This window comes from Streptomyces sp. NPDC031418, from assembly GCF_055581605.1.
Genome location: NZ_JBVIJC010000012.1, coordinates 159,377 through 268,697, shown reverse-complemented (window position 1 = coordinate 268,697; position 109,321 = coordinate 159,377). Strand labels below are relative to the sequence as shown.

The following is a 109,321-nucleotide window of genomic DNA, read 5'->3' as shown; positions in this document are numbered from 1 at the left end:
CGGCTGTACGACGGCGATCCGCGCCCGCCCGTCGATCCGGGGACGCGGCGCCCACGCCCAGGCCGCGGAGGTCGCGGCCGCCACGGCGACCAGCGAGGCTGCGGCGACCAGCGAGGCCACGGCGGGCAGCCGCGCGGCGCGCACGGCCAGCAGCACCGCGACCGCCACGTTCACGGCCACCACCAGGAAGCTGAGCAGCCACACCCCGCCGACCGAGGCCAGCCGCAGCGCCGGGCCCACCTGCCACTGGCTGGCGCCCAGCAGCCCCCACGGCCCGCCCAGCCCCTGCCAGGACCGCACCAGCTCCGCCAGCAGCCAGCCCGAGGGCAGCACCAGCAGCGCGGCCGCGCACCGGCCCGGCGAGGGCAGCCCGCCGAGGTACCGGCGCACCAGCCAGCCCCAGGGCGCCCAGAGCGCGCCCAGCAGCGCGCCGATCAGGAAGATGAAGACGTGCAGGCTCGGCAGCAGCCAGTGGTGCAGGGCGACCATGAAGCCGAAGCCGCCGCACCAGCCGTCGTACGCCGCCCGCCGCCCCGTGGGCGCCGAGCGGGCCAGCAGGATCCAGGGGACCAGGGCGACATAGGCGAACCACCACAGCGCCGGAGCAGGGAACGCGAGCACGGGCAGCGCGCCCGCGAGCGCGGCGGCGCAGGAGCGCCGCCAGGGGGAGGTCAGCCAGTGGTCGATCATCCTCATACGGACTCTCCCTACCCAGGCAGGTTCCCAGTGTGCGCGCCCGCGCCGATCTCCGACAGATGGGCCGGTGGGACAGCCCGGGACCTGCGGGAACCCCCGTCGGCGCGGACCGGCCGCGCTCTACGATGCGGGCCATGACGATCATGTACGAATGGCGCGGCGCCTTCGACAACGCCGCCGTCGACGCCCTGCACGCCGAGGCGTTCGGGCATCCTTCGACCCCCGTCGACTGGCACACGCGCCTGCACCGGCACAGCCTCGGCTGGGTCTGCGCCCGGGCGGAGGGCCGACTGGTCGGCTTCGTCAACGTTGCCTGGGACGGCGGCGCCCACGCCTTTCTGCTCGACACGATGGTCGCCGCCGACCTGCGCCGTAGCGGTGTCGGCAGCGGCCTGGTGGCCACCGCGGCACGCTCCGCCCGCGCGGCGGACTGCGCCTGGCTGCACGCCGACTACGAGGCCCACCTGCGCCCCTTCTATCTGGAGGGCTGCGGCTTCCGGCCGACGGAGGCGGGGCTGCTCGACCTTTCGGCGACGGCGGCCGGGTAGCCGAGGCTCAGCCGGGCAGTGGCGCGGCGCCGCGGTCCGGCAGCCTGCGCCACTTCTCCTGCACGACCACCTCACGCAGCCGCCATCCCTCGGCCGTGCGCAGCAGCGCGAACGCGTACCGGCCGCCGCACACCAGGTCGGGGGCGCCGGACCGATCGGCGTCCGTGAACCGCATCGGGTTCACATAGTCGGCCCGGACCCGGGCCGTGTCCCCGGTGTCCTGCTCCAGGACCTCGAACCGGATCCGGCGATTGACGATGAGATGCTGCCGTACGGCGAACAGCCCCAGGCTCTCGGCAAGCCATCCGGCGACCCGCCCCGCGTCGCCCTCGACGCCGCCGGCCGAACGGTAGTCGGCGCGCCCGTCCGCCGTGAACAGCCCCCGATACGCCGCCCAGTCACCGTCGTCCACCGCCGCCGCGTACTCGGTGATCAGCTCGTCCACGGCCATCCGGTCCCGCACGGTCGCGAGTTCCACACGCTGCGTCATCGGCCAAGTGTTGGGCACGCGCGGCGCGGAGCCAAGAGGCGTGCGCGCCCGATATTCGGTGGTACGGAGCGGCACCGAGCGCCGAACCTGTCCCTGTGAACGATCAGAACGACACGAACGACCAAGCCCTCGCCCCCGAACCGACGTTCCGCATCCGGGCCCGGCACACCGAGTCCACGGTCACCGTCTACCAGGCCTACCGCCCGGAGATCGGCGGGCCGGCGGCCCGCACCGGTCGCTTCCCGGCCTCCTGGAAGCGGGACCGCATGACCTGGATCAAGCCGTCCTTCCTGTGGATGATGTACCGCTGCGGCTGGGGCACCAAGGAGGGCCAGGAGACGGTCCTGGCCGTCGAGATCGACCGCGGGGGCTTCGAGTGGGCGCTGCGCCACGCCTGCCTGTCGCATCACGTCGCGGAGTTGCACGGTGAGAAGGCCGACTGGCAGCGGCAGTTGCGGCAGTCCCCGGCGCGGGTCCAGTGGGACCCCGAGCGCGATCTGCACCACAACCCGCTGCCGTACCGCTCCTTGCAGCTCGGCCTCGCCGGCGCCGCGGCGGCCCGGTACGCCGACGAGTGGATCGTCGGCATCGAGGACGTGACCCCGCTGGCCACGGAGATCCACGCGCTGGTGCGGGCCGGTGAAGAGGCGGCGGCGGCACGGCTGTTGCCCGAGGAGCGGCCGTACCCGATCGCCGAGGAGGCGCTCGCGCATCTGCGGGCGTGACCGCGCGGCCCGGCCGGCCGGAGTCGTCGGCTCATCTCAGGCCGCCTCGATGATCCCGTCGCGGACCGCCCTCGCCCACTCGATCACCAACAACTCGTACTCCGTGCGCTCCTGGGCCGATAGGGTGCCGCCCGCACGCAGCCATAACGCCCGGATCTGCTCGTTCACTTCGGCGGCAGACCGCACGGAACCAAGGGGCATGAAATCGGGGGACATGCGGGCCAGCCTAGGGGCAAGAACTGACACTGCGCTACCGCTCGGCTACGCAGACCGTATGGGCTTGGTCACCGCCGACGGAGGGCCACGCGCCGGGTCGAACCAGCCCAGGGCGCATATGCCCGACGCGATCGCCCGCTGGGTCCGGCACAGGCGGAGGCCGGCCGCGCCGGGCGACCGGCCCGTATGCCGCCCCTGGAGCCGCGTATCCGCAGGCGGCGGCCACCGCGCGGACCGTCGCGGCCGTCCCCCTGGGCCTGCCGTCGCGGCGCCGCCCCGGCGCCCGGGAGATGTCCGGAAACGGCGACCGAGCCGGCCGGGGGCGCGCCCGTGGGCTCAGCCGACCGCCATCTGCCACCTGACCTCTCCGTCGTGCCACTGGTCGGTCGGGGTCAGGCCCGCCGCGGTGGCGACGGCGGCGGACGCCGTGTGGTCCGGGTGGATGTGCGCGGTGACCGTGTGCACCGGCTGCCCGCGCAGCCAGGCGACCAGGCCCCGGGCCGCCTCGGTGCCGATACCGCGCCGCTGCCAGGGGGTCCCCACCACCCAGGCGATCTCCGCTGTGGCTACGCGGTCGTCGGCGCTGACGGTCGCCTGGACCGTGCCGGTCAGACAGGCCGCGTCGCGCAGCCGGATCGCCCAGTTGCACCAGGAGATGGCCGGGTCGGGCGAGCCCGCGACGAGGCGCTCGTAGCGGGCCCGCAGCGCCTGAGCGGTGTGCGGGGCGCCGCCGATGAAGGCGTGCAGGCCGGGATCGGACAGCACCGCGGCCATCTCCTCGGCATGCTCGACCCGCAGCGGCAGCAGGGTCAGCCGCTCGGTACGGATGAGGCCGGGCCGGAGAGCGATCACGAGCGCCTAGTCTACGGAGACGCCCGACGGCGCCCCCGGCCTGCAAAGCGGTCCGCGCTGTTGACCGTTCCGGGCGCCGCCGCTTACGTTGCAGCGCAGGAGAAAGCGCTTGCTGGGTCTCTCGGCCGGCTGCGCGCCCGCCGCGTTCGGAGGAGTGCTGAACCCGCCCATGCCCCGCTCTTCACTTCCCTTCGCCGGCCGGCGCATCCGGGCCGCGGTCGTCGGCGCCGGTGCCATCGGGCGCGGCTCCCATCTGCCCGCGCTGGCGCGGCTCGCCGAGGAGGGCGAGACGGAGGTCGTCGCCGCCGTCGACATCGACCGGGACGCCGTCGAAGCCCTCCGCGCCGAGGCCGGCGTTCCGCACGCCTACACCGACCTCGACCGGATGCTCGCCGAGCAGCGGCCCGACCTCGTCACCATCTGCACCCCGCCCACCCTGCACCGCGCGCAGACCGTGGCCGCGCTGCGCGCCGGTGCCTGGGTGTGGTGCGAGAAGCCACCGGTGCCCTCGCTCGCCGACTTCGACGCGATCGAGGCCGAGGAGGGCGCCGACGGGGGGCCGTACGCGGCGATCGTCTTCCAGCACCGCTTCGGATCCGGCTCCGCCCATGTGCGCCGGCTGCTCGCCGAAGGCGCCTTCGGGCGGCCGCTGGTGGCGCACTGCCAGACCACCTGGTACCGGGACACCGCCTACTACGCCGTGCCCTGGCGGGGCCGCTGGCACACCGAGGGCGGCGGGCCGGCCATGGGCCACGGCATCCACCAGATGGACCTGCTGCTCGATCTGCTCGGGCCGTGGCGGGAGGTGCGGGCGATGGCCGGGCGGCTGGTGCACGACGTGGAGACCGAGGACGTCTCCACCGCACTGGTCCGGTTCGACAACGGCGCCCTCGCCACCGTGGTGAACAGCGTGCTGAGCCCCGACGAGGTCAGCCGCATCCGGATCGACTGCGAGCGCGCCACCGTGGAGCTGACCCACCTCTACGGCCACGCCAACGACGACTGGCGCATCACCCCGGCCCCCGGTGTCCCCGCCGAAGAGGCCGAGCGGTGGCGGGACTTCGGGCCGGACGTGCCCAGCTCGCACCTCGCCCAGCTGCGCGAGCTGATCGCCGACATGCGCGCCGGTGAGCGCCCGCGCAGCAGCGGCGCGGACGGCCGGACCAGCCTGGAGTTGATCACCGCGCTGTACAAGGCGGCGTTCACGGACACGACCGTGCGCGCGGGGGAGATCGGGCCCGGCGACCCGTACTACACCGCCCTGCACGGCGGCGCCCCCGGCTGGGCGCCGGTGACCGCCGAGGGGGCCCTGGCGTGAGCGGCGGACTGCGGACGGCGCACGTCCTCGGCGACCGGATCACCGTCACCGAACCCACCACCGGCGTCGAGCTGTTCGCCTACGTCTACCGTCCCGAGGCGGCCTGGGAGGCACCCCGGCCCTACCTCCACCCGGTCCGCACCCTCGCCGGTGACGTGGTCACCGGCTACCGCCCGCACGACCACCGCTGGCACAAGGGCCTGTCCCTGACCGCCTCGCACCTGTCCGGGGCCAACCTGTGGGGCGGCAACACCTATGTGCCCGGGCAGGGCTATCTCGAACTCCCCGAGCGGGTCGGCTCGATGCGGCACGCCGGTTTCGACGAGATCGCGGCGGACGACGGCCGGGCACTGATCGCCGAGCGGCTGACCTGGCACCCGTACGACGGTGAGCTGTGGGCCGAGGAGGAACGGCGGATCGAGGTCCACGACGTCGACCCCGGTGCCGGTTCCTGGGCGCTCACCTGGACCAGCGCGATCACCAACCGCCGTGCCGAGCCGCTGCGGTTCGGCAGCCCCACCACCGCCGGACGCGAACTCGCGGGTTACACCGGCCTGTTCTGGCGCGGCCCGCGGTCCTTCCGGGACGGGCGGATCTTCGCACCCGAGGGCGAGGGGCCCGCGCTGATGGGCACCCGGGCGCCGTGGCTGGCGTACTCCGGCGAGCACGACGGCACCGACGGCCACGCCACCCTGGTCTTCGCCCACGCCCCCGAGAACGACCACTCCGGCGCCGCCGGCACCCACCCGGCGCACTGGTTCGTCCGCAACGACCCGTTCGCCGCCGTCGCCCCCTCCTGGGCCTTCTTCGAGGAACTGGAACTCGCCCCCGGCGACACCCTCCGCCGGCGCTACCGGATCGTCGTCGCGGACGGTGCCTGGCAGCGCGAGGACGTCGTCGCGTACCTGGCGGCGCACCCGTGGTGAGCGCCGCGGGGAGCGGGTTCCCGGGCCTGCCGGGCGGGGTCGCCGTGTCCCGGCTGTGCGTGTACGACTGGCCCGCCGCCGACGGGGTCCGCGGCGGCACCCCCCATGTGCACCTGGCCTGTTCGGAGGCGTACGTCGTCACCGGCGGCCGGGGCGCGGTGCAGACCCTGACCGCGTCCGGCTACGAGGTCACCCCGCTCGCGCCCGGCACGGTGGCCTGGTTCACGCCGGGCACCGTCCACCGGCTGGTCAACGAGGACGACCTGCGCATCACCGTCCTCATGCAGAACAGCGGGCTGCCCGAGGCCGGGGACGCGGTGCTCACGCTGCCGCCCGAGTACCTCGCCGACCCGGAGGCGTACGCCGCCGCGACCACGATCCCGGCGGACGCGCCGGAGGCGGAGCGGGAGCGGGTCGCCCGCGCTCGGCGTGACCTGGCTCTGGAGGGTTACCGAGCCCTGCGGGCCGCTCGGGAGCCGGAAGCGCTGGCCGCCTTCCATCAGGCCGCTGTGGCGCTCGTACGGCCCCGGGTCGCCGAGTGGAGAGAGCGGTGGCGGCGGGGTGCGCTGGCGGCGGCCGAGACCACGGGGCGGCATCTGGACCGGCTGGCGGAGGGCGATCCCGGACACCTCGCCGAGGCCGTCGTACGGGCCGAACTGCCCGCCGAGCGCGGCCGGTTCGGCATGTGCGGGCGGCTGGACGTGTACGGGCCGCCGCGGTAGGCGCGCCGGCGCCGCCGTGCCGTCAGGCCGCCGTCGGGCCGGTGAGTGTCCAGCCCGGGGCCTGGGGGCGGGCCGTGAGGTCCTCGTGCCGGACCTCCTCCCCGCAGGCCCGGCAGGTGACGACCGGGACCAGTTCGGCGCCGCAGCTGTGCTCGACGACCATGGGCAGGCCGACGCCCTTGCGGAGATGGCGGTCGCCCCACTCCTTGAGCGTCATCAGGACCGGCTCCAGCTCCAGGCCCGCCGGTGTCGCCCGGTACTCGAAGCGCTGCGGGCGCTCGCTGTACACGTGCTTGGCGAGGATCCCGGCGTCCACCAGGCGGCGCAGCCGGGTGGCCAGGATGTCGCGCGGGGCGCCGATGTTGCGCACGAGCTGGTCGAAGCGGCCGTTGCCCAGGAACACCTCGCGCAGCACGAGCAGGGAGTACTTCTCGCCGACGAGCGCGAGGGCGTCGGCGATGGAGCAGGGGCGCGGATCCTTCGTGGCGGCCATGCGCCCCAGTCTAGTGGCGGGTTCGGTTTTCCAACCCTCGGAGAGCCGGTGTGCTCAGCGGGCGCGCAGCTGGTGGCGCTTGCGCCAGGCCACCAGCGCCCCCGCGAGCGCCGGTACGGCGATGCCCGCCAGCGCGAGCAGGAAGGCGGGGGAGGTCGGCGCCGAGGCGCGGGCCCCGGCCACCGCGTAGGCGGCCGTGTTGGGGACCGAGCCGAGCGCCGTGGCCAGCAGGAACGGCAGCCAGCCCATCCGGGACACGGCCGCGCAGTAGTTCACCGCCGCGAACGGCAGCCCCGGGAAGAGCCGCGCCGCCAGCATCGACCGGAAACCGTGCCGGCTGAGCTGTCCGTCGGCCGCCTTCAGCCACCGGCCGCGCAGCAGCGGGCGCAACGCGTCCTGCCCGAGCACCCGGCCCAGACCGAACGACATGCCCGCCCCCAGCACCGTCCCCGCCAGCGCCGTCGCCAGCCCGAGCGGCGCGCCGAACAGCGCGCCCGCCGCCAGGTTCAGCAGGGGACGCGGGACGAACGCCACGCTGCACAGCCCGTACGCCCCCGCGAACACCAGCGCCGCCGCGGCCCCGCTCAGCTGCGGCGGCCAGCCCCGCGTCAGCAGCCGCTGCGGCTCGAACACCAACACGGCCACGGCCGCCCCCGCGAGCAGCGCCAGCAGCAGCGACAGCCGGGCGTACGGCGACAGCAGCGCACGCGTGCAGCGGGCGGCGAACCCGGTGCGGGGGAGCGGTATCGCCGCCGGAGCGGGCGCCTCGGCGACGGTGCTGGTGGCATCGAGCATCCGGTGACACTAACCGACACCGGGCCCTGATCGCCGCCGGGCCGGGGCGGGGCGACCGTGGCGCACCGCGGAAAACCGTTCGACGCGGGGTGCGGTGTCGGCGATGATCGACGACATGTTCCGGTATGCCTTCCTCCTCGCAGCATCCGCCGTCGCGGATGCGCCGAAGGCTGCCGCCCCGCTTCTGCCGGCCGCTGCCCACGGCGCCCGAAGCTGACCCTCTCCGGACAGACCGGCGGACCCCGCAGGGGGAGGGTCGGCGCACTCCTTGGGGTCCCGCATCCCGTACGACCGGAGAGGCTCCGAGGTACACCCATGTCCAAAACGGCCTACGTGCGCACCAAGCCGCACCTGAACATCGGAACCATGGGTCATGTCGACCACGGCAAGACCACCCTTACCGCCGCCATCACCAAGGTCCTCGCCGAGCGCGGCACCGGCACCTTCGTGCCGTTCGACCGGATCGACCGCGCCCCGGAGGAGGCCGCCCGCGGCATCACCATCAACATCGCGCACGTCGAGTACGAGACCGACACCCGGCACTACGCCCATGTCGACATGCCGGGCCACGCCGACTACGTCAAGAACATGGTCACCGGCGCCGCGCAGCTCGACGGGGCGATCCTCGTCGTCTCCGCGCTCGACGGGGTCATGCCGCAGACCGCCGAACACGTGCTGCTCGCCCGGCAGGTGGGCGTCGACCACATCGTCGTCGCCCTCAACAAGGCCGACGGCGCGGCCGACGAGGAGCTGACCGACCTGGTCGAGCTGGAGATCCGCGACCTGCTCACCGCGCAGGGCTACCCGGGCGACACCGTTCCCGTGGTACGGGTCTCCGGCCTCCGGGCGCTGGCCGGCGACCCGCGCTGGACGGCGTCCGTCGAGGCGCTGCTCGACGCCGTCGACACCTATGTGCCGATGCCCGAGCGGTACCTGGACGCGCCGTTCCTGCTGCCGGTGGAGAACGTGCTCACCATCACCGGCCGGGGCACGGTCGTCACGGGCGCCGTGGAACGCGGCACGCTCCGCCTGGGGGACCGGGTGTCGGTGCTCGGCGCGGACGTGGAGACCGTCGTCACCGGGCTGGAGACCTTCGGCAAGCCGATGCAGGACGCCCAGGCCGGGGACAACGTCGCCGTGCTGCTGCGGGGTGTGCCGCGGGACGCCGTCCGGCGCGGGCACGTCGTCGCGGCGCCGGGGAGCGTGGTACCGGCCCGGCGGTTCACGGCCCGGGTGTATGTGCTGTCCGGGCGCGAGGGCGGTCGTACGACGCCGATCGTGACCGGGTACCGGCCGCAGTTCTACATCCGCACGGCGGACGTGGTCGGCTCCGTGGACCTCGGCGAGGCGGGGGTCGCCCGGCCCGGGCAGACGGTGGAGATGACCGTCGAGCTGGGGCGGGAGGTGCCGTTGGAGCCGGGGCTGGGGTTCGCCGTCCGGGAGGGCGGCAGGACCGTCGGAGCGGGGACGGTCGTCTCCGTGGAGTCGTAGCCGGCCCGGCGCCGGTTCCGGGTGCCCGGCGCCGGCCCGCGCCGGTGACAATGGTGCGGTGAACGAAGCCATCCCCGTCCTCCGCACCACCGACCACGGCACCGTCAAGCTCATGCCCGACGTCGACCGTGAGCGGGCCTGGCTGCTCACGGTCGACGGGGCACCGCAGTCGTACGTCGACCTGGACGAGCCGACGTATCTGGAGTTCGAGTACGCGCGGCGGCTCGGGCATGTGCTGGACGTCGTGGCCGAGCCGGGACGGGCGCTGGACGTGGTGCACCTCGGCGGGGGTGCGCTGACCCTGCCCCGCTATGTGGCCGCCACCCGGCCCGGCTCCCGGCAGGACGTCGTCGAGCTGGACGGGGGCCTGCTGGACCTGGTCACCGAGCAGTTGCCGTTGCCGGCGGGCTCGGGCATCGCGCTGCACGCGGCCGACGCCCGGGCCTGGCTGGAGGGCGCGCCGGACGACTCGGCCGACGTGCTCGTCGGTGACGTGTTCGGCGGCTCCCGGATCCCGGCCCACCTCACCACCCTCGCCTACGCCCGCACCGCCGAGCGGGTGCTGCGGCCCGGCGGGGTCTATGTGGCCAACCTCGCCGACGGGGCGCCGTTCGGCTTCCTCCGCTCCCAACTGGCCAACTTCGCCGCGGTGTTCGAGGAGCTGACCCTGATCGCCGAGCCGGGCGTGCTGCGCGGCCGGAGGTTCGGCAACGCGGTGCTCGTCGCCGCGCACCGGCAGACCGACATCGCCGCGCTGTCCCGGCGGGCGGCGGCCGACGCGTTCCCGGCCCGGGTCGAACACGGGTCGGCGGTACGGGAGTTCTTCGGCTCGGCGCGGCCGGTCGAGGACGCGGACGCGGTGCCCTCACCGGTGCCTCCGGACGGGGCGTTCGGTATCGGCTGAGCCGGGGGCCCTCCTGAAGCCGGGGGTATGCGGTGTTTTCACGCGTGCCCCCCGACGGCGTGTTCGGCGTCGGCCGGGGCGGCCGGGGCGGCGGTGACCGGGCGGCCGCGGCGGGTCAGCGTACGTACGTCCGGGACCAGCAGGACCAGTGCCGTGACCAGGACGACCAGACCGGCGCAGCCCCACAGGGCGGCCGTCCGGCCGACGGCGCTCTCCACCGGGCCGGCCAGCGCGGTGGCCAGGGGAATGAAGGAGACCGAGCCGAACCAGTCGTACGCCGAGACCCGGGACAGTTTCTCCTCGGGGATCTCCTGGTGCAGCGCGGTCATCCAGGAGACGCCGAACACCTCCAGCGTCGTACCGGTGGCGAACATCACCAGGTACAGCACGCCGGCCGGCACCGGTACCGCCAGCGCGGCCGAGGGCAGCGCCAGCGGGAAGACGCACAGGGTGCCGGCGAGCAGCATCCGGCGCGGCCGCCAGCGGGTCATCAGCAGGGCGCCGGCCACCGTGCCCGCGCCGAACGCGGCCAGCGCCAGCCCCCAGGGCCGCGCCCCGCCGAGGCTCTCCCGGGCGACGAGCGGTCCGTAGACCGCCTCGGCCGCGACGACCACCGCGTTGGCGATCGAGAACTGTACGACGATGCCCCACAGCCACGGTCTGCCGATGAACTCCCGCCACCCCTCCCGGAGGTCGGCCAGCATGCCCTCGCCGGGGGTGCGGGCCGGGATGTGGGAGACGTCGAGGCCGGAGCGCAGGGCGCCGGCGACGGCGAAGGCGGCCGCGTCGAACGCGAGGACCCAGCCGGGGCCGGCGGCCGCGACCAGGGCGCCGCCGAGCGCCGCGCCGACGAGCGCCGCACCCTGGGTGGCCATGCGGAAGACGGCGAACGCCCGGCCCGCCTGCTCGCCCTCGACGGAGGACATCAGCATGCCCTCGGCCGCCGGCCCGAAGAACGCCTGGCCGGTGCCGCCCAGCGCGCTGAGCAGCATCATCTGCCACAGCCGGGGCTCGCCGAGCAGCACGAGCGCCGCGAAGGCCGCCTGGGAGAGGCAGTTGAGGGCGTTGGCCGCGACCATCACCCGGTGCCGGGGCACCCGGTCCGCGAGCGCCCCGCCGATGAGCAGGAACACCACCAGCGGCAGGGTGCGGGCCGCGGCCACCAGCCCCACGTCCCCGCCGTCGCCGCCCGTGTCCAGTACGGCGAACGCGGCGGCGACCATCGAGCCGTTCGCCCCGAGACCGGTGACGACGGCCGCCGCGGTCAGCAGCGAGTAGTTGCGGTCTGCCCAGCGGGGCGGGCGCGGGTGACGGGGGCGGGGGATGGTGGACTTCACCGGGCGACTATTGCTCGCCCGGGCCGTGCTTTCAAACGGATTGCGGCGCTCAGCTGCCGGTCGGGGTGCCGTGCAGCCGGACGGTGCTGAGGATCTTCAGCACCGTCGCGTTGGGGACCTCGTCCTTCACGCCCTTGGCCCCGTAGAAGTTGAACGACACATAGTCGTGCGCCGAGTTCTGGAAGCCGAACGTGAGCGCCTTGCCGTCGCTCGCGCACTTGCCCTTGCTGGGGGTGTTGGTCGACCGGGCCCACGCGTAGCTGCCCTTGATGCCCGAGGCGGTCGTGAAGGGCGTGGCCTTCTTGTCGAAGGAGACGCTCTTCTTGTCCGGCTGGGTGTAGCCGCCGTAGACCCACCAGGCCGGCGTGTTGATCGCGATCTGGTCCGCACTCTTGGCGCCGCTGGCCCCCTTGGTGCCCACGACCGCCAGCGGGGTGTCGTCGGTACGGCCGTCCTTGTTGTCGTCGGACGTGCACCACTGCGGCTTGTCCTTGGCCGTGCCCGACATCACGATGATCGGCTTGAGGCTGGTGGACTTCTTGTCCTCGAAGCCGAGCTCCAGGCCGGGGGACTGCACCTCCCAGTCGGCCGGCACGTCGAAGGCGATGCCCCACTTGGGGTTCACCACCACCTGCCAGCCGGCGACGGTCGGCTTCTCGGTCTCGTTGCCGCGCGGGTTGTCGGTCGTGGACGCGGTCGCGGTGGGCTGCTTCTGGGGCGCCGACTGGCTCGGGTGCGGGGTGCCCTTGCCGTTGTCCGCCTTGTTGTCCTTCGAGCCGCCGAGTACCAGGAAGCCGGTCACACCGGCGGCGACCACGACCGCCGCTGCGGCGATGATCGCGATCAGCTTGGTACGGCCGCCACCGCCGCCCTGCGGAGGCTGCGGACCGCCGGCCATGGTGGGCGCCTGCGTCCACTCGGACTGCTGTCCGTACGGTCCGGCCTGCTGCCCGTACTGCCCTGCCTGCGGGTACTGCTGGTACCCGGGCTGCTGGTACGGGTTCGGCTGCTGGTAACCCGGCTGCTGGTACGGGTTCTGCTGCGGGTTCTGCGCGCCCCCGGGCGGCTGCTGATCTGGCCACATGGCCGACAACCCTAGTGCGGTGGCGGCACGGTTCGGTCACCGGATGTCGTCAGAGTCGTAGCGAAAAGGGAGAGAGCGAGTGAAACCATGCTGGCCAGCTGTCGCTACTCATCGGTAACATCGCACGCATGACCGTTGAGAACGCCTCGCGAGGCAACATGCTGGCCGCCGCCGTCCCCATGGTGCGCACCCTGAACCTGGAATTCATCGAGGTCACCGCGGAACGCGCCGTCCTGCGGCTGCCCGACCAGCCCGAGTTCCACAACCACATCGGCGGCCCGCACGCCGGCGCCATGTTCACCCTGGCCGAGTCCGCCAGCGGGGCCATCGTCCTGGAGGCCTTCGGCGACCAGCTCTCCCGGGCGGTGCCGCTCGCGGTGCGCGCCGAGATCGACTACAAGAAGCTGGCGATGGGCGCGGTGACGGCCACGGCGACCCTGGGGCGCCCGGCGGCCGAGGTCGTCGCCGAACTCGACGCGGGCGGGCGGCCGGAGTTCCCGGTGGCGATCGCCCTCCAGCGCGCGGACGGCGCGGTCACGGGCGAGATGACCGTCGTATGGACGCTGCGCCTGAACGGCTGAGTCGGACCCGGCCCCGAGACCGTGCGGGGTCTCGGGGCGTCTCGGACGCCGGTGAGCGGGGCGTGTCGGCGGGTGGTCTCGGGGGTGGACAGCGCGGCCGGGCCCGGCCCGGGTCAGGACCGCCGGGATGCGCCGGCTCAGGCGGTGGGCGCCGCCGTCGCGCCGGACGAGGGCGGCCGGCGGGGCGAGGGCCGACAGCGGGGCGAGGGCCGACAGCGGGGCGAGCCGGAGCAGGCGTACGGCGACGAGTGTGGCGGCGATGGCGAGGGCGTGGAGCGGCCAGGTGGGGCCACCGTCGTTGAGGGCGCGGACTCGTGCGGGCAGGGCGAGGCCGATCACGGAGAAGACGACGCTTTTCAGGGGGAGCACGACCGTGCCGTAGGCGCCGTGCAGATGGAGCGGATGCGAGCCGCCCCCGCCGCAACCCGGACCCGCCGGTCCCGTCCGGCCGCCGCACGCCTGCGCCGCAGCGCCTCACGCGGCCCGCTGCGGCGGGCCGCCTTCCGTCAGTCCGGCCACGAACTCCCGGAGTCAGTCGGTGAATTCGGGGCCGAGGTCGGGGCGGGCGCCAGCCGGACGGCGTCCCCCTCGCCGGTCGCGCGCGTCGATCAGGTCGTCGCCGAGCAGGGGCGCGGCGGAAGGCCGGGAATTCGCCCGGAGAGTTCTCGTCCATCCGCTTTTCCCGTACGAGTTGATAGGGATACCGGCGGTAACCAGCGGGCGTACAAGTCTCTTTGACATTCCGTCATTCCAACTCCTTGTTTCCCGTGACGCGCGTGTGCGAAAGTGAGCCACCCCGCGGGAGGGCAAAGGCCGGCATCGCGCGGCAAAGGCCGGCCCCGAAGGTACGCACCAATCACGCACTGCTTTCCACAGGGCGCCAATTCGCCCCGCCCTGCGGCTGGAAAGGAAAAGTCCGTGCAGTCCTCCAACCCCCCACGCCCGCCGTACCCGCCTCGCCCCGGATCGACGGGGGAGTCCGACCGTGATCTCGTCGCCCGGCTCCGCGGCCCGGACGACGCCCACCACCATGCCGTCGCCCTGCTGCTGACCCGGCACTGGCGGGCCACCCACGACTACGCGATGGTCTGCCTGGCCTCAGCGGGCTCCGCGGCCCAACTGGTGGCCATCGCCGCCTTCCACCAGGTGCTCGGCCGGCCGGCGGACGGGGCGCTGCGCCCCCGGCTGCTGGTGGCCGTCCGCGACACCGCCCGCACCTGGGCCGCCGACCCCGCGGCCTGTGTCGCGCTGCCGGAATTGCGCCGTACCACCGGAGCCCGCGGACTGCGCGCGGCAAACGCCGGGACACCGGAAAGGCGGCGGCTGGCCGAACGCGCTTTCCATTCGCTTCCCGCCGCCTCTCGATGCCTTCTCTGGCACACCGAGGTCGAAGCCGAACCCATAAACACACCCGCCGCTCTTCTGGGCGTGGACCCGGCCACCGCCGCGGCCGCCCTGGACCGGGCGCGTGAGCAATTCCGGACCGGGTGTGTACGCGCCCACCTGGAACTCGCGCCCTCCAGGGAATGCCGTTTCTACAACCGCCTCCTCGACATCCCCCTGCGCCGCGGCGGCGATCTGCTGCCGGACGTACGACGCCACCTGTCCGGCTGTGCCCACTGCCGCCACGCCGCCGAACAGCTCGGCGCCTTCGAGGAGCAACTGGGCCTGCTGCTCGCCGAGACCGTGCTCGGCTGGGGCGCCCGCCGCTATCTCGACACACGGCCCGGCCGTGGCGCCGCCCGGGACTGGCCCGCACCGCCGCCCCGACCGTCGGGCGCACACCCGGGCGGCCATGGAGCCGGGGGCCGGGGAACGGTGAGCCGGCATCGCACGGCCGTGGCCCTCGGTGCCGGGCTCACGGCGCTCGTCCTGCTCGCCACCGTCCTCGTGGCCCGTGCCTGGTCCGCTGACAACGCTGTCCCCACGCCCGGCCGCAGCTGTGCCGCGCACGCCTGCTCACCGGGACCGCCGCCCTGCTGACGTGGACCCTGCCGACGCGCCCTGCTCGGCCCGCGCTGCTGTGGCCGCCGTAAGCCTGCGGTGCTTCCGGGCCGAGCAGGTAGCCTTCCCTTGGGACGCCCTTTACGCGCGGCGGTCCACGGGTCAGGGACGGCGACAGGGGAGGAACCCGGCGGTGCACGTGCAGGAATGGCTCGACTCGGTGCCCGCGGTGGCCGTCTACGGCGTGGTGGCCCTGGTGATCGGTCTGGAGAGCGTGGGCATCCCGCTGCCGGGCGAGATCATCCTGGTCTCGGCCGCGCTGATGTCCTCCCACAACTCGGGCATCAACCCGGTGATCCTCGGCGCCTGCGCGACCGCGGGCGCGGTGATCGGCGACTCCATCGGCTACGCGATCGGCCGCAAGGGCGGCCGGCCGCTGCTGGCCTGGCTCGGCAGGAAGTTCCCGAAGCACTTCGGCGAGGGCCATGTCGCCACCGCCGAGCGGTCCTTCGAGAAGTGGGGCATGTGGGCCGTCTTCTTCGGCCGCTTCGTCGCCCTGCTGCGCATCTTCGCCGGACCGCTCGCGGGCGTGCTGCACATGCCGTACTGGAAGTTCCTGATCGCCAACGTGCTCGGCGGCATCTGCTGGGCGGGCGGGACGACGGCCGTCATCTACTACGTCGGCGTGGTCGCCGAGGGCTGGCTGAAGAAGTTCTCCTACGTGGGCCTGGGCGTCGCGGTCCTGATCGGCCTGGCGTCCGTGCTGATCGTCAAGCGCAAGGCGAAGAAGGCCGCCCAGGCTCCCGCCCCGGAGGCGGAAGCCGTGCGCGCCGGGGAGTAACGGTGTAACGGGGACGGCAACCCGCGCCCCCGGGCCGCGCACCCGTGCGGCCCGCCCCGGACTACTCGTGCACCGCCCGATGCGCCCGGGCCAGCTCCGCGTACATCGTGCCGTTGAGGGTCACGCCCTGGCGCTCCTCTTCGCTCAGCTCCCGCCGCACCTTCGCCGGCACCCCCGCCACCAGCGACCCCGGCGGCACCACCATCCCCTGCGGCACCAGGGCCTGCGCCGCGACCAGCGACCCGGCTCCGATCACCGCGCCGTTCAGCACGGTGGCCCCCATCCCGATCAGGCAGTCGTCCTCGACCGTCGCCCCGTGGACCACCGCGTTGTGCCCGATGGACACCCGCTCGCCGACACTCACCGGAAAACCGGGGTCGGCGTGGAGGGTGACGTTGTCCTGGACGTTGGCGGCCGCGCCCACGGTGATCCGCTCCACGTCACCGCGCACCACCGCGCCGTACCAGACACTGGCCCCCGCGTGCAGGGTGACGTCTCCGATCACCGAGGCCGTGGGCGCGACGAACGCCTCCGGATCGACCTGGGGCTCCCTGCCCCCGATACCCACGATCAGCGCCTGCCGGGTCATCACCGTCTCCTCGCATCCGTAGCCCGCGAACGTGGGGTGAACGGTACGGCACCGGTTGGGGCAAAGATCACAGCAGCCCGCCCTCTCGCCCGGGACAACCGATGAGTAACGTGACCCCGTGCCGAAGCGCAAGAACACGTTCTCATCCTGGCGCCGGGGCCTCGCCCAGCGCGCGGTCCACCGGGCCTGGGCCTGGGCCCAGCGCGCGGGTTCCGTCACGGCGGAGCACCCGGCGGCCTTCCGCTTCGGCGCGCTCGGCGAGGCCACCCGTCTGGCCTTCCCGCTCGGCACGGTCTTCGGCGAGCCCTGGATCCGCATCGGCTCCTACTGCATCATCGGCGAACGGGTCACCCTCACCGCCGGTCTGATGCCGGACCTCGACCTCGGTCCGGACCCCATCCTGCGCATCGGCGACGGCGTGGTCCTCGGCCGCGGCAGCCATGTCATCGCGGACACCACGGTCACCATCGGCAACGACTGCTACTTCGGCCCGTACGTCTACGTCACCTCCACCAACCACTCCTACGACGACCCGCACGAGCCGATCGGCAAGCAGTGGCCGCGGATGGAGCCGGTCGAGATCGGCCCGGGCTGCTGGATCGGCACCGGCGCGGTGATCCTGCCGGGCGCCCGGATCGGCCGGAACGTGGTCGTGGCGGCCGGTGCGGTGGTGCGCGGCACGGTGCCCGACCATGCCGTGGTGGCCGGGGCCCCGGCCCGGGTCGTACGGCGCTGGACCCCCGAGGACGGCTGGCAGCCGCCGTTGCGGACCCCGGCGCCGGTGCCGATCCCGGACGGGACGACGCCGGAGCAGCTGCGCTCCCTGGCGGAGCTGGACGAGGCCGCCGTCGCCCGCCTCGCCGAGCTGGAGCCCGAGGGCTGACCCGGCCGGGGTCAGCCGGTCGCCAGCAGCAGGGTGCCCAGCAGCGCAAGCCCCGCTCCCGCCGCCTGGACGGCGCGCAGCCGCTCGCTGAGGAAGCCGCGCGCGGCCAGCGCCGTGACCACCGGATACAGCGAGGCCAGGACGGCCGCCACGGTGACCGGGCCGTGCTGGGCGGCGACGGCGTAGGTGCCGTTGGCCGCCACATCGGCGAGGCCGACGAAGGCCAGCGCGGGCAGCGAGGTCCAGGGGAAACCGCCCTGCGGTACGACGGGGACGCCCCGCCGGGCCGAGACGGCGAGCGCGGCACCGCCCACCGCGATGTTCGTCAGCCGCTGCACGAACAGGGCGAGGAACAGCCCGGTGACATTCGTCGACGCCTCCGAGATCAGCGCGAACACCGCGCCGAAGCCGAGCGCCGCGACCAGGGTGAGCAGGATCGTCCGCCGCTGCACGGGCGCACCCCGCAGCTGCGGGCCGCCGGCCAGGACGACCCCGGTGACCGCGACCGCGATGCCCGCGACCTGGAGCAGCCCCGGACGTTCGCCGAGGACCAGCCCCACGCCGACGGGCACGGCCACGCTGAGCGTGGCGAGCGGCGACACCACGCCCATCGGGCCGCGCGCGAGCGCCTGGTAGAAGCAGAGCACCGCCACCGGACCGATCACGCCGGCCGCGGCGGCGAACCACAGCCGGGGCCCGGCCTCGCCGCAGCCGCCCGTGGCGACGACGATCGCGCCCAGCACGGCGGCCGCGACCGTCTGCGAGACCACCACCACGGTGAGCGCCGGGGTGCGCCGTGTCAGCAGCCCGCCGCCGAAGTCGGCCAGCCCCCACAACAGACTGGTGGTCAGGGCGAAGAATGCCGTCACGGTACCTCGCAGTACAGTTTGTTGGACGAAGGAGTACGTCCCACGATAGTTCAATCAACTGAACTCTTTCATCCATCACAGTGGACCATCTCGCATACCGGACCCCGGACCCTGGACGAAATGTGTCGGACCTCGACCTGCTGACCCAGTCCCTTGCGCGCAACGTCAAGCGCTGGCGCACCGAGCGCGGCTTCACCCTGGACGCGCTGGCCGCCCGGGCCGGGGTCAGCCGCGGCATGCTCATCCAGATCGAGCAGGCCCGCACCAACCCGAGCATCGGCACCGTCGTCAAGATCGGCGACGCGCTCGGCGTCAGCATCACCACCCTGCTCGACTACGAACAGGGCCCCCGGGTCCGCGTGGTCCCGGCCGACCAGGCCGTACGGCTGTGGCACAGCGAGGCCGGCGGCTACAACCGGCTGCTGGCCGGCACGGAGGCCCCCGGCCCGCTGGAGATGTGGGACTGGCGGCTGATGCCCGGCGAGCGCAGCCCCTCGGACCCGCACCCGGCCGGCACGGTCGAACTCCTCCATGTCACCGCCGGCGAACTGACCCTCATCGTCGAGGGGGTACGGCACCTCGTCCCGGCGGGTGCCAGCGCCTCCTTCGAGGCGGACGTCCCGCACGAGTACGGCAACGAGGGCGAGGTCCCGATGGAGATGGTGATGGCCGTCTCGGTTCCCCCGGTCCGCTGAACGCCCTGCTCACCCTCGGACCGGTGCACCCGGGCGGCGCCTGATCACGCCGTGAGGTGGTGGGCGAGCGCCAGATGCGGATCCGGCCCGCCCGGCACCGGTGCCGGGTCCGCGTGCACCAGGGCGGCCGTCAGCCGGGGCAGGGCGTGCAGCAGGGCGTGTTCGGCCTCGACGGCGATCGCGTGCGCCTGCCGTACCGTCGCCTCCCCGTCCACCGTCACCGCCAGTTCGGCCCGCAGCCGGTGCCCGATCCAGCGCAGCCGCAGCTCACCCACCCCATGCACGCCGGGCACCGCCCGCACCGCGCGCTCGGCCCGGTCCACCAGCGCCGGGTCGACGGCGTCCAGCATCCGCCGGAACACCTCGCGCGCCGCGTCCCGCAGCACCAGGACGATCGCGGCCGTGATCGCCAGCCCCACGACCGGGTCGGCCGCCCGCCAGCCCAGCGCGGATCCGCCCGCGCCCAGCAGCACGGCCAGCGAGGTGAACCCGTCGGTACGGGCGTGCAGCCCGTCGGCGACCAGCGCGGCCGAGCCGATCTGCCGCCCCACCCGGATCCGGTACCGGGCCACCCACTCGTTGCCGGCGAAGCCGACCAGCGCGGCCACCGCGACCGCCGGCAGCTGCGCGACCGGGCGCGGCTCGAGCAGCCGTCCCACGGCCGCCCAGGCGGTGAACGCGGCCGAGCCGGCGATGGTCAGCACGATCGCCAGCCCCGCCAGGTCCTCGGCGCGGCCATAGCCGTAGGTGAACCGCCGGGTCGCCGCCCGCCGCCCCAGCACGAAGGCGATGCCGAGCGGTACGGCGGTCAGCGCGTCGGCGGCGTTGTGCACCGTGTCGCCGAGCAGCGCCACCGAGCCGGAGAGGGCCACCACCGCCCCCTGTGCCAGCGCGGTCGCCCCCAGCACGAGCAGGGACACCCACAGCGCCCGCATCCCGCGCGCCGAGGACTCCAGCGCGGGGTCGAGCTTGTCGGCGGTCTCGTGGGAGTGCGGGGTGAGGAGATGGCCGAGCCGGTGCTTCAGCCCGGGGCGGCCGGTCTGGTGGGGGTGGGGGTGCTGGTGCGCGTGGGAGTGCCCGTCCTCGCCGTGTGCGTGCCGGTGCTGCTGTGGCTCCTGGCCATGAGCCGCGTGTCCGTGTGCTCCGTGTCCCTGTGCCCCGTGTTCGTCCGACCCGTGCCGGTGCGGCTGCCGGTCGCTCACGTCGGTCCCCTTCCGGTGTGCGGGAGTGGACGCGAGACGTCCACGGAGCCATTATGTGCGTATGAGCGCACGCATGCACCTATCACCTGCGCACCATGCGCATCCGCGCAGCCCGGGCGAGGAGCAGTTCGCGCTCGCCGCCGACCTCCTGGCCCTGCTCGGCGACCGCACCCGCCTCACCCTGCTGCACGCCCTGACCGCCGGCCCGGCCGACGTCGGCACGCTCACCGAGGCCTGCGGCGCCGCCCGCCCGGCCGTCAGCCAGCACCTGGCCAGGCTGCGCCTTGCGGGTCTCGTGGACACCCGCAAGGAGGGCCGCCGGGTGATCTACTCGCTGCGGCACGCGCATGTGCCCCGGCTGGTCCAGGAGGCGCTGCGGACGGCCGACCACCTGCTCACCGAAGGGCGCTGATCGGAGTCGCCCACGCGCGGCCCGGTCTCGGTGCGCACCCCCCGTAAACACGACGGTGTCCCGTCAGCAGAGCTCTGCTGACGGGACACCGGAGTTGGGTGAGGGAGGTGGTCAGTGCGCCGGAGCGTCGGTGACCACGACCTCGTCGATGCTGCGCTCGATCGCCTCGGGGGCGGAGGCGGTCGCCTTGGCCCAGTAGTAGATGCCGAGGGAGAAGACCGCCACGACCAGGATGTCCCACCACAGCGGCAGGGTGCCGTTGCCGCCGAAGGTGCTCAGGTAGGAGATCACGCCGATGCCCAGCAGGTAGGGCAGCAGCCACTGCGCGGCCTTGAAGTCCAGCCGCGGCGCGTTGGGCAGGTTCTTGCTGATCGCGTACGCGGCGTAGGAGCCGAGCAGGACGTAGCCGATGAGGATGGCGCAGCCCAGCCGCCACAGGGTGTCCCAGCCGGACCAGAAGATGATCAGGTTGGCGACCACGAAGGACAGCGGCGAGATGAACTGGCCGCCGGGCAGTCGGTACGGGCGCTCCAGGTTCGGCAGCCGGTCCTTGAAGACGCCGTAGGCCAGCGGGGCGCCCGCGTACATCAGCACGCTCGCCGAGGTGATGAAGCTGACCAGGGTCTGCCAGCTCGGGAAGGGCAGGAAGCAGATCACGCCGGTCACGAAGGAGATGGCGAGACCGAACCACGGCACACCGCGGGAGTCCGTCTTGGCGAACACCTTCGGCGCGTAGCCGTTCTTGGCGAGGCCGTAGGAGATGCGGGAGGTGGCGGTGGTGTAGATCAGGCCGGTGCCACCGGGGGAGATGATCGCGTCGGCGTACAGGATCCAGGCCAGCCAGCCCAGACCGACCAGCGTGGCGAGACCGGCCCAGGGGCCGCTGATGCCGGCGTAGTTCAGGTGCGCCCAGCCCTTGGCGAAGGAGGCGTGCGGCAGGGCGGCGATGAAGACGACCTGGAGCAGGACGTAGATCACGGCACCGATGGCGACCGAGCCGAGCGTCGCGCGGGGCAGGTCACGCTTCGGGTTGCGGCTCTCACCGGCCAGCTGGATCGCCTGCTCGAAGCCGAGCAGCGCGAAGATGATGCCGCTGGAGCTGATCGCGGTCAGGACGCCCTTGGCGCCGAACGGCGCGAAGCCCTCGGAGGTGAAGTTGGCCGGGTGGAAGTTGCCGATGGCGATGACGAAGATCGCGGCGAGCGGGACGGCGATCTTCCACCAGGTGGCGGCGCTGTTGGTGTGGGCGAGGACGCGGACACCGAGGAAGTTGACCGCGACGAACACGGCCATGAGGATCACGGCGACGACGATGCCGCTGGTGGTGAGCGTCTGGTTGGCGTTCTGTAGCCCGTCGGCGAACTTCCAGTGCTTGGCATAGCCGATCATGGCCTCGACCTCGATCGGGGCCACGGTGGCTGCCTGGAGCCAGGAGAACCAGCCGAAGGACATGCCGGCCAGGCCGCCGAAGGCGTAGTGGGGGTAACGGGCGGTGCCGCCCGCGACCGGGAACATGCCGCCGAGTTCGGCGTGCACGAGCGCCAGCAGCACGATGGCCACCGCGCCGATCACCCACGAGATGATCGCGGCGGGGCCTGCTGCCACCACGGCCTTCTCGGCGCCGAAGAGCCAGCCTGAACCGATGATGGACCCCACGGAGGCCCACATCAGGCCGATCAGTCCGACGTCGCGGCGGAGCCCACCGGTGTCGCTTGTGGCTACCGAGGGCTTAGCCTGGTCGACATTCGCCATGTCAAGTGGCCTCTCACATGTGAACGGAGATTTAACGGGGAAGGAGGCCACAGGTTAGGTAGGCGTGAGGCCCTGGCAGAAGACGTGATACCAAATCTTGACCCTGGATCTTACATGTCTTATACACAAGTCTTCGTACAGGTCAGGCACGCTCTGCGAATGTAGATATTCAGCGTGTAATTGTGATGTAGGAGAAGAATCAGCCAGCCAGGAGCGGAATTTCGATCGCCGGGCAGCGGTTCATGACCATGTCAAGTCCGGCGGTGCGGGTCCTCTCGTAGGCCGCCACGTCGACGACCCCCAGCTGGAACCAGACCGCCTTGGCCCCCTTTGTCACGGCTTCGTCGGCCACCGCACCCGCCAGTTCGCTGTTGACGAAGACGTCGACCACGTCCACGGGGAAGGGGATGTCCGCCAGCGACGGGTAGCCGCGCTCGCCGTGCACCGTCTCGGCCTTCGGGTGCACCGGCACGATCCGCTTGCCGAACCGCTGGAGCACCTGCGCCACCCCGTAGGCGGCCCGGCTCCGGTTGCCGGACAGGCCGACCACCGCCCAGGTGTCGCCCAGCTCGGTCAGGATCCTGCGGATCGTCGCCTCGTCGCCGTACATGGCCGCCTCCTCGGGTCGGGGGTCCTTCGCCTGGGCAACAGCGCTCCGGCGGTGCCGATTCCCCCCGGTACCCCGCCACGGTGACCGGAATCGGCGCAAGGTGCCTGCACACGGCCGTCCGCCCGCCTACGCTCGGCCCGTGCTGCGCATCCTCGACGCCCGAACCGGTGAGCACGTCGCCGCCGCGCCCGCCCGCCGTGGTCTGACCCGTATCGAGGCCCACGCCTTCGGCCTCGACGCGTCGGCCCTGCGGGTGCTGCTCACCGCCGATCTGCTCGTCCGTGCCCTGGAACTGGGCGGAACCCCGGTCTGGGCGACCCTCACCGCCCCCCGCGACCAGCCGGAACTCCGTGCGGCCGGTACCGCCCTCGCCATCCGTCCCTTCGAGGACGGGCACGACCTCGCCTCCGGCCTGGGCGAGGCCCAGGCCATCCACGTGGTCCGGCAGGACACGGAGGAGGTCTCCGGGGCCGGCCCGGTCGCGGCCGTGGCCCCCGTGGTCACCGCCTGCCCCCTCCCGGTCCTCCTCGGCGACCCCGCCGCGCTGCGCCTGGCCCTCCTCGCCGTCCCGCGCGGCGAACCCGCCCGGCTGGACACCGCCGCGCTGGACGAGGCCGCGCTCCGGCTCGGCGGGTGGCGGCGGGCCGTGGCCGAGTGGGCGCGCCGGCCCTCCCGGCCGGTGCCCGACGAGGTACGGGGACGGCTGCGGGCCGCCTGGCAGGACGACCTGGACCTGCCCGCCGTACTGGCCGTGCTGCACGACGTGGCGCACACGCCGGACCTGCCCGACGGCGCCCGCTTCGAGACCTACGCCTACGCCGACCGCCTCCTCGCCCTGGACCTGACCGGCGACCTCGGCAGGCCCGCATGAGCCGGGCGACGGCCTCGCCGGCGAGCGGGAGGCGCGGGGTGACTGCCGGGGCACGCGTGCGCTCCGCCGGCCTCGGGAGGCGCGGGTGAGGGAGCGGGCCGGGGCGGGGCCGCTGCGGCGGCTGATCGTGCTGCGGCATGCGAAGTCCGCCTGGCCCGAGGGGGTCGAGGACCACCACAGACCGCTCGCCTCGCGCGGTCTGCGCGACGCCCCGGCGGCCGGCCGGGCCCTCGCCGAGGCCGACTTCCTGCCCGACCTCGCCCTGTGCTCCACCGCCGTACGCGCCCGGCAGACCTGGCAGCTGGCCTCGGCCGAGTGGGGCACCCCGCCACCGGTGCGCTACGACCGCCGGCTGTACGGCGCCGCCGTACCCGACCTCCTGGAGGTGGTGCGGGAGGCGCCGGCCGAGGTGGAGACGCTGCTGCTGGTCGGGCACAACCCGGGCCTGGAGGACCTCGTCCTGGCGCTGGCCGGGGACGGCCTGGACGACACCCTGGACCGGGTGCGGACCAAGTTCCCGACCGCCGCGCTCGCCGTCCTGGCCTGGCGCGGCACCGGCTGGCCGGCCCTCGCCCCGGGCGTGGCCCTGCTGACCTGGTTCACGGTGCCGCGCGGCAGGAAGAGCTGACCGGGCAGGGCGCACCGGTCAAGGACCTAGGCTTACGGGATGCAGGACGAGTACCGCACAGTCGCCCGCGCGGGCGTGCACGAGACCGAGGTCAACCGCTCCCGCTTCCTGTGCGCGCTCGCCCCGGCCGCCACCGAGCAGGAGGCGCAGGACTTCATCGCGTCCGTGCGCAAGGAGCACGCCGACGCCACCCACAACTGCTGGGCGTACGTCATCGGCGCCGACGCCTCCGTGCAGAAGGCCAGCGACGACGGCGAGCCGGGCGGCACCGCCGGTGTCCCCATGCTCCAGATGCTGCTGCGCCGCGAGATGCGGTACGTCGTCGCCGTGGTCACCCGCTACTACGGCGGGGTCAAGCTCGGCGCCGGCGGGCTGATCCGCGCCTATGGGGGAGCCGTCGGCGAGGCCCTGGACACCCTCGGCACCCTCACCCGGCGCCGCTTCCGGCTGGCCACCGTGACCGTCGACCACCAGCGTGCGGGCAAGGTGCAGAACGACCTGCGCGCCACCGGCCGCGAGGTGCGGGACGTCCGCTACGGCGAGGACGTCACCATCGAGATCGGCCTGCCGGACGCCGACGTGGACGCCTTCCGCGCCTGGCTCGCCGATGTGACGGCGGGCACGGCCGGCTTCGCACTGGGCGGAGAGGCCTACGGCGACGCGTGATGTTCGTCTCGGATCGGACATAACAGGGCGAATCTCAATGGGGTGTGACGGTCCGGTACCGGAGTGACGGCCCGTGATGTCGGACCCGGCCGATAGTCTCGGGGGCCATGAGACTGCTGCACACGTCCGACTGGCACCTCGGCCGGGCCTTCCACCGGGTGAACATGCTCGGGGCCCAGGCCGAGTTCATCGGTCACCTCGTCACCACCGTGCGTGAGCGCGAGGTCGACGCGGTGGTCGTCTCCGGCGACGTGTACGACCGCGCGGTGCCGCCGCTCGCCGCGGTCGAGCTGTTCGACGACGCCCTGCACCGTCTCGCGGACCTCGGCGTGCCCACGGTGATGATCTCCGGCAACCACGACTCGGCCCGCCGCCTGGGCGTCGGCGCCGGACTCATCGACCGCGCCGGCATCCATCTGCGCACCGAGCCGTCCGCCGTCGGCACCCCCGTCGTGCTGCCGGACGCCCACGGGGACGTCGCCTTCTACGGCCTGCCCTACCTCGAACCCGCCCTGGTGCGGGAAGAGTTCGCGGTGGCGAAGGCGGGGCACGAGGCCGTGCTCGGCGCCGCCATGGACCGCGTCCGCGCCGACCTCTCCACCCGCGCGCCCGGCACGCGTTCCGTCGTCCTCGCCCATGCCTTCGTCACCGGCGGCCGGGCCAGCGACAGCGAGCGCGACATCACCGTCGGCGGGGTCGCCGCCGTACCGGCCGGCGTCTTCGACGGCGTCGACTACGCGGCCCTCGGCCATCTGCACGGCTGTCAGACCATCACCGAGCGGGTGCGCTACTCCGGCTCCCCGCTCGCCTACTCCTTCTCCGAGGCCGAGCACCGCAAGACCATGTGGCTGGTCGACCTCGGCGCCGACGGGTCCGTCACCGCGGAGCGTGTGGACTGCCCGGTGCCCCGCCCGCTGGCCCGCCTCCGGGGCACCCTGGAGGAGCTGCTCGCCGACCCCGCGCTCGCCCGGCACGAGGACGCCTGGGTCGAGGCCACCCTCACCGACGCGGTCCGCCCCGCCGACCCGATGGCCCGGCTCACCGAGCGCTTCCCGCACACCCTCAGCCTCGTCTTCGCCCCCGAGCGCGCGCCGGACGACCCCCAGGTCTCCTACGCCCGCCGCCTCGCGGGCCGCAGCGACCAGCAGATCGCCGAGGACTTCGTCGCCCATGTCCGCGGCGCCGGACCGGACGAGCGGGAGACGGCCGTGCTCCGCGACGCCTTCGACGCCGCCCGCGCCGACGACGCCGTACGGGAGGTGGCCCGATGAGGCTGCACCGGCTGGACCTCACCGCCTTCGGCCCCTTCGGCGGCACCCAGAGCGTCGACTTCGACGCCCTCTCCGGCGCCGGGCTCTTCCTGCTGCACGGCGCCACCGGCGCCGGCAAGACCTCCGTCCTGGACGCCGTCTGCTACGCCCTGTACGGCGCCGTCCCCGGCGCCCGGCAGACCGGCCAGGGCATGAACCTGCGCAGCGACCACGCCGAGCCCCGCACCCGCACCGAGGTCCGCCTCGACCTGACCGTCGCCGGCCGCCGCCTGGAGATCACCCGGCAGCCGCCCTGGGAGCGGCCCAAGCTGCGCGGCAAGGGCACCACCGTGGACAAGGCGCAGACCTGGCTGCGCGAGTACGACAGCACGGCGGGCGCCTGGCAGGACCGCAGCCGCTCGCACCAGGAGATAGGCGAGGAGATCACCCAGCTGCTCGGCATGAGCCGCGAGCAGTTCTGCCAGGTGGTGCTGTTGCCCCAGGGCGACTTCGCCCGCTTCCTGCGTGCCGACGCGGAGGCCCGCGGCCGGCTGCTCGGCCGCCTCTTCGACACCCAGCGCTTCGCCGACGTGGAGAAGCGCCTCGCCGACCGCCGCCGCGCCACCGAGGCACGCGTGCGCGAGGGCGACGCGGCGCTGCTCGCCGACGCCCACCGCATGCAGCAGGAGGCCGGCGACGCCATGGAGCTGCCCGACCTGGCCCCCGGCGACCCGGGCCTCGCCGACGCCGTGCTCGGCGCCGCCGCCGTCGCCCGCAGCACCGCCCGCGAACGCCTCACCCTCGCCCACTGCCGCCTCACCGCCGCCGAGGCCGCCCACGCTCAGGCCCGCATCGCGCTGGACGACACCCGGGAACTCGCCCGGCTCCAGGCCCGGTTCGCCGAGGCCCGGCAGCGCGCCGCGAGGCTCCAGGAGCGGGCCGGCGCGCACGCCGAGGCCCGGGAGCGGATGGAGCGGGCCCGCAGGGCGGAGGCGGTCGCCCCCGCGCTGGAGCTGCGCGAGGCCGCCGAGCAGGAGCACCGCGGGGCCGCCCGCGCCGAGGCACGCGCGCGCGGCATGCTCGACGGCCCCTGTGCCGCGCACGCCGACGCCGGTGTGGCCGGACTCGCCGCCGCCGCCCGCCGGGCGGCCGAGGAACTGGGCGGACTGGACGCGGCCCGGCGCGCCGAGCGGCGCCTGGACCGCCTCGCCGAGGAGCGTGCCGTACTCGACCGGCAGGAGCGCGCCGACGAGGACGTCCTGCGCGAGGCCGACGCCTGGCTCGACGGCTGGGACACCAGCCGCGCCGCCCTCCAGTCCCGCATCGACTCCGCCCAGGAGGCCGCCACCCGCGCCGAGCGGCTCGCCGTCCGGCGCGAACCCATGGAGCAGCGGCTCGCGGCGGCCCGCACCCGCGACGCCCTCGCCGCCGACCTGGAGGCGGCCCGGGAACGCGCGCGCATCTCCGCGCAAGCGGCCCTGGACGCCCGCGCGCACTGGCTCGACCTCAAGGAACAGCGGCTCAACGGCATCGCCGCCGAGCTGGCCGCCCACCTGAGCGACGGCGAGCCCTGCGCGGTCTGCGGCGCCACCGAACACCCCGCACCGGCCCGCAAGGTCGCCGGACACGTCGACCGGGAGACCGAGGACCGCGCCCTGGCCGCCTGCCGGCGCGCCGAGGAGCGGCACACCGAGGACGAAGGCCGGCTGGCCGCCGTACGGGAGGCCCTGGCCGCCGCCACCGCCGAGGCCAAAGACGCCACGACCGCGCAACTCGAAGCCGAAGCGGCCGAGTTGGAGCAGGAGTACACCCGCGCCCGGCGTGCCGCCTCCGCGCTGCACGCCGCCCACGAGGAGCTGCGGCGCGCCGAGCAGGAGCGCGAGCAACGCCTCGCCGACCGCCAGCAGGCCGCCGTACGGGCCGCCTCCCGGCTCACCCGGCGCGACACCCTGGAGCGCGAACAGGCGCTGCTGGAAGCCGAGTTGGCCGAGGCCCGCGGCACCGCCGAGAGCGTGGCCGCGCGGGCCGCGCAGCTGGAGCGGCAGGCGGCGCTGCTCACCGAGGCCGCCGACGCCGCGCGCGCCGCCGAGGACGCGGCCCAGCGGCTGAAGGCCGCCGACGCCCGCCTCGCCGACGCCGCCTACCGGGCCGGCTTCGACACCCCGCAGGCCGCGGCCGCCGCGCTGCTGGACCCCGCGGCCCACCGGGAGCTGCAACACCGGCTGGACGCCTGGCAGACGGAGGAGGCCGCCGTCCGCACCCTGCTGGCCGAGGCCGACACCGCCGCGGCCGACCGGCAGCCGCCCGCCGACCCGGCCGCGGCCGAACGGACGGCGGCCGACGCGGAGCGCCGGCTGCGCGAGGCGGCCTCCGCGCGCGACGCCGCCGCCCGCGCGTGCGCCGAACTGGACCGCCTCTCCGCGCGGGCCGCCGAGGCCGTACGCCGCCTGGCACCGCTGCGCGAGGAGTACGACCGGGTCGCCCGGCTCGCCGCGCTCACCGCCGGCACCTCCGCCGACAACGAACGCAAGATGCGCCTGGAGTCGTATGTGCTGGCCGCCCGCCTGGAACAGGTGGCCGCCGCCGCGACCGTCCGGCTCCAGCGGATGTCCTCCGGCCGCTACACCCTCGTCCACTCCGACGACCGCACCGGACGCGGCCGCAGCGGACTGGGACTCCATGTCGTCGACGCCTGGACCGGCCGCGAACGCGACACCGCCACCCTGTCCGGCGGCGAGACCTTCTTCGCCTCCCTGGCGCTCGCCCTCGGCCTCGCCGACGTGGTCACCGACGAGGCGGGCGGCGTCCGCCTCGACACCCTCTTCATCGACGAGGGCTTCGGCAGCCTGGACGACCAGACCCTGGACGAGGTCCTCGACGTCCTCGACTCCCTGCGCGAACGCGACCGCAGCGTCGGCATCGTGAGCCACGTCGCCGATCTGCGCCGCCGGGTCCACGCCCAGCTGGAGGTGGTGAAGGGGAGAGGGGGGTCTACGCTGCGGCAGCGGGGGGTCTGAGCGAGGCATGAACGCTCGCTCGCTGGCTAACACATTGCCGCCAGTCTGGATGGATTTGTTATCTGCCGTTCCGTCTCCTTCCTTGATCGTCCTTGGCCCTCTGTCCCCCGCCTCCCCCGGCGACCAGCTGTCATACGAGCCGGGCCTGTGGGCATGTCCGCAACCGCAGGTAGCGAATGATGGAGGATCGACCTCTACTGAGAAGAGTGTCGTGACGCCGGAAATTGGTCGTCGGGATCAAGGTCCCGGGCGGCGGAGCCGGTATGCGGGCGGGATCAGGCCGAAGGGCAGACGCGGCCAACGGATCTTCCCAGCAGAAGGGAAACCTGTTGGTCCTGAGTCGGGTCCTCGTTGACGTTTCGGCAGACGGTTCCGAGTGCGTCAACGGTTTTGGGTAGAACCGCGTCCCATAGCCGTACGGTTCTGTCGTCGCTGGTGGTGGCGAGGGTGCGGCCGTCTGGGCTGAACGCCACGGAATACACCGCACCCGTGTGGCCGGCGAAGGTGGCGCGGGCCTTTCCGGTGCGCACGTCCCACAATCGCACCGTCTTGTCGTCGCTTCCGGTGGCGAGGGTGTGTCCGTCTGGGCTGAATGCCACCGAGTACACCGGACCGTTGTGGCCTGTGAGCGTGGTGCGGGTCTTGCCGGTGGCCGCGGTCCATAGCCTGGCGGTTTGGTCGTCACTGCCGGTGGCGAGGGTCTGACCGTCTGGACTGAACGCCACGGATTGCACCTTGTTCGTGTGGCCTGCAAGCGTGGCGCGGCGCTTGCTCGTTGTCACGTCCCAGAGTCTTACGGTGGTGTCCGCGATGGCTGTGGCCAGGGTGCGGCCGTCCGGACTGAAACTTACCGACTTGACCGCAAACCCCGCTCCTTCGGTGACGTCAATCCTGGGGCGTGGCCTTCCGGTCGCCACGTCCCACAGTTGGGCCGTGTTCCATTCGCTCACGGCGGCGAGTGTGCGGCCGTCCGGGCTGAACGCCACTGACCACACCGATCCGTTGTCAGCGGAGAAGGTCCGGCCGCGCTTGCCTGTGGCCACGTCCCACAACTGCACCGTCTGGTAGTCATAGCCCACGGCGAGGGTGCGTCCGTCCGGACTGAACGCAACCGACCACACCGTACCCATGTTCGAGGTGTACGTGGCGCGGGCCTTGCCTCTGGCCGCGTCCCACAGCCGTACGGTCCCGTCTTCGCTGCCGGTGGCGAGGATGTGCCCGTCCGGGCTGAAGGCGGCGGATCTGACCGGCGCTGTGTGGCCGGTGAGGATCTCGCGGGCTGCACCGGTGTGCAAGTTCCACAGCCGGGTGGTTCTGTCGTCGCTTCCGGTCGCGAGGGTGTGCCCGTCTGGGCTGAACACCACGGCTTCCACCGCACCTCTGTGGCCTTGCAGGACGGTACGGGTGGTGCCTGTAGCCACGTCCCACAACCGTACAGTCTCGTCTTCGCTGCCGGTGGCGAGGGTGTGCCCGTCCGGGCTGAAAGCCAATGCCCATGCCGCGGCCCTGTGGCCGGTCAAGGTGATACGGGGCCTGCCCGTGGCCACGTCCCACAGCCTGGCGGTGTTGTCGGCGCTTCCGGTGGCGAGGGTGTGCCCGTCCGGACTGAACTGCACGGCCCAGACCGTCTTCGTGTGGCCCTTGAGCGTGGCACGGGGACTGCCTGTGGCCACGTCCCACAGCCTGGCGGTGTTGTCGGCGCTTCCGGTGGCGAGGGTGCGTCCGTCCGGACTGAACGCCACCGAGTAAATCCAGTCACTGTGCCCGATGAAAGTGCCACGCAACTTACAGGTGGCCACGTCCCAAAGCTTGGCGGTGTGGTCGGCGCTGGCGGTGGCGAGCGTGCGTCCATTCGGGCTGAACACCACCCAGTTCACCTGGTCCGTGTGGCCGACGAGGGTGCCACGGGTCCTACCGGTGGCCACGTCCCACAGGCGAGCCTTGCCGTCGGCGCTGCCGGTGGCGAGGGTGCGCCCGTCCGGGCTGAACGCCACCGACCACACCTCGCCTCCGCGGCCGTCGAGGACGGTACGGGTCCTGCCGGTGGCCACGTCCCACAGGCGAGCCTTGCCGTCGGTGCTGCCGGTGGCGAGGGTGCGCCCGTCCGGGCTGAACGCCACCGAGTACACCTCCCGCCGGTGCCCCACGAGAGACCGGTGGAGCGGGAGAGCCGCGGCGTCCTGCAGACTCGCGACCGCCTCGGGGGTTCGGCTCGTGCGGTATGCCTGGACGGCCAGCAGCGATGCCAGATCGGGATTGGTCGCGATGAGGCTGTCGGACTTCGCGGCGAGTTGTCGCGAAAGGTCCGCCTGTTGCTCGGCCCTGGCCGTCCGCCATTGCCACAACGCGACGCCTGTAGCGGCGAGCGCGAGGGCCAGCACGGACGCCAGGATCATGTTGAGGCGTTTGCTGCGTCGGATGACCGCTTGCTGCCTCTGCTTGCTCGCGGTGAGATACGCGGTGATCTCCCCTGGCAGACGGCGCTTCTGGGACCAGTCGAGGCCTTCGGCGAGCGCCGTCCCGGTGAGCAGATCACCGGGGTCGGACGTTTCGGCCCAGCGGGCACGCCTCGCGCGCGTGTGCTCGAGCCATCCTTGGAAGCGGTGGTCCTGGCGGACCCACTCGCGCAGGGTGCCCCAGTCGCGGATGAGCGCATCGTGGATCAGTTCGGCGACCGGCTGGTCCGCAGCGGTGTCGGCGTTCTGGGCCGTGCCGGGTGTGCGGGTGGTGATGATGCGGTGACTGGTGAGTACAGCGAGGACCTCGTCGAAGGGGCCGTTGCTCTCCGGCTCATTGGAGGGGTCGGTGGCCACATCGCGCAGTTCCCCTAAGGCAACCTGCGCGCGAACTGCGGGAATGCGGTGGATTGGATCAGCGGGTCGCACCAGGGAGGTCAATATGCGTTGGGCAATGGGCCGTTGGTCACTGGTGAGCTGGTCCAGGGCGGTGTCTGCCCACGTGGCAAGGCTGCCCGTCACTCCGCCGATGCGCTGGTAGGCCTCGTGGGTGAGGTATCCTTCATGGCGCCTCAGCCACAGCTGGCTCAATGCTACCTCCACCAGGGGGAGCATGGTGGCAGGTACTTGGCCGACGGTCGCCCCATTGGGGACGGTGGCCAGCACGTCGCTGATGATGTGCTCCGGCAGACCGGGCTCAAAGTGCGCTCCCACATCGCGGGCGGGCAGCGTGATGATGTCGTGCAGGTCATGTCGGCTGAGCACCGCCGGCACATTGAGGAGTCCCGGCATCGCGGTTTCCAACAGCCTGGGAGCCAGGGCGGCGAGCTGCGGGTAAAAGTCATCGCGCATCACAAGGAGCACACTGAGGCGGTTGTGGTTGTCCAGGGCTTCGATGATCTGGTCCGCGACGATCCGGCGACGATCCGGTGTGCTGGTGCTCCGCTGGGTGAGCAACTCTTCGAACTGGTCGATGACGAGAAGGAGGCGCTCACATGCGGGATGCGCCGCGAGCTTGCGGGCGATGGCTGCGGAGAGCCCGTCACCCCCGGTGCCGGGCAGTCCCGCGCGCTCCAGTTCGGTCAGCAGATCCTGCCTCGGCCGTACGACCAGAGGAAGCCAACTGTCGCTGCCGTGCAGATCGCCCGCAGCCACTGCGGGCAGAACGCCGGCCTGTATCAGCGACGTCTTGCCCGAACCAGAGGGACCCAGCAAGAGCGTCAACCGCTGGCGGCGGGCCAGGCCTGCCAGCACCTGGCGTATCGCGTCCTCCCGCCCCTTGAACCATCGGGCCTGATCGACGCCGAACGACTCCAGCCCCAGATAAGGAGATACGTCCCGTTCGATAAGTTCCGGCCACACCTCGCGGAGCACCTGGGTCGGGGTGACGTAAGCAATGCCTTGCCCCCTCGCGTAGGCGTCGGGGGTGGTGATCTCAGTGACCATGCCGATGACCAAGCCCGTCACCTCATCGAGGACAGGCGCGCCGCTGAACCCAGTCGTCAAGTCGTTGGCAGCAGTCAACTGCAGGTGAACGCCCCGGCCCTCGACGGCACCTAGCAAGTCGCCGCACACGCCGAAGCCGAAGTGCCCGCCGATCGGGGCCTGAGCGGGGAATCCGAACGAGCGCACTTGATGACCTCGGCGGCCTTCGGCAGAGCCCAGGGACAAGACTGTCATGCCAGGTGATGTGTTGTTGAGGCGCACCATGGCCACGTCTTCCCCGTCCGGGGCACGCCACGGCCCCTCCAACACCTCCCCCTGTACGCGAGGGACGCCCTCCACGTGGGGGAAGACCAGATGTACGGTGCCGCCCGGGCCGGACCCTGCGGCGTAGACGACATGCGCGCAGGTAACCAGGAGGCACTCTGCCACCAGGAAGCCAGCCCCAGCCACCTGGCCTTGTCGGTCGAGGACCTGTGCCACGGCACTGGGAAGCCCCCGTGCATGCCAGCTCTCCCCGCCTGTTCCCAGGACATCCATCGGATCAGTCCAATCCCCCCGCTCGCCGTCGGGCGACGGGGACTCGCACCCCTTCCACATGACGGTCACGCGCAGGCGAGCATTTGCACCCGTTTTGGTGACGACAGCTCCTGCCTCAACCGTGAGGTCAACGCCCAACTCGATGGCAATCTCGTGGGGACCGGCCTTGCGGAGCTGTTCGAGCGTGGCACGCGCCGCTTTGGTGACCGGTTCCAACGCCCCTGACAGGTCTTGAGGAAGGTCATGGATAGCCTCACTGATGCGGCCGGCCTTCTGACCCATCCGCTGCAGACGACGCCTCGATCAGCACGCAGCCTCCGTCCTCCAGCGGAATCCGAGCCAAGTGGTTCAAGGCGCCTCCTCCTCTGGCAGGCTCTCGGCCGTATTAATGAGTGGAGGCATGACTGTCGTCCGAAGGCAGGGCCTGGCGTACGGTCATGCCATCGCAAACGGGCATGCCTATCAGAATGATCGTCACCGAATACGACACGGGTGCCCAGCTCAACTAGGCCGTTCGGCTCAGACCGCAGTCGCCCCCAGGCGCAGCTGCCACGACGCTTGGGACTGTAAATCGTTCGGTGTAACTACGTCTTCACCCGGCTCGACGGCCGCCCTCACAACCCCGCTTCCGGAGATTCGTCCAGCGCATCGGCCTACTGCCGGTCCGCCTGCACGACCTGCGTCACTGCGCCGCATCACTCAGCTTGGCCGCCGGCCTGTCGATGAAAGCCATCCATGCCCTGCTCGGCTACAGCAGCTACCCACTCACTGCCGATACCTACACCAGCCTGCTGCCGCAGTTCGAACGAGCCGCCGCCAACGCACCCCTTGACCTGGTACCACGCCGCAGCGGCGTCGAGAAACCCACGGATGAGCAAGCCCAGGCAGCCAAGGCACACCCCATGTCGCCTCGGTCTACGAAGAAACAAGCGACCGGCATCTGCGCGTCGTACGCCCCACCCCTCGCGACGAGGCGCTGGGCGCCGCCTGATCGCGCCGTCCCTCGTTTGTCCCCCTGCCCACCAAGAGAGCCCCTCGGAGATCACTCCGAGGGGTTTTCGTGCCCTGCTTTGCTCGGTCAGAGCTTGCGCCCGTAGCATTCGATCTTGCAACGCCCTCTTCATCGACGAGGGCTTCGGCAGCCTGGACGACCAGACCCTGGACGAGGTCCTCGACGTCCTCGACTCCCTGCGCGAACGCGACCGCAGCGTCGGCATCGTCAGCCACGTCGCCGATCTGCGCCGCCGGGTCCACGCCCAGCTGGAGGTCGTCAAGGGCCGCTCCGGCTCCACGCTCAGACAGCGCGGCACCGGCTGAGCGCCCGGGTCAGTGGCCGAGCGGCCGCCGGGGCAGGGGAGAGGAGTAGACGACGCTCGTGGTCACCGAGCCCAGCGTGCCGATCTTCCCGGAGACCTCCTCCAGGTGCGGCATCGAGCGCGCGGCGACCTTGATGACGAAGCAGTCGTCCCCCGTGACATGGTGGGCCTCCAGGATCTCCGGGGTGGCGGCCACCAGGTCGTGGAACGGCTTGTAGTTGCCGTTGGGGTACCGCAGCCGCACGAAGGCCAGGATCGGCAGCCCGAGCCGCTCGGGGTCCACGACCGCCGCGTAGCCCTGGATCACCCCCGCCTCCTCCAGCCGGCGCACCCGCTCGGTGACGGCGCTCGGCGACATCGACACGGCCCGCGCCAGCTCGGCGTAGCTGACCCGGCCGTCGCGCTGGAGGACCTCGAGTATGCGCCAGTCGGTGGCGTCCGGGGAATACACGGTCATCCGCGATGGATACCAGGGAAATCACCGGCCGATCAAGAGCAGGCCCGGGGATCGCCCCTTCAACGGGCCGCGCTCCGGCCGCAGAATTTAAGCCATGATCACTACGAACTCCGTGAACCCCGTGCTGCGGGTCGCCCCCGCCGCCCCCGCCGAGGCCGCCGCCTACTTCCGGGCGAGCCTCGCCTTCCACGCCGATGTCTCCGACGTGGCCGCCGCCCTCGCGGCCGGCGGCGACCCCGGCTTCGTCCTGGTGGACACCCGCTCCACCGAGTCCTGGGACCAGGGCCACGTCCCCGGCGCCGTCCACCTGCCCACCGCACTCATCCCCGAGCAGGCCGCCCAACTCCTCGACAGATCCGTGCCGGTGGTGACGTACTGCTGGGGCCCCGGCTGCAACGGCGCCACCCGCGCCGCCCTGGCCCTCGCCGAACTCGGTTACCAGGTCAAGGAGATGCTCGGCGGCTTCGAGTACTGGGCGCGCGAGGGCTTCGCGTACGAGACCTGGCAGGGCCCGGCGCGCCGCGACGCCGACCCGCTGACCGCCCCGGTCGACGGCGAGTGCGGCTGCTGACGGCGGGCCGTGTAGGTTCTGGGCCCATGGCTCGATATGCGGACCCAGGCGTACTGGAGTGGGTGGAGTCGGGCGGCGGCCCGCTGATAGCCGTCCCGGAGGCGGTGCTGCCGTTCTGGGCGGGCGCCGACAGCGAGGATCTCGACACGGACTACGACCGGGCCTGCGAGGTCGCCGGATTCGCCGGCCTGCTCCCGGTCGGCGACAGCGCGGCCCTCGTCCTCGGCGACGAACCGGCGGCCACCTCCTATCTGCCCGAGCACGGCACCCTGGTCCGCTGGTCGGCCGCGAACTCCGAGGACGAACTCCTCGCCGGGGTCCCCGCCGCGCTGCGGACGGCCGCCTGGGAAGCGGAGCTGCGCTGGCACGTACCCGGCCCGGTGCTGCTGTTCGACTCGGCCTGGCCGGGCGCCGAGGCCCCCGGCACCGAACACCTGCGCATTCCGCTGACCGCGGGCAGCTACACGGTCCGCGCGGCCTACGCCCAGCCGGGTCCGGAGACCTGGCTGGGACTGGTGCAGATCAGCAGGATCACCCCCTGAGCGCCCGGCCGCTCAGGGCCTGAGACCGTCGAAGGCGATGGTCAGATGCCGGGGACCGCGCAGCACCACGTTCTGCCGGTACGGCGGCGGGTCCTCGACCAGCCGTGGATTCTCCAGCCGCCGGGCCAGTTCGGACAGGGCGATCTGGGTCTCCAGCCGGGCCAGCGGAGCGCCGAAGCAGCTGTGGATGCCGCTGCCGAAGCCCAGATGCTGGATGTTCTCGCGGTCCGGGTCGAAGCGCTCCGGGTCCTTGAACCGCTCCGGGTCGCGGTTGCCCGCGGCCAGCATCAGCCAGAGCCGCGAGCCCTTGGGAATGGTGACCCCGCGCACCTCGATGTCGGCGATACAGGTGCGCTGGGGCACGATCTGCACCGGCGGCTCGTAGCGCAGCAGCTCCTCCACGATCCGCACCGACAGCGCCGGGTCCTCGCGCAGCCGCCGCAGCACGTCCGGGTGGCGCAACAGCGTCAGCATGCCGTTCGTGATCAGGTTGACCGTCGTCTCGTGCCCGGCGATCAGCAGCAGCACCGCGGTGCTGAGCACCTCCATCATCGTCATGGCACCGTCCGGGCCGCGGCTGTTGACCAGGTCGGACAGCAGGTCGTCCTGGGGGTCCTTGGTGCGCTGCTCGACCAGCCCCGCCAGGTACATCCCGAGCTGCATCCGTGCCTCCTGCGCCGTCTTCACGGACTCGGCGTCCGCGTTCTGGCGCGTCTCCGGGTCGAGGCTGGCGACCAGCGGGTCCACCCAGGCGCGGAAGCGGGGCTCGTCCTCCCGGGGCACGCCCAGCAGCCGGCAGATCACCGTCACCGGGAAGGGGTACGCGAACTGGTCGACCAGGTCGATCTCCCGCGCCTCGCCGAACCCGTCGATCAGACCGCCGACCACGGCCGCCATGTCATCGCGCATGTTCTCGACCCGGCGCGGCCGGTGCGGCGGCCCGAAGGCGCTGTTGGCGATGCGCCGGAGCCGGTCGTGCTCCGGCGGGTCGAGCCGCAGGAAGGACGGCGGCAGCCCGGTGTCCTCCGCCTGGCCGGCCTCGTCGTCCCCGGCGGCAGCGAGGTTCGCGGCGTCGGAGCTGATCCGCGGATCGTGCAGCAGGGCCTCGATGTCGTAGTAGGAGCTGATGACGTAGGGGCCGCCCTCCTCCTCGTGCAGCACCGGAGTCCTGCGGAGCTCCTCGTACAGCGGGTACGGGTTGGCGCGGTGGGCGAAGTCGGTGATCTGGCGCACCAGTGAGGCTTGCGTCATGACGGGTCCTTGGGGCGTCGGGCCGGACGGCGGTCAGTGCCGGGCGGGGTGGAAGACCAGCTGCTGCTCGGCCGGTGAGTAACCGCTGAGGGTCACGGTCGGGCCATGGGTCGGCAAGGACGGGTCGGGGAAGTCGGCGGACACCGGCTGCCTGCCCTCGGGACGGCGGTCCATCGTCGGGTACTCCACCGGGAACGGCGCGCCGCGTTCGATCTGCCGTGCGTAGAACTCCAGCCACCGGGCGTTGTCGAAGGCGACGGCGGCGACGACCCGGCCCTGGTGGCCGTACACGCCGACGAACCGGCGCTCCGCCGGAGAGCCCTGCGTGATCATGATCTGGTCGCCCATCGGAGGGACCCCGACCGACTTGACGTTCACACCGAACATCGAGGACCAGAAGGCCGGCATCCACAGGTGCGGGCGCCGGTCGGGGCCGTGGCAGATCATGTTGTGCGCGGCCGTCTCCGCCTGGGCGACGGCATTGCCCCAGTGCTCCAGCGACAGGAACTGGTAGCCGAACAGCGCGTGCGGCGACCGCGCCACGTCACCGGCCACGAACACGTCGTCGGTGACGATGCCCCGGAAGTCGAAGGCCCGGCAGCCCGCGTCGCAGGCGATGCCGCGGGGCCCGGCGCCCAGCCCCGACCCGGCCAGCCAGTCCGTGTTCCGCAGCGAGCCCAGCGAGACCACGACCACGTCCGCCTCGACGGTGCTCTCGTCCGACAGATGGACGGCCCGGACCCGGCCGACCGAGTCGCCCTCCAGCGCGGTCACCGTGACATGGGTGCGCAGATCGACACCGTTCTCGAGGTGGAGGTCGGCCGCGACCGCGCCCACCACCCCGCCGAGCGCGCCCACCAGCGGCGCCCCCGCACGCTCCGCCACAGTGACCGACAGCCCCATCTCGCGGCACGCCGACGCGATCTCCGACCCGGCGAACCCGGCGCCGATCACGAACACCCGGCGCGGCCCCGCCTTCAGCCGCCGGTACAGCCCGGCCGCGTCCTCCCGGGTGCGCAGCAGACACACGCCGTCCAGCCGCGCCTCCTCCTCCTTCGGCCAGGGACGGGCGCGGACACCGGTCGCGATGAGCAGCCGGTCGTACTCCACCTCGTCCCCGTCCGCCAGCCGCACCCGCTTGGCCGTCAGATCCAGGCCGGTCGCGGCGACGCCGAGCCGCCACTTGGCGTCGATGTCCCAGCGGTGCGGCAGCTCGGTGTGGTGCGGGGACGCCATGCCGAGCAGCACGGACTTGGACAGCGGCGGCCGGTCGTACGGCTCGTGCGGCTCGTCGCCGATCAGGGTCAGCTCCCCGGCGAAGCCCTCGGCGCGCAGCGTCTCGGCGGCACGCAGCCCCGCCAGCGAGGCGCCCACGATCACGATCCGGCCCTCGCGCCTGAGCCAGTCGATGTAGTCAGCGGCCATCGGACGCCCCCGCTGCGTCCCCCGCGCCGTCCAGGCCGTCCGCCGTGATCGCCTGCACCGGGCACGCGGCCACCGCGCGGGCCAGCCGCTCCCGCTGTTCCTCGGGGGCGTGCGGGTTGTACACCAGCGCCTCGTCGCCGTGCATGGCGAAGACGTCCGGGGCGAGGAACGCGCACTGGGCGTACCCCTGACATTTGTTGAGATCGACGACGAGCCTCATCGGCGCTCCGCCTTCCGATGGCCAGGTCCGGTGCGGGCCACCCTGTCGCGCGGGCGCTTCCGGACGGCGGTCATGTCCCGTTGGCCAGCATGAGCCGGGTACGGCGAGACCGCGCGCCGGGAGGCCCGGCCGGACGAACAACGACCGGGGGCACCCACCCCCGACGCGTCACGCCCGCGCCGCGCCACGCGACCGGTCACGGCCGCTCGCCACCAGGATGTACAGGCTGAGCACCAGGGACCACGCGGGGAAGACCAGTTCCGCCCAGGGCACGTTCGGCGAGACGAACAGCAGGGTCAGGGAGGTGACATAGCCCAGGACGGTGAGCCCGCGCGGCAGCACACCGAGCCGGCGGCCGATGGCCGAGACGACGGACACGAAGACGGCCGCCATCCGCATCCCGTAGCCCACCATCAGCGTGTAGGCGAAGTGGCGGCCGAAGTCCCAGGCCGCGGTCGGCGGCGCGCTGCCGCTCGGGTGCGCCACCGACAGGACGGCACCGGCCGCCGCGCCGGCGCCGAACAGCGTGGCCGTGAAGACCAGACCGCTGCCGAGGAACACCGTGGCGAGGAACCTGTCCTCGGCCGCCCCGACATGCGCGCGTACGGCGCCCATGAACCACAGGAAGAAGATGCCGGCGAACGGCACCAGCGCGAGGGCCGTCTGCACCGCGCTGCGCCGCGTGGAGTTCGTGAACCCCGGGGCGGTGACCGTGTCGGCCCCCTGCGGAATCGCCAGTCGGATCAGCACGATCGCCGCCGCCAGCAGCAGCGCGAAGACGACTCCCGCCAGTCCGGCGGCACGCGGCGTCTCCAGTTGGCGCTGCCCGGGTCCCGTCTGCTGCATGCCGGCCCGCCTCCTCCGCATCGGCCCCGGCACCAGCTAGCCGCCCGCACACCGGGCCCGCCACCGGGCCAGGGCCGGACGGCGGAGCGCGCGCATCGGCGATGAACGGTGCCGGCGGTCCGGGCCCGGTCGCCCCCCGGGCTGCCGACTGATCCCAGGGTGTCGCCGATTCCGGGCGCGGGGTCCTCGGGGACTCCGCGGCACGGGTCCTCTCGGGGGCTGGTGACCCGGCGGACCGCGCGCCCGGCGATCGACGGTGCCGGCGGTCCGGGCCCGGTCGCCCCCCGGGCTGCCGACTGATCCCAGGGTGTCGCCGATTCCGGGCGCGGGGTCCTCGGGGACTCCGCGACACGGGTTTTCTCCGGGACCGCCGACCCGGCGGAGCCGCCCGCGCCGACCCGGCGGAGCCGCTCACGCCGGGCTGGCCGGCCGACGCGGTGGTACGGAGGGGCAACGCGGTGGTCCGTAGGGACGGTCGGTCGAGGCGGTGGACCGGGGGCCCGGCCGGCCGAGGCGGTGGTCGGGGGAGGGCCGGCGGCGCGGTGGTCCGGGGGACGGCCCCGTGGTGGTTCGGAGGGACGCGGTCGGTCGAGGCGGTGGTCCGGGGGCCCGGCCGGCCGAGGCGGTGGTCGGGGGAGGGTCGGCGGCGCGGTGGTCCGGGGGACGGCCCCGTGGTGGTTCGGAGGGACGCGGCCGGTCGAGGCGGTGGACCGGGGGCCCGGCCGGCCGAGGCGGTGGTCGGGGGAGGGCCGGCGACGCGGTGGTCCGGGAGACGGCCCCGTGGTGGTTCGGAGGGACGCGGTCGGTCGAGGCGGTGGACCGGGGGTCCGGCCGGCCGAGGCGGTGGTCGGGGGAGGGCCGGCGGCGCGGTGGTCCGGGGGACGGCCCCGTGGTGGTTCGGAGGGACGCGGTCGGCCGAGGCGGTGGTTCGGAGGGATGGCCGGTCGGCGCGGTGGTCCGGGGGACGGCCGGCGGGGGTGTTCTCCTCGCCGGCCGTGACCTCAGCGGTTACGACCGCACGCTCGCCGGAGCGACCGGCGGGCGCGGTTCAGAGCCGGGACAGCTCGTCCACCAGGTCGTCCAGGCCGAGCGAGCCCTGCGACAGCGCCGCCATGTGCCAGGCCTTCAGGTCGAAGGCGTCGCCGTGCCGCTCCCGCGCCTTCTCCCGGCCCAGCAGCCACGCCCGCTCGCCCAGCTTGTAGCCGATCGCCTGCCCCGGCATGGTCAGATACCGGGTCAGCTCGCTCTCCACGAAGTCCGCCGGCCGGCTGCTGTGCGACCCGAAGAACTCCTGCGCCAGCTCCGGCGTCCAGCGCTCGCCCGGGTGGAACGGCGAGTCGGCCGGGATCTCCAGCTCCAGGTGCATGCCGATGTCGATGATCACCCGCACCGCGCGCATCATCTGTGCGTCCAGGTAGCCGAGCCGCTCCTCCGGCCCGGTCAGATAGCCCAGCTCGTCCATCAGCCGCTCCGCGTACAGCGCCCAGCCCTCGGCGTTGGCGCTGACCCCGCCGACCGTCGCCTGGTAGCGGGAGAGGTTCTCGGCCACGTGCGCCCACTGCGCCAGCTGGAGGTGATGCCCGGGCACGCCCTCGTGGTACCAGGTCGAGACCAGGTCGTACACCGGGAACCGGGTCTGCCCCATCGTGGGCAGCCAGGTGCGGCCCGGCCGGGAGAAGTCCTCCGACGGCGCCGTGTAGTAGGGGGCCGCCGCACTGCCGGCCGGGGCGATGCACGACTCCACCTTCCGCACCCGCTCGGCGAGTTCGAAGTGGGTGCCGTCCAGATCCGCGATGGCCTGGTCCATCAGGCCCTGGAGCCACTCGCGGACCTCGTCCACACCCTCGATGTGCCGGCCGTGCTCGTCCAGGTGCGCGAGCGCCTCCCACGGGGTCCGCGCGCCCGGCAGGACCTTCTCGGCCTCCTGCCGCATCTCGCCGAGGAGCCGGTGGAACTCCGCCCAGCCGTACGCGTAGGCCTCGTCCAGGTCCAGATCGGTGCCGTTGAAGTACCGGGACCAGCGGGCGTACCGCTCCCGGCCGACCACGTTCGGGGCGTCCTTCGCGGCCGGCGCGTACACGTCCCGCAGCCAGTCCCGCAGCTCCACCAGCGCACCGGTCGCCGCGCGGGCCGCCGCGTCCAGCTCGGCGCGCAGCGCCTCAGGTCCGGCGGCGGCGAAGTCCTCGTACCAGCCGCGGCCCTCGCCGTCGCCGCCCGTCCACTCGGTGAGCTGCTCGACGAACGTCGCGGTCGGCCGCGGCGCCGCGAACAGCCCCCGGTCCAGGCCGAGTTGCAGTGACTCCCGGTAGCCGGCCAGCGCCTCCGGCACCGCGCGCAGCCGCTCGGCGATCGCCGCCCAGTCCTCCTCCGTCTGCTGCGGAGTCACCGTGAAGACCTCCCGGACCGAGTGGCCGGGGGTGTGCATGTTGCCGACCGCGCGCAGATGCTCGTCCGCGTCGTGCATGGCGAGTTCGGCGGTCAGCCGCTCCCGCAGCAGCCGCGCGCAGCGCCGCTCCACGTCGCTGTCCGCGCCGGGCTGCCGCTCCGCCTCGTCCAGCTTCGCGAGCGTCGCCCGGGCCAGCCCGGCGAGGGCGTCCTGGCCCGCGGGCGAGTAGTCCGGCAGCCTGCTGGAACTCTCCTTCACGCCGAGGTAGGTACCGGTGACCGGGTCGAGGGCGATGAGGTCGTCCACGTACGCGTCGGCGACCTGACGGGGCAGCGGGCTCTTGATGTCAGACATGCCGCACATCCTCGTACGAGAGGGATCTCCGCGTCACCCACGGACGGGGGGATTCAGCTCTGGGCGTGGCCGGGCGGCAGCAGCGGCCCGCACTCCCACTGCTGGAAGATCAACCGGGTCTCCACCCGGGCCACTTCCCGCCGCGCGGTGAACTCGTCGAGCACCAGCCGCTGCAAATCGGCCATGTCCGCGACGGCCACCTGCACGAGGTAGTCGTCCGGCCCGGTCAGATGGAACACCGTACGGGCCTCCGGCAGCGCGCGGATCCGCTCCACGAACGGTCCGACCAGCTCCCGCCGGTGCGGCCGCACCTGCACCGACAGCAACGCCTGGAGCCCGCGGCCCAGCCGCGCCGGATCGAGCTGGAGCCGGTGCCCGAGGATCACCCCCGAGCGGCGCAGCCGGGTCACCCGGTCCAGGCAGGTCGACGGCGCCACGCCCACCTGGGCGGCGAGATCGCGGTAGGTGGTCCGGGCGTCGTTCTGCAACAGGCGCAGCAGATGCAGGTCCACCGGATCCAGTACGACGGATTCGGCCATTGGCCGAACGTAGCACGGTGTCTCGCCCCCGGAAACCGTCCACTGTTCACCCTTCCGCGCATGGACTCAGCGAGCACGAGTGCCCACGACGCAGTGCGCACCGCATCCAGAGCTCTGGCCACCGAGGCCGTGCACGCCGGCCGCGACGATCTCGCCCGCCAGGGCCTGCACGCCCCGCCGATCGATCTGTCGACCACCTATCCCTCCTACGACAGCCGCGCCGAGGCCGCCCGCATCGACGCCTTCGCCACCGACGGCGCCGACCCGGCCGGACCCCCGGTCTACGGCCGGCTCGGCAACCCCACCGTCGCCCGCTTCGAGACCGCGCTCGCCCGGCTGGAGGGCACCGAGTCCGCGGTCGCCTTCGCCAGCGGCATGGCCGCGCTCAGCGCCGTCCTGCTGGCCCGGTCCGCCATGGGCCTGCGCCATGTCGTCGCCGTACGGCCCCTGTACGGGTGCAGCGACCACCTGCTGACCGCCGGACTGCTCGGTACGGAGGTCACCTGGACCGACCCGGCCGGCATCGCCGACGCGATACGGCCGGACACCGGGCTGGTGATGGTCGAGTCACCGGCCAACCCGACCCTGGCCGAGGTCGATCTGCGCGCCGTCGCCCACGCCTGCGGCTCGGTCCCGCTGCTCGCCGACAACACCTTCGCCACCCCCGTGCTGCAACGCCCGGCCGAGTGCGGCGCCCGGCTGGTGCTGCACAGCGCCACCAAGTACCTCGGCGGCCACGGTGACGTTCTCGCCGGAGTGGTCGCCTGCGACGAGGAGTTCGCCGGCCGGCTGCGGCAGATACGTTTCGCCACCGGCGGGGTGCTGCACCCGCTCGCCGGGTATCTGCTGCTGCGCGGACTGTCCACGCTTCCGGTCCGGGTGCGGGCCGCCTCCGCGAACGCCGCCGAACTGGCCCGCCGGCTCGCCGCCGACCCGCGCGTGTCCCGGGTGAACTACCCCCGGCTCGGCGGCGCCATGATCGCCTTCGAGGTGTACGGCGATCCGCACGAGGTGATCTCCCGGGTCCGGCTCGTCACCCCGGCGGTGAGCCTCGGCAGCGTCGACACGCTCATCCAGCATCCCGCGTCCATCAGCCACCGCATCGTCGACGCGGACGACCGCCGTGGGGCCGGGGTGAGCGACCGGCTGCTGCGGCTGTCGGTGGGCCTGGAGGACGTCGACGACCTCTGGGCCGACCTGGACCAGGCACTGGGCGCTCCGCAGGACCGGCAGAAGGTGGGCGCCGCCAGGGGACACCGACAGGACTGACGGCGCAGACGGACGGCCCGGCGAAGAGACGCCGGGCCGTTCGCCTGCGTGCGGGCGCGTGTCCGGGCGGCTGGAGCAATCCGGGCCGCCGGTTGCGCGTGGCGGCCCGGATTGCTCGTTCCCGTGGCGGCGGGAGCCGCCTGGGGCGTCAGGTGCGCCTTGGGGCCGGTGGGGTGTGCCCGTGTCGGGCCGGGGGTGGCCGACGTTGCCGCGGAGCGGGGGGTGTCAGTCGTGGTGGGTGCGGCCGCCGAGTCGTTCCCGTGCGTCGCCGTACGCCGGGCGGGCGCCGGCCGGGGCCGTGCCCAGCCGGGCCGTGATCACCAGGGTGCCCTCCTCGATCTGGTAGTCGAGGGGGAGACCGAGACCGCGCATCGCGGCGACCATGCCGGTGTTCGACGCCTGCGTCACGGCGTACACACTCTCGCAGCCGGCGTCCATCGCCATCGCCACCAGCCGGCCGAGCAGCTCGGTGCCGACGCCACGGCGCTGCCAGTCGTCCTCGATCAGCAGGGCGACCTCGGTCTCGTCGCCGTCCCACAGCAGATGCCCCAGGCCGACGATGCGGCCCGACGGGGTCTGCGCGGCCAGCGTCCGCCCGAAGCGGGGGCTCAGCAGATGGTTCAGATAGCGGTCCGCGTCCCCCACCGGACCGTGGTAGCGCAGGCCGATGGTGCGCGCGGAGCACCGCTCGTGCATGGCCTTGGCCGCCGCCAGGTCGCCGGTGTCGACCCGGCGGACGGTGATGTCGTTCCCCTCCGGCAGCGTCAGCACGTCCTGGCCGCGGGGAATCCGCGGGCCCAGCCGGCTGTCCAGCTCCACCAGGGCCCGCGCCCGGGCGAACTCCGCCGGGGTGAACGGCAGATACGGCCGCTCCACGGTGAGCACACCGCCTTCCGGCGCGCGCAGCCGCATGACGGTGTCCTCCAGCACCCCCTCGACCGGCACGGACTCCGCGTCCCGCTGCCCGGCGACCGGCGTCGCGGGCAGCGAACGGATCGTGCACCGGCCCAGCAACTGCCGGAGCGCCAGCGGGAGTTCCGCGGTGTCCAGCGCGGTGCGGGCGGCCAGTCCGAGCACCCGGGTGGGAGCGTCCACCAGATCGTGCGCGTCGGCCCGCTCGATCCAGGTGGACGCGCCCCCGGCCTGCGCGACGGCCCGGGTGATCTCGGCCGCCGGCAGCGCGCCCGGCGCCCGCAGCAGGAACTCGTCCACCGTGCCGTCGCCGAGCGGGTGCGTCTGGAGGCTCAGGATGTCGACCCGCAGCTCGGCCAGGGCCACGCACAGCGCGGCCAGCGACCCCGGCTCGTCCTTCACCGTGGTGCGCATCCGCCACAGCGCGCCGGCGCCGGTCAGTTCGTCGCCGGAGGCGTCGGACCCGGCCGGCCGCGTCGGTGCGGCCGGCCGGGGACCGGTATCCAGGGCCGGCGGTGCGTGTCCGTGGCGCCGTGCCCACCAGGTGTGGAAGCCGGCCGTCGCGGCCAGCGCGAGCGCCGAGAACACCAGCAGGGCCGGGCCGTCCGGGCCGTGCCCCACCAGGTTCGCCACTCCGTCGGCCACGGCGACGGCCGTGAACAGCGCGGCGAGTTCGACGATGTCCCGCCGCCAGTGGTGGACGGGCCGTCCGTGCTTCGTCCGGGTCACATCAGACATCTCTGGAGTCATGCATCCACTGTGAACGAAGGGTGTTGCGTGATCACGAACGGTTTGTGACCGATGGGTAAAGCATGCTCCGTCCTCTTTGTTGCGATTTACGCCCTTGAGGGCGGAGCTTGCCCCAGATCTTCTCGTTGTCCCCTGTTAAGAGCGCCGCCGGGTTGTCAGGTGATCGCCTCATGCAGAAAACCGTAGAGGCGACCACTGACAACGGCCCCGGCCTGCGGAAACGCGCTTACTGGCCGACCCGCCCCGGTTGCAGCGTCCGGGTGAACAGCACCGTTCCGTCGTACTCGCGCAGCCGGACCGTCAGTTCGCCGCTGTCGCCGTCGATGTCGACCTCGCCGAAGAACTGGTACCCCTCGGCCGGGGACACGTTGGCGGTGGTGGGCGCCTTGACGAAGACCCGCTCCGGGCCGAACGTGCCGTCCAGCGCGTTGGCCGGGAAGGCGCCGGCGTTGAGCGGGCCGGAGACGAACTCCCAGAACGGCTCGAAGTCCTTGAACGCGGCCCGTGACGGGTCGTAGTGCTGGGCGGAGGTGTGGTGCACGTCGGCGGTCAGCCACACCGTGCCGGTGATCCGCCGGTGCTTGACGAACCGCAGCAGCTCGGCGATCTGCAACTCACGGCCCAGCGGGGCGCCCGGGTCGCCCTGCGCGACCGCCTCGAAGTTCGGCCTGCCCTCGACCGGGTCGGGCACGACCAGCCCGAGCGGCATGTCGTTGGCGATCACCTTCCACACCGCGCGGGACTTCGCCAGCTCCCGCTTGAGCCAGTCCAGCTGCTCGCGGCCGAGGATGCCCACCGGGTCCGTGGTCTGGTCGTCGGGGGAGTTGGCGTTGCGGTAGCTGCGCATGTCGAGCACGAAGACGTCGAGCAGCGGGCCGTGGTGGACGACCCGGTAGATCCGGCCGTCGGGCCGATCGCTGAGGGTGGAGATCGGGAAGTACTCGGAGAACGCCTGCCGGGAGCGCAGCGCCAGGTCGTCCAGCCTGGTGCCGGCCGGGTAGGGGGTGCCGGCGCCGATGACCTCGCCCGGGTACCAGTTGTTGCGCACCTCGTGGTCGTCCCACTGGATGATGTTCGGCACCTGCGCGTTGAACCGGCGCAGCGCCTTGTCCAGCAGGTTGTAGCGGAAGTTGCCGCGGTAGTCGTCCAGGGTGACGGCGACGTGCGACTTCTCCTCGGTGGTGAGGTTCCGGTAGACACCGCCGTCCGGCAGGGCGGCGGTCGCCGCGATCGGCCCGTCGGCGTAGATGTTGTCGCCGCTGCACAGGAAGAAGTCCGGGTCGGTGCGCGCCATGGCGTCGAAGATCCGGTAACCGCCGATGGACTCGTTGATGCCCCAGCCCTGACCGGCCAGGTCGCCCGACCACACGAACCGCACGCCCTGGCGCCGCCTCACCGGCGCGGTGCGGAAGGTGCCGGCCACCGGCTCGCCGGTACGGCGCGGGTCGTCCGGGTCGGCGAGCAGTACGCGGTAGTGGATCTGCTCGCCGGAGGGCAGTCCGTGCAGCCGGGTGGTGCCGGTGAAGTCCGTCCCGGCGCCCAGCAGCGGGCCGTGCCAGCGGCGCGGGTTGCGGAAGGACTCGGTGGCCGCCGTCTCCACGATCATCCGGGCGGGCCGGTCCGAACGCACCCAGATCAGCCCGGAGTCGGTGGTGACGTCGCCGGCCTGCACGCCCCACCCCGCCTCCGGGCGTCCCGAGCGGGCGAAGGCCGGGGCCGCGCCGAGGCCCACGGGCAGGGTCAGGGCCGCCGACGCGGCGAGGGAGCCGCGCAGAACGCTGCGGCGGCCGGGCAACGGACGGTGTGACATGGCTGTGCCTCCAGGGACGGGTTCCGGCCAGTGTGCGAAGCCACACCTACGGGCACCCTGAGGCGCGCACGCGAACCCCACATGAACAACCGCCCCGCGAAGGTGCCGCCACGGTTGCGCGTACGACGGGCCGGTCCTCGCGGTCGTACACGGTCCCTTCGTCGTACACGGTCCCTTCGTCCGTCCCGGTCAGCTGCTGCCGTCCAGGATGACGCGGGCGACCAGGGCCGGGTCGTCGTTCATCGGGCAGTGGCCGCAGCCGGGCAGCCGGATCAGCCGGGCGTGCGGGAGGATCCGCTTCGCGCGGACGCCCTGGCGGCGCAGGAGGATCCGGTCCCGGGCGCCCCAGGCCACGGTGACCGGCAGGCCCGGCAGAGCGTCGGTGAACCGTACGGTCGTGCCCGCCCGCAGCGTCGCGGCGAAGCCGGTCGCGCCGGCCAGCGCGAGCGTCTCGGCGACCACGGCCTCCGGCGCCCGGCGGGCGGGCCGGTGGTAGATGGTGCTGGTCAGCGCGGCGCGGCCGGCCGCGGTGGCGGACAGCTGCCGCACCAGCGGCAGCGGGAGCCGCTCGGCGACGCCCCGCATGGCGAGCAGCAGGGCGAAGGCGTACCGCCGCTCGGCCTCGGTCCAGAAGCCGGCCGGGGCCAGCGCGGTGACGGACCGTACGCGCTTCTCGCGGCCCAGCTCCAGGGCGAGCAGACCGCCCAGGGAGTTGCCGGCGATGTGCGGCCGGTCGAGGCCGAGCGCCTCGAACAGCGCGGCCAGCACGGAGTTGGTCGTGGGCAGGTCATAGGCCAGACCGTCCGGCAGCCCCGGGGAGACGCCGAAGCCGGGCAGGTCGACGGCGATCACATCGCGCTCGGTGGCGAGGATGTCCACGACCGGGTCCCAGGCCTGCCGGTGATGGCCGATGCCGTGCAGCAGGACCAGCGGCTCGCCGCGCCCCACGCGCGCGTAGGACACGGTCACGTCCTTCGGGCCGTGCGCGGTGGGGACCGGGAAGGAGACGGTGGCGGACATGGGGGTGCTCCTCGTCTGGGCTGCTGACGGACGGCGTGGACAGCTTGTCAGCAATTGCTACCGACGGGTAGCCCCCGGTGGTCCCCCCAACCGCGGTCAACCCGCCCGCCGCACCTCGACATTGAAATCGGCGCTGCCGAACCGCTGGAACATCCCGAGCCACAGCGGCAGATACATCTCCAGGGCGCGGGCCCAGCGGATGCCGCCCAGGTCCACCACCCGCCCGGCCGGCCAGCCGAACTCCCCGAGCAACGAGACGACCTGCGCCTTGGCTTCCGCATCGGCGCCGCACACGAACAGATGGTGCTCGCCCGGCACCCGCCCCGGATCCACCATCACCTGGCAGTTCACGGTGTTCAGCGTCTTCACCACACGCGCCTGCGGGAACTCCCGCTGGATCCGCTCGCCCACACTGTCCGACTCCACCGGATCCAGCCGCGGCACCCCGTCCTCGAACGCCAGCGGATTGGAGACGTCCACCAGCACCTTGCCGTCCAGATGCTCCGCACCGGCCGCCCGCAGCGCGTCGAGCGCCACTCGGCCGCCCACCGCGTTGACGACGACCTCCGCCGCCGCGGCCGCGTCCGCGAACGACCCCGCGCGGGCCCGGCCCGGCGAGGCCGTGGCCCACTCCTGGGCGACCGGATTGTCCCGGGTGCGCGAGCCCAGCGTCACCTCGTGCCCCAGCTCCACCAGCCTGCCGCCCAGCGTGCGCCCCACCTCGCCCGTGCCCAGCACCGCGTACCGCATCGACCACCTCCAGATCGAACGGCCGCCGGCCCCCGGCGGCCCGCGGTCATTGTGATCCGGACCGCGCCCGGAACCGCCCGATTCCGCTGGACACCCGCGGGGCGTGTCGGATGGGATGGCAGCATGATCGCCGACAGTGCCACCGACGTCTTCGAAGAGCACCGGCCCCTGCTCACCGGCGTTGCCTACCGCATGCTCGGCCGGGTGGCCGACGCCGAGGACGTGGTCCAGGACACCTGGCTGCGCTGGTCCCGCGCCGACCGCGAGGAGGTCCGCGAACCCCGCGCCTATCTGGTGCGCATCACCACCCGGCTGGCCATCGACCGGCTGCGCCAGGCGCAGGCGCGCAGCGAGGCGTACGTCGGACCCTGGCTGCCCGAGCCGTACGTCACCGAGTTCGGCGAGGCCGCCCCGGACGCGGCGGAACGCGCGCTGCTCGCCGACTCCGTCTCGCTGGCCGTCATGGTCGTCCTGGAGTCGCTGTCACCGCTGGAACGGGCCGTGTTCGTGCTCAGGGAGGCCTTCGGCTTCCCGTTCGCCGAGATCGCCGCGCTCCTCGACCGCGCCGAGCCGGCGGTACGGCAACTCGCCGGCCGGGCCCGCCGGCACGTGGCGGAGCGGCGCCCCCGTTACGACGTGGACCCCGCCGAGCGCCGGGATCTGACCGAGCGCTTCCTCGTGGCGGCGGGCGGGGGCGACCTCGAGGGGCTCATGTCCCTGCTCGCCCCGGACGTCCAGCTGGTCGGCGACAGCGGCGGCAAGGCCAAGGCGCCGGTGCGCGTCCTGCACTCCGCGGACAAGGTCGGCCGCTTCCTCGCCGCCGTCTCGCCCGCCGGTGCCGCCACCCTGTCCGCCCGCTTCCTGGAGGTCAACGGCGGCCCGGCCGTGCTGCTCCTGGCCGGCGACGAACCCGAGAGCCTGCTCCAACTGGACACCGCCGACGGCCGCATCACCTCGGTGTACATCATCCGCAACCCCGACAAGCTGCGGCACCTCGCCGGTCACTGACCCCCGTCCCCAGGAAGCCCCCGTCGTACGGCGGGGGCTTCGTCGTGCCGTCACCCGCGCGTCGCCGCAGGGATCGAGGATTGGTCTTGACCAGGGGTGACGGCCGCCCTATGGTCGCAGATAAGTGCAACAACCTTTAATAAACAAGGGCGCTAAAAACCGCCGGACCACGGCTCTTGCGGAGGACAGGGTGGGGACCACGCAGCTGGAATCGGTGCCGGAACCGAAGTACTGGCATCTCAAGACCGTGCTCACCGAGGCACTCGACTCCGAGTTCTCCGTCGGCGAGATCCTCCCCAACGAACGCGACCTCGCCGCCCGTTTCGGCGTCGCCCGAGCCACCCTCCGTCAGGCCCTCGAACAGCTGGAGCTGGAGGGCCGGTTGCAGCGCCGCCGCGGTGTGGGTACGACCGTCGCGCCCCCGCGCGTGGGCGTGGCCGTCGGCACCGCGCAGCACAGCTGGCCGGGCGGTGCCGAGGACGCCTGGCAGCCCCTCGACAGCGTCCAGTCGGTGCCGCCCGCGGCGGTCGCCGCGGCCCTGGAGACCGCCGCGGACGAGGCCGTGCACACCGTGCGCCGCTCCCGGATGTCCCACGGCCAGCAGGTCGCCACCGAGCTGCTCTACATCCCCGCCGCCTCGGTGCCCGGCCTCACCGCCATCGACGCCCCGTCCGGCCCGGCACGCGCGCGTGCGGTGCTGCGCGAGGTGCAGCACCTCCCGCTGGAGGGCCAGGACCGCGCCGTCGAGCTGGGCTCCGCCCGCGCGGACGACGCCAGGGACCTGGACCGGCTCCCCGGCTCGCCCGTCCTCGTCGTCACCACCCGCTTCTACGCCCAGGGGCGCACCGCGGCCCTCTCCGTGGCGACCTACCGCGCCGACACCTGCCGGCTGACCTTCGGCGACTCACCGGACGTCGAGATACACCACGACCCGGAGCGCCAGGCCTCCTGACCCCGGACCCGTCAGGGCCCTGCAACCCGATCCGTCAGGGCCCTGCAACGCCGGCAAGGCCCGAAAAAGAGGCTCTAGCCCCGACGGGCCGTCACCGTTCCCTCCACCGCGAACAGCTGCTCCTCCACCCGGTCCAGGGCCAGCCGCAGCGCTCCCGTGGCCACGGCCGCCTCGCCCAGCAACGACAGCGCCACCCGGGGCGGCCGCAGGCAGTAGCGGGCCAGTTCGCGGCGCAGCGGCTCCAGCACACCGTCGAGACCGGCGGCCCAGCCGCCGATCACGACCAGCTCCGGGTCGAGCGCCAGCACCAGCGCGGCCACGTCGTGCACCAGCCGCTGGATGAACCGCTCCACGGCCGCCTCCGCCCGCTGATCACCCTCCCGGGCCAGCGCGAACACCTCGGCGACCGCCTGCTCGTCCAGCGGGTGCAACGGCTCGTCGGTGGTGGACAGCAGGGTCTCCGGGGTGGCCTCACGGCCCAGCAGATGCAGTGCGCCGATCTCGCCGGCCGCTCCGCCGTAACCGCGGTGCAGCCGCCCGCCGATCAGCGCACCGGCGCCCGGGCTCAGCCCCGCCAGCACGAACACCACGTCGTCGCTCTCGGTCGCCGCGCCCTTCCAGTGCTCGGCGACGGCCGCCGCGTTGGCGTCGTTCTCCACCAGCACCGGGCACTTGAAGGAGCGGCTCAGCCGCTCGCCGAGGTGGAGACCGGTCCACTGCGGCAGGGCCGTGCCCAGCCGGACCGTGCCGTCGTCCGCCACGATGCCGGGCGTGCCCACCCCCACCGCTCGCAGGGAGTCACGCGCCACCCCCGCCCGGCGCAGCAGCTCGGCGACCGCGCCGCGCAGCCGGTCGAGCCGTTCGTCGGCCGGCGCCGTCTCGTCGACCTCCCTGGCCTGCGCGCCCAGCACCCGTCCGTCCAGGTCGGACAGGAGCGCGGCGACCCGGTGGGCGCCGATCTCCAGGCCCAGCAGATGGCCCGCCTCGGCCCGGAACCGGAACCGGCGGGCGGGCCGCCCCTGTCGGCGCGCGGTGCCCTCGCCGGCCGCCGCCTCCGCCACCAGCCCGGCCTCGACGAGCCCCTCGACCACACCTTCGACGGTCGGCCGGGACAGCCCGGTGACCCGGGTGATCTCGGTGAACGTCGCACAGTCCGTGGCCCGCAGCGCGTGCAGCACCACCGCGGAATTGATCCTTCGCAGCAGCGAGGGATCGCCGCCGGTCAGCTGCCCCACCGTCCGTCCTCCCAGCTCGCGGGCGTGTTGGCCGGATCGTACTCGGCCCGCCGCACCCCGGCGAGTGCCGGGCCCCGCACCGGCCGGGCTCAGCGCGGCGCCACGAACCCCGACTCGTACGCGGCGATCACCGCCTGGGTGCGGTCGCGCGCCCCGAGCTTGGTCAGCACGGCGCTCACATGCGACTTCACCGTCTCCGTGCTCACGACCAGACGGGCCGCGATCTCCGCGTTCGACAGACCGCGCGCCATGAGCCGCAGCACCTCCGCCTCCCGCTCGGTCAGCCGGGCCCCGGCCGGCCCGGCCGGCGCCGGGCCGCCGCCGTCGCCGTACCGGGCGGCGAGCCGCCGGACGGAGGCCGGGAACAGCAGGGACTCGCCCTCCGCCACCAGCCGTACCGCGTGCACGATCTCGGCGGGCCGGGCCCGCTTCAGCAGAAAGCCGTCGGCGCCCGCGCGCAGCGCCTCGTACACGAACGCGTCGTCCTCGAAGGTGGTCACCACGAGGATCTTCGGCGGGTCGGCGACCGTGCGCAGCACCGCGCGCGTGGCCTCGATGCCGTCCATCAGGGGCATCCGCACGTCCATCGCGACCACGTCCGGCCGCAGTTGCCGTACCAGCGGGATGACCGCAGCCCCGTCGGCCGCCTCGCCCACCACCTCGATATCGGCCTGCGCCTCCAGCACGGCCCGCAGACCGGCGCGGACCAGGGGCTCATCGTCGACAAGAAGTACGGTGACCGGCATCCGGCCAGCCTAGATCAGCACGGCAGCTCGGCATGGACCTGCCAGTCGCCCTCGTGCGGGCCGGTGCGGGCGGTGCCGCCGAGCAGGGCGGCCCGTTCGCGTATGCCGCGCAGCCCGCTGCCCCGCCCCGGGCCGGGTGGCGCGGCCGGCAGGGGATTGCGGACCTCCAGGGCGAGCGTGCCGGCGGCGACCGCGACCCGGACCCGCACCGGGACGGCGCCCGCGTGCCGCAGCACATTGGTGAGCGCCTCCTGGAGGATGCGGTACCCCTCCCGGGACACCGGCCCCGGTACGGCCGCGACCGGGCCGGTCACCTCGGCGTCGACCTTCGCTCCGGAGGCCCGCGCCGACTCCAGCAGCCGGTCGGCGTCGGCCAGTGTGGGCCGGGCGCTCACCGGCCGCTCGGCCTCGCGCAGCACGCCCAGCACCCGCTCCAGGTCCGCCAGGGCGGCCCGCCCGGTCTCCTCGATGGCGTCCAGCGCGCGCTCGGTGAACCGCGGATCGCCCGCCGCCCGGGCCGCACCCGCCTGCACCACGGCCACCGTCAGCGCGTGCCCGATCGAGTCGTGCAACTCCCGGGCGATCCGGGTGCGTTCCAGCAGCCGCTCGGTGCGCTCCTCCAGCGCCGCCAGCCGCTCCGCCGCGGACGGCCCGAGGAGCCGGCGCGCGCAGAGGGTGACCAGCTCGCCCAGGCCCACGACCACGCCGTACAGGGCGAGCAGCGGAAGCGGCGTCAGCAGGGCCCAGGCGGGGTCCGGCGGCAGCCGGTCCAGCAGCGGCATCCCGGACGGCGCCCGGCCGCCCGCGCACCGCGCCAGCTCGAAGGCGGCGACCGGCAGCCACACCGTGCCGAACATGGCCGCGGCGCCGAGCAGCATCCGCAGCTCCAGCCACAGCACCGTGCGCCATCTGTCCCGCCAGGTCGCCGAGGGGGTCTCGGAGATGCCCGAGTCGGCCACACCGGGCGTCAGCAGCAGCCGTGCCTGCACCCCTTCACCGGTCCGTACGCCGGGCAGCAGACCGACCGGGACGAGCAGCAGCGCGGGCACCCACGGGGTCGACATGTCGATGAAGAGCCAGATGCTGACGACCAGCATCGGCACCCACAGATGCAGCAGGCGCGTGTACGTCGTCCCGCGCAGCAGCGGGCGCAGAAAGCGGACCAGACACAGGCGGACCATGGAGACATCGTCGCAGGCAGCACCGACAACGGGCCTCCCCCGCACGGGGGAGACGATCTCCACCGGCGGGGGAGGACCGCCGCCCCCAGCCCCGGCCAGGCTGGCTGCCATGACGACCATCGACGTACGCGACCTCACCAAGGAGTACGCCGGCCGGCGGGCCGTCGACCGGCTCACCTTCACCGTCCGGCCCGGCCGGGTCACCGGCTTCCTCGGCCCCAACGGCGCCGGCAAGTCGACCACGATGAGGCTCGTCCTCGGACTCGACCGGCCCACCTCCGGCACGGCCACCGTGGGCGGCCGCCGCTACGCCGAACTCCCCGAGCCGCTGCGGCGGGTGGGTGCGCTGCTCGACGCACGGGCCGCGCACGGCTCCCGCACCGCCCGGGACCATCTGCGCGCCCTCGCCGCGAGCAACCGCATCCCGGACCGCCGGGTCGACAGCGTCCTGGAGCAGACCGGCCTCGCCCCGGTGGCCCGGCGCCGGGTGCGGACGTACTCCCTCGGCATGCGCCAGCGGCTCGGCATCGCCGCCGCGCTGCTCGGCGACCCCGAGGTGATCCTGCTGGACGAGCCCGCCAACGGCCTCGACCCCGAAGGCATCGTCTGGATCCGGGACCTGCTGCGCCGGCTCGCCGCCGAGGGCCGTACGGTCCTGGTCTCCAGCCATCTGATGAACGAGACCGCCGCCTTCGCCGACCACCTGGTGATCCTCGGCCGCGGCCGCCTCCTCGCCGACACCCCGGTACGGGAGTTCATCCACGCACGCGTGCAGCCCGGCATCCGGATCCGCAGCACGGACGCCGGCGCGCTCGACGGCCTGCTCGCCCGGCACGGCCTGGACGCCGCCCGGAGCGAGGACGGCGCGTGGATCGTGCGGCACGCGCGCGTGGAGGACCTCGGCCGGCTCCTGGCCGACGCGCGCGTCCCCGTCACGGAACTCGCCGCCCAGGAGGCCACCCTGGAGGAGGCCTACCTCGATCTGACCGCGGCCGAGGCCGAGTTCACCGCCCAGCCCCAGGAGGCCTGACCATGCCCTTCGCGCCCGTGTTCCACGCCGAGTGGATCAAGATCCGCACCCTGCGCTCGCTGCCGGCCGCCCTGGCCGCGATGCTGCTCGCCACCACCGCCTTCTCAGCGCTGGCAGCGGCCGACGACACCGCGTCCGACCCGCTGTTCTCGGCCTTCTTCGGCATCAGCTTCGGCCAGATCGCCGCGATCGCCTTCGGTACGACGGCGGTCTCCGCCGAGTTCCGCGGCGGCGCCCTGCGGCTGACCCTGTCGGCGGTGCCCGACCGGCGCCGCTGGTTCGCCGCGAAGGCCACGGCGATCGCGCTGCCGGTACTCGCCGTCGGCCTCCTCACCGGCCTGGTGACCCTGCTGGCGGGCCGGGCGGTTCTCGGCGCCTCGGCCCCCGCCTGGTCCGAGGGGTTGCGCGGCGCCCTCGGCTGCGGTCTCGACCTGACCCTGATGGCCCTGTTCGCCGCCGGGCTCGCGGCGGTGCTCCGCAGCGGCACGGCGACCCTGTCCCTGCTCATCCCCTTCGTCCTGATCGTCTCCTTCGTGGTCGGCGACATGTCGGGCGGGGTGGCGGACTTCCTGCCCGACCGGGCCGGCCAGGTGATCCTGCACAGCTCCTGGGACGGCTCGCTCGGCCCGTGGACCGGTCTCGCGGTCACCGCGGGATGGACGGCGGCGGCCCTGCTCGCCGGCGCGTGGTCCCTGCACCGCAGGGACGCCTGACGCCCCGCCAATTGTCAGTGCCCCCCGCTTTACTGGGGCATATGGACATCGCGACATGCCTGGCCCTCGTCGACCTGCTGTGCGCCCGGGAGTTCCCGGCGGACCACGGCGGATCCGACGTGGGCACGGCGGGACCCGGCTATGTCACGGTGGAGCTGGTGACGAGCCGGGGCGCGGCCGCGGAGCACCCGGAGATCCGGCAGCGCACGGCGGCGGACTTCCACGCGTACCGGGAGGCACTCGCCGGGCGGCTCGCCGACCGCTGGGGCCGGCAGCCCCCGTGGGGCCAGCTGACCCTGCGCACCCGCATGAGCCGCGGCGAGGAGATCCCGCAGCCCTGGGCGGACCTGTGCCTGCGCACCGACGAACTCGACCTGTGGCAGCCGGACCACACCGGCCGCTGGCTCGCCCTGGGCGTCGCCGACCGCGACGAGGCGGACGAGATACACCTCCTGGCCACGGCCACGGAGATACCCCCGCCCTGACCCCTCACCGGGCCGGCGCGCCAGGGGCGGTCAGGGGGCCTGCGCCGCCTCCCGCAGCCGGGCGAACTCCGCCGCCATCGTCGCCGTCGTCCAGTGGGCGTTCAGGCCGCTGGGGTTGGGGAGCACCCACAGTCGGGTGTCGCCGATGGTCCGTTCCTGCGGTCCCACCCGGGCCGTGCGGTCGGCGAAGGCCGCCCGGTAGGCGGTCACCCCGACCACGGCCAGCCAGCTCGGCCGCAGCCGGGTCACCTTGGCGGTCAGCAGCCGGCCGCCCTCGGCGTACTCCTCGGGGGTCAGCTCGTCGGCCCGCGCGGTCGCCCGGGCGACGACATTGGTGATGCCCAGCCCGTAGGAGAGCAGCTCCTGCTGTTCCTCGGGTTTCAACAGCCGGGGCGTGAAGCCGGACAGGTGCAGCACGGGCCAGAAGCGGTTGCCGGGGCGGGCGAAGTGATGACCGGTCGCCGCCGTCATCAGGCCGGGGTTGATGCCGCAGAAGAGCACGCGGAGGCCGCCCGCGACCACGTCCGGTACCAGACGGTCGCGGGCGGCCTCCAGGTCCGCCTTGGTGAAGCGGGGAGTCAGAGGATCGCTCCGGGGGTGTAACCGGCCGCCTCCGGGCGCTGCTTGACGATCTCCTCGATCCGGCCGGCCACCAGGCCGACCTGGTCGGCCGCCGCACCGGTGAAGGACAGCTTGTCGGCCATCAGGGCCGCCAGCTGGTCGCGGTCGAGCGGCAGCCGCTCGTCGGCGGCGAGCTTGTCCAGCAGGTCGTTGCGCTCGGCGCCCTGCTCGCGCATGGCGAGCGCGGTGGCCACGGCGTTCTCCTTGATCGCCTCGTGCGCGACCTCGCGGCCGACACCCGCCCGCACCGCTCCCATGAGCACCTTGGTGGTGGCCAGGAAGGGCAGGTAGCGGTCCAGCTCGCGGGCGACGACGGCCGGGAAGGCGCCGAACTCGTCGAGGACGGTCAGGAAGGTCTCCAGCAGGCCGTCCAGCGCGAAGAAGGCGTCCGGCAGGGCCACCCGGCGCACCACCGAGCAGGACACGTCGCCCTCGTTCCACTGGTCGCCCGCCAGCTCGCCGGTCATCGACGCGTAGCCGCGCAGGATCACCATCAGGCCGTTGACGCGCTCGCAGGAGCGGGTGTTCATCTTGTGCGGCATCGCCGAGGAACCGACCTGGCCCGGCTTGAAGCCCTCGGTGACCAGCTCGTGCCCGGCCATCAGCCGGATCGTCTTGGCCAGCGAGGACGGCGCCGCCGCCAGCTGCACCAGCGCGGTGACGACCTCGTAGTCCAGCGAGCGCGGGTAGACCTGGCCGACCGAGGTGAAGGCCTGCGAGAAGCCCAGGTGGGCGGCGATACGGCCCTCCAGCTCGGCCAGCTTGGACGCGTCCCCGCCGAGCAGGTCCAGCATGTCCTGGGCGGTGCCGACCGGGCCCTTGATGCCGCGCAGCGGGTAGCGGACGAGGAGCTCCTCGACCCGGCCGTACGCCACCAGCAGCTCGTCGGCGGCCGTGGCGAAGCGCTTGCCGAGGGTCGTGGCCTGGGCGGCGACATTGTGCGAGCGGCCGGCCATGACCAGCTCGGCGTACTCGCCCGCGAGCTTGCCGAGGCGCGCCAGCACGGCCACCGTACGGTCCCGCACCAGCTCCAGGGAGAGCCGGATCTGGAGCTGCTCGACGTTCTCCGTGAGGTCACGGGAGGTCATGCCCTTGTGCACGTGCTCGTGCCCGGCGAGGTCGTTGAACTCCTCGATCCGCGCCTTCACATCGTGCCGGGTGACCTTCTCGCGCTCGGCGATCGAGGCCAGGTCGACGGTGTCGAGGACGCGCTCGTAGTCGGCGATCGCCTCGTCCGGCACCTCGATGCCGAGGTCCTTCTGGGCCCGCAGCACGGCGAGCCAGAGCTGCCGCTCCAGCTTCACCTTCTGCTCGGGGGACCAGAGCGTGGCGAGCTCGGCCGAGGCGTAGCGTCCGGCGAGGACGTTCGGGATGCGGGGCTTGGCGGGCGCTGAAGTCACGTGTCCAGATTCTACTGGCGATTTGTGCAGGCCAGCGCCACGCCCCTGTTCGGTGGAAGCTACGAGAGCCGCGTCACTGCCGTCCTCAGGCCTGGCCCTCGTACGGCAGCAGGTCGGGGCGTTTGGCGGGGCGGCCGTCGCCGGAGGAGCGGCCGGTGAGGCGGCGGCCTATCCAGGGCAGCAGATGCTGGCGGGCGAACCGGGCGTCCGTCACCCGGCGGCTCAGCCAGCCGGGCGGGGCGGTGGCCGGCATCGGCACATGCCACTCGGTGTCCTCGGGCTCGTACCCGAGCGTCTGCCACACCGCCTCGGCGACCCGGCGGTGCCCCTCCGCCGTGAGGTGCAGCCGGTCCACGTCCCACATCCGCGGGTCGCTCAGCGCGGGGGCGCCGTACAGGTCGACCACCAGCGCGCCGTGCCGGCCGGCCAGCTCCTCCACGCAGGAGTACAGCTCCTCCATGCGCGGCCGGAACCGGTCCAGCACCGGTCCCTGGCGGCCGGGGCTGCGCATCAGCACCAGTTGCTTGCAGGACGGGGCGAGGCGTTCGACGGCCTCGGTCAGCAGGTCGCGCACCCGGACCATGTCGCACTTGGGCCGCAGGGTGTCGTTGAGACCGCCGACCAGCGTCACCACATCGGCGTTCATGGCGGCCGCCACGTCCACCTGCTCGGCCACGATCTGCCCGATGAGCTTTCCGCGCACGGCGAGGTTGGCGTACCGGAACCCCGGTGTGCGGGCGGCCATCCGCGCGGCGAGCAGGTCGGCCCAGCCCCGGTAGGAGCCGTCGGGCAGCAGGTCCGACATGCCCTCGGTGAAGGAGTCGCCGACCGCGACCAGGCTGGTGTACGGGGAAGGAGCGGGATTCGTCTGCATGGCGTCAGCGATGGTATCCCGGCTCCATACCCGTCGGTCGGTCGCCCCCGGAACGCCTCAGGCCGGCTGCCCGAACAGCTGCCGCAGCACGTCCTCCATGGTCACCAGACCGGCCAGCCGGCCGTCGTCGCCGAGGACCGCCGCGAGGTGCGTACGGCTGCCCCGCATCGCGGTGAGCACGTCGTCCAGCGGGGTCCGCTCGCGCACACGCGCGATGGGGCGCATGTCCCGCAGCCGGAACGGCACGTCCCGGGGCGAGGCGTCCAGCGCGTCCTTGACGTGCAGATAGCCCACGATGCGGCGGCCGGAGTCCACGACCGGGAACCGGGAGAAGCCCGACTCGGCCGACAGCCGCTCCAGCTGCTCCGGGGTGACACCCACGCGCGCGTAGACCACCCGCTCCAGCGGCACCACCACGTCACGCACGGGCCGGCTGCCCAGCTCCAGGGCGTCGTGCAGCCGCTCCTGCGCCCGGTTGTCGATCAGCCCGGCCTCGCTGGCGTCCTTGACGATCTCGGCCAGCTCGGTGTCCGTGAAGGTCGCCGCCACCTCGCCCTTGGCCTCCACCCGCAGCAGCTTCAGCAGCCCGTTGGCGAAGGCATTGATCGCGAAGATCACCGGGCGCAGCGCCCGGGCCAGGGTGACCAGCGGCGGCCCGAGCAGCAGCGCGCTGCGCACCGGCTCGGCGAGCGAGATGTTCTTCGGGACCATCTCGCCGAGCAGCATGTGCAGATACGTGGCCAGGGCCAGCGCGATCACGAAGGACACGGCGTGGCCCGCGCCGACCGGTACGCCGAGCGCGTGGAAGACCGGCTCCAGCAGATGCGCGATCGCCGGCTCGGCGACCACACCGAGGACCAGGGTGCACAGCGTGATGCCGAGCTGGGCGGCGGCCAGCAGCGCCGACACGTGCTCCAGACCCCACAGCACGCTCCTGGCGCGCCGGTCGCCCTCCTGGGCGAGCGGTTCGATCTGCGAGCGGCGCACCGAGATCAGCGCGAACTCGGCGCCGACGAAGAAGGCGTTGACGACGAGGGTCGCCAGACCGATCAGCAGCTGTACGGCGGTCATCGCGCCCCCTCCGGCGTCGTCCCCTCGGCCGGCCGGCCGGGCTCGTCGTCCAGCGGTGCGTGCAGCAGCAGCCGGGCCGCCCGGCGGCCCGAGGCGTCCACCACCTCCAGCTGCCAGCCGGAGACCTGGACGCTGTCCCCGCTCGCCGGTATCCGCCCCAGCTCGGTGGCGACCAGTCCGGCCAGGGTCTCGTACGGCCCCTCGGGCACCCTCAGGCCCACGCGCGCCAGCTGGTCGGTGCGGGCTGCGCCGTCGGCCGAGTACAGCGCGCGGCCCTGCTCGTCCGCCCCGGCGGGGGCGAGGTCGGGTGTCTCGTGCGGATCGTGCTCGTCGCGCACCTCGCCGACGACCTCCTCGACGATGTCCTCCAGGGTGGCCACGCCCGCCGTACCGCCGTACTCGTCGATGACCACGGCCATGGTCCGCCTGCCGCCGAGCCGGTCCAGCAGCCGGTCGACGGTGAGCGACTCGGGGACCAGCAGGGGTTCGCGCATCACCTGGGCGACCGTGCGGCGCGGGCGCTCCTCGGCGGGCACGGCCAGGACGTCCTTGATGTGCGCGATGCCGACGACCGAGTCCAGGCTGCCCCGGTAGACCGGGAACCGGGACAGTCCGGTGGCCCGGGTCGCGTTCGCCACGTCCTCGCAGGTCGCCTGGAGGTCCAGGGCGATCACCTGGACGCGCGGGGTCATCACGTTCTCGGCGGTCAGGTCGGCCAGGTTCAGGGTGCGGACGAACAGTTCGGCGGTGTCCGCCTCCAGCGCGCCCTCCTTGGCGGAGTGCCGGGCGAGGGCCGCCAGCTCCTGCGGGCCGCGCGCGGAGGCCAGTTCCTCGGCGGGCTCGATGCCGAGCCGTCGTACGAACCGGTTGGCCGTGTTGTTCAGGTGGGTGATGAAGGGCCGGAAGACCGCGCTGAACCAGCGCTGGGCGTTGCCGACCCGCTTGGCCATGGCCAGCGGCGAGGAGATCGCCCAGTTCTTGGGCACCAGCTCGCCGACGACCATCAGGAACACCGTCGACAGGGCGGTGCCGAGCACCAGTGCCACCGAGGTCGCCGTGGACCGGGACAGGCCCATGGCCTCGAAGGGGCCGGCCAGCAGCTGGGCGATCGACGGCTCGGCGAGCATGCCGACCACCAGATTGGTGACGGTGATGCCGAGCTGGGCGCCGGAGAGCTGGAAGGTCAGGTTCCGTACGGCCTTCAGGGCGCCCGCGGCACCGCGCTCGCCGCGCGCGGCGGCCCGCTCCAGCTCGCCGCGCTCCACGGTGGTCAGCGAGAACTCCGCCGCCACGAAGGCGCCGCAGGCGAGGGACAGCAGGACCGCCACCAGAAGGAGCAGCACTTCGGTCATCGGGTCACCCCCGTCCCATGATCGGACAGGGCAGGACGGAACGCACGGTGTCGCGCACCGGGGGGCTCGCCCATGGGCGGACGCTCACAACCTTTCATGGAGGGCCGAGTACTCCCTCAATGGTAAAGGATGGGCAAAAATACCGTGGACGTCAGTCGGTGAGGGGCTTCACCCAGCGCCGCCACTGTTCCTGCGCGCCGTATCCGGCCGCCCGCCACGCGTGCTGCGCGCGCTCGTTGCGGACCAGCACCATCGCGTCCGCCCGCCGCCCGCCCAGCCGGACGAACCGCTCCTCGGCGGCGGCCAGCAGTGCCGTGGCGATGCCCTGCCGCCGCCGCTCCGGGTGCACCGCGAGCCGGTACAGATGGCACCGCCAGCCGTCGAAGCCGGCGATCACCGTGCCCACCAGCTCGCCGCCCAGCTCGGCCAGGATCAGCGCCTCGGGGTCACGGTCGACGAGCCGCTCCACCCCGGCGAGGTCGTCGCTGATGCTGGTGCCCTCGGCGGCCGTCCGCCAGAAGGCGAGGACGGCGCCGAGGTCGGCACCGGAGGCGGGGCGTATGCACAGATCGGTCATGCGCCCACCATGATCACGGCCGGTGGGCCGGAGCCGGGAATTCCATCATGCGGACTCCTCCGCGCGCAGCCGTTCCATCACCGGCGCGAACGCCTCCATGCACGGCTGGAGGACCGTCAGATACGTGAAGCCGTACCGCTCGCGCTGCGCCCGCACCTTCGCGACCACGTCGTCCAGCGGACCGGCGAGCACGATCGGCAGGGCCAGCGCCTGCTCCATGGTCAGCTGCGGCAGCCGCTCCAGCAGCGGCTTCAGCGCCGCCTCCGGATCGTCGGTGACCGCCACCTGCTGGATCAGCAGGTTCAGCTCGGCCGGAGCCGTCCGCCCCGCGGCCAGCGACCGGTAGCGGGCCACCCGCTCGTCCAGCTCCTCGGCGGTGAGCGGCTCCAGCGAGCCGGGGTCGCGGCCGGGCCGGGCCCCGGTGAAGGCCGCGATGTCCGCGTGCTCGGCGGTCAGCCGCAGCATCCGGTCGCCGTTGGCGCCGATCAGCACCGGCACCCGGGACTGGGCGGGCCGGGGCTCGTGCTCCGCCGAGCCCAGCAGCCGGTCCAGCTCCCGCACCGTGTGCCGCAGATGGTCCACCCGCTCGCCGGGCGAGCCGTACGGCAGCCCGGCCGCCTCGTGCTCGGCCGGCACATACCCGGTGCCGAGCCCCAGTTCGAGGCGGCCGCCGGTCAGTGCGTCCGTGGTCGCCACCTCGCGGGCCAGCAGCGTCGGGTTGTAGAACCCCGCGTTGAGCACGAAGGTGCCGACCCTGACCCGCTCGGTCGCCGCGGCCGCCGCGACCAGCGCCGGGAACGGCGCCGGCATCCCCAGATGGTCGGGGACGAGGACCACGTCGTACCCCAGTTCCTCGGCACGTTGGCAGGTGGCGCGCCACTCGGCGGCGGGCGCCGACGTGAGCAGATTGACCCCGAAGCGGAACGGACGTGACATCAACTCTCCCCGTATTGCTACTTACTTGCCTACCGGGGCGATTCCATCACTCGTGCGCGATCGCCGCCAGTACGTTCATCCGCGACGCCCGCAGCGCGGGCAGCAGGGCCGCCACCACGCCCACCACCGCCGAGCCGACCACCACCGCGACGATCGTGCCCCAGGGGAACGCCAGCTCCGTCAACCCGCGCAGCGCCAGCACCTGTTGCATGCACACCCCCCACACCAGCCCCAGCGCCAGCCCCAGCACCGCGCCGAACACCGCGATCACCACCGACTCCAGCCGGATCATCCGGCGCAGCTGCCGCCGCCCGAGCCCGATCGCCCGCAGCAGCCCGATCTCCCGGGTGCGCTCCACCACCGACAGCGCGAGGGTGTTGACCACCCCGAGCACGGCGATGACGATGGCCAGCGCCAGCAGCGCGTACACCAGGTAGAGCAGCACGGAGATCTGGTCCTGGACCAGTTTCTTGTAGTCGCTCTGGTTGCGCACCTGCACCTGCGGATACGGCTTGAGGGCCTGCTCCAGCCGGGGCCGCAGGTCCTGCGGGTTCGTGCCGGAGGCCGCGTTCACGAACAGCGCGGAGTCCTGTCCGCCGGGCACGTACTTCTCCAGGGTGCCGAGGCCGAACCAGATGCCGCCCTCGTTGCCGAACCCCTGGTTCGTGCTGCCCTGCTCGGTCAGGGCGGCGACGGTCAGGTCCGCCGTGCGCCCGCCCGGGAACTCCACCGGGAGCACACTGCCCCACCGGATGCCGTGGTCCCGGGCATAGCCCGCGTCCAGCGCCAGCCGCCCGTCCGCCAGCGCGGCCGCCGAGCCGCCCCGGGCGTAAGCGGTGTGCACGACCTCGTCGAGCCGGGGCCCGAACGCGGCGGCGAGGGTGCGCACCCGGCTGCCGTCGGGCAGCCGCACGGCGACGGGGCTGAGCCGCTCCGGCACGACCAGCCCGACCCCGCGCGTCGCCGCCACGGCGTCCCTGACCTCCTTGGTGTACGGCGTGAATCCGGTGCCCTGGACGACGAAGTCGGCGCCCAGCGTCCTGTCGATCTGCCGGTCGACCGACGCCGACAGGGAGGCGCTCGCCACCGACATTCCGCCGACCAGGGCGAGGCCCACCATCAGCGCCGCCGCCGTCGCCCCGGTGCGGCGCGGATTGCGCAGGGCGTTGCGCTGGCTCATCCGGCCGACCGGCCCGAACAGCGCCGGGAACGCCCCGCCCAGCACCCGGACCACCGGCCGCACCAGCAGCGGCCCGGCGACCACGGTCGCGACCAGGGTCAGCACCACGCCGACGCCCAGCAGCCCGGCCGCCGGCCCCGTCCGGGTGGCCGCCGCACACCCGGCCAGCGCGGCCGCGCCCAGCACGCCGATCACCGCCCCGACGACCGCCCGGACCCTCAACGGCTTGCCCACGCCCGCGACCTCGGCGTCCGTGAGCGCCGCCATCGGGGAGACGGCGGCGGCCCGGCGCGCCGGCAGATAGGCGGCCACGAAGGTCACCCCCAGCCCGACGGCGTACGCGGCGAGGGGTGTGACCCAGCCGATCTGCATCTCGGTCGCCCTGAGGTTCATCCCGAACGCGCTCATCAGCCGGATCAGGCCGTACGCCAGTCCGGTCCCGGCGGCGAGGCCGAGCGTGGAGCCGACGAGCCCGAGCAGCAGCGCCTCGGTCAGCACCGAGCGCCGCACCTGCCGGCGGTCGGCGCCGAGTGCCCGCAGCAGCCCCAGTTCCCGGGTGCGCTGGGCGATCAGCATGGAGAAGGTGTTGACGATCAGGAACACCCCGACCAGCACGGCGATCCCGGCGAAGCCCAGCATCACGTACTTCACCACGTCGAGGAAGGTGCCGAGGCTGGCCGCGGCCGACGTGGCCTGCTCGGCGGCGGTCTTCAGGTCGTAGGTGCCGGGGCCGATGGCCGCGTCGATCCGCCGCTTCAGCTCCGTGTCGGACACACCGCCCGCCGCGTCCACGGAGATGCTCGTGGCCTTCGCGGCCGACCCGAGCAGTTCCCGGCCGGCCACCGCCGGGTCCACGAAGAGCCGGGCCGCGCCCGGATTGGTGGTGGTGAACGTGGCGATGCCGGACACCCGGACCCGGAAGGTGCCCGGCTGCGCGTGCACGGTCAGCAGGTCGCCGATCCGCACCCCCCGCTTGCCGGCCGTGTCCGCGTCCAGCAACGCCTCACCCGCCCCGCGCGGCGCGTGCCCCGAGGTCAGCCGCACCGGGCTGCGAGGGGTGACCTGCCAGGACTGCGCGATCGTGGGCGCGCCGGTGGTCGGGCCCACCGACCGGTCCCGGCTGTCGACGACCACGATGTTCTGCACCGACACGTCGGCGCGGGCCGCCGCGACCCCGGGAACCCGGGCGACCCGGTCCCGCAGCGCGGCGGGCACGGTCTGGGCCGCGCCGCTCATCCGGGCGGCCCGCAGGTCGTCCTTCGGCTGCACGGTCACATCGGCGGCGGTGGAGGCGAACAGCCGGTCGAAGGTACGGGTGACGGTGTCGGAGAAGATCAGGCTGCCCGCGACGAACGCCACGGACAGCAGCACGGCCAGCGCGGACAGGGCGAGCCGTCCCTTGTGCGCGAGGAAGCTCCGCAGGGTCGCTTTCAGCACCGGGTCAGCCCTCCTGGGCGGGGCCGCCGTCGCCGAGCGCCCCGCGGACCAGGTCGAATCGCTTCATCCGGTCCAGCACGGCCTGCGCGCTCGGGTGGTCCATCTCGTCCACGATCCGCCCGTCCGCCAGGAAGAGCACCAGGTCGGAGTGGGCGGCGGCGCCCGGGTCGTGAGTGACCATGACGACCGTCTGGCCGAGATCGTCCACCGCGCCGCGCAGAAAGCCCAGCACCTCCAGGCCGGAGCGCGAGTCCAGGTTGCCGGTCGGCTCGTCGGCGAAGATCAGCTCGGGCCGGGAGGCCAGCGCCCGCGCGCAGGCGACCCGCTGCTGCTGGCCGCCGGACAGCTCGGCCGGCCGGTGGTCCAGCCGGTCCCGCAGACCGAGCCTGTCGATGACCTGGTCGAGCCACTGCTGATCGGGTCTGCGGCCCGCGATGTCCATCGGCAGGGTGATGTTCTCGGCGGCGGTCAGCGTGGGAATGAGGTTGAACGACTGGAACATGAACCCGATCCGGTCCCGCCGCAGCCGGGTCAGCTCCCGTTCCTTCAGTGCGGTGATCTCCGTGCCGCCCAGCCAGACCTGGCCGGCGGAGACCGTGTCCAGCCCGGCCAGACAGTGCATGAGCGTGGACTTCCCGGACCCCGAGGGGCCCATCACCGTGGTGAAACGACCGCGCGCGATGTCCACGTCCACCGCGTCCAGGGCGAGCACGCGCGTCTCGCCGGTGCCGTACGCCTTGGTCAGCCCGCGGGCCCGGGCAGCGGTCCCGTCGCCCGGCGCGCGGCCCGGGGCGTGCTCCGCAGCAGGTGTGTACACGAGCGCCTCCCGGTCGCCTCGACGTCCCGGCCCCGTGACCGAGGCCGGGCCCACCTCGTGCTCGGGACCGAGCCTAGTGTGACCCGGCGCACAGTCGTAGCGCAGCGCGCCCATCTGCCACCGCCGTGCGCCCTTGCTGCTGCTAGCAATGGAGCGCTAGCGTCGAGGCATGGCGAAGACCCAGCTGAACGTGCGCGTGGACGAGGGCACCGCCCGCGCGGCCCGCGAACGCGCCCTGGCCCGCGGGATCAGCGTCAACCGGTACATCGAGGAACTGGTCAGACAGGACACCGGCGAGGCCGGGCGGACGTTCGTCGAGGCCGCCGCCGACTTCATGAAGAGCTACGAGTCCGTGTTCGCCGAGGAGTTCGCCGAGGCCCGCAGGCCCGCACCGGAGGAAGGCCACCGCTGATCCCTTGAACGAGCTCAGCATCGACCTCGCCTGGCTGCTCATGCTCGCCGAACAGCGGACGCCCGGCGATCCGCAGGTCACCGACTGGGGCGCCCTGGTGGCCGCCGTCGCCCGGCACCGCGCCGAGATATTCGGCGTGCCCGTCTACGACGACCCGTACGCCCGCGCCGCCTCCCTGCTCCAGCTGCTCATCCATGTCCCGGCCCTGGAACGCTCCAACGCGCTGTTCGCCTGCGCCGTCGCGTACGGCTATCTCGTCGCCGGCGGGGTCAAGGTCGCCACCACCGCCGAGCAGGTCCGCGACCTCGCCCGGCTGGTCAAGGACGGCGCGGTGGGCGTCGACGACATCGCGCGGGAGCTGCGCCGCTGGAGCCTGTGATCAGTCCGACTCCGGCTCCTCGGGCCGCCAGGCGACCCCCAGCGCGCAGTAGGAGGCCGGCAGCGCCGGGCCGTTGTCCGGCAGCAGCACCCGGCGGTGCGGGCCGAGCCGGAACCCGGCCTCGCGCAGCGCGGCCACCGGCTCCCGGGAGACATGACAGCCGCCGAACAGCGCGGGCCACACGGTGCGGTCCAGGGCCTGCTGGGTCAGCGTCATGATCCGGCCGCCGCCCCGCCCGTGCTCGAAGAAGCGGACCTCGCCGCCCGGGCGCAGCACCCGCCGTACCTCGGCCAGCGCCCGGGGGACGTCCCGCACGCTGCACAGCACCAGGGACAGCACCACCGCGTCGAAGGCCTCGCTCTTCACCGGCAGCGCCTCCGCGGCACCCGGCACCACGTCGACCGGGACCTCTGCGCGCAGCGCCGCCTCCAGGGCCAGCCGCCGGAGCAGGACCTCCGGCTCGATCGCCACCACCTCCGAGACGGTGCCCGGATAGTGCGCGAAGTTCAGCCCGTTGCCGGCGCCGATCTCGAGCACCCGCCCCGACACCCCGGCGAGCAGCCGCTCCCGGACGCCGGCCATGCCCAGCCGGGTCTCGGCACCCACGCTGAACCGGGCGTAGCAACGGGCGAACACCGGATGGCGGGCGGGGCCGCGCGCCACCGTGCCGGAGCCGCTGGACAGCAGCCGCATGGCAACCTCCCCGAAGTGGGCCTACGAGGAGTCTCCCCACGTACGCCCCCTTCCCACCCCTCGCCGGGAAACGGAACGCCGTTACGCCGCCTCGCGGGTGCGGAACGCCTCCGCGTCCCAGCTGCCGTCGAGGCGGGGGGCCAGCCAGCCGGGGGCCGCCGGGCGGAAGGCGGCCGGGGGCAGGGAGCCCGCGCCCGCGGGGATCGCGCCCAGCAGCGGGGCGCCGGACACCTCCGGCAGGTCGGTCACGTTGCAGCGCTCCGCGAGACCGGGGGAGTCCGGCCAGCTGCCGATCACCACGCCCGCCAACTCCACCCCGCGGCGGCGCAGTTCGCGTGCCGTCAGCTCGGTGTTGTTCAGTGTGCCCAGCCCTGCCGGGGTGACCACCAGGACCGGTGCGCCCAGCAGCCCCGCCGCGTCGGCCAGCGTGCCGCCCGCCGCGTCGAACCGGACGAGCAGCCCGCCCGCCCCCTCGACCAGCACCAGATCGTGCTCGGTGGCCAGCTTGGCCGCCGCCTCGGCCACCTGGTGCGGGTGCACCGGCGCCATCCCGGCCCGCCGGGCGGCCGTACCCGGCGCCAGGGGTTCGGGATAGCGGGCCAGTTCGGTCGCCGTGACCGGGCCCGCCAGCCGGGCGACCTCGTCGGCGTCGCCGCGCTCGTCCGGCCGTACGCCCGTCTGCGCGGCCTTCAGCACGGCGACCGAGCGCCCCGCCGCGAGCGCCGCGGCGGCGACCGCGGCGGTCGTGACGGTCTTGCCGATCTCCGTGCCCGTCCCGGTGATCACCAGTACCGACATCTCATCCCTCCCGCGCCGCGGCGCACACCGCGCGCGTGATCCGTGCCAGATCCTCGTCCGAGGTGACGTACGGCGGCATCGTGTAGACCAGGTCCCGGAAGGGGCGCAGCCACACGCCCTCCCGGACGGCGGCCGCGGTGGCGGCGGCCATGTCCACCTCGTGGTCCAGCTGGACCACACCGATGGCGCCGAGGACGCGGACGTCCCGCACCCCGGGCAGCCCCGCCGCCCCGGCGAGGCCCTCGCGCAGGCCCGCCTCGATCCGCTTGACCTCCGTCTGCCAGTCCTGCCCGAGCAGCAGCTCCAGGGAGGCACAGGCCACCGCCGCCGCCAGCGGGTTGCCCATGAACGTCGGGCCGTGCGCCAGCACCGGGACCTCGCCGCGCGAGATGCCGTCGGCCACCCGGGCGGAGCACAGCGTCGCCGCCAGCGTCAGATAACCGCCGGTCAGTGCCTTGCCCACGCACATCACATCGGGGCTGACGCCCGCGTGGTCCGCCGCGAACAGCGCGCCCGTGCGGCCGAAGCCGGTGGCGATCTCGTCGAAGACGAGCAGCACGTCGTGCGCGTCGCACGCCTCGCGCAGCACCCGGAGGTACGCGGGGGAGTGGAACCGCATTCCGCCCGCGCCCTGCACCACCGGCTCCACGATGACCGCGGCGGTCTCGTCGGCGTGACGGGCGATCAGCTCGCGCAGCCGGTCGGCGTACGACTCGTCGTACTCCGCGGGCGGTACGTCCGCGAACACCTGGCGGGGCAGGACACCGGACCACAGCTGGTGCATCCCGCCCTCGGGGTCGCACACCGACATCGGGCTCCAGGTGTCCCCGTGGTAGCCGCCCCGCCAGGTCAGCAGCCGCTGCTTGCCGGGCCGGCCGAGCGAACGCCAGTACTGGAGGCACATCTTCACCGCGACCTCGACCGACACCGACCCGGAGTCGGCCAGGAAGACATGCTCCAGGCCCTCCGGTGACATGTCGACAAGGAGCTTGGCGAGCCGGACGGCGGGCTCGTGCGTGAGCCCGCCGAACATCACATGGCTCATCCGGCCCAGCTGGTCGCGCACCGCCTCGTTGAGCACCGGGTGGTTGTAGCCGTGGATGGCCGACCACCACGAGGACATGCCGTCGACCAGCTCGCCCGAGCCGTCCGCGAGCCGCAGCCGGACCCCGCTCGCCGACTCCACGACGAGCGGTTCGGTCCGTCCGGGCATCGGGCCGTACGGGTGCCAGACATGCCGGCGGTCCAGCTCCAGCAGCTCGGACACGGCCAGGCCGGGCAGCTCAGGCATTGGGCGCGAGGTCCGTTCCGGCGCCCCGGCGGCGGACGGCGACCAGATCGGGGCGCGGCTCGTTCGCCGCCGCGGGCGTCTCCGCCGTACCGCAACCGGCACCGGCCTCGTGCGCACCGCACCCGGAACCCTCGTGCGAGCCGCAGCCGGCGCTCTCGTGCGAGCCGCACACCGAGCCGCAGCCCCCGGCGGCCTCGGCCCGGTGCTCCGGCAGCGTCACCTGGTCGGTGCCCTCGACCTCGAACCCGGCGTCCGCGATCATCTCCAGGTCGGCCTTGCCCGCCTGGCCCTCACTGGTCAGGTAGTCGCCGAGGAAGATCGAGTTGGCCAGGTGCAGCGCGAGCGGCTGCATCGTGCGCAGATGGACCTCGCGGCCGCCGGCGATGCGCACCTCGACGTCCGGGCAGACGAACCGGACCATCGCCAGGATCCGCAGACAGCGCTGCGGGGTGAGGTTCCACTCCTTGGCCAGCGGGGTGCCCTCGAACGGGATCAGGAAGTTGACCGGCACCGAGTCCGGGTCCAGCTCGCGCAGCGAGAAGACCACGTCCACCAGGTCCTCGTCGCTCTCGCCCATGCCCGCGATCAGCCCGGAGCAGGCGGACAGCCCGGCCGCGTGCGCCTTGTTCACCGTGTCCACCCGGTCGGCGTACGTGTGGGTGGTGGTGATGTCCCCGTACGTCCCCTCGGACGTGTTCAGGTTGTGGTTGTAGGCGTCCGCGCCCGCCTCACGCAGTCGCTCGGCCTGGCCGTCGGAGAGCAGCCCGAGGCAGGCGCACACCTCGACGCCCTCGTTCTGTTCCTTGATCGTCTTGATGGTCTGCGAGACCCGGTCCACGTCCCGGTCGGTCGGCCCGCGCCCGCTGGCCACCAGACAGACCCGCTTGGCGCCGCCCGCGAGCCCCGCCGCGGCCGCCTGGGACGCCTCGTCCGGCTTGAGCCAGGTGTACTTCAGGATGTCGGCCTTGGAGCCCAGCCGCTGGGAGCAGTAGGAGCAGTCCTCCGGGCACAGCCCCGACTTCAGGTTCACCAGATAGTTGAGCTTCACCCGGCGCCCGAACCAGTGCCGGCGCACCTTGCCGGCCGCGGCCACCACGTCGAGCAACTCGTCGTCCGAGGTCGCCAGCACGGCGAGCGCTTCCTCGCGGGTCGGCAGCTCGCGCCGAAGCCCCTTGTCCACCAGCGTGTTCAGCAGGTCCATGAGATCCGATCCTGTCCTACGGACCCGCTCCCGGCCAAGGAGAGTTTGCACAACGCTGACAGTTCACCGTGTGGGTATTGCCACACCTCGCGCTGCCCGTCGTGCCGCTAGGGTCTGTCCGCTACCTACAAAAGCACCGGAGGACCTATGGCGTTCGGCTGGATCGACGAGCAGGCCGAGGCGCGTCGCCGCGCCGGACTCGTACGCACCCTGCGCCCGCGCCCCGCCGAGTCACCGCTGCTGGACCTGGCCAGCAACGACTACCTGGGCCTCGCCCACCACCCCGAGACCGCCGAGGGCGCCGCCGCGGCCGCGCGCACCTGGGGCGGCGGTTCCACCGGGTCCCGGCTGGTCACCGGCAGCACCGAGCTGCACGCCGAGCTGGAACGCGAACTGGCCGACTTCTGCGGATTCGAGGCGGCCCTGGTCTTCTCCTCCGGGTACGCGGCCAACCTGGCCGCGGTCACCGCGCTCGGCCCGTACGGCTCGCTGATCGTCTCCGACGCGGGCAACCACGCCTCGCTCATCGACGGCTGCCGGCTCGCCCGCGGCGAGCGCCAGGTGGTCGGGCACGCCGACCCGGACGCGGTGCGCAAGGCGCTCGCCGGGCACGCGGGCCCGGCGATCGTGGTCTCCGACACGGTGTTCTCGGTCGACGGGGACCGGGCGCCGCTGGCCGCGCTGGCCGAGGCCTGCCGGGAGCACGGCGCCGGACTGGTGGTGGACGACGCCCACGGCCTGGGAGTGCTGGGCGACGGCGGCCGGGGCGCGCCGTACGCGGCGGGGCTCGCCGGGGCGGAGGATGTGGTGGTCACGGCCACCCTGTCCAAGTCGCTGGGCAGTCAGGGCGGGGTCGTGCTGGGCCCGGCACGGGTCATCGACCATCTGGTCAACGCGGCCCGGACCTTCATCTTCGACACCGGGCTGGCGCCCTCCGCGGTGGGCGCGGCGCTCGCGGCACTGCGGCTGCTGCGCCGCGAGCCCGGGCGGGCGGCCCGGGCTCGCGAGGTCGCGGCGGAGCTGCACGCACGGCTGACCGCCGCGGGGCTGGAAGCGGTGCGTCCGGACGCCGCGGTGGTCTCCGTGCGGGCTCCGTCCCCGGAGCAGGCGGTGCGCTGGGCGGCCGACTGCCGTACGGCGGGGCTGGCCGTGGGCTGCTTCCGTCCTCCTTCCGTGCCCGACGGCGTGTCGCGGCTGCGGCTGACCGCTCGCGCGGACCTCTCCGGGGCAGAGATCGAACGCGCGGTACGGGTGATCGACGAAACGCGACCATGAGTCGGCGTGACACGGCCGTGCTTCGCACACAGCGGTCAGGGGTGTCGGTCGGTGATCGGATCTGATCAGAGAGCGGTGACGAACCCGGCCCAGGTCTCGGGCGAGAAGAGCAGTGCGGGCCCGCCCGGGGCCTTCGAGTCGCGCACGGCGAGCAGCCCGGCCGGTGGGCCGGAGCGCGGCCGTGCCGTCTCCACGCAGTTGTTGGCTCCCGTGCTGTAGCTGCTGCGCAGCCAGTGCACGTCGTGCAGGTCGGTACTGGCAGGGACGTTCCGAGGCAGTGCGGTCATAGGTGCCTCCCTACGCGCCGTCGCCTATCTGGGCGAGGTAGTCCAACGAGTCCTCGGGGGAAAGGGCGTGGAACTGAAGGGTGGTGAAGGCCTCCGAGTAAGCCATGAGGTCTTCTTTCCGTTCCAGATAGAGGCTACTCGTCAATTGGTCGAGAACAACTACATCTAGATCAGAAGTGCTCGGAAATGAGAAGATAACGAAAGGCCCGGTGAGGCCGATATGTGCTCCGGCGTCGAAGGGCAGCACCTGGAGCCGCACCTGGGGCAGTCGGGCCGCCTCGGCCAGCCGCTGAAGCTGCCGGGCCATCACCTCGGGACCGCCGACCTCGCGGCGCAGCACCGCCTCGTCCAGTACGGCGCTCAGGGCCAGCGGCGGGTCGGAACGCAGGACGTCCTGGCGGGCCAGCCGCACCTCCACCAGCGCGTCCAGGCGCTCCTCGTCCAGGTCCTTCACGGCGGCCCGGGTCACCGCGCGGGCGTACTCGGCCGTCTGGAGCAGACCGGGCACGACCGTGGTCTCCAGGGTGCGCATCGCGCTCGCCTGCGACTCCAGGCTGATGAAGTCGCGATAGGTGGGCGGGATCACCCCGCGGTACGCGTGCCACCAGCGGTTCCGGCCGCCCGTGTCCTCGGACCCCGCCAACATCATCAGCATCTCGCGCAGTTGGCCGTCGTGGACGCCGTAGGCGTCGAGCAGTAACCGCAGATCGGCCGGTTTCACGCCGCTGGCGCCGGTCTCGATACGGCTCACTTTCGACTGGTGCCAGCCGACCAGCCGGGCCGCCTCACCGCTCGTGAGCCCGGCTCCGGTACGCAGCGTACGCAGTTCGTCGCCCAGTTTGCGGCGCCGCACCGCCGGACCGTTCTGCATGGGCTGCTCCTTACTCCGTCTGCTCGCCTCCCTGCCGCTGGAATACGGTCTCGCGTCGCAGAGTTCACCGCTTCGAGCGACAGATATATGCATATCTCGGTGGATCGCCCCCCGTGACCGGTCGGGTGATGGCAGTCTGACGGGCAAGCACCAGTCCGGGACCGTACTCGAACCGGCCGCTCCATGCCGGACACCGGTCCCGTGGGAAAGGGACGACGTCGCCATGGCAGACCATCTGGAAGCATCCGTCACTCTGCCGAGCGATCCCGCCTCGGTCTCCGCCGCCCGCTCCTATGTCGTGGGCACGCTCGCGGAGTGGGGCCTCCCCTCGGACGCCGACATCGCCGACACGGTACGGCTCATCGTCTCCGAACTCGCCACCAACGCCGTGCAGCACACCTTCGGGCAGTCACCCACCTTCACGGTCGACCTCGCGCTGGACCGTGACGAGCAGCTGCGCATCGGGGTCACGGACAGCCATCCGCGCTTTCCGAAGAGACTGCCCGCTGCCGTGCAGCAGGACAACGGCCGCGGCATGGTCATCATCCGCTGGCTCACCGCCGAGTGCGGAGGCAGGCTCCGTGTCCGGCCCACCCGGGAGGGCGGCAAGACGGTCTCGATCGAACTCCCCTGGGCCGTCCCCGCCGAGCCGGTACCGACGGCGGCACAGCGCCCCGAGGCGGCTCGCCGCGCCGACATCCGGCGCTGACGGCGTGCGGAGCGGCCACGGGCCCGAGGCCGCTCCACAGCCGGTGCCCGGTCAGCTGACCCGGCCGTACCAGACGCTCCGGGTCCAGATCTTCTGGAGCCTGACCACATCGCCGGACTTCGGGGCGTGCCAGATGTTGCCGTGGCCGGCGTAGATGCCGACGTGGTAGACGCTGGAACCCGAGTGGAAGAACACCAGGTCGCCCGCCTTGCGGTTGCGGGCCGAGATGTGGTGCGTCTTGTTGTACTGCCCGGCGGCGGTGCGCGGCAGGGTCTTGCCGGCCTTCTTGAACGAGTACAGCGTCAGACCCGAGCAGTCGAACCGGCGCGGTCCGGTGGCCCCCCACTGGTAGGGGGCGCCCTTCTTGGAGGCCGCGACCTGGAGCGCTTTCGAGGCCAGGGTCGCCGCCGAGGCGTCGGCGGACAGGCCCGGCACCGCGATCGAGCCGCCCACGGCGGCGAGGGTGAGAGCCGAGGCCGTACCGGCCCGGGCCATGAGCGACGGGACACGATTGAGCGCAGTCATGCGCAACCCTTCGTCAGCCGCCTGTGAAGGATGACCTGTCGGATTCGGGCTGGCGAAGTTGCCCGGCCGCATCGCTGCGGCTTCACCCCAAGGGTTGCTCGGCACGCCCGTTCGTCCAGGACGAACGTCCGCGTCGGCGACCCGTCTTGCTTGGGTCCTCCACTCCTGCCGATCCACTCCTGTCGACCGGTCATCCGGGTGGCGGCAGGACTCGGCGTCCGCCCGGACCGCCCCGCCGCGGTGGCGGGGGCTTGTCGTCAGACAGGGATCTTGGCTCACAGCTGTCCGAAAATCCCAATGAAATCGAGGATTTGTGGCGTTACTCACCACTCACCCGTTCGGGTGGACAGTGTTCCGTTCGAGCCGCCGTCAGATCCCGGACGTAGCCCCGGACCTGGGACGCAGCGGTTCCGGATGAGGCTCAAACATGGTCCGTGCGCAACTCGTGCGGACCGGAAACGGCGCCGGATATACACCGGTCGGCCGTACATCGTTCGGACCGTTTCCCGTGCGTCCCGAACGCCGCGTGTCGACGTCCGGGACCGGTCGGACCGCCGCCGCGTCCGGTCAGCCGGCGCCGTCGGACGGGAGCGTGACGCGCGCGGTACGGCGCTCGCCGTCCAGCACCCGCAAGGCCCGTGCCAGCGTGTGCCCGTGCAGCTCCGTCTCGCCCCGACGGTGCATCAGGTCGAGCGCGTCCCGCAGCTCGGTGGCCTTGCGCACCAGCGCCTGCGCCGCGCGCAGCCCGTGGTAGGTGTTCCCGGCGCGCGCGGGATTGATCCGGCCGAGCAGGTCGACGGACTCCAGGTAACGGTCGATCAACTCGCCCTCGGCGCGGGTCAGCGCGGGCAGCGGCGGCAGTTCCGGTGGCAGCATCGCGTTCACCCCGCGTCGGGGCCGGCGAGCGCGCCGCGCCGGCCGGGCACGATGCCGTCCACCAGGCCGTAGGCCAGCGCGCCCGGGGCGTCCAGCACCAGGTCCCGCTCCAGGTCCCGGTGCACCTGCTCCGCCGTGCGCCCGGTGTGCCGTACCAGTATCTCCTCCATCAGAGCCCGGGTGCGGGCCAACTCCTCGGCCTGGATGACCAGGTCGCTCGGCTGGCCCCGCACGGGCTCGGGCAGCCGCGGCTGGTCGATCACCATGCGTGCGCCCGGCAGGGTGAACCGCTTGCCCGGGGCGCCGGCCGCGACCAGGACCGCCGCGTAGGAGGCGGCCTGGCCCAGGCAGTAGGTCGCCACGTCGCAACCGACGTACTGCATCGTGTCGTAGACCGCGGTCAGCGCCGCGAAGGTGCCGCCGGGGGAGTTGACGTACAGCGTGATGTCCCGGTCCGGCGCGGCGTGTTCCAGATACATGAACTGCGCCATCACGTCGTTGGCGGCCGCCTCGTCGAGTGGCGTGCCGAGGAACACCACCCGGTCCTCGAAGAGCTTCGCGTACGGATCGAGCGTGCGCACGGTACTGCCCGTGCGCTCGGTGAACTCGGGCAGGACATGGCGGGCGAACGGTCGGGACATGAGCACACCCCTCCTCGGAGCGAGAACCTCGGTCTGTAAAAAATGTACAGGACGTACGTGACGTTAGAATGAGGTCATGGCCTATGAGATTCCGGTGACGCAAGCCAGGGCCGAGCTGGCCGACCTGATCAACCGCGTGGTGTACGGCGGTGAGCGCGTCGTGGTGACCCGGCATGGAAAGCCGCTGGTCGCGCTGGTCTCGGCCGCCGATCTGGAGCGGCTCGACACGCTCGACGAGCCGGCCGAGGAGCAGGTCGTCAGCACGGTGTCGGGAGTCCAGGAGGCCGGTTCCGCCGTGCGTGAACAGCAGCGGTTCGGCCTCGCGGCCGAGCACCGGAGGCCGGGCATGCGCTGAGCCGCGCGGGTATGTGCGAGTCCATCGCGCGGTCATGCCGTGATCAAGGTCTGGTTAACGTCGTTGAAACTCCGGCGAACTAGCCTGCCGATCCACGCCACCAGGGGTTTTTCTGCCCGGATTGTCGCCGAAACTGCGATGTGTCTGTGTGTTACATCTATCCCCGTCGTGGTGGCTGCGGCAGCCGGACCCCGCACGGTCCGGAGCAAGGACTGTGAGGTGGGACGTGCAACTGACCCCGCACGAGCAAGAGCGACTGCTCATTCACGTGGCGGCCGACGTGGCCGAGAAGCGCAGGGCCCGCGGCCTCAGGCTCAACCACCCGGAGGCGGTCGCCCTCATCACGTCGCACATCCTGGAGGGCGCGCGGGACGGCCGTACCGTCGCCGAACTGATGTCCTCCGGCCGCAAGCTGCTCACCAGGGACGACGTCATGGACGGCATCGCGGAGATGATCCACGACGTCCAGGTCGAGGCCACCTTCCCGGACGGCACCAAGCTCGTCACCGTCCACGAGCCGATCGTCTGAGGGCCGCGATGATCCCCGGAGAGATCCTGTTCGCGGACGACCCCGTGCCCTTCAACGAGGGCCGCGAGGTCACCGCGCTCACCGTCCTCAACGCCGCCGACCGGCCGGTCCAGGTCGGCTCCCACTACCACTTCGCCGAGGCCAACCCCGGGCTGGAGTTCGACCGTGCCGCCGCCCGCGGCAAGCGGCTGAACGTCGCCGCGGGCACCGCCGTGCGCTTCGAGCCCGGCATCCCCGTCGACGTCGAACTCGTCCCCCTCGCCGGCGCCCGGGTCGTGCCGGGGCTGCGCGGGGAGACCGGAGGGGCCCTCGATGCCTGAGATCAGCCGCGCCGCCTACGCCGATCTGTTCGGCCCCACCACCGGCGACCGCATCCGGCTCGCCGACACCGACCTGCTGATCGAGATCGAGGAGGACCGCTCCGGCGGCCCCGGCACCTCCGGGGACGAGTCGGTCTTCGGTGGCGGCAAGGTCATCCGCGAGTCGATGGGCCAGTCCCGCGCGACCCGCGCCGAGGGCACCCCCGACACCGTGATCACCGGTGCCGTCGTCGTCGACCACTGGGGCGTCGTCAAGGCCGACGTGGGCATCCGGGACGGCCGGATCACCGCGCTCGGCAAGGCGGGCAACCCGGACACCATGGACGGTGTCCACCCCGACCTGGTCATCGGCCCCGAGACCGAGATCATCGCGGGCAACGGACGGATCCTCACCGCCGGTGCCATCGACGCGCACGTCCACTTCATCTGCCCCCAGGTCGCCGACGAGGCACTGGCCTCCGGCATCACCACCCTGGTCGGCGGCGGCACCGGACCCGCCGAGGGCTCCAAGGCCACCACCGTCACCCCCGGCCCCTGGCACCTGGCCCGGATGCTGGAGGCGATGGAGGCCTACCCGGTCAACGTCGGCCTGCTCGGCAAGGGCAACACCGTCTCGCACGAGGCGATGCTCTCCCAGATCCGCGGCGGCGCCGTCGGCCTGAAGCTGCACGAGGACTGGGGCTCCACCCCGGCCGTCATCGACGCCGCGCTCACCGTCGCCGACCGCACCGGCATCCAGGTCGCGATCCACACCGACACGCTGAACGAGGCGGGCTTCGTCGCCGACACCCTCGCCGCGATAGGCGGCCGGGGCATCCACTCGTACCACACCGAGGGCGCCGGCGGCGGGCACGCGCCGGACATCATGACGGTCGTCTCCCAGCCCAACGTGCTGCCCAGCTCCACCAACCCGACCCGGCCGTTCACCGTCAACACCGCCGAGGAACACCTCGACATGCTGATGGTGTGCCACCACCTCAACCCGGCGGTCCCCGAGGACCTGGCCTTCGCCGAGTCCCGGATCCGGCCGTCCACCATCGGCGCGGAGGACATCCTGCACGACCTCGGCGCGATCTCGATCATCTCCTCCGACGCCCAGGCCATGGGCCGCGTCGGCGAGGTCGTCCTGCGCACCTGGCAGACGGCGCACGTGATGAAGCGCCGGCGGGGCGCGCTGCCGGGCGACGGCCGCGCCGACAACCACCGGGTACGGCGCTATGTCGCCAAGTACACGATCAACCCGGCGCTCGCCCAGGGCCTCGCCGCCGAGATCGGCTCGGTGGAGACCGGCAAACTCGCCGACCTGGTGCTGTGGGAGCCCGCCTTCTTCGGGGTCAAGCCGCTCCTCGTACTCAAGGGCGGACAGATCGCCTACGCGCAGATGGGCGACGCCAACGCCTCCATCCCCACCCCGCAGCCCATCCTGCCGCGCCCCATGTACGGCGCGATCGGCCGCGCCCCGGCCGGCAACTCGGTCAACTTCGTCTCCCAGGAGGCGATCGAGGACGGGCTGCCGCAGCGGCTGGGGCTCGGCAAGCGGTTCGCGGCGATCGAGTCCACGCGCGGGGTCACCAAGGCCGACATGCGGGAGAACGACGCCCGGCCGGACGTCCGGATCGACCCCGACAGCTTCGCCGTGCGCATCGACGGCGAACTGGTCGAGGCCACCCCGGCCGCCGAACTGCCCATGGCCCAGCGTTACTTCCTCTTCTGATGTCCAGGGCAGCACTGCTCGTCCTGGCCGACGGCCGGTTCCCCGCCGGAGGGCACGCGCACTCCGGCGGGGCGGAGGCCGCGGTCAAGGCGGGCCGGATCACCTGCGCCGCGAGCCTGGAGGACTTCTGCCGGGGCCGGCTGCACACCGCAGGGCGGGTCGCGGGCGCGCTGGCGGCCGCCGCCGTACTCGGCGCCGACCCGGGGGAGCTGGACGCCGCGGCGGACGCCCGTACGCCGTCCCCCGCCCTGCGGACCGCCGCGCGCCGCCTCGGCCGGCAGCTGCTGCGGGCCGCCCGGGCGAGCTGGCCGTCGGCCGAACTCGACGCGCTGGCCCGGGCGTTCCCCAAGGGCGCCCATCAGCCGGTGGTGCTCGGGCTGGCCGCGCGGGCGGCCGGACTCACGCCCGAGGACGCGGCGTACTGCGCGGTCTACGAGAGCGTCAGCGGACCGGCGACGGCCACCGTCCGGCTGCTCAGCCTCGACCCCTTCGACGCCACCGGGGTGCTGGCCCGGCTGGCGCCGGAACTGGACCGCGTCGCCGACGCGGCGGTGACGGCGGCGCGCCGGGTGGCCGCCGACGGGGTCGACGCGCTGCCCGCCGCCTCGGCACCGGTGCTGGAGGTCATGGCGGAGGCGCACGCGGCCTGGCCGGTGCGGCTGTTCGCGTCCTGACCCCGCCCCTTCGCCCCCGAACAGCTTGGACCACACGTGGCCGTCCCCTCACCCGGCCACTCGCACAAGGAGCCGCACATGCACCTCGACCACGACCACTCCGGCCCCGCCGCCGTCAGCGCCGACGCGGGCCGGCCCGACGGATCGCGCCGTGCGCTGCGCATCGGGCTCGGCGGGCCCGTCGGGTCCGGGAAGACCGCCACCGTCGCCGCGCTCTGCCGGGCGCTGCGCGACGAACTGTCCCTCGCGGTCGTCACCAACGACATCTACACCCGTGAGGACGCCGAGTTCCTGCTGCGGGAGGCCGTGCTGCCGCCCGAGCGGATCACGGCCGTCGAGACCGGCGCCTGCCCGCACACCGCCATCCGCGACGACATCTCCGCCAACCTGGAGGCCGTCGAGGACCTGGAGGACGCCGTCGGCCCGCTGGACCTGATCCTGGTCGAGTCCGGCGGCGACAACCTCACCGCCACCTTCTCCAAGGGGCTCGTGGACGCGCAGATCTTCGTCATCGACGTGGCCGGCGGCGACGACATCCCGCGCAAGGGCGGCCCCGGTGTCACCACCGCCGACCTGCTCGTCGTCAACAAGACCGACCTCGCCCCGTACGTCGGCTCCGACCTCACCCGGATGGCCGCCGACGCCACGGCGCAGCGGGCCCAACTCCCTGTGGTGTTCCAGTCGTTGCGGAGCGACAAGGGCGTCGCCGACGTCGCCGCCTGGGTCCGGGACCGGCTCGCCGCGTGGACGAAGGCATGACCGCCACCGGCGTACGGGCGAGCGCGCGGATCGTCGCCCGCGCCGACGGGCGCGGCGGTACCGCGCTGCCCGTCCTGGACGGCGAGGGCCCGCTGGCGCTGCGCCGGACCCGGGCGAGCGGCGCCGGCGCGCGGGTGATGGTCGTCGGCGCGATGAGCGGGCCCCTCGGCGGCGACCGGTTCCAGCTGCACGCCCGGGTCGAGGCGGGCGCCCTGCTGCACGTCGGCTCGGCCGCGGCCACCCTCGCGCTGCCCGGCCAGGCCGGCGGCGAGGCCCGCTACGACGTCCGGCTCGAGGTGGCCGACGACGCCGAACTGCACTGGATGCCCGAGCAGTTGATCTCGGCGAAGGGCAGCGATCTGTGTGTCGCCACCCGCGCCGAACTCGCCGCCGGGGCCCGGCTCGTGCTGCGCGAGGAGCAGGTGCTCGGCCGGGCCGGGGAGCAGCCGGGCCGGCTCACCAGCCGGCTGACCGTACGGGTGGCGGGCCGTACCGTGCTCGACCAGGAACTGTCCTGCGGACCCGGGGCACCGGGCGGATGGGACGGTCCCGCGGTGCTCGCCGGGCACCGGGCGGTCGGCCAACTCCTCGTGGTGCGGCCCGAGTTCGCGCAGCACCTGGTGGAGGGGCGGATGCTGGGGGAGAGCGCCGCGCTGATCCCCCTGGCCGGGCCGGCGGTCCTGGTCAGCGCCGTGGCGCCGGACGCCCTGCGGCTGCGGCGCCTCCTGGACGAGTCGTTGGCCTCCCTCGGCTGAACGCGCCCCCGCCAGGCGGCCCGGTGAACACCCCCTCCCACCAACGGACATGACCATCCGTTTATCGGATTGGTAAAGATGAGCGGCATCCTCTGTTCTCGGGCCGCTCACAGCCGAAAGGATCCGCCGACTGACCAACTCGCAGCGATGCCTATGCAGGGGGAGGGGCCCTCTTGAGGGACAACAGACCGAAGAGCCGTCTACTGGCGCTCGGTTCCGCCGGAGCACTCGTCACCGCCACGCTGATCGCCGGTGCCGTGTCCGCGCCCGCCGCCGGCGCCGTCGGCCGGCCGAGCCAGGACCGCGAGGCCAGGGGAGCCGCGATAGCCGCCGCCCGGGCCGCCGAGACCGGCATCGACTGGCAGGACTGCCCGGCCGACTGGGGGCTGGAGAAGCCCATCCAGTGCGGCTGGGTCAGCGTGCCGCTGGACTACGCCCACCCGTACGGCGAGCAGATCCAGCTCGCCGTCGACCGCATCGGCAACACCGGCACCCCGGCCGAGCGGCAGGGCGCCCTCGTCTACAACCCGGGCGGCCCCGGCGGCTCCGGGCTGCGCTTCCCGCGCCGGGTCACCACCAAGAACGCCGTCTGGGCGAACGTCGCCAAGGCCTATGACTTCGTCGGCTTCGACCCGCGCGGTGTCGGCCACTCCACGCCCATCTCCTGCGCGGACCCGCAGGAGTACGTGAAGGCGCCGAAGATGGACCCGGTGCCGGACACCGAGGCCGACAAGACCGCCCAGCGCGCGCTCGCCCGCGACTACGCCGACGGCTGCCTGGACCGCACCGGCCGCGCGATGCTCCAGCAGATGACCACCCCGAACACGGCCCGCGACCTGGACGTCATCCGCGCCGCGCTCGGCGAGCAGAAGCTCAACTACCTCGGTGTCTCCTACGGCACCTACCTCGGCGCCGTCTACGGCACGCTCTTCCCGGGCCATCTGCGCCGCATGATCGTGGACAGCGTGGTCAACCCCTCCCGCGAGAACATCTGGTACCAGGCCAACCTGGAGCAGGACATCGCCTTCGAGGGCCGCTGGAAGGACTGGGAGGACTGGGTCGCCGCGAACGACGCCGTCTTCCACCTCGGCACCACCCGGGACGCCGTCCAGGCCCAGTGGCTCCAGCTGCGCGCCACCGCCAAGAAGAACCCCATCGGCGGGGTCGTCGGCCCGGCCGAGCTGATCTCCTTCTTCCAGAAGGCGCCGTACTACGACTCCTCGTGGGTGCCGGTCGCCACCGCGTTCGCCAAGGCCGTCGCAGGTGACACCCAGCCCCTGATCGCCGCCGCCGCGCCCGACCCGACGAACACCGCGGGCAACATATCCGCGGAGAACAGCAACGCCGTCTACACGGCCGTCGAGTGCACCGACGCCAAGTGGCCCACCAACTGGCGCACCTGGGACCGGGACAACACCCGGCTCAACCGCGACTATCCCTTCTTGACCTGGTCCAACGCCTGGATGAACCTCCCCTGTGCCAGCTGGCCGGTCAAGCAGCACCACCCGGTCGACGTCACCACCCACGAGGGCCTGCCGCCGGTGCTCATCGTGCAGTCCACCCGGGACGCCGCCACCCCGTACCAGGGCGCGGTCGAACTGCACCAGCGCTTCGACGGCTCCCGCCTGATCACCGAGAAGGACGCGGGCTCCCACGGGGTGACCGGCCTGGTCAACCCGTGCATCAACCAGCGCGTCGACGCCTATCTGCTCGCCGGCACGCTGGACGACGCGGACGTGACCTGCGCTCCGCACGCCACGCCCAAGCCGTGACCGCGTTCGTACGATGACGGGGGGGGGGGGGGGGGGGGCGGGGGGGCCCCCCCCCCCCCCCCCCCCCCCCCCCCCCCCGCTCAACTCCGCGGCGGCCGCGGGAGCTTGCGGGTGTTGCCCGAGGCTGCCTGCCGCTCCTTGACGACCGCCGCGTACTCGTCGACGTACTCCTGCCCGGACAGCGTGAGGATCGCGTACATGATCTCGTCGGTGACGGCCCGCAGGACGGCCTTCTCGTGCTCCATCCCGGCGTACCGGGAGAAGTCCAGCGGAGTGCCGAAGCGGATGGTGACCGGGCGGATCCGCGGGACCACCCGCCCGGGCGGCTGCGCCTCGAAGGTGCCGATCATCGCGCACGGCACCACCGGCACACCCGCCGTGAGCGCCATCACCGCGACCCCCACCTTGCCCTTGTAGAGCCGCCCGTCGTGCGAGCGCGTCCCTTCCGGGTAGACGCCGAGCAACTCGCCCCTGCCGAGCACCCCGAGCCCCTCGCGGATCGCGGCCCGGCCCGCCTCCCGGCCCGAGCGGTCCACCGGGATCTGCCCGGCGCTGCGGAAGAAGAACGCGGTCAGCCGCCCCTTCACCCCCGGCCCGGTGAAGTACTCCGCCTTGGCGAGGAAGGTGATGCGCCGCTTCAGCATCGCTGGCATCAGAAAGTGGTCCGAGAAGGAGAGATGGTTGCCGGCGACGATGGCCGGGCCGTGCGCCGGCACGTTCTCCAGGCCCTCGATCCGGGGCCGGAAGACCAGCCGGAGCAAGGGGCCCAGCAGCACGTACTTGAGCAGGTAGTAGAACACGGCTCACCCTCCGCCCGGTCCGTATCCGACCAGGCTGACCCCTGCCGGGTCACCTGACAAGCGGGTGCGGCGGCTCGGGCGGCGCGAACGGCACCCGGCCGGCGGCCCGGCCGTGGGCGTCGAGCAGCCGGCCCATCCGCTTCGGCGAGTGCAGCACCACCGTGCGGTCCTTCACCTCCAGCATCGGGAAGCGGTCCGCGAGCAGCGCCTCGAACGGGTCGACCGAACCCAGCTCGGGCAGCCACACCAGCACGAGCAGGTTGTACCGGCCGCTCACCGAGGCGCACATCCGCACCTGGTCGAGGCGGGCCAGGGCGTTTCCGGTGTGGGCGAGATGGACGTGCGGCACATGGGCGCGGTAGACGACCGTCGTCGACAGCCCGGCGAGCTGGTGCGCCAGATCGCAGCGGATGGTGACGTCCCCCGCCCGCAGCATGCGCCCGAGCCGGCGGCGAACCGTGTGCTCGCTCAGGCCCGTCACCGCCGCCAGTTCGGTGTAGCCGAGCCGGCCGTCCTCGGCGAGCGCGTCGAGCATGGCCCGGTCCTCACGCGCGGGCCCGCCGTGCGTGCGCGCGCTGTACGGCGCGCGGGCCGACGGCCGGGCGTCGCCGAGGGCGGCACGGTCGGCCGGGCCCATCGCCCGGGTGCGCCAGTCGCTGCCCTCGCCGTACTGCGTGATCCCCAGCAGGGTGCGGATCGTACGGACCCCGCGCAGCCCGCCGATCTCCTCGCGCACCGCCCGGCCCAGCGTGCCGAGGTCGGGCGCCGCCACCCCGAGGAACAGATCGAAGTCACCGGCGGTCTCGTCCACGCTGAACACCCACGGCAGCCGGGCCACCGCGGCGCTCACCGACTCCAGACGGCGGGGCCGGCACCGCACCTCCACATGGGCGACCGTGAGCGTCTTCGCCGCGTCGTACGCCGTGATCCAGGCCAGTCCGCCCGCGCGCAGCCGCTCCCAGCGCCGGGCCGCCGTGGTCGCGTCCACGCCCAGCGCCCGGCCGATCCGGGACCAGGGGGCGCGGGGCGCGGTCTGCAAGGCGTCGACGAGCGCCAGATCCAGCTCGGAGAAGCGGAGGCTGCCGGAATCCGGCAGAGCAGAGGCCTCGCTGATGGTTTCCGGCAATTTCCGAGGTGTTCCGCTCATGGGCCGGATCGTAAGGGCACTTCCCGCCGGGCCGCAGCCCTCCCGGCCGTACCGAACCGCCCCCGAGCCACCCGTGAGGCCCCGCGCCGCATCCGAGCCCGAGAGGAGTGCCGTGTCCCGGACCGTCCGGACCACCGTCACCCTGCTCTTCGCCGCCTGGCTGGTCGACTACGCCGACCGCCTCGTGATCAACCTCGCCCTGCCCTCGCTCGGCCACGAGTTCCGGCTCGGGCACGGCGCGCAGGGCTTGCTGGTCTCCGCGTTCTTCCTCGCGTACGCCCTCTGCCAGATCCCCGGCGGCATGCTCAGCGACCGGTTCGGGGCACGCCGGGTGACCTGCTGGGCGCTGCTGCTGTGGTCCGTGTTCACCGCCCTCACCGGGTTCGCCCGGTCCTTCGCCGTGCTGCTCGTCGTACGGTTCCTGTTCGGCATGGCCGAGGGTGCCTTCCCGCCGGCCTCCACCACGCTGCTGGTGGAGCGGACCACGCCCGCGCAGCGGATGGGCGCCAACGGCCTGATCCTCAGCTCCAACGCGTTCGCCGCGGTCCTGGTCCCGCTCCTCGCCGCCCCGCTGATCAGCGCCTTCGGCTGGCGCTCGGCCTTCTTCTCGACGGCCGCCCTCGGCGTGCTCGTCCTGGGGGCGCTACGGCTGTGGCTGCCGGCCCCGCTCGACGGCGGCGGCACCCCGGCCCCGGCCGGCCGGGAGGTGCTGGGGCAGGTGCTGCGCACCGGTGTGCTGTGGCGCTTCGCCGGGATGATGTACGGCTACAACACCATCGTCTGGGGCCTGACCACCTGGGTGCCCACCTACCTCGACGACGACCGCGGGGTCTCCCTCACCTCGATCGGCGCCCTGGCCGCCGTACCGGCGCTCGGCGCGGCCATCGCCACGATCGTCGGCGGGCGGCTGGCCGACCGGCTCGGCGGGCACCACCGCACGGTGATCGTGCCCGCCATGGCGGTGTCCGCGCTCGCCCTGGCGCTGCTGGCCGTGGTCTCCTCGCTCACCGGCTTCCTCGTCCTGGTCGCGGTGGCCGTCTCCGTCGCCTCCCTCGCCTACATGCCGATCTTCGCCGTGCCGCTGCGCGCGCTGCCGCCCGGTCGGGTCGGTGTGGGCAGCGCCGTGATCGTCTTCGGTGGCCAGCTGGCCGGCATGATCACCCCGCCGGTCCTGGGCGTCCTCGCCGACGCCTTCTCCTTCCGGGCCGCCTTCGCCTGTCTGGTCCTGGGCGCGGTCGCCGCCGCCGTCATGGCGTGGCTGACCCCGCAGGACGCCGACGCGTTCCGCGCGGCCGCCCTCCTTTCCGACGCACGCACTCTGGAGCCCTCATGACCCTCGCCCCCCTGCTCGCCGGACTCCCGGACCGCCTGCCCGGCCTGCTCGCCCTCTACCAGGACCTGCACGCCCACCCCGAGCTGTCCTTCCAGGAGTTCCGCACCGCCCGGACCGTGGCCGCCCGCCTGCGCGAGCAGGGCTGGGAGGTCACCGAGGGAGTCGGCGGCACCGGTGTGGTCGGCGTCCTCGCGAACGGCCCCGGGCCGGTCGTCCTGCTGCGCGCCGACATGGACGCCCTGCCGGTCAAGGAGGAGACGGGACTGCCGTACGCCTCCACCGCGACCGGCACCGACGCCCGCGGCGAGGAGGTGCCCGTGATGCACGCCTGCGGGCACGACATGCACGTCACCTGCCTGCTCGGCGCCACCGCCCTGCTGGCCGCCGCCCGGGACCACTGGCGGGGCACGGTGGTCGCGGTGTTCCAGCCCGCCGAGGAGGTCGGCGGGGCCGCGGTGATGGTCGGTGACGGCTTCGCGGACCGCTTTCCCCGGCCCGACGTCTGCCTCGGCCAGCATGTGGCCCCCGCCCCCGCCGGGGTCGTCGGCACCCGCCCCGGACCGGTGATGGCGGCCTCCGACAGCTTCCGCATCACCCTGTTCGGGCGGGGCGGACACGGCTCCAGCCCGGAGCTGACCGTGGACCCGATCGTCATGGCGGCCGCGGTCGTCACCCGCCTGCAGACCGTCGTCTCCCGCGAGATCGGCGCCAACCAGGCCGCCGTGGTGACGGTCGGCTCGATCCACAGCGGTACGAAGGAGAACATCATCCCGGACACCGCCGAACTGACCGTCAACATCCGCTCCACCACCACGGCGGTGCGCGAACGGGTGCTGGCGGCGGTCGAGCGGATCGTGCGGGCCGAGGCCGCCGCCTCAGGCGCCCCCAAGGACCCGCAGATCGAACCCCTCAAGTCCTTCCCGGTCCTGTCCAACGACCCCGCGGCCACCGCCGCCGTCCAGACCGCCCTGACCGGCGCGCTCGGCGAGGGACGCGTCCTCGCCCTGCCCCAGCCCATCACCGGCAGCGAGGACTTCGGCATCTTCGGCACCACCCTCGGCGTCCCCTCCGTCTTCTGGCACTTCGGCGGCGCCGACCCTGCCCTCTACACCGGCGTCTCCCTCACCGGCCTGCTGGAGAACGGCCTGCCCTCGCACATCCCGTCCAACCACTCCCCGCACTTCGCGCCCCTGCCGAGGCCGGCCATCCAGACCGGCGTGACGACCCTGCTGGCGGCGGCCGCGCACTGGCTGTGCCCGGCGGCGCCTGCCTCCGCCTGACCTTTTCCGCCGTACGCCAAGAGGCCCCGGGAGATTCCCGGGGCCTCGTCGTCGCAGCGGGGGTCTACGGCATCGCCGTCTTCCAGATGCCGCGGCCGTGCGTGGCCACGTACATCCGGCTGCCGTCCGGGCTCGGCGACAGATAGACCGCCGGCGAGGTGGGCAGGTTGGTGCCCAGCCGGGACCAGTGGCCGGCCGAGGTGCTGGTGAAGACACCGAGGTCGGTGGCGACCACGAGGGTGCCGTCCCGGGTGACCAGCGCCGCGTTGGCCGGGGCGTCCGGGAAGGAGTCCGTGGCGGCGGCGTCACCGCTGACGTCGGTCCAGGTCGCGCCGCCGTCCGTGGTCCGCCAGACATGGCCGTAGCCGGCGCCGGGGCCCTCGTTCCAGTGCCGCGAGAAGCCGTTGACCACCGCGTAGACCGTCTTGCCGGAGGCGTCGGACGGGTCGATGCTCAGCCCGGCGACATAGCGGTTCGGGAAGTCGGCGGGCAGGTTCACCTGGTGCCAGGTACCGCCGTAGTTGGTGGCGATGCCCCGGCCGAAGGTGCCGTCCACCTTCGAGCAGGGGCCGCACCAGGCCGCCCAGCTCACATGGCCGCGGCTGGCGACCGCGGAGGCGGAGTGGCCCGCGCCCAGGTCGTACAGCCTGGTCCAGTCGGCGCCCGAGGTGCTCTGCCAGGTCCTGGTGTTGCCCCACACGTACTGGCCGCCCGCGATCCACAGGCCGTTCGGGTCGGTCTCGTCCGCGGCGAACGGGGCGATGAAGCGGGCCCCCGGGTCGCCCGGTGCGATGTCCGTGATGACGTCCTCGGCGCCGTCGGCGCTCGCGGTGTAGCCGCAGTTGTCGGTGATCTGGAGCGCCAGGTCGACGTACTCGCCGACCGTCTGGCAGCCGTTGGCGGGGTTGACCAGCTGGTCGCCGCCGTCGCCGCCGAACGGGGAGACCATCTCGCCGTCCGGGTTGAGCTGCGCGCCCTGGTAGGTGGCGCCCTTGGGGGCCAGCAGCGAGACGCCGTTGTCCTGGAGACCGCCCCAGACGGCCTCGCCGCTGCCGTCGGTCATCTTCCCCGCGCGCACCGAGTAGTACTGGAGGCTGCGCAGCGTGCCGGACTCGTTGAGGTTGCGCCAGCCGGACGTGGTCTGCGCGGTGGGACGGGCGTAGGCGCCGCCGTCGTTGCCGACGAAGACCTCCGGGGCCTTGCCGGGCCACTGGGAGATGGCGAGGGCGTGCTGGTCGGAGTGCATCACATCGCCGTCACACGTGTCCGCGGCCGGATCGGGCGAGTAGCACGGCATGCCGAAGTTCCAGTACCGGCCGATCGTCTTCCAGGTGGCGCCGCCGTCCCGGGACTCGAACATCTCCTCGAGGCCCAGGTAGACATGGTTCGGGTCGGTCGGGTCGACCGTGATGACCTGGTCGTACCAGGACTGGGAGCCGGGCTGGTAGCCGGTGCCGATCTCGTTGACCTTCATCGCGGAACCGCTGGCGGACAGCGAGGAGGCCGACGCGATCTGCTTGAACGGGCCGTCGGCGTTGCCGCTGGAGCTGACGTACACACCGGCGAGGACCGAGTAGACGCCGGAGCCGGAGGACTTGTTCAGGAGTTTGGGGGACTCCATCGAGACATACAGCTTGCTGCCGTCGGCCGAGTAGGCGAAGGCCGCGTTGCCGATCTCGGCGGGGTTGACCGCGCCGGTCGGGTTGGCGCGCTTCCAGGTGACGCCCGCGTCCGCGGAGTAGTAGAAGCCGTTGTAGGCCGCGCCGCCGCGCCAGGCCACGTCTGCGAGCAGCTTCCTGCCGTCGCTGCCGGGCTGTACGGCGATGTCGTCGGCGATGTCCGCGTAGTGGCTGTCCACCCCGCAGCTCACCCCGCTGATCCCGACGCCCGCGCAGGGGGCGAGGACCTTGGTCCAGGCGCTGGACCGGTCGGCCGACAGCGGGCGCCGGAAGACGCCGTGCGAGGAGGCCGCGAAGACGTAACCGGCCGCCTTGTCGAAGGTGAGGGTGTGCACGGAGCTGCTGTCCAGCTCGGTGCCGCCGACCTTGTCGCTCTCCGCGAAGGTGCCGGTGACCGGGTCGGCGAGCCGGTAGACGCCGCTGCCCAGGTAGTTGTCGGAGGCGGTGGTCGCCTCGCCGGTGGCCAGCCACAGCGAGCCGTCGGGCGCGACCGCGAGGGCACCCACGGACAGCGCGGGCAGCCGGTCGGCGATCGGCGTCCAGGTCCTGCCGTCGTCGGTGGAGCGGAACACGCCACCGCCGGCGGCGCCCGCGTAGACCACACCGGCGTGGCCGGGGTCGGTGGCCAGGGCGGCGATCCGGCCCGCCGAATGGCCCGCCCCGCCACCGGAGTTGGAGGCGGACTGGTCGCGGTAGTGGGCGGCGTCCTCGTTGTACGGAGAGGTGGTGACCTCCGACCAACTGCCGGACGCCACCGGCATGTTCTTGATGTGGGCCCAGGCGGCGGCGTAGGCGCCCGGAGCGACCTGGTCGCTGGGGGAGAGCCGCGGCTCGTTGAACGAGTCGATGGACTCCATCAGTTCGTGGGACTCCTCGCCCGCCACGTCATGGCGGCCGGTTCCCGTGTCGCTGCCCGCTCCGAACGCGGCGACGGGTCCCGTCCCGGCTATCAGGAGTGCGGCGGCGGTGGCGGCGAATGCCGCTCTACCGCCGCCGTTCGCGCCGCGGCGCGGTCTGCGCCGTGCGGAAGTGACGCGCATGGACTTTTCTCCGGCTTCTCCGGCACGGGGCGCGGCCGCCCCTACGGCCGCACATGATCTCCCGTTGCCGAGCGCCGGAACGGTACTCCTGTGAACCGCCTTTGTCCTAGGGGCCGGACAGGAGTTGATGGTCCCAGGACCAGGACGTTACTCAGGCGAGAACCTTCTCCAGGGCCGCCAGCGCGGAACGCAGCTCCTCGGCGGTGATGGTCAGCGGCGGCGCCAGCCGGACGGTGGAGCCATGGGTGTCCTTGGCCAGGACGCCCTCCCGCATCAGCCGCTCGCTGATCTCACGGCCGGTGCCGATGGCCGGGTCGATGTCCACGCCCGCCCACAGGCCCCGGGAGCGGAAGCCGACCACGCCCCTGCCGACCAGCTCGGTCAGCCCGCCGCGCAGGACGACACCCAGCTCGGCGGCGCGGCGCTGGTACTCGCCGGTCTCCAGCAGCTCCACCACGGCCGTGCCGACCGCCGCGGCCAGCGGGTTGCCGCCGAACGTCGAGCCGTGCTCGCCCGGGTGCAGCACCCCCAGCACCTCGCGCCGGGCCACCACCGCCGACACCGGTACGATCCCGCCGCCCAGGGCCTTGCCGAGCAGCAGCACGTCCGGCACGACGTCCTCGTGCTCGACGGCGAGGGTACGGCCGGTGCGGCCCAGCCCCGACTGGATCTCGTCCGCGATGAACAGGCACCCCGCGCGCCGGGTCAGCTCCCGCACCCCGGCGAGATAGCCGTCGTCCGGGATGATCACGCCGGCCTCGCCCTGGATGGGCTCGATCAGCACCGCCGCGGTGGTCTCGTCGACCGCCGCCTCCAGCGCGGCCAGGTCGTTGTACGGCACGACCCGGAAGCCGGGGGTGAAGGGGCCGAAGCCGGCGCGGGCCGTCTCGTCGGTGGAGAAGCTGACGATGGTCGTCGTACGGCCGTGGAAGTTCTCCGCCGCGACCACGATCGTCGCCCGGTCGGCCGGGACGCCCTTCACGTCGTAGGCCCACTTGCGGGCCACCTTGATGCCGCTCTCCACCGCCTCGGCGCCGGTGTTCATCGGCAGCACCATGTCCAGGCCGGTCAGCTCCGCGAGCCGCTCGGCGAACTCGGCGAGCCGGTCGTTGTGGAACGCCCGCGAGGTGAGCGTCAGCCGGTCCAGCTGGCGGTGCGCGGCCTCGATCAGCGCCGGGTGCCGGTGGCCGAAGTTCAGCGCCGAGTACCCGGCGAGCATGTCGAGGTAGCGGTTGCCCTCGACGTCCTCCACCCAGGTGCCCTCGGCACGCGCGACGACCACGGGCAGCGGGTGGTAGTTGTGCGCGAGGACCGGCTCCTCGGCGCGGATCAGGTCGCCGGACGTACGGGTGCGGGCGGGTGCGGTCATCAGCGGATCTCCTGGGTGCAGCACTTGATGCCGCCGCCGGCCTTGTGGAACTCGGACAGGTCGACGGGGACGGGGTGGTAGCCGTGGTCGGCGAGGCGTTCGGCGAGCGCCTCGGCCCGGGGCGCGATGAAGACGTTCCGGCCGTCGGAGACGGAGTTCAGCCCGAACGCCATCGCGTCCTCGCGGGTGGCGAGCACCGCGTCCGGGTACAGCCGCCGCAGCACCTCCCGGCTGCCCGCGGAGAACGCCTCCGGGTAGTAGCAGATGTTGTCGTCGTCCAGCACGAACAGCGCCGTGTCCAGGTGGTAGAAGTACGGATCCACCAGCGTCAGACCGATCACCGGGTGGCCGAGGAACTCCTGCGCCTCCCGGTGCGCCTCACGGGTGGTGCGGAACCCGGTGCCGGCGAGCACGTACCGGCCCGTCCACACCAGGTCGCCCTCGCCCTCGGACACCGACTCGGGGCGGTAGACGTCGTACCCCGCCGTCTTGAACCAGGTGTCGTAGTGCGTGGACTCGGGACGCCGCTCCGGCGCGTGGAACAGGGAGCCGAAGACCCGGCCGCCCACCACGAACGCGGCGTTCGCGGCGAACACCATGTCCGGCAGCCCGGGCACCGGCTCGACCGCGTCCACGGTGTGGCCATGGGCGCGGTAGACGCGGATCAGCTCCTGCCACTGCTCCTGGGCGAGGTCCACGTCGACCGGCCGGTCGGGATGCATCCAGGGGTTGATCGCGTACTGCACCGCGAAATGTCTGGGTTCGCAGACGAGAAAGCGCCGGTGGCGCTGTGCACGGCTCTCCGACACAGAGGGTTTCCTCCGCTTTGCTGACTGTCACTGGGGGTGACACCACGGTAGAAAGCGAGGAGGACGGACGACAAGAATGAAAAGCTGCGTGGATGTGCAGCATCGCTGCGTCTTTCCAGGGGTGCACGCACGAGTGCTGCGCCTGCTCGGGTCACTCCGGTGCCGCATGGGTGGCACCCGCTTCCGGGCTTTCCGGGAGGAGGTGGGACAACACCATCACACTGATCGTCTTCCGGATGAACGGCTCGACGCGGATCCGCTCCAGCACCTCCTCGAAGTGCTCCACATCCCGCGCCCGCACATGCAGCAGCGCGTCCGCGCCGCCGGTCACGGTCATGGCCGCCGTGATCTCCGGGTGGTTGCGCACCACCTCGGCGATCCGCCGGGGCGGGGCCGCGCCTTCGCAGTACACCTCGACATACGCCTCCGTGCGCCAGCCGAGCGCCGCGGGCTTCACCGTCGCCGTGAACCCGGTGATCACCCCGGTCTCCCGGAGCCGGTCCACGCGCCGCTTGACCGCCGTGGCGGACAGCCCGATGTCCGCGCCGATCTCGGCGAAACTGGTCCGGGCGTTGGCCATCAGCGCGGTGATGATCTTGCGGTCGAGGTCGTCGAACGACGACGTCCTGCTGTTCATGCGGGCACTGTAATCACCGAGGGCATCCCCTTTCGCCCGCAGCCGGGGCACCATGGTCGGTACGGACCATGAGGAGGGTGTCGCGATGCCCGGTTCCACAAGCGGTTCCACCAAGGCGATGGGGGCACTCACGGTCGGCGGGCTCGTCGTCGTGACCGCCTACACGGTCGCGCTCGGCAGCAACGGCTGGCTGTGGTTCGGCTGGGTGGTGCTGGGCCTGCTGACCCTCGCCATGGTCCTCACCCAGCCGTAGGCCGTCCGCTCAGCCCTTGCGGGCGCCGAGCGAGGCCAGATAGGCGTTGTACGCCTCCAGCTCCTTGTCGCCGTCCCGGTCCGCGGCCCGGTCCGTGCGCCTGGCCTGCCGCTGCTCGGAGCGGTACCACTGGAACAGCAGGGCGATCAGCACCAGCACGGACGGGACCTCGCTGAAGGCCCAGGCGATGCCGCCGGCCGAGACCTGGTCGGCCAGCGCGTCGACGCCGAGCGAGGCCGGCGGGTGCTCGAACGTCTCCACCATCGGCGCCGACGCCATCATCAGCGCGATGCCGAAGAACGCGTGGAACGGCATGCCCGCGAACAGCTCCAGCATCCGCATCACGTACCCCGGCCGGTGCGGGCCCGGGTCGACCCCCATGATCGGCCAGAAGAACACCACGCCCACTGCCAGGAAGTGCACCATCATCGCGATGTGCCCGGCCCTGGACCCCATCAGGAAGTCGAACAGCGGGGTGAAGTACAGCGCGTACAGGCTCGCGATGAACAGCGGGATGGTGAAGGCCGGGTGGGTGATGATCCGCATGTACCGGCTGTGCAGCAGCGCCAGCAGCAGCTCGCGCGGACCCTTGCGGCCCCGGCCGGCGGCCGGCAGCGCCCGCAGCGCCAGGGTGACCGGTGCGCCGAGCAGGATCAGGATCGGCGACAGCATGCTGATGATCATGTGCTGCACCATGTGCACGCTGAACATCACCATGCCGTAGTCGTTCAGCCTGGTGCACATCACCAGGCCGATGGTCGCAACACCCACGGCGTACGACACCGTACGGCCCACCGGCCACGCGTCCCCGCGCCGCCGCAGCCGCACCACACCCCAGCCGTACAGACCCAGCCCCAGCAGACAGGCGACGAGGAAGAACGGGTCCGCCGACCACTGGAGCCCCCGCCCCAGCGTGAACGGCGGCAGATCCATCATCATGCCGTGCCCGCCGTGATCCATCCTGCGGCTCCTGGTTCGTGGGGGTGTGCGGTGTCTGTCCACAGCTGTCTGTGTCCGCACCAAGAGTAGAACCGCCCCCGGTCACGACGGTGACCGGGGGCGGGTTGTTCTCGGCCGAACCACAGCCCACAGCCCGGACGGGCTAGAGCACGCACTCCGCCTCGTCGTAGCGCTCGGTCGGCACCGTCTTGAGGGTCTCGACCGCCTCCGCCAGCGACACCATCACGATGTCGGTCCCGCGCAGCGCCGTCATCATGCCGAACTCGCCCCGGTGCACGGCCTCCACGGCGTGCCAGCCGAACCGCGTCGCCAGCACCCGGTCGTAGGCGGTCGGCGTGCCACCCCGCTGTACATGCCCGAGGATGACCGGCCGCGCCTCCTTGCCGAGCCGCTGCTCCAGCTCCACCGAGAGCTGACGCGCTATCCCGGCGAACCGCTCGTGCCCGTAGATGTCCTTGCCGCCCTCGTCGAAGTCCATGGTGCCCGGCTTCGGCTTGGCGCCCTCGGCGGCGACCACGATGGCGAACCGCTTGCCCGCCGCGAACCGCTCGCCGACCTTCCTGGTCAACTCGTCGATGTCGAAGGGCCGTTCCGGTACCACGACGGCGTGGGCGCCGGCCGCCATGCCGGAGTGCAGCGCGATCCAGCCGGTGTGCCGGCCCATGACCTCCACGATCAGCACCCGCTGGTGCGACTCGGCGGTGGTCTTCAGCCGGTCCAGGGCCTCCGTCGCGACACCGACGGCGGTGTCGAAGCCGAAGGTGACGTCCGTGACGGCGATGTCGTTGTCGATGGTCTTGGGCACGCCCACGATGGGCAGCCCGTTGTCCGACAGCAGCCGGGCCGCCTTCAGGGTGCCCTCACCGCCGATCGGGATGATCGCGTCCAGGCCGAGTTCCGCGACATGGCCCCTGGCCCGCTCCACCCCGTCCCGCAGATGCTCCGGACGGACCCGGGAGGAGCCGAGGATGGTGCCGCCGCGCGCCAGGATGCCGCCCACGGCGTCGAGGTCGAGCTTCGTGTAGTCGCATTCCAGGAGGCCCTTCCAGCCGTCCCGGAAGCCGATGACCTCGTCGCCGTGGTCGGCGACGGCACGGTGCACGACGGACCGGATGACGGCGTTCAGGCCGGGGCAGTCGCCGCCGGACGTGAGGACACCAATGCGCATAGCCCGTTTACCTTCTCAACGTGGGCCGGTCAGACCGGACCACGTTGTCCGGCGGATTCACCGCCACCCTACCGGCGCGAGGGGGCCCCGCCGTAGCGGGCGTCCGCCTGCTGGACGCGCCCGCACATGTGAGCGGACGGCCCGTCAGGCGGGCTCCCCGCCGCCCCGCCGAAGACCACGGAAAAGCCCCCTGACCTGGAGCGCAAGCGCTCAGGCAGGGGGCTTCCCGGCAGTGATCAACCGTGCCTGCGCAGGCTGCTGCGCAACCGTGCCTACGCAGGCTGCTGCGCAACAGTGCCTACGCAGGCTGCTGCGCAACAGTGCCTACGCAGGCTGCTGCGCAGCCGCGATGCGCTCGTTGCGGAGCGCCTCGTACCAGCGGTCGTCGATCGGCGGCAGCGCATTGACGTCGAGCGCCAGCTTCAGCAGCAGATCGGCGATCAGCGGGTTGCGGGCGAGGACCGGGCCGTGCATGTACGTCCCGAAGACCGTCCCGTTGTACGCGCCCTCCGTGCCGTCCCCGGTGCCGTTGCCCTTGCCGATCTGCACCCGGGCCAGCGGGCGGGCCGCCGGGCCGAGGTGGGTGACGCCCTGGTGGTTCTCGAAGCCGGTCAGCGGGGGCAGGCCCAGCTGCGGGTCGATGTCGGCCAGGACGTCGCCCACGCACCGCTCGCCCTCGCCGCGCACCGACACCACGTCCAGCAGACCGAGGCCCGGCTCACGCTGGCCGAGGTCGTTGATGAACTCGTGGCCCAGGATCTGGTAGCCGGCGCAGACGGAGAAGACGATCGCGCCGTTCTGCACCGCCCGCTGGAGATGACCGTCCCGGCGCAGCCGCTCGGCGGCGAGCCGCTGCGGACGGTCCTCGCCACCGCCGATCAGGTAGATGTCGCCCGAGGTCGGGATCGGCTGGTCGCTGCGGACGTCCAGCCGGGCCACGTCCAGGCCGCGCTGCCGGGCCCGGCGCTCCACGACGAGCACATTGCCCTGGTCACCGTAGGTGCTGAGCAGGTCCGGATAGATCCACACCAGCCGCAGTTGGTTGTCGCTCATGAGGTGATCGCCCTTCGAAGATCAGTTGCCGACGCGGCGGCGCAGGTCCTGGAACGCGGTGTAGTTCGCGATGACCTCCACCCGGCCCGGCGGGCACATCTGCACCGCCTGGTCGAGGTCGTCGCAGACCTGGAAGTGCTGGTTCGCGACCTCCAGGCGGACGGCGAGGTCCAGCTTGCGGTCACCGATGACGAAGATCGGGTGACCGGTCAGCCGGGTGTAGTCGACGTCCCACAGCCAGGAGGTGTCGGTGCCGTCGGCCGAGCGGGCGTTCACGGACAGGATCACCGGGGCGGGCGGCGGGTCGATCAGCGAGAACGTCTCCAGCCAGCCGGCCGGGTTCTTGGCCAGCAGCAGCCGCAGATCGCGGTTCAGGAACTGCACGACGTCGTACCGGCCGGCCACCGCCTGCACCTGGTACATCCGCTCCAGGGCGACCTGCGGCGGCACCCCGAAGACGGCGGCGACCGCCGCGGAGCTGGCCGCGTTCGCCTTGTTTGCGCGGCCCGGCAGCTGGAGGTGGATCGGCCAGGCGGAGCCGTGCGGGTCCAGCACATGGTCGCCGGAGAGCGCCCAGGTCGGGGTGGGCCGGCGGAAGCCGCACTCACCGCAGAACCAGTCGTCGCCGGGGCGCTGCATCACGCCACCGCACGCCGGGCAGGACCAGGCGTCGTCCTTCCACATCTGCCCGGCCGCGACCCAGATCACATTCGGGGAGGACGAGGCGGCCCACACCACCAGCGGGTCGTCGCAGTTGGCGACGACCACGGCCTTGGAGCCGGCCAGACCCTCGCGCCAGTTCTCGGCGAGCATCCGGGTCTCCGCGGCGCGGTCGAGCTGGTCGCGGGAGAGGTTGAGCAGGGCGATGCACTTCGGGTCCGTGTCCCGCGCCACACCGGCCAGGTACTTCTCGTCGACCTCGATCACGCCGAACTTCGACTCCGTGCCCCCGGCCAGGGCGGAGGTGATGCCGGCCGGCATGTTGGCGCCGAGCGCGTTCGACACGACCGGGCCCGCGGCCCGCAGCGCCTCCGCGATGAGCCGGGTGGTCGTGGTCTTGCCGTTGGTGGCGGACACCAGGACGACGTCCAGGTTCTGGGCCAGCCGTCCGAGCAGATCGGGGTCGAGCTTCAGCGCGACCCGGCCGCCGATCACCGACCCGCTGCCGCGCCCTGCGGCGCGCGAGGCCGCAGCGACCGCCTTACCCGCGGTCACGGCCAGCTTGGCCCGCGGCGTGAGCGGGTCCGAGTTGCCTGCCATCAGTTCTCGATCCTCCTTGCGTACGCGCCGCGCCTGGGGCAATCCGGCAACGTGGTGTGAAGCTCAGCCTATCGAGATCCATTCGCACACCCGAATCCCGGCCCACGCCAGCGCGGCGGGCATGGGTCGAACGAACCGTACCCTTGCCGCCATGCGACACGGTTCCATTCCGGGCGCCCGCGGGCGCGTCCGGCCTCTCACCCTGCACGGCGACACCGCCCTGCACACGCCCTGCGCGGACGTCACCGACTTCGGCCCCGAACTGGCCCGCCTCGTGGAGGACTTGTTCGCCACCATGTACGCGGCGCAGGGGGTGGGCCTGGCGGCGAATCAGGTGGGAGTGGGACTGCGGGTGTTCGTGTACGACTGCCCGGACGACGAAGATGTCCGGCATCTCGGGCATATCGTGAATCCGCGCCTGGTGGAGGCCGACGGGATCGTGCTCCGCGGCCCGGAGGGCTGTCTGTCCCTGCCGGGCCTGGAGGCGGGTACCGAGCGCTACGACCACGCGGTGGTCGAGGGCCGCACGATGACCGGGGAGCCGGTCACGGTGCACGGCACGGGTTTCTTCGCCAGGTGCCTGCAGCACGAGTGCGACCACCTGGAGGGCCGGGTGTACGCGGATCACCTCACGGGGTGGCGCAAGCGCAGGCTGCTCCGGCAGATCTCCAAGGCCTCCTGGGGGAAGTGAGGGAGGTCTCCCGGGGGCCCGCGGCCGGCGCGTCCCCTCCGGGTCGGAGGGCGGTCCTCAGAACCCCGGTCCGCCGACCCGGTCCCCGGCCGCCGCCAGCCGGCCCCACAGCAGGTCCGCCAGCGACCGCACCAACTCGGCCCGGGAGCAGGGCCGTTCGCCCAGCCACCAGTCCCCGGCCGCGTGCATCATGCCGACGATCCCGTGTCCCCAGACCCGGGCGAGCTGCTGGCTCTCCGGACCGAGGTCCACCCGCTCCTCGATGACCTGGGCCAGCTCCTCGCCCATCCGCCTCAGCAGCGGAGCGGAGTGCTTGCCGACGTCGAAGCCCTGGTCGCCGCCGGTGCTGCCCTCCGCCGGGTGCATCAGGAACCGGTACACCTGGGGCCGGGCCTCGATCGCCGCGAGGTAGGTGTCCAGGGTGGACTCCACCCGCTCGCGCCGGTCGGCGGGGGCGTCCAGCGCCGCCCGGAGCGAGGCGAGCAGTGCGTCGGTGTGCCGGGTGGCGAGGGCGGCGTACAGGCCCCCCTTGTCGCCGAAGTGGCGGTAGAGGATCGGCTTGGTGATGCCCGCCTCCGCCGCGATCGCGTTCATCGACGCCCGCGGGCCGTCGCGGAGCACCACCCGGTCGGCGGCCTCCAGCAGCTCGCGCCGTCTGCGGTCGGCGGACCGCTGCTGCTCGGTCCGCTGTGTGGTGTCCATGTGCTCTCCCCACCCGTGGTGATTCGGTGACGCCTGCGCAAACTAGCACTGACCGGGCCCCTGACATGGAGCGGGATGCCGAGGGGTCAGCCACGGTTGACTTTTCCTACCCGTCGGTAACAGACTGCGGTTACCGCTAGTAACACCGTACGCGCCGCTGGAGGGGACATGGCCGAGTTCACCATGGAGCTGAACGACGAACAGAAGGAAGTCCGGGACTGGCTCCATGGCTTCGCCGCGGACGTGATCCGCCCCGCCGCCGCGGAGTGGGACGAGCGCGAGGAGACTCCCTGGCCGGTCATCCAGGAGGCCGCGAAGGTCGGCATCTACTCCCTCGACTTCTACGCACAGCAGTACTTCGACCCCACCGGCCTCGGCATCCCGATGGCCATGGAGGAGCTGTTCTGGGGCGACGCGGGCATCGCCCTCTCCATTGTGGGCACCGGCCTCGCCGCCGTGGGCGTCCTCGCCAACGGCACCGACGAGCAGATCGGCACCTGGATCCCGCAGATGTACGGCGACCAGAACGACGTCAAGCTCGCCGCCTTCTGCTCCTCCGAGCCCGACGCCGGCTCCGACGTGGCCTCCATGCGCACGCGTGCCGTGTACGACGAGGCCAAGGACGAGTGGGTGATCAACGGCACCAAGACCTGGGCGACCAACGGGGGCATCGCCAACGTCCATGTCGTCGTCGCGGTCGTCGACCCGGAGCTGGGCTCCAAGGGCCACGCCTCCTTCATCGTCCCGCCGGGCACCGCGGGGCTGTCCCAGGGGCAGAAGTTCAAGAAGCACGGCATCCGCGCCTCGCACACCGCCGAGGTGATCCTCGACAACGTCCGCGTCCCCGGCTCCTGCCTGCTCGGCGGCAAGGAGAAGCTGGACGAGCGGCTGGCCCGGGCGCGGGCCGCCGGCGGAGAGCGGGTCAAGAACGCGGCGATGGCGACCTTCGAGGCGAGCCGGCCGGCGGTGGGCGCCATGGCCATCGGCACCGCCCGGGCCGCCTACGAGGTCGCCCTCGACTACGCGAAGACCCGTGAGCAGTTCGGGCGGCCGATCATCGACAACCAGGGGGTCGCGTTCCAGCTGGCGGACATGCGGACCCAGATCGACGCGGCGCGGCTGCTGGTCTGGCGGGCCTCCTGGATGGCGGTCAACGGCAAGCCGTTCACCGCCGCCGAGGGCTCGATGTCCAAGCTCTTCGCCAGCGAGACCGCGAAGAAGGTGACCGCGCAGGCCATCCAGATCCTGGGCGGCAACGGCTACACCCGCGAGTACCCGGTGGAGCGCATGCACCGCGACAGCGCGATCTACACCATCTTCGAGGGCACGAGCGAGATCCAGCGACTGGTGATCGCCCGCACCCTCTCCGGGATGCCGATCCGCTAGCTCCGTCAGCGGTGCCGGAGCGGCGTCAGCTGTTCGATGTCGTACTTGGTGCGCAGTGCCTCGATCGCCTCCTGGTCCGGCGGGCCGCCGTTGCCGAGGATCTCCAGGAGTTCCTCGAAATAGCGCTCGTGGTCCGGAGGCGGAGACGCCTGGAAGAACATCCTCGCGGGCGTCTCGGTGGGATTGGCGAAGGCGTGCGGGCACCCCGGCGGTACGACGATCACCGTCCCCGGGGTCGCCCGGACCGTCCGGCGTCCCGAACTCGACTCCCACTTCTGCCAGTTGTCGGGGGTGCGCACGCGCGGCTCGAAGGCGAGCACATCCAGCTCGCCCTCCAGGACGTAGAACAGCTCCTCGCTGCGCGTGTGCACATGGGCGCCCACGTCGAAGCCGGGCGGGACCTCCACCTCGAAGGTGGAGGCCATCCGCGAGTGGGTGCCGGTGACCTTGAACGTCACCCGCTGGGCCGGGGTCGCCACGACGCGGCCGTGGCCCGGCGGTACGTAGAGTCCCTCCGTCTCCGTCATGGTCCGCTCACCAGGTCACCGGCAGGGCCTCGGGGCCGCGGATCAGCGCGCCCTTCTTGAAGGGCACCTGGTTCGGCGGCACCGCCAGCCGCAGACCCGGAATCCGGTCGAGCAGGGCGTCCACCAGCAGTTCCGACTCCAGCCGGGCCAGCATGCCGCCGGGGCAGTAGTGCGGGCCGAAGCCGAACGCCACATGCGGGTTCGGGCTGCGGGAGAAGTCGATGGCCTCCGGGTCGGGGAAGACGTCCGGGTCCCGGTTGGCCGCCAGGTAGGAGACGTAGACGGCGTCGCCGGCCCGGATCAGGGTGCCGCGGATCTCCACGTCCTCCAGGGCGATCCGGGACAGGCCGACCGCGTTGCGGTGCGGGATGTAGCGCAGCAGCTCGTCGATGGCCTGCCGGCGGATCTCCGGCTCGGCGCGCAGCCGCTCGGTGAGGTCGGGCCGGGTCAGCAGCAGGTAGAACATCTGCCCGCTGTTGTTGGTGACCGCCTCGCCGCCGATCTGGAGCAGCACCGCGAGCCCGACGGCCTCCTCGAGGGTGACCTCGCCCCGGCCCACGGCGGCGCCGAGCAGAGAGGTGACGTCCTCGCCGGTGCTGCCCTCGCGCAGCGCGATCAGATCGGAGAAGTAGGCGCTCATCTCGCGCTTGGCCTTCTCGCTGATGTCCTTGCCGTGCGCGGAGGACAGGATCAGCTGGGTCCAGGTGTGCATCTCGTGCCGGTCGCCGGCCGGGACGCCCATCAGCTCGCAGATCACCGCGATGGGGAAGGGGCTGAGGACGGCCGCCGTGAGGTCGGCCGGCGGGCCGTCCTGGAGCAGCTCGTCCACCAGCTCCTCCAGCATGCCGCGGGCCTTCTCGCGCACCCGCTCCACGCCCTTCGCGGTGAACGCGGCGGCCACCGAGCGGCGCAGCCGGGTGTGGTCGGGCGGGTCGAGGAAGCCGACCGCGCCCCGGTCCGGGATGAAGTGCGGGGCGAGCCGGGTGACCTGCCGGCCCATGACCGCCTCGCGGCCGAAGCGCGGGTCGTTGGTGACCATCCGCACGTCGTCGTAGCGGGTGACCAGCCAGGCCCAGCCCTCGCCGTTGGGCAGCTGGATGCGGGTGACCGGGCCCTCGCGCATCAGATCGGTCAGCACCGGGTCGAAGGCCGTCCCCGGCAGGTCGAACGCCGGCCAGTGCCGGATCGGCGGGAGCGTCCCGGTGAGCGTGGTCTCCTCGGTCATCGCCCGGCTCCGTTCCCGCTGGTCCAGCGGCCCACCGTCATCTCGGCGGTGATGCCGGGGCCGAACCCGGCGAGCAGCCCGCGGGCCCGGTCCTCGGCGCCGCCCTCGTCGAACAGCCGGCGCAGCGCGTCCAGCACGACGGCGCTGGCTATGTTGCCGTACTCGGTGAGCGTGGCCCGGCTGAACCGGAACGCGTGCGGGTCGACCTGGAGGAACTTGCTGAGGTCGTCCAGGATCCGTGGGCCGCCCGCGTGGATGATGTAGAAGTCCAGGTCGGACGCGTCCCAGCCGTGCAGCCCGGCCAGGTCCTTCAGCGCCGGAGCGAGCGGCTCCATGGTGGTCGGAACCCGCTTGTCCAGCAGGAAGTGGAAGCCGGTGGCCCGGACGTCGTACGCGATCCAGTCCTCGGTCTTCGGGATCAGGTAGGAGCCGTTGCGCTCCAGGTGGACGCCGGTGCCGCCGCGCCCGCGGACCACGGCGGCGGCGACGCCGTCACCGAAGAGGCCGTTGGACAGCAGCGAGCCGACGCCGAGGTCGGTGGGCTGGTAGCACAGCGAGCAGAACTCGCAGGCCACGATCAGCACGTTGGCGTTCGGGTAGGCCGAGCAGAAGTCGTGCGCCCGGTTGATCGCCGCGCCGCCCGCCGCGCAGCCCAGCTGGGCTATGGGCAGCTGGCGGGTGGTGCTGTCGAAGTCCATCTCGTTGATCAGCCACGCCGTCAGCGAGGGCATCATGAAGCCCGTGCACGACACGTAGACGATCACGTCGATGTCGCTGGTGAGCAGCTCCGCGTCGTCCAGCGCGCGCTGGATCACCGCCGGGACCCGGGCCTTGGCCTCGGCCTCGTAGATCTTGTTGCGGTCCTCGAAGCCCGGGTGCTTCAGCGTCTCCTCGATGGGCTGCACGATGTGCCGGGTCTTGACACCCGTGTTCTCGATCAGCCGCAGCGCGAGCGCCAGTTGAGGGTGGTCCGCGTGGCGGGAGCGCGCCAGCTCCAGCGTCTCCTCCATCGTGATCACGTGCTCCGGGACCGACACCGAGGGTCTGCACAAAGTCGCCATGAACCGTCCCTGCTTTCCGCTTCCCGGTGAGCTCGCGCCCACCGGCCAGAAGGTGGTTCACCTCTGTGGGTGCTCCACCCACCGTCACCCGGGAGGGCGATGAGCACGCGCCGGATTACTCCGAATCGGGGACACGGCGTCGATCCTCGCTGGTCGCGGGAGGGTTGCGCAGGGTGATGCCGCGGGCCGGCCGGCCCGCGGCGCTACGGCGCTCCGCTGCTGTGGGCGATGCAGGCCACGTCGATCCGGTCCGCCAGCTTCGCCAGCTCGATGGTCAGCGCGGCGACCGTGTCCTCGTCCAGACCCTGCTCCCCGGCCTCGACCAGCCGCAGCCATCGCCCGCCCACGGTGCGCAACAACTTGCTCACATCGGCCGCGGACACCTGCAAGGTACCGCGGTCGTCGACGATCAGAGGGAGGGTCACTTCGCGGTTCACAAAAGGGGATGGTAGTCGCGCGGCCCCTACGCACCCTGCCAAACCGTGGTGATGTTGCAGAACTCCCGGATTCCGTGCCCGGACAGCTCACGCCCGTACCCCGACCGCTTCGTCCCGCCGAACGGGAACGCCGGATGGGAGGCGGTCATGCCGTTGACGTACACGGCGCCGGCGTCCAGGTCCCGGGCGAACCGCTCGACCTCGCCGTCCTCCCGCGTCCACACGTTCGAACTCAGCCCGAACAGCGAGTCGTTGGCGATCAGGATCGCCTCGTCCACGTCACCGGCCCGGTACACCGTGGCGACCGGCCCGAACGCCTCCTCGCGGTGGATGCGCATCTCCCGGGTGATGCCGGCGAGCACGGTCGGCGGGTAGTACCAGCCCGGCCCGTCCGGCCGCTCACCGCCGCACAGCACCTGGGCCCCGCCCCGCCTGGCGTCGTCCACCAGCTCCTCCAGATCGGCCCGCCCCCGCTCGCTGGAGAGCGGCCCGATGTCCGTGTCCTCCGCCAGCGGGTCGCCGACCCTGAGCGCCCGCATGCCGGCGACGAACCTCTCGGTGAACGCGTCGTAGACGTCGGTGTGCACGATGAACCGCTTCGCGGCGATGCAGGACTGCCCGTTGTTCTGGCACCGCGCGGTCACCGCGACCTCGGCCGCCCGGTCCAGGTCGGCCGACGGCATCACCACATAGGGATCGCTGCCGCCCAGCTCCAGCACCGTCTTCTTGATCATCTCCCCGGCGGTGGAGCCGACCGCCCGGCCCGCCGGCTCGCTGCCGGTCAGGGTGGCCGCCTTCACCCGCTCGTCCCGCAGGATGTCGTCCACCGCCGCGGAACCGACCAGCAGCGTCTGGAAGCAGCCCTCCGGGAAGCCCGCCCGGTGGAACAGGTCCTCCAGGTACAGGGCGGTCTGCGGGACGTTGGACGCGTGCTTGAGCAGGCCCACGTTGCCCGCCATCAGGGCCGGTGCCGCGAACCGGATCACCTGCCACAGCGGGAAGTTCCACGGCATCACCGCGAGGACCGGCCCCAGCGGGCGGTACCGCACCCGCACCCGGGACGCGCCCGAGTCCCGTACGTCCGCCTCCGGGGGCTCCTCGTCGGCCAGCAGGCCCTCGGCGCGCTCGGCGTACCAGCGCATCGCCTTGGCGCACTTCGCGGCCTCGGCGCGGGCCTGCGCGATCGGCTTGCCCATCTCCGTGGTCATGACCCGGGCGATCTCCTGCTGGTCCTCGTCCAGCAGACCGGCGGCCCGGGTCATCAGCCGGGCGCGGTCGGCGAACGCGGTCGTCCGGTAGGTGCGGAACGTGGCCTCGGCGAGCTGGAGCCGGCGTTCCAGCTCTTCCTCGCCCATGGGCTCGTACGTCTTGAGCGTCTCGCCGTTCGCCGGGTTCACCGTCGCGATGGGCATGGCTGGCCTCCCTGGGAGCGGGCTTGTCTCGACCTTCGCGCCCCCGCGCGCGGGCCGCAACGTGTGATGCGCTGTTCAGCCCGAGTGCTCCGCCAGCCGGTCGAGAAACGCCGCCTGGGCCGCGACGATCAGCTCCCGGGCCCGGTCCACGGAGAGCCAGGCGACGCGGTCCAGCTCCGGGAACTCCTGCACCCGGCCGGAGCGCGGCGGCCACTCCATGGCGAAGGTGCCGGGGCTGAACCCGCTCAGGTCCGGGTCCGCCTCCACCGCCCACGCGGTCACGACCTTGCCGTTCTTCTGCGCGACCTCGCCCAGCGGTACGGCCTCCCCGTCGGGCGGCGCCAGCCCCAGCTCCTCCCGGAACTCCCGCCGGGCCGCCTCCCAGGCGGGCTCCCCGGGGTCGTACTCGCCCTTGGGCACGGTCCACGCGCCCGCGTCCTTCCGCGCCCAGAACGGGCCGCCCATGTGGCCCAGCAGCACTTCGAGCCCGGCGTCGGTGCGCCGGAACACCAGCAGTCCCGCGCTGCGCCTGGTCGTGCGCACCGTCATGGTGTGACCTCCGGGTGGGACGCCAGCAGGGCCTCCACGGTATCCGCCTCCTCGGGGCGCTTGTCCTCGCGGTAGCGGACCACGCGGGCGAAGCGCAGGGTGACGCCGGCCGGGTAGCGGGAGGAGCGCTGGAGGCCGTCGTAGGCGATCTCCACGACGAGTTCGGGACGGACCCGGACCCCCCAGCCCTCCTCGGCCACCGCCAGCCGCTGGAGCCGTTCGGTCTGCCAGGCGAGCATCGCGTCCGTCATGCCCTTGAAGGTCTTGCCGAGCATGGCGAAGCCGCCGTCCGCCGTGCGGGCGCCGAGGTGCAGGTTGGACAGCTTGCCGGTGCGCCGGCCGTGGCCCCACTCGGCGGCCAGGACGACCAGGTCGAGGGTGTGCACGGGTTTGACCTTCAGCCAGGAGGCGCCGCGCCGGCCCGCGCTGTAGGGGGCGTCCAGCGCCTTCACCATGACGCCCTCGTGGCCGCGGGCGAGGGTGTCGGCGAGGAACCGCTCCGCCTCCGGGATGTCCCCGGGCCCGTGCGCCACCGTCCGGCGCACCCGCATCGGCTCGGGCACCAGCCGGGCCAGCCGGGCGTGCCGCTCGGCGAAGGACAGGTCCAGCAGGTCCGCGCCGTCGATCGCGAGCGCGTCGAAGAAGACGGCGGAGACCGGCACCTCTCCGGCCGCCCGCGCCACGTCCGTCCGGGAACCGACCCGGCCCGCGGTCTCCTGGAAGGAGCGGGGCCGCCCGGCCGCGTCGAAGGAGATCACCTCGCCGTCCAGGATGAACCGCTCGCCGGTCAACTCCCGGGCGGCTGCGGTCACTTCGGGCAGGCGCTCGGTGATGTCGTCCAGGGTGCGGGTGTGCACCCGGACGGTGTCGCCGTCCCGGTGGACCTGGATCCGGATGCCGTCCAGCTTCTCCTCCACCGCGCAGGCGCCCAGCTTCTCCACCGCCTCGGCGACCGAGGACGCGCTGTGCGCCAGCATGGGCAGGACCGGGCGGCCGACGGTGAGCCGGAACAGGTCCAGCGCCGGCGGCCCCTCGGCGAGCAGGACCTCGGCGACCGTCTGGAGCGACCCGGCGAGCATCACCGCCCGGCGCACGTCCGCCGGGTCCGCGCCGGTCGCCCGGGCCAGCCCCTCCACGGCGACCGCGTCCAGCGCGCCCTGCCGGACCTCGCCGGTGAGCAGCCCGAGCAGAAAGCGCTGCTCCTCCTCGGTGGCCGCGCCCATCAGCTCGCCGACCAGCCGGATCCGCTCCGCCTGCGAGCCGGGGCCGGACACCTTGCCGAGCGCGCCGAGCCGGGCGTCGACCTCGGCGACGGTGAGCGTCGGTACGGCGGCCGGCGGCACCCGGTGGCCCAGCACCTTCCAGCCGACGCCGAGCCGCCCCTGCGGCAGCCGGCCGGCCAGATACGGGATGACGATCGGCACGTCGTCCGGCTGCGCCTCCCGGAAGAGGTCGGCGAGCAGAGCGGTCTTGCGCGAGCGGGACGCCGTCGCCGCGACGTCCCGGGACACCTGGGCCAACCGAGACAGAAGCATGCGTTCAGCGTGCCTCAACGCGCCGCGTGGCGCTCCGCTGCCGAGGGCGGAAACCGGCCTCCTCCGTCGATCGCCGCGCCCGCCCGGTGCCCCTGCCGCCCCCGTCGACGTCCTGCCCGGCGAAGCCGCGCGCGTCCCGCTGCCTACAGGTCGGCGCCTCCCCGTATGGGGTGCCGCTCGCGTGGGCTGCTGCTCACAGGCGGGCGCCATTCCCGGCGGGGGCGCCGCTCGTGTGGCCCGCTGTCCGCAGGCCGGGGCCTTCCCGGCGGGGTCCCCCTTGCGTGGGCCGTTGC

Annotated in this window: 107 protein-coding genes, 1 pseudogene and 1 riboswitch (1 of these 109 only partly in view); of the genes and pseudogenes, 44 read left to right on the top strand and 64 right to left on the bottom strand. The window is 72.9% G+C overall.

Annotated elements, in window-relative coordinates:
• Positions 1-696, bottom strand: the 5' portion of a protein-coding gene (gene lnt, locus ACZ5CZ_RS20260) for an apolipoprotein N-acyltransferase (protein WP_385844162.1). 897 nt of this gene lie to the left of the window's left edge; 696 of the gene's 1,593 nt are visible here — the first part of the coding sequence; its start codon is at positions 694-696; its stop codon lies beyond the left edge, outside the window.
• A gap of 134 nt (positions 697-830) precedes the next feature.
• On the opposite strand from lnt, the gene ACZ5CZ_RS20255 reads away from it, so the two are divergent.
• A complete protein-coding gene (locus ACZ5CZ_RS20255; RefSeq protein WP_385844163.1) occupies positions 831-1,244 on the top strand; it encodes a GNAT family N-acetyltransferase in 414 nt (137 codons plus the stop codon).
• Positions 1,245-1,251: 7 nt separating this feature from the next.
• Here ACZ5CZ_RS20255 and ACZ5CZ_RS20250 read toward each other — a convergent pair whose 3' ends face one another.
• Positions 1,252-1,734: a nuclear transport factor 2 family protein gene (locus ACZ5CZ_RS20250; protein ID WP_385844164.1), complete on the bottom strand. Its 483-nt coding sequence runs from the start codon at positions 1,732-1,734 to the stop codon at positions 1,252-1,254.
• 95 nt (positions 1,735-1,829) lie between these two features.
• On the opposite strand from ACZ5CZ_RS20250, the gene ACZ5CZ_RS20245 reads away from it, so the two are divergent.
• Positions 1,830-2,459, top strand: coding sequence for a DUF4291 domain-containing protein (locus ACZ5CZ_RS20245; protein WP_468944566.1), 630 nt, complete (start codon positions 1,830-1,832; stop codon positions 2,457-2,459).
• Positions 2,460-2,495: 36 nt separating this feature from the next.
• Here the strand turns inward: ACZ5CZ_RS20245 and ACZ5CZ_RS20240 are convergent, their stop codons facing one another.
• Positions 2,496-2,675, bottom strand: a complete 180-nt coding sequence (locus tag ACZ5CZ_RS20240) for a hypothetical protein (protein ID WP_468944564.1) — start codon at positions 2,673-2,675, stop codon at positions 2,496-2,498.
• 336 nt (positions 2,676-3,011) lie between these two features.
• A complete protein-coding gene (locus ACZ5CZ_RS20235; protein WP_468944561.1) occupies positions 3,012-3,527 on the bottom strand; it encodes a GNAT family N-acetyltransferase in 516 nt (171 codons plus the stop codon).
• A gap of 169 nt (positions 3,528-3,696) precedes the next feature.
• On the opposite strand from ACZ5CZ_RS20235, the gene ACZ5CZ_RS20230 reads away from it, so the two are divergent.
• Genes ACZ5CZ_RS20230 through ACZ5CZ_RS20220 form a run of 3 tightly spaced genes read left to right on the top strand, consistent with a single transcriptional unit; the run spans position 3,697 to position 6,493 of the window.
• Positions 3,697-4,845, top strand: a complete 1,149-nt coding sequence (locus tag ACZ5CZ_RS20230) for a Gfo/Idh/MocA family protein (protein WP_468944558.1) — start codon at positions 3,697-3,699, stop codon at positions 4,843-4,845.
• Positions 4,842-5,771 carry a DUF6807 domain-containing protein gene (locus ACZ5CZ_RS20225; protein WP_468944556.1) on the top strand — a complete coding sequence of 310 codons (930 nt, stop codon included), beginning with the start codon at positions 4,842-4,844 and terminating at the stop codon, positions 5,769-5,771. Before ACZ5CZ_RS20230 ends, ACZ5CZ_RS20225 begins: the two co-directional genes overlap by 4 nt.
• Positions 5,768-6,493 carry a cupin domain-containing protein gene (locus tag ACZ5CZ_RS20220; RefSeq protein ID WP_468944553.1) on the top strand — a complete coding sequence of 242 codons (726 nt, stop codon included), beginning with the start codon at positions 5,768-5,770 and terminating at the stop codon, positions 6,491-6,493. The genes ACZ5CZ_RS20225 and ACZ5CZ_RS20220 overlap by 4 nt, the downstream gene beginning before the upstream one ends.
• Positions 6,494-6,515: 22 nt before the next feature.
• Here the strand turns inward: ACZ5CZ_RS20220 and ACZ5CZ_RS20215 are convergent, their stop codons facing one another.
• Entirely contained in the window at positions 6,516-6,986 is a 471-nt protein-coding gene (locus tag ACZ5CZ_RS20215) for a winged helix-turn-helix transcriptional regulator (protein WP_468944550.1), read from the bottom strand.
• A 54-nt stretch (positions 6,987-7,040) separates the two neighbouring features.
• Positions 7,041-7,781, bottom strand: a complete 741-nt coding sequence (locus tag ACZ5CZ_RS20210; RefSeq protein WP_468944548.1) for a TVP38/TMEM64 family protein — start codon at positions 7,779-7,781, stop codon at positions 7,041-7,043.
• Positions 7,782-8,096: 315 nt separating this feature from the next.
• Between ACZ5CZ_RS20210 and tuf the strand changes: the two genes are divergently transcribed.
• Positions 8,097-9,272: an elongation factor Tu gene (gene tuf, locus ACZ5CZ_RS20205; protein WP_468944545.1), complete on the top strand. Its 1,176-nt coding sequence runs from the start codon at positions 8,097-8,099 to the stop codon at positions 9,270-9,272.
• Positions 9,273-9,330: 58 nt separating this feature from the next.
• Positions 9,331-10,176: a spermidine synthase gene (locus ACZ5CZ_RS20200; RefSeq protein WP_468944543.1), complete on the top strand. Its 846-nt coding sequence runs from the start codon at positions 9,331-9,333 to the stop codon at positions 10,174-10,176.
• A 38-nt stretch (positions 10,177-10,214) separates the two neighbouring features.
• On the opposite strand, the gene ACZ5CZ_RS20195 is transcribed toward ACZ5CZ_RS20200, so the two are convergent.
• Positions 10,215-11,513 (bottom strand): MFS transporter, encoded by a 1,299-nt coding sequence (locus ACZ5CZ_RS20195; protein ID WP_468944540.1) that lies wholly within the window; start codon positions 11,511-11,513, stop codon positions 10,215-10,217.
• Between the two features lie 49 nt (positions 11,514-11,562).
• Complete coding sequence (locus ACZ5CZ_RS20190) at positions 11,563-12,597, bottom strand: DUF8017 domain-containing protein (RefSeq protein WP_385844179.1); 1,035 nt, start codon at positions 12,595-12,597, stop codon at positions 11,563-11,565.
• Positions 12,598-12,725: 128 nt separating this feature from the next.
• Here ACZ5CZ_RS20190 and ACZ5CZ_RS20185 point away from each other — a divergent pair, with 128 nt between their 5' ends.
• The 3 genes from ACZ5CZ_RS20185 to ACZ5CZ_RS20175 all read left to right on the top strand — a co-directional run bounded on the left by ACZ5CZ_RS20185 (position 12,726) and on the right by ACZ5CZ_RS20175 (position 15,963).
• Positions 12,726-13,178, top strand: a complete 453-nt coding sequence (locus ACZ5CZ_RS20185) for a DUF4442 domain-containing protein (RefSeq protein WP_385844180.1) — start codon at positions 12,726-12,728, stop codon at positions 13,176-13,178.
• A gap of 918 nt (positions 13,179-14,096) precedes the next feature.
• Complete coding sequence (locus ACZ5CZ_RS20180) at positions 14,097-15,161, top strand: hypothetical protein (protein WP_468944536.1); 1,065 nt, start codon at positions 14,097-14,099, stop codon at positions 15,159-15,161.
• A 154-nt stretch (positions 15,162-15,315) separates the two neighbouring features.
• Positions 15,316-15,963 carry a DedA family protein gene (locus tag ACZ5CZ_RS20175; RefSeq protein ID WP_385844183.1) on the top strand — a complete coding sequence of 216 codons (648 nt, stop codon included), beginning with the start codon at positions 15,316-15,318 and terminating at the stop codon, positions 15,961-15,963.
• 61 nt (positions 15,964-16,024) lie between these two features.
• Here the strand turns inward: ACZ5CZ_RS20175 and ACZ5CZ_RS20170 are convergent, their stop codons facing one another.
• Positions 16,025-16,552 carry a gamma carbonic anhydrase family protein gene (locus ACZ5CZ_RS20170; RefSeq protein ID WP_385844184.1) on the bottom strand — a complete coding sequence of 176 codons (528 nt, stop codon included), beginning with the start codon at positions 16,550-16,552 and terminating at the stop codon, positions 16,025-16,027.
• Between the two features lie 118 nt (positions 16,553-16,670).
• On the opposite strand from ACZ5CZ_RS20170, the gene ACZ5CZ_RS20165 reads away from it, so the two are divergent.
• A complete protein-coding gene (locus tag ACZ5CZ_RS20165; protein WP_467540998.1) occupies positions 16,671-17,435 on the top strand; it encodes an acyltransferase in 765 nt (254 codons plus the stop codon).
• Positions 17,436-17,446: 11 nt separating this feature from the next.
• On the opposite strand, the gene ACZ5CZ_RS20160 is transcribed toward ACZ5CZ_RS20165, so the two are convergent.
• Complete coding sequence (locus ACZ5CZ_RS20160; protein ID WP_468944531.1) at positions 17,447-18,304, bottom strand: EamA family transporter; 858 nt, start codon at positions 18,302-18,304, stop codon at positions 17,447-17,449.
• Between the two features lie 122 nt (positions 18,305-18,426).
• Between ACZ5CZ_RS20160 and ACZ5CZ_RS20155 the strand changes: the two genes are divergently transcribed.
• A complete protein-coding gene (locus tag ACZ5CZ_RS20155) occupies positions 18,427-18,999 on the top strand; it encodes a helix-turn-helix domain-containing protein (protein WP_468944529.1) in 573 nt (190 codons plus the stop codon).
• A gap of 44 nt (positions 19,000-19,043) precedes the next feature.
• On the opposite strand, the gene ACZ5CZ_RS20150 is transcribed toward ACZ5CZ_RS20155, so the two are convergent.
• A complete protein-coding gene (locus ACZ5CZ_RS20150; protein WP_468944527.1) occupies positions 19,044-20,201 on the bottom strand; it encodes a cation diffusion facilitator family transporter in 1,158 nt (385 codons plus the stop codon).
• 61 nt (positions 20,202-20,262) lie between these two features.
• Here ACZ5CZ_RS20150 and ACZ5CZ_RS20145 point away from each other — a divergent pair, with 61 nt between their 5' ends.
• Positions 20,263-20,613 (top strand): ArsR/SmtB family transcription factor, encoded by a 351-nt coding sequence (locus ACZ5CZ_RS20145; protein ID WP_468944524.1) that lies wholly within the window; start codon positions 20,263-20,265, stop codon positions 20,611-20,613.
• 111 nt (positions 20,614-20,724) lie between these two features.
• Here the strand turns inward: ACZ5CZ_RS20145 and ACZ5CZ_RS20140 are convergent, their stop codons facing one another.
• Together ACZ5CZ_RS20140 and ACZ5CZ_RS20135 are read right to left on the bottom strand one after the other, a co-directional pair.
• Complete coding sequence (locus tag ACZ5CZ_RS20140) at positions 20,725-22,365, bottom strand: APC family permease (protein WP_385844192.1); 1,641 nt, start codon at positions 22,363-22,365, stop codon at positions 20,725-20,727.
• A gap of 199 nt (positions 22,366-22,564) precedes the next feature.
• A complete protein-coding gene (locus ACZ5CZ_RS20135) occupies positions 22,565-22,975 on the bottom strand; it encodes a CoA-binding protein (protein ID WP_385844194.1) in 411 nt (136 codons plus the stop codon).
• A gap of 139 nt (positions 22,976-23,114) precedes the next feature.
• Between ACZ5CZ_RS20135 and ACZ5CZ_RS20130 the strand changes: the two genes are divergently transcribed.
• The 5 genes from ACZ5CZ_RS20130 (at position 23,115) to ACZ5CZ_RS20110 (ending at position 29,407) form a co-directional block, all read left to right on the top strand.
• Entirely contained in the window at positions 23,115-23,846 is a 732-nt protein-coding gene (locus ACZ5CZ_RS20130; RefSeq protein ID WP_385844195.1) for a hypothetical protein, read from the top strand.
• A gap of 85 nt (positions 23,847-23,931) precedes the next feature.
• Positions 23,932-24,474 carry a SixA phosphatase family protein gene (locus tag ACZ5CZ_RS20125; protein ID WP_468944519.1) on the top strand — a complete coding sequence of 181 codons (543 nt, stop codon included), beginning with the start codon at positions 23,932-23,934 and terminating at the stop codon, positions 24,472-24,474.
• 39 nt (positions 24,475-24,513) lie between these two features.
• Positions 24,514-25,140 (top strand): YigZ family protein, encoded by a 627-nt coding sequence (locus ACZ5CZ_RS20120; protein WP_385844197.1) that lies wholly within the window; start codon positions 24,514-24,516, stop codon positions 25,138-25,140.
• A 107-nt stretch (positions 25,141-25,247) separates the two neighbouring features.
• A complete protein-coding gene (locus tag ACZ5CZ_RS20115) occupies positions 25,248-26,411 on the top strand; it encodes an exonuclease SbcCD subunit D (protein ID WP_468944516.1) in 1,164 nt (387 codons plus the stop codon).
• Positions 26,408-29,407 carry an AAA family ATPase gene (locus ACZ5CZ_RS20110; RefSeq protein WP_468944513.1) on the top strand — a complete coding sequence of 1,000 codons (3,000 nt, stop codon included), beginning with the start codon at positions 26,408-26,410 and terminating at the stop codon, positions 29,405-29,407. The genes ACZ5CZ_RS20115 and ACZ5CZ_RS20110 overlap by 4 nt, the downstream gene beginning before the upstream one ends.
• Positions 29,408-29,682: 275 nt before the next feature.
• Here ACZ5CZ_RS20110 and ACZ5CZ_RS20105 read toward each other — a convergent pair whose 3' ends face one another.
• Positions 29,683-34,128, bottom strand: coding sequence for a CU044_2847 family protein (locus tag ACZ5CZ_RS20105; RefSeq protein ID WP_468944510.1), 4,446 nt, complete (start codon positions 34,126-34,128; stop codon positions 29,683-29,685).
• Between the two features lie 828 nt (positions 34,129-34,956).
• Here ACZ5CZ_RS20105 and ACZ5CZ_RS20100 point away from each other — a divergent pair.
• A pseudogene (locus ACZ5CZ_RS20100) lies at positions 34,957-35,163 on the top strand (SbcC/MukB-like Walker B domain-containing protein); the annotation flags it as partial.
• Positions 35,164-35,172: 9 nt separating this feature from the next.
• Here the strand turns inward: ACZ5CZ_RS20100 and ACZ5CZ_RS20095 are convergent.
• Positions 35,173-35,619: an Lrp/AsnC family transcriptional regulator gene (locus ACZ5CZ_RS20095; protein ID WP_468944507.1), complete on the bottom strand. Its 447-nt coding sequence runs from the start codon at positions 35,617-35,619 to the stop codon at positions 35,173-35,175.
• A gap of 94 nt (positions 35,620-35,713) precedes the next feature.
• On the opposite strand from ACZ5CZ_RS20095, the gene ACZ5CZ_RS20090 reads away from it, so the two are divergent.
• Positions 35,714-36,190 (top strand): rhodanese-like domain-containing protein, encoded by a 477-nt coding sequence (locus ACZ5CZ_RS20090; RefSeq protein ID WP_450788960.1) that lies wholly within the window; start codon positions 35,714-35,716, stop codon positions 36,188-36,190.
• 26 nt (positions 36,191-36,216) lie between these two features.
• Positions 36,217-36,732: an immunity 21 family protein gene (locus ACZ5CZ_RS20085; protein ID WP_385844204.1), complete on the top strand. Its 516-nt coding sequence runs from the start codon at positions 36,217-36,219 to the stop codon at positions 36,730-36,732.
• A 12-nt stretch (positions 36,733-36,744) separates the two neighbouring features.
• Here the strand turns inward: ACZ5CZ_RS20085 and ACZ5CZ_RS20080 are convergent, their stop codons facing one another.
• The 6 genes from ACZ5CZ_RS20080 to ACZ5CZ_RS20055 form a co-directional block, all read right to left on the bottom strand.
• Positions 36,745-37,983, bottom strand: a complete 1,239-nt coding sequence (locus tag ACZ5CZ_RS20080; RefSeq protein WP_468944505.1) for a cytochrome P450 — start codon at positions 37,981-37,983, stop codon at positions 36,745-36,747.
• A gap of 33 nt (positions 37,984-38,016) precedes the next feature.
• Entirely contained in the window at positions 38,017-39,408 is a 1,392-nt protein-coding gene (locus ACZ5CZ_RS20075) for an NAD(P)/FAD-dependent oxidoreductase (protein ID WP_468944502.1), read from the bottom strand.
• The gene (locus tag ACZ5CZ_RS20070) at positions 39,398-39,628 is read right to left on the bottom strand and encodes a ferredoxin (protein WP_385844208.1); all 231 of its coding nucleotides are present in this window, start codon (positions 39,626-39,628) and stop codon (positions 39,398-39,400) included. Before ACZ5CZ_RS20070 ends, ACZ5CZ_RS20075 begins: the two co-directional genes overlap by 11 nt.
• Before the next feature lie 168 nt (positions 39,629-39,796).
• Positions 39,797-40,474 carry a hypothetical protein gene (locus ACZ5CZ_RS20065; protein ID WP_468944498.1) on the bottom strand — a complete coding sequence of 226 codons (678 nt, stop codon included), beginning with the start codon at positions 40,472-40,474 and terminating at the stop codon, positions 39,797-39,799.
• 1,048 nt (positions 40,475-41,522) lie between these two features.
• Entirely contained in the window at positions 41,523-43,214 is a 1,692-nt protein-coding gene (locus tag ACZ5CZ_RS20060) for a DUF885 domain-containing protein (protein ID WP_468944495.1), read from the bottom strand.
• A gap of 53 nt (positions 43,215-43,267) precedes the next feature.
• Positions 43,268-43,753 (bottom strand): Lrp/AsnC family transcriptional regulator, encoded by a 486-nt coding sequence (locus ACZ5CZ_RS20055; protein WP_385844212.1) that lies wholly within the window; start codon positions 43,751-43,753, stop codon positions 43,268-43,270.
• 60 nt (positions 43,754-43,813) lie between these two features.
• Here ACZ5CZ_RS20055 and ACZ5CZ_RS20050 point away from each other — a divergent pair, with 60 nt between their 5' ends.
• On the top strand, positions 43,814-45,022 hold the full coding sequence (locus ACZ5CZ_RS20050) for a trans-sulfuration enzyme family protein (protein ID WP_468944492.1): 1,209 nt from the start codon (positions 43,814-43,816) through the stop codon (positions 45,020-45,022).
• Positions 45,023-45,247: 225 nt separating this feature from the next.
• On the opposite strand, the gene ACZ5CZ_RS20045 is transcribed toward ACZ5CZ_RS20050, so the two are convergent.
• The 4 genes from ACZ5CZ_RS20045 to ACZ5CZ_RS20030 all read right to left on the bottom strand — a co-directional run bounded on the left by ACZ5CZ_RS20045 (position 45,248) and on the right by ACZ5CZ_RS20030 (position 50,264).
• The gene (locus tag ACZ5CZ_RS20045; protein ID WP_468944489.1) at positions 45,248-46,684 is read right to left on the bottom strand and encodes a GNAT family N-acetyltransferase; all 1,437 of its coding nucleotides are present in this window, start codon (positions 46,682-46,684) and stop codon (positions 45,248-45,250) included.
• A 226-nt stretch (positions 46,685-46,910) separates the two neighbouring features.
• On the bottom strand, positions 46,911-48,494 hold the full coding sequence (locus tag ACZ5CZ_RS20040; protein WP_385844215.1) for an alkaline phosphatase D family protein: 1,584 nt from the start codon (positions 48,492-48,494) through the stop codon (positions 46,911-46,913).
• Between the two features lie 189 nt (positions 48,495-48,683).
• Positions 48,684-49,514: an alpha/beta fold hydrolase gene (locus tag ACZ5CZ_RS20035; RefSeq protein ID WP_468944486.1), complete on the bottom strand. Its 831-nt coding sequence runs from the start codon at positions 49,512-49,514 to the stop codon at positions 48,684-48,686.
• Positions 49,515-49,610: 96 nt separating this feature from the next.
• On the bottom strand, positions 49,611-50,264 hold the full coding sequence (locus ACZ5CZ_RS20030) for an NADPH-dependent F420 reductase (RefSeq protein WP_467540958.1): 654 nt from the start codon (positions 50,262-50,264) through the stop codon (positions 49,611-49,613).
• A gap of 123 nt (positions 50,265-50,387) precedes the next feature.
• Between ACZ5CZ_RS20030 and ACZ5CZ_RS20025 the strand changes: the two genes are divergently transcribed.
• Positions 50,388-51,272 (top strand): RNA polymerase sigma-70 factor, encoded by an 885-nt coding sequence (locus tag ACZ5CZ_RS20025; protein ID WP_385844219.1) that lies wholly within the window; start codon positions 50,388-50,390, stop codon positions 51,270-51,272.
• Between the two features lie 190 nt (positions 51,273-51,462).
• Positions 51,463-52,224, top strand: coding sequence for a GntR family transcriptional regulator (locus tag ACZ5CZ_RS20020; RefSeq protein WP_467540954.1), 762 nt, complete (start codon positions 51,463-51,465; stop codon positions 52,222-52,224).
• Between the two features lie 74 nt (positions 52,225-52,298).
• Here ACZ5CZ_RS20020 and ACZ5CZ_RS20015 read toward each other — a convergent pair whose 3' ends face one another.
• From ACZ5CZ_RS20015 to ACZ5CZ_RS20005, 3 genes are all read right to left on the bottom strand, one after another.
• Positions 52,299-53,459, bottom strand: a complete 1,161-nt coding sequence (locus ACZ5CZ_RS20015; protein ID WP_468944482.1) for an ROK family transcriptional regulator — start codon at positions 53,457-53,459, stop codon at positions 52,299-52,301.
• 89 nt (positions 53,460-53,548) lie between these two features.
• The gene (locus ACZ5CZ_RS20010; protein ID WP_385844223.1) at positions 53,549-54,205 is read right to left on the bottom strand and encodes a response regulator transcription factor; all 657 of its coding nucleotides are present in this window, start codon (positions 54,203-54,205) and stop codon (positions 53,549-53,551) included.
• Between the two features lie 14 nt (positions 54,206-54,219).
• Positions 54,220-55,371 carry a sensor histidine kinase gene (locus ACZ5CZ_RS20005; RefSeq protein ID WP_468944655.1) on the bottom strand — a complete coding sequence of 384 codons (1,152 nt, stop codon included), beginning with the start codon at positions 55,369-55,371 and terminating at the stop codon, positions 54,220-54,222.
• Between the two features lie 124 nt (positions 55,372-55,495).
• Between ACZ5CZ_RS20005 and ACZ5CZ_RS20000 the strand changes: the two genes are divergently transcribed.
• From ACZ5CZ_RS20000 to ACZ5CZ_RS19990, 3 genes are read left to right on the top strand one after another with little or no spacing between them, the layout of a single operon-like run.
• Positions 55,496-56,416, top strand: a complete 921-nt coding sequence (locus ACZ5CZ_RS20000) for an ABC transporter ATP-binding protein (protein ID WP_468944478.1) — start codon at positions 55,496-55,498, stop codon at positions 56,414-56,416.
• A 2-nt stretch (positions 56,417-56,418) separates the two neighbouring features.
• On the top strand, positions 56,419-57,129 hold the full coding sequence (locus tag ACZ5CZ_RS19995) for an ABC transporter permease (RefSeq protein WP_468944476.1): 711 nt from the start codon (positions 56,419-56,421) through the stop codon (positions 57,127-57,129).
• A 41-nt stretch (positions 57,130-57,170) separates the two neighbouring features.
• Entirely contained in the window at positions 57,171-57,614 is a 444-nt protein-coding gene (locus tag ACZ5CZ_RS19990; RefSeq protein WP_468944473.1) for a hypothetical protein, read from the top strand.
• 30 nt (positions 57,615-57,644) lie between these two features.
• On the opposite strand, the gene mug is transcribed toward ACZ5CZ_RS19990, so the two are convergent.
• The 9 genes from mug to ACZ5CZ_RS19945 form a co-directional block, all read right to left on the bottom strand.
• A complete protein-coding gene (gene mug, locus ACZ5CZ_RS19985; protein ID WP_385844229.1) occupies positions 57,645-58,136 on the bottom strand; it encodes a G/U mismatch-specific DNA glycosylase in 492 nt (163 codons plus the stop codon).
• A 56-nt stretch (positions 58,137-58,192) separates the two neighbouring features.
• Positions 58,193-59,635 carry an adenylosuccinate lyase gene (gene purB, locus ACZ5CZ_RS19980; RefSeq protein ID WP_385844230.1) on the bottom strand — a complete coding sequence of 481 codons (1,443 nt, stop codon included), beginning with the start codon at positions 59,633-59,635 and terminating at the stop codon, positions 58,193-58,195.
• Between the two features lie 85 nt (positions 59,636-59,720).
• Positions 59,721-60,509, bottom strand: a complete 789-nt coding sequence (locus ACZ5CZ_RS19975; protein WP_468944470.1) for an SGNH/GDSL hydrolase family protein — start codon at positions 60,507-60,509, stop codon at positions 59,721-59,723.
• Positions 60,510-60,566: 57 nt separating this feature from the next.
• Positions 60,567-61,580, bottom strand: coding sequence for a hemolysin family protein (locus ACZ5CZ_RS19970; protein ID WP_385844233.1), 1,014 nt, complete (start codon positions 61,578-61,580; stop codon positions 60,567-60,569).
• The gene (locus ACZ5CZ_RS19965; RefSeq protein ID WP_385844234.1) at positions 61,577-62,932 is read right to left on the bottom strand and encodes a hemolysin family protein; all 1,356 of its coding nucleotides are present in this window, start codon (positions 62,930-62,932) and stop codon (positions 61,577-61,579) included. The genes ACZ5CZ_RS19970 and ACZ5CZ_RS19965 overlap by 4 nt, the downstream gene beginning before the upstream one ends.
• Before the next feature lie 151 nt (positions 62,933-63,083).
• The gene (locus tag ACZ5CZ_RS19960) at positions 63,084-63,509 is read right to left on the bottom strand and encodes a GNAT family N-acetyltransferase (RefSeq protein ID WP_468944465.1); all 426 of its coding nucleotides are present in this window, start codon (positions 63,507-63,509) and stop codon (positions 63,084-63,086) included.
• A 45-nt stretch (positions 63,510-63,554) separates the two neighbouring features.
• Positions 63,555-64,445: an LLM class F420-dependent oxidoreductase gene (locus ACZ5CZ_RS19955; RefSeq protein WP_385844237.1), complete on the bottom strand. Its 891-nt coding sequence runs from the start codon at positions 64,443-64,445 to the stop codon at positions 63,555-63,557.
• 46 nt (positions 64,446-64,491) lie between these two features.
• Complete coding sequence (locus tag ACZ5CZ_RS19950) at positions 64,492-67,062, bottom strand: ABC transporter permease (RefSeq protein ID WP_468944462.1); 2,571 nt, start codon at positions 67,060-67,062, stop codon at positions 64,492-64,494.
• Between the two features lie 4 nt (positions 67,063-67,066).
• Entirely contained in the window at positions 67,067-67,879 is an 813-nt protein-coding gene (locus ACZ5CZ_RS19945) for an ABC transporter ATP-binding protein (RefSeq protein ID WP_385844240.1), read from the bottom strand.
• A 169-nt stretch (positions 67,880-68,048) separates the two neighbouring features.
• Here ACZ5CZ_RS19945 and ACZ5CZ_RS19940 point away from each other — a divergent pair, with 169 nt between their 5' ends.
• Together ACZ5CZ_RS19940 and ACZ5CZ_RS19935 are read left to right on the top strand one after the other, a co-directional pair.
• Complete coding sequence (locus ACZ5CZ_RS19940; RefSeq protein WP_385844241.1) at positions 68,049-68,291, top strand: toxin-antitoxin system HicB family antitoxin; 243 nt, start codon at positions 68,049-68,051, stop codon at positions 68,289-68,291.
• Positions 68,292-68,295: 4 nt separating this feature from the next.
• Positions 68,296-68,670, top strand: coding sequence for a fic family toxin-antitoxin system, toxin component (locus ACZ5CZ_RS19935; RefSeq protein ID WP_450788913.1), 375 nt, complete (start codon positions 68,296-68,298; stop codon positions 68,668-68,670).
• Here ACZ5CZ_RS19935 and ACZ5CZ_RS19930 read toward each other — a convergent pair whose 3' ends face one another.
• The 4 genes from ACZ5CZ_RS19930 to bioB all read right to left on the bottom strand — a co-directional run bounded on the left by ACZ5CZ_RS19930 (position 68,671) and on the right by bioB (position 72,653).
• Entirely contained in the window at positions 68,671-69,363 is a 693-nt protein-coding gene (locus ACZ5CZ_RS19930) for a class I SAM-dependent methyltransferase (protein WP_385844244.1), read from the bottom strand.
• 81 nt (positions 69,364-69,444) lie between these two features.
• Entirely contained in the window at positions 69,445-70,161 is a 717-nt protein-coding gene (bioD, locus tag ACZ5CZ_RS19925; RefSeq protein ID WP_385844245.1) for a dethiobiotin synthase, read from the bottom strand.
• A 1-nt stretch (position 70,162) separates the two neighbouring features.
• Complete coding sequence (locus ACZ5CZ_RS19920) at positions 70,163-71,452, bottom strand: adenosylmethionine--8-amino-7-oxononanoate transaminase (RefSeq protein ID WP_468944456.1); 1,290 nt, start codon at positions 71,450-71,452, stop codon at positions 70,163-70,165.
• Positions 71,445-72,653, bottom strand: a complete 1,209-nt coding sequence (gene bioB / locus ACZ5CZ_RS19915) for a biotin synthase BioB (RefSeq protein WP_450788906.1) — start codon at positions 72,651-72,653, stop codon at positions 71,445-71,447. The genes ACZ5CZ_RS19920 and bioB overlap by 8 nt, the downstream gene beginning before the upstream one ends.
• Positions 72,654-72,800: 147 nt before the next feature.
• On the opposite strand from bioB, the gene ACZ5CZ_RS19910 reads away from it, so the two are divergent.
• The gene (locus ACZ5CZ_RS19910) at positions 72,801-73,928 is read left to right on the top strand and encodes an 8-amino-7-oxononanoate synthase (RefSeq protein ID WP_468944453.1); all 1,128 of its coding nucleotides are present in this window, start codon (positions 72,801-72,803) and stop codon (positions 73,926-73,928) included.
• A 65-nt stretch (positions 73,929-73,993) separates the two neighbouring features.
• On the opposite strand, the gene ACZ5CZ_RS19905 is transcribed toward ACZ5CZ_RS19910, so the two are convergent.
• Complete coding sequence (locus ACZ5CZ_RS19905) at positions 73,994-74,215, bottom strand: DUF397 domain-containing protein (RefSeq protein ID WP_385844250.1); 222 nt, start codon at positions 74,213-74,215, stop codon at positions 73,994-73,996.
• A gap of 10 nt (positions 74,216-74,225) precedes the next feature.
• Positions 74,226-75,086, bottom strand: a complete 861-nt coding sequence (locus ACZ5CZ_RS19900; protein WP_450788901.1) for a helix-turn-helix domain-containing protein — start codon at positions 75,084-75,086, stop codon at positions 74,226-74,228.
• 223 nt (positions 75,087-75,309) lie between these two features.
• Between ACZ5CZ_RS19900 and ACZ5CZ_RS19895 the strand changes: the two genes are divergently transcribed.
• Positions 75,310-75,795 carry an ATP-binding protein gene (locus ACZ5CZ_RS19895; protein ID WP_468944448.1) on the top strand — a complete coding sequence of 162 codons (486 nt, stop codon included), beginning with the start codon at positions 75,310-75,312 and terminating at the stop codon, positions 75,793-75,795.
• A 51-nt stretch (positions 75,796-75,846) separates the two neighbouring features.
• Here the strand turns inward: ACZ5CZ_RS19895 and ACZ5CZ_RS19890 are convergent, their stop codons facing one another.
• The 3 genes from ACZ5CZ_RS19890 to ACZ5CZ_RS19880 form a co-directional block, all read right to left on the bottom strand.
• Complete coding sequence (locus ACZ5CZ_RS19890; protein ID WP_385844255.1) at positions 75,847-76,320, bottom strand: C40 family peptidase; 474 nt, start codon at positions 76,318-76,320, stop codon at positions 75,847-75,849.
• Between the two features lie 3 nt (positions 76,321-76,323).
• Positions 76,324-76,469: riboswitch (cyclic di-AMP (ydaO/yuaA leader) on the bottom strand.
• 418 nt (positions 76,470-76,887) lie between these two features.
• Positions 76,888-77,196: a hypothetical protein gene (locus tag ACZ5CZ_RS19885; RefSeq protein ID WP_385844256.1), complete on the bottom strand. Its 309-nt coding sequence runs from the start codon at positions 77,194-77,196 to the stop codon at positions 76,888-76,890.
• A 5-nt stretch (positions 77,197-77,201) separates the two neighbouring features.
• Complete coding sequence (locus tag ACZ5CZ_RS19880; protein WP_385844257.1) at positions 77,202-77,837, bottom strand: ATP-dependent Clp protease proteolytic subunit; 636 nt, start codon at positions 77,835-77,837, stop codon at positions 77,202-77,204.
• Positions 77,838-77,913: 76 nt separating this feature from the next.
• On the opposite strand from ACZ5CZ_RS19880, the gene ACZ5CZ_RS19875 reads away from it, so the two are divergent.
• From ACZ5CZ_RS19875 to ACZ5CZ_RS19840, 8 genes are all read left to right on the top strand, one after another.
• Positions 77,914-78,192: a type II toxin-antitoxin system Phd/YefM family antitoxin gene (locus tag ACZ5CZ_RS19875; protein ID WP_385844258.1), complete on the top strand. Its 279-nt coding sequence runs from the start codon at positions 77,914-77,916 to the stop codon at positions 78,190-78,192.
• Positions 78,193-78,418: 226 nt separating this feature from the next.
• Positions 78,419-78,721: an urease subunit gamma gene (locus ACZ5CZ_RS19870; RefSeq protein WP_385844260.1), complete on the top strand. Its 303-nt coding sequence runs from the start codon at positions 78,419-78,421 to the stop codon at positions 78,719-78,721.
• A gap of 8 nt (positions 78,722-78,729) precedes the next feature.
• On the top strand, positions 78,730-79,041 hold the full coding sequence (locus ACZ5CZ_RS19865; protein WP_385844262.1) for an urease subunit beta: 312 nt from the start codon (positions 78,730-78,732) through the stop codon (positions 79,039-79,041).
• Complete coding sequence (locus tag ACZ5CZ_RS19860) at positions 79,034-80,755, top strand: urease subunit alpha (protein ID WP_468944441.1); 1,722 nt, start codon at positions 79,034-79,036, stop codon at positions 80,753-80,755. The genes ACZ5CZ_RS19865 and ACZ5CZ_RS19860 overlap by 8 nt, the downstream gene beginning before the upstream one ends.
• Positions 80,755-81,429 carry an urease accessory protein UreF gene (locus tag ACZ5CZ_RS19855; protein WP_385844264.1) on the top strand — a complete coding sequence of 225 codons (675 nt, stop codon included), beginning with the start codon at positions 80,755-80,757 and terminating at the stop codon, positions 81,427-81,429. The genes ACZ5CZ_RS19860 and ACZ5CZ_RS19855 overlap by 1 nt, the downstream gene beginning before the upstream one ends.
• A gap of 78 nt (positions 81,430-81,507) precedes the next feature.
• Positions 81,508-82,188 carry an urease accessory protein UreG gene (ureG, locus tag ACZ5CZ_RS19850; protein WP_468944435.1) on the top strand — a complete coding sequence of 227 codons (681 nt, stop codon included), beginning with the start codon at positions 81,508-81,510 and terminating at the stop codon, positions 82,186-82,188.
• Positions 82,185-82,943: an urease accessory protein UreD gene (locus ACZ5CZ_RS19845; protein WP_468944433.1), complete on the top strand. Its 759-nt coding sequence runs from the start codon at positions 82,185-82,187 to the stop codon at positions 82,941-82,943. Before ureG ends, ACZ5CZ_RS19845 begins: the two co-directional genes overlap by 4 nt.
• A gap of 173 nt (positions 82,944-83,116) precedes the next feature.
• On the top strand, positions 83,117-84,715 hold the full coding sequence (locus ACZ5CZ_RS19840; protein WP_468944431.1) for an alpha/beta hydrolase: 1,599 nt from the start codon (positions 83,117-83,119) through the stop codon (positions 84,713-84,715).
• A gap of 80 nt (positions 84,716-84,795) precedes the next feature.
• On the opposite strand, the gene ACZ5CZ_RS19835 is transcribed toward ACZ5CZ_RS19840, so the two are convergent.
• Positions 84,796-85,515, bottom strand: a complete 720-nt coding sequence (locus ACZ5CZ_RS19835) for a lysophospholipid acyltransferase family protein (RefSeq protein ID WP_385844270.1) — start codon at positions 85,513-85,515, stop codon at positions 84,796-84,798.
• Between the two features lie 49 nt (positions 85,516-85,564).
• On the bottom strand, positions 85,565-86,662 hold the full coding sequence (locus ACZ5CZ_RS19830; RefSeq protein WP_468944427.1) for an Lrp/AsnC family transcriptional regulator: 1,098 nt from the start codon (positions 86,660-86,662) through the stop codon (positions 85,565-85,567).
• A 112-nt stretch (positions 86,663-86,774) separates the two neighbouring features.
• Between ACZ5CZ_RS19830 and ACZ5CZ_RS19825 the strand changes: the two genes are divergently transcribed.
• On the top strand, positions 86,775-87,995 hold the full coding sequence (locus ACZ5CZ_RS19825) for an MFS transporter (protein WP_385844272.1): 1,221 nt from the start codon (positions 86,775-86,777) through the stop codon (positions 87,993-87,995).
• Entirely contained in the window at positions 87,992-89,275 is a 1,284-nt protein-coding gene (locus ACZ5CZ_RS19820) for an amidohydrolase (protein ID WP_468944424.1), read from the top strand. The genes ACZ5CZ_RS19825 and ACZ5CZ_RS19820 overlap by 4 nt, the downstream gene beginning before the upstream one ends.
• A gap of 64 nt (positions 89,276-89,339) precedes the next feature.
• On the opposite strand, the gene ACZ5CZ_RS19815 is transcribed toward ACZ5CZ_RS19820, so the two are convergent.
• The 4 genes from ACZ5CZ_RS19815 to ACZ5CZ_RS19800 form a co-directional block, all read right to left on the bottom strand.
• Positions 89,340-91,994, bottom strand: a complete 2,655-nt coding sequence (locus tag ACZ5CZ_RS19815) for a WD40/YVTN/BNR-like repeat-containing protein (RefSeq protein WP_468944421.1) — start codon at positions 91,992-91,994, stop codon at positions 89,340-89,342.
• 151 nt (positions 91,995-92,145) lie between these two features.
• Positions 92,146-93,363 (bottom strand): ornithine--oxo-acid transaminase, encoded by a 1,218-nt coding sequence (rocD, locus tag ACZ5CZ_RS19810; protein ID WP_385844276.1) that lies wholly within the window; start codon positions 93,361-93,363, stop codon positions 92,146-92,148.
• Positions 93,363-94,172, bottom strand: a complete 810-nt coding sequence (gene ddaH / locus ACZ5CZ_RS19805) for a dimethylargininase (protein WP_385844277.1) — start codon at positions 94,170-94,172, stop codon at positions 93,363-93,365. Before ddaH ends, rocD begins: the two co-directional genes overlap by 1 nt.
• Positions 94,173-94,323: 151 nt before the next feature.
• Positions 94,324-94,809, bottom strand: a complete 486-nt coding sequence (locus ACZ5CZ_RS19800) for an Lrp/AsnC family transcriptional regulator (RefSeq protein WP_385844279.1) — start codon at positions 94,807-94,809, stop codon at positions 94,324-94,326.
• A gap of 85 nt (positions 94,810-94,894) precedes the next feature.
• On the opposite strand from ACZ5CZ_RS19800, the gene ACZ5CZ_RS19795 reads away from it, so the two are divergent.
• Positions 94,895-95,062, top strand: coding sequence for a hypothetical protein (locus ACZ5CZ_RS19795; RefSeq protein ID WP_467540887.1), 168 nt, complete (start codon positions 94,895-94,897; stop codon positions 95,060-95,062).
• A 9-nt stretch (positions 95,063-95,071) separates the two neighbouring features.
• On the opposite strand, the gene ACZ5CZ_RS19790 is transcribed toward ACZ5CZ_RS19795, so the two are convergent.
• The 4 genes from ACZ5CZ_RS19790 to ACZ5CZ_RS19775 all read right to left on the bottom strand — a co-directional run bounded on the left by ACZ5CZ_RS19790 (position 95,072) and on the right by ACZ5CZ_RS19775 (position 99,503).
• On the bottom strand, positions 95,072-96,022 hold the full coding sequence (locus ACZ5CZ_RS19790) for a cytochrome c oxidase assembly protein (protein ID WP_468944417.1): 951 nt from the start codon (positions 96,020-96,022) through the stop codon (positions 95,072-95,074).
• A 142-nt stretch (positions 96,023-96,164) separates the two neighbouring features.
• The gene (locus ACZ5CZ_RS19785; protein WP_385844283.1) at positions 96,165-97,190 is read right to left on the bottom strand and encodes a 6-phosphofructokinase; all 1,026 of its coding nucleotides are present in this window, start codon (positions 97,188-97,190) and stop codon (positions 96,165-96,167) included.
• Positions 97,191-97,514: 324 nt separating this feature from the next.
• Positions 97,515-98,243 (bottom strand): type 1 glutamine amidotransferase, encoded by a 729-nt coding sequence (locus tag ACZ5CZ_RS19780; RefSeq protein WP_385844285.1) that lies wholly within the window; start codon positions 98,241-98,243, stop codon positions 97,515-97,517.
• Positions 98,244-98,264: 21 nt separating this feature from the next.
• The gene (locus ACZ5CZ_RS19775) at positions 98,265-99,503 is read right to left on the bottom strand and encodes a Mur ligase family protein (RefSeq protein WP_385844286.1); all 1,239 of its coding nucleotides are present in this window, start codon (positions 99,501-99,503) and stop codon (positions 98,265-98,267) included.
• A 151-nt stretch (positions 99,504-99,654) separates the two neighbouring features.
• Here ACZ5CZ_RS19775 and def point away from each other — a divergent pair, with 151 nt between their 5' ends.
• Positions 99,655-100,194 (top strand): peptide deformylase, encoded by a 540-nt coding sequence (gene def, locus ACZ5CZ_RS19770; protein ID WP_385844287.1) that lies wholly within the window; start codon positions 99,655-99,657, stop codon positions 100,192-100,194.
• 57 nt (positions 100,195-100,251) lie between these two features.
• On the opposite strand, the gene ACZ5CZ_RS19765 is transcribed toward def, so the two are convergent.
• Entirely contained in the window at positions 100,252-100,896 is a 645-nt protein-coding gene (locus ACZ5CZ_RS19765; protein ID WP_385844289.1) for a TetR/AcrR family transcriptional regulator, read from the bottom strand.
• A 168-nt stretch (positions 100,897-101,064) separates the two neighbouring features.
• Here ACZ5CZ_RS19765 and ACZ5CZ_RS19760 point away from each other — a divergent pair, with 168 nt between their 5' ends.
• Complete coding sequence (locus ACZ5CZ_RS19760) at positions 101,065-102,282, top strand: acyl-CoA dehydrogenase family protein (protein WP_385844290.1); 1,218 nt, start codon at positions 101,065-101,067, stop codon at positions 102,280-102,282.
• A 5-nt stretch (positions 102,283-102,287) separates the two neighbouring features.
• Here the strand turns inward: ACZ5CZ_RS19760 and ACZ5CZ_RS19755 are convergent, their stop codons facing one another.
• The 7 genes from ACZ5CZ_RS19755 to ACZ5CZ_RS19725 form a co-directional block, all read right to left on the bottom strand.
• Entirely contained in the window at positions 102,288-102,809 is a 522-nt protein-coding gene (locus ACZ5CZ_RS19755; RefSeq protein ID WP_385844291.1) for a cupin domain-containing protein, read from the bottom strand.
• A 7-nt stretch (positions 102,810-102,816) separates the two neighbouring features.
• A complete protein-coding gene (locus tag ACZ5CZ_RS19750; RefSeq protein ID WP_468944408.1) occupies positions 102,817-104,034 on the bottom strand; it encodes a cytochrome P450 in 1,218 nt (405 codons plus the stop codon).
• Positions 104,031-105,095, bottom strand: a complete 1,065-nt coding sequence (locus ACZ5CZ_RS19745) for a type III polyketide synthase (protein ID WP_385844294.1) — start codon at positions 105,093-105,095, stop codon at positions 104,031-104,033. The genes ACZ5CZ_RS19750 and ACZ5CZ_RS19745 overlap by 4 nt, the downstream gene beginning before the upstream one ends.
• 203 nt (positions 105,096-105,298) lie before the next feature.
• Positions 105,299-105,532, bottom strand: a complete 234-nt coding sequence (locus ACZ5CZ_RS19740; RefSeq protein WP_385844295.1) for a DUF6213 family protein — start codon at positions 105,530-105,532, stop codon at positions 105,299-105,301.
• Between the two features lie 26 nt (positions 105,533-105,558).
• Positions 105,559-106,944, bottom strand: a complete 1,386-nt coding sequence (locus tag ACZ5CZ_RS19735; RefSeq protein ID WP_468944404.1) for an NADP-dependent succinic semialdehyde dehydrogenase — start codon at positions 106,942-106,944, stop codon at positions 105,559-105,561.
• A gap of 75 nt (positions 106,945-107,019) precedes the next feature.
• Positions 107,020-107,493 (bottom strand): NUDIX hydrolase, encoded by a 474-nt coding sequence (locus tag ACZ5CZ_RS19730; RefSeq protein WP_385844297.1) that lies wholly within the window; start codon positions 107,491-107,493, stop codon positions 107,020-107,022.
• Positions 107,490-109,028: an ATP-dependent DNA ligase gene (locus tag ACZ5CZ_RS19725; RefSeq protein ID WP_468944397.1), complete on the bottom strand. Its 1,539-nt coding sequence runs from the start codon at positions 109,026-109,028 to the stop codon at positions 107,490-107,492. Before ACZ5CZ_RS19725 ends, ACZ5CZ_RS19730 begins: the two co-directional genes overlap by 4 nt.
• Between the last annotated feature and the right edge of the window lie 293 nt (positions 109,029-109,321).

Bases quoted from the DNA above. Each gene is read 5' to 3' on its own strand.
- ACZ5CZ_RS19940 (WP_385844241.1), top strand. From the start codon at position 68,049: ATGGCGAAGACCCAGCTGAACGTGCGCGTGGACGAGGGCACCGCCCGC.
- ACZ5CZ_RS19860 (WP_468944441.1), top strand. From the start codon at position 79,034: ATGCCTGAGATCAGCCGCGCCGCCTACGCCGATCTGTTCGGCCCCACC.
- ACZ5CZ_RS20000 (WP_468944478.1), top strand. From the start codon at position 55,496: ATGACGACCATCGACGTACGCGACCTCACCAAGGAGTACGCCGGCCGG.
- ACZ5CZ_RS20185 (WP_385844180.1), top strand. From the start codon at position 12,726: ATGACCGTTGAGAACGCCTCGCGAGGCAACATGCTGGCCGCCGCCGTC.
- ACZ5CZ_RS20035 (WP_468944486.1), bottom strand. From the start codon at position 49,514: ATGTCCGCCACCGTCTCCTTCCCGGTCCCCACCGCGCACGGCCCGAAG.
- ACZ5CZ_RS19955 (WP_385844237.1), bottom strand. From the start codon at position 64,445: ATGTCACGTCCGTTCCGCTTCGGGGTCAATCTGCTCACGTCGGCGCCC.
- ACZ5CZ_RS19795 (WP_467540887.1), top strand. From the start codon at position 94,895: ATGCCCGGTTCCACAAGCGGTTCCACCAAGGCGATGGGGGCACTCACG.
- ACZ5CZ_RS19890 (WP_385844255.1), bottom strand. From the start codon at position 76,320: ATGACTGCGCTCAATCGTGTCCCGTCGCTCATGGCCCGGGCCGGTACG.
- ACZ5CZ_RS19815 (WP_468944421.1), bottom strand. From the start codon at position 91,994: ATGCGCGTCACTTCCGCACGGCGCAGACCGCGCCGCGGCGCGAACGGC.
- ACZ5CZ_RS20255 (WP_385844163.1), top strand. From the start codon at position 831: ATGACGATCATGTACGAATGGCGCGGCGCCTTCGACAACGCCGCCGTC.
- ACZ5CZ_RS20120 (WP_385844197.1), top strand. From the start codon at position 24,514: ATGCAGGACGAGTACCGCACAGTCGCCCGCGCGGGCGTGCACGAGACC.
- ACZ5CZ_RS20170 (WP_385844184.1), bottom strand. From the start codon at position 16,552: ATGACCCGGCAGGCGCTGATCGTGGGTATCGGGGGCAGGGAGCCCCAG.
- ACZ5CZ_RS19735 (WP_468944404.1), bottom strand. From the start codon at position 106,944: ATGCCCATCGCGACGGTGAACCCGGCGAACGGCGAGACGCTCAAGACG.
- ACZ5CZ_RS19930 (WP_385844244.1), bottom strand. From the start codon at position 69,363: ATGCGGCTGCTGTCCAGCGGCTCCGGCACGGTGGCGCGCGGCCCCGCC.
- ACZ5CZ_RS20050 (WP_468944492.1), top strand. From the start codon at position 43,814: ATGGACTCAGCGAGCACGAGTGCCCACGACGCAGTGCGCACCGCATCC.
- ACZ5CZ_RS19760 (WP_385844290.1), top strand. From the start codon at position 101,065: ATGGCCGAGTTCACCATGGAGCTGAACGACGAACAGAAGGAAGTCCGG.
- ACZ5CZ_RS20095 (WP_468944507.1), bottom strand. From the start codon at position 35,619: ATGACCGTGTATTCCCCGGACGCCACCGACTGGCGCATACTCGAGGTC.
- ACZ5CZ_RS20055 (WP_385844212.1), bottom strand. From the start codon at position 43,753: ATGGCCGAATCCGTCGTACTGGATCCGGTGGACCTGCATCTGCTGCGC.
- ACZ5CZ_RS19755 (WP_385844291.1), bottom strand. From the start codon at position 102,809: ATGACGGAGACGGAGGGACTCTACGTACCGCCGGGCCACGGCCGCGTC.
- ACZ5CZ_RS20060 (WP_468944495.1), bottom strand. From the start codon at position 43,214: ATGTCTGACATCAAGAGCCCGCTGCCCCGTCAGGTCGCCGACGCGTAC.
- ACZ5CZ_RS20070 (WP_385844208.1), bottom strand. From the start codon at position 39,628: ATGAGGCTCGTCGTCGATCTCAACAAATGTCAGGGGTACGCCCAGTGC.
- ACZ5CZ_RS19905 (WP_385844250.1), bottom strand. From the start codon at position 74,215: ATGACCGCACTGCCTCGGAACGTCCCTGCCAGTACCGACCTGCACGAC.
- ACZ5CZ_RS20230 (WP_468944558.1), top strand. From the start codon at position 3,697: ATGCCCCGCTCTTCACTTCCCTTCGCCGGCCGGCGCATCCGGGCCGCG.
- ACZ5CZ_RS19885 (WP_385844256.1), bottom strand. From the start codon at position 77,196: ATGCTGCCACCGGAACTGCCGCCGCTGCCCGCGCTGACCCGCGCCGAG.
- ACZ5CZ_RS20090 (WP_450788960.1), top strand. From the start codon at position 35,714: ATGATCACTACGAACTCCGTGAACCCCGTGCTGCGGGTCGCCCCCGCC.
- bioB (WP_450788906.1), bottom strand. From the start codon at position 72,653: ATGGACCTGCTGAACACGCTGGTGGACAAGGGGCTTCGGCGCGAGCTG.
- ACZ5CZ_RS20210 (WP_468944548.1), bottom strand. From the start codon at position 7,781: ATGCTCGATGCCACCAGCACCGTCGCCGAGGCGCCCGCTCCGGCGGCG.
- ACZ5CZ_RS20190 (WP_385844179.1), bottom strand. From the start codon at position 12,597: ATGTGGCCAGATCAGCAGCCGCCCGGGGGCGCGCAGAACCCGCAGCAG.
- ACZ5CZ_RS20085 (WP_385844204.1), top strand. From the start codon at position 36,217: ATGGCTCGATATGCGGACCCAGGCGTACTGGAGTGGGTGGAGTCGGGC.
- ACZ5CZ_RS19855 (WP_385844264.1), top strand. From the start codon at position 80,755: ATGTCCAGGGCAGCACTGCTCGTCCTGGCCGACGGCCGGTTCCCCGCC.
- ACZ5CZ_RS20075 (WP_468944502.1), bottom strand. From the start codon at position 39,408: ATGGCCGCTGACTACATCGACTGGCTCAGGCGCGAGGGCCGGATCGTG.
- ACZ5CZ_RS19820 (WP_468944424.1), top strand. From the start codon at position 87,992: ATGACCCTCGCCCCCCTGCTCGCCGGACTCCCGGACCGCCTGCCCGGC.
- ACZ5CZ_RS19960 (WP_468944465.1), bottom strand. From the start codon at position 63,509: ATGACCGATCTGTGCATACGCCCCGCCTCCGGTGCCGACCTCGGCGCC.
- tuf (WP_468944545.1), top strand. From the start codon at position 8,097: ATGTCCAAAACGGCCTACGTGCGCACCAAGCCGCACCTGAACATCGGA.
- ACZ5CZ_RS19895 (WP_468944448.1), top strand. From the start codon at position 75,310: ATGGCAGACCATCTGGAAGCATCCGTCACTCTGCCGAGCGATCCCGCC.
- ACZ5CZ_RS20250 (WP_385844164.1), bottom strand. From the start codon at position 1,734: ATGACGCAGCGTGTGGAACTCGCGACCGTGCGGGACCGGATGGCCGTG.
- ACZ5CZ_RS19725 (WP_468944397.1), bottom strand. From the start codon at position 109,028: ATGCTTCTGTCTCGGTTGGCCCAGGTGTCCCGGGACGTCGCGGCGACG.
- ACZ5CZ_RS19880 (WP_385844257.1), bottom strand. From the start codon at position 77,837: ATGTCCCGACCGTTCGCCCGCCATGTCCTGCCCGAGTTCACCGAGCGC.
- rocD (WP_385844276.1), bottom strand. From the start codon at position 93,363: ATGACCGCACCCGCCCGCACCCGTACGTCCGGCGACCTGATCCGCGCC.
- ACZ5CZ_RS20215 (WP_468944550.1), bottom strand. From the start codon at position 6,986: ATGGCCGCCACGAAGGATCCGCGCCCCTGCTCCATCGCCGACGCCCTC.
- ACZ5CZ_RS20080 (WP_468944505.1), bottom strand. From the start codon at position 37,983: ATGACGCAAGCCTCACTGGTGCGCCAGATCACCGACTTCGCCCACCGC.
- ACZ5CZ_RS20135 (WP_385844194.1), bottom strand. From the start codon at position 22,975: ATGTACGGCGACGAGGCGACGATCCGCAGGATCCTGACCGAGCTGGGC.
- ACZ5CZ_RS20240 (WP_468944564.1), bottom strand. From the start codon at position 2,675: ATGTCCCCCGATTTCATGCCCCTTGGTTCCGTGCGGTCTGCCGCCGAA.
- ACZ5CZ_RS20025 (WP_385844219.1), top strand. From the start codon at position 50,388: ATGATCGCCGACAGTGCCACCGACGTCTTCGAAGAGCACCGGCCCCTG.
- ACZ5CZ_RS19750 (WP_468944408.1), bottom strand. From the start codon at position 104,034: ATGACCGAGGAGACCACGCTCACCGGGACGCTCCCGCCGATCCGGCAC.
- ACZ5CZ_RS19765 (WP_385844289.1), bottom strand. From the start codon at position 100,896: ATGGACACCACACAGCGGACCGAGCAGCAGCGGTCCGCCGACCGCAGA.
- ACZ5CZ_RS20110 (WP_468944513.1), top strand. From the start codon at position 26,408: ATGAGGCTGCACCGGCTGGACCTCACCGCCTTCGGCCCCTTCGGCGGC.
- ACZ5CZ_RS19790 (WP_468944417.1), bottom strand. From the start codon at position 96,022: ATGGATCACGGCGGGCACGGCATGATGATGGATCTGCCGCCGTTCACG.
- ACZ5CZ_RS19845 (WP_468944433.1), top strand. From the start codon at position 82,185: ATGACCGCCACCGGCGTACGGGCGAGCGCGCGGATCGTCGCCCGCGCC.
- ACZ5CZ_RS19900 (WP_450788901.1), bottom strand. From the start codon at position 75,086: ATGCAGAACGGTCCGGCGGTGCGGCGCCGCAAACTGGGCGACGAACTG.
- ACZ5CZ_RS19775 (WP_385844286.1), bottom strand. From the start codon at position 99,503: ATGGCAGGCAACTCGGACCCGCTCACGCCGCGGGCCAAGCTGGCCGTG.
- ACZ5CZ_RS19990 (WP_468944473.1), top strand. From the start codon at position 57,171: ATGGACATCGCGACATGCCTGGCCCTCGTCGACCTGCTGTGCGCCCGG.
- ACZ5CZ_RS19910 (WP_468944453.1), top strand. From the start codon at position 72,801: ATGGCGTTCGGCTGGATCGACGAGCAGGCCGAGGCGCGTCGCCGCGCC.
- ACZ5CZ_RS19995 (WP_468944476.1), top strand. From the start codon at position 56,419: ATGCCCTTCGCGCCCGTGTTCCACGCCGAGTGGATCAAGATCCGCACC.
- ACZ5CZ_RS19965 (WP_385844234.1), bottom strand. From the start codon at position 62,932: ATGACCGAAGTGCTGCTCCTTCTGGTGGCGGTCCTGCTGTCCCTCGCC.
- def (WP_385844287.1), top strand. From the start codon at position 99,655: ATGCGACACGGTTCCATTCCGGGCGCCCGCGGGCGCGTCCGGCCTCTC.
- ACZ5CZ_RS19920 (WP_468944456.1), bottom strand. From the start codon at position 71,452: ATGCCTGAGCTGCCCGGCCTGGCCGTGTCCGAGCTGCTGGAGCTGGAC.
- ACZ5CZ_RS19800 (WP_385844279.1), bottom strand. From the start codon at position 94,809: ATGAACAGCAGGACGTCGTCGTTCGACGACCTCGACCGCAAGATCATC.
- ACZ5CZ_RS20030 (WP_467540958.1), bottom strand. From the start codon at position 50,264: ATGCGGTACGCGGTGCTGGGCACGGGCGAGGTGGGGCGCACGCTGGGC.
- ACZ5CZ_RS19730 (WP_385844297.1), bottom strand. From the start codon at position 107,493: ATGACGGTGCGCACGACCAGGCGCAGCGCGGGACTGCTGGTGTTCCGG.
- ACZ5CZ_RS20115 (WP_468944516.1), top strand. From the start codon at position 25,248: ATGAGACTGCTGCACACGTCCGACTGGCACCTCGGCCGGGCCTTCCAC.
- ACZ5CZ_RS19975 (WP_468944470.1), bottom strand. From the start codon at position 60,509: ATGCAGACGAATCCCGCTCCTTCCCCGTACACCAGCCTGGTCGCGGTC.
- ACZ5CZ_RS19780 (WP_385844285.1), bottom strand. From the start codon at position 98,243: ATGAGCGACAACCAACTGCGGCTGGTGTGGATCTATCCGGACCTGCTC.
- ureG (WP_468944435.1), top strand. From the start codon at position 81,508: ATGCACCTCGACCACGACCACTCCGGCCCCGCCGCCGTCAGCGCCGAC.
- ACZ5CZ_RS19875 (WP_385844258.1), top strand. From the start codon at position 77,914: ATGGCCTATGAGATTCCGGTGACGCAAGCCAGGGCCGAGCTGGCCGAC.
- ACZ5CZ_RS20140 (WP_385844192.1), bottom strand. From the start codon at position 22,365: ATGGCGAATGTCGACCAGGCTAAGCCCTCGGTAGCCACAAGCGACACC.
- ACZ5CZ_RS20040 (WP_385844215.1), bottom strand. From the start codon at position 48,494: ATGTCACACCGTCCGTTGCCCGGCCGCCGCAGCGTTCTGCGCGGCTCC.
- ACZ5CZ_RS20010 (WP_385844223.1), bottom strand. From the start codon at position 54,205: ATGCCGGTCACCGTACTTCTTGTCGACGATGAGCCCCTGGTCCGCGCC.
- ACZ5CZ_RS19745 (WP_385844294.1), bottom strand. From the start codon at position 105,095: ATGGCGACTTTGTGCAGACCCTCGGTGTCGGTCCCGGAGCACGTGATC.
- ACZ5CZ_RS19865 (WP_385844262.1), top strand. From the start codon at position 78,730: ATGATCCCCGGAGAGATCCTGTTCGCGGACGACCCCGTGCCCTTCAAC.
- ACZ5CZ_RS19785 (WP_385844283.1), bottom strand. From the start codon at position 97,190: ATGCGCATTGGTGTCCTCACGTCCGGCGGCGACTGCCCCGGCCTGAAC.
- bioD (WP_385844245.1), bottom strand. From the start codon at position 70,161: ATGTCGGTACTGGTGATCACCGGGACGGGCACGGAGATCGGCAAGACC.
- ACZ5CZ_RS19830 (WP_468944427.1), bottom strand. From the start codon at position 86,662: ATGAGCGGAACACCTCGGAAATTGCCGGAAACCATCAGCGAGGCCTCT.
- ACZ5CZ_RS20105 (WP_468944510.1), bottom strand. From the start codon at position 34,128: ATGGGTCAGAAGGCCGGCCGCATCAGTGAGGCTATCCATGACCTTCCT.
- ACZ5CZ_RS20045 (WP_468944489.1), bottom strand. From the start codon at position 46,684: ATGACTCCAGAGATGTCTGATGTGACCCGGACGAAGCACGGACGGCCC.
- ACZ5CZ_RS19970 (WP_385844233.1), bottom strand. From the start codon at position 61,580: ATGACCGCCGTACAGCTGCTGATCGGTCTGGCGACCCTCGTCGTCAAC.
- ACZ5CZ_RS20065 (WP_468944498.1), bottom strand. From the start codon at position 40,474: ATGCAGCAGACGGGACCCGGGCAGCGCCAACTGGAGACGCCGCGTGCC.
- ACZ5CZ_RS20145 (WP_468944524.1), top strand. From the start codon at position 20,263: ATGAGCGCACGCATGCACCTATCACCTGCGCACCATGCGCATCCGCGC.